At 72.5% G+C, this 102,186-nt stretch carries 87 protein-coding genes (1 of these 87 running past the window's edge); 59 read left to right on the forward strand and 28 right to left on the reverse strand.

Features of this window, described 5'->3' with window-relative positions; translation table 11 throughout:
* The 5 genes from ACWGH1_RS07150 to ACWGH1_RS07170 all read left to right on the forward strand — a co-directional run.
* Nucleotides 1–36, forward strand: the 3' end of a protein-coding gene (locus ACWGH1_RS07150; protein WP_453353668.1) for a YraN family protein. The gene continues 351 nt to the left of window position 1, outside the view; only the last 36 of its 387 coding nucleotides appear in the window; its start codon lies beyond the left edge, outside the window; the stop codon is at nt 34–36.
* Complete coding sequence (locus ACWGH1_RS07155) at nt 36–1,667, forward strand: YifB family Mg chelatase-like AAA ATPase (RefSeq protein WP_453408498.1); 1,632 nt, start codon at nt 36–38, stop codon at nt 1,665–1,667. The genes ACWGH1_RS07150 and ACWGH1_RS07155 overlap by 1 nt, the downstream gene beginning before the upstream one ends.
* Complete coding sequence (gene dprA / locus ACWGH1_RS07160; RefSeq protein ID WP_453353666.1) at nt 1,664–2,989, forward strand: DNA-processing protein DprA; 1,326 nt, start codon at nt 1,664–1,666, stop codon at nt 2,987–2,989. Before ACWGH1_RS07155 ends, dprA begins: the two co-directional genes overlap by 4 nt.
* A gap of 209 nt (nt 2,990–3,198) precedes the next feature.
* Nucleotides 3,199–4,038, forward strand: coding sequence for an RNA polymerase sigma factor WhiG (gene whiG / locus ACWGH1_RS07165; RefSeq protein ID WP_136213430.1), 840 nt, complete (start codon nt 3,199–3,201; stop codon nt 4,036–4,038).
* 118 nt (nt 4,039–4,156) lie between these two features.
* A complete protein-coding gene (locus ACWGH1_RS07170) occupies nt 4,157–4,714 on the forward strand; it encodes a TetR/AcrR family transcriptional regulator (RefSeq protein WP_453353665.1) in 558 nt (185 codons plus the stop codon).
* A gap of 59 nt (nt 4,715–4,773) precedes the next feature.
* Here ACWGH1_RS07170 and ACWGH1_RS07175 read toward each other — a convergent pair whose 3' ends face one another.
* Nucleotides 4,774–5,301, reverse strand: coding sequence for a M23 family metallopeptidase (locus ACWGH1_RS07175; protein WP_453353664.1), 528 nt, complete (start codon nt 5,299–5,301; stop codon nt 4,774–4,776).
* 252 nt (nt 5,302–5,553) lie between these two features.
* On the opposite strand from ACWGH1_RS07175, the gene rpsB reads away from it, so the two are divergent.
* The 9 genes from rpsB to ACWGH1_RS07220 all read left to right on the forward strand — a co-directional run bounded on the left by rpsB (nt 5,554) and on the right by ACWGH1_RS07220 (nt 15,484).
* Nucleotides 5,554–6,480: a 30S ribosomal protein S2 gene (rpsB, locus tag ACWGH1_RS07180; protein WP_453353663.1), complete on the forward strand. Its 927-nt coding sequence runs from the start codon at nt 5,554–5,556 to the stop codon at nt 6,478–6,480.
* A gap of 134 nt (nt 6,481–6,614) precedes the next feature.
* Nucleotides 6,615–7,451, forward strand: coding sequence for a translation elongation factor Ts (gene tsf / locus ACWGH1_RS07185; RefSeq protein WP_453351629.1), 837 nt, complete (start codon nt 6,615–6,617; stop codon nt 7,449–7,451).
* Between the two features lie 161 nt (nt 7,452–7,612).
* Nucleotides 7,613–8,392 (forward strand): UMP kinase, encoded by a 780-nt coding sequence (gene pyrH, locus ACWGH1_RS07190; protein ID WP_453351630.1) that lies wholly within the window; start codon nt 7,613–7,615, stop codon nt 8,390–8,392.
* A 91-nt stretch (nt 8,393–8,483) separates the two neighbouring features.
* On the forward strand, nt 8,484–9,041 hold the full coding sequence (frr, locus tag ACWGH1_RS07195) for a ribosome recycling factor (protein ID WP_190186850.1): 558 nt from the start codon (nt 8,484–8,486) through the stop codon (nt 9,039–9,041).
* Nucleotides 9,041–10,114 (forward strand): phosphatidate cytidylyltransferase, encoded by a 1,074-nt coding sequence (locus ACWGH1_RS07200; protein ID WP_453351631.1) that lies wholly within the window; start codon nt 9,041–9,043, stop codon nt 10,112–10,114. The genes frr and ACWGH1_RS07200 overlap by 1 nt, the downstream gene beginning before the upstream one ends.
* A 160-nt stretch (nt 10,115–10,274) precedes the next feature.
* Complete coding sequence (gene rlmN / locus ACWGH1_RS07205; protein WP_453351632.1) at nt 10,275–11,387, forward strand: 23S rRNA (adenine(2503)-C(2))-methyltransferase RlmN; 1,113 nt, start codon at nt 10,275–10,277, stop codon at nt 11,385–11,387.
* Nucleotides 11,388–11,637: 250 nt separating this feature from the next.
* A complete protein-coding gene (locus ACWGH1_RS07210; RefSeq protein WP_453351633.1) occupies nt 11,638–12,738 on the forward strand; it encodes a thiamine ABC transporter substrate-binding protein in 1,101 nt (366 codons plus the stop codon).
* Between the two features lie 104 nt (nt 12,739–12,842).
* Nucleotides 12,843–14,453, forward strand: a complete 1,611-nt coding sequence (locus ACWGH1_RS07215; protein ID WP_453351634.1) for an ABC transporter permease — start codon at nt 12,843–12,845, stop codon at nt 14,451–14,453.
* On the forward strand, nt 14,453–15,484 hold the full coding sequence (locus ACWGH1_RS07220) for an ABC transporter ATP-binding protein (RefSeq protein WP_453351635.1): 1,032 nt from the start codon (nt 14,453–14,455) through the stop codon (nt 15,482–15,484). The genes ACWGH1_RS07215 and ACWGH1_RS07220 overlap by 1 nt, the downstream gene beginning before the upstream one ends.
* 11 nt (nt 15,485–15,495) lie before the next feature.
* On the opposite strand, the gene ACWGH1_RS07225 is transcribed toward ACWGH1_RS07220, so the two are convergent.
* The 6 genes from ACWGH1_RS07225 to ACWGH1_RS07250 all read right to left on the reverse strand — a co-directional run bounded on the left by ACWGH1_RS07225 (nt 15,496) and on the right by ACWGH1_RS07250 (nt 21,493).
* Nucleotides 15,496–16,407 carry a hypothetical protein gene (locus ACWGH1_RS07225; RefSeq protein ID WP_453351636.1) on the reverse strand — a complete coding sequence of 304 codons (912 nt, stop codon included), beginning with the start codon at nt 16,405–16,407 and terminating at the stop codon, nt 15,496–15,498.
* Between the two features lie 86 nt (nt 16,408–16,493).
* Nucleotides 16,494–17,585: an LOG family protein gene (locus ACWGH1_RS07230; RefSeq protein WP_453351637.1), complete on the reverse strand. Its 1,092-nt coding sequence runs from the start codon at nt 17,583–17,585 to the stop codon at nt 16,494–16,496.
* Nucleotides 17,586–17,611: 26 nt separating this feature from the next.
* A complete protein-coding gene (locus ACWGH1_RS07235) occupies nt 17,612–18,694 on the reverse strand; it encodes a hypothetical protein (RefSeq protein ID WP_453351638.1) in 1,083 nt (360 codons plus the stop codon).
* Nucleotides 18,676–19,431 (reverse strand): ABC transporter ATP-binding protein, encoded by a 756-nt coding sequence (locus ACWGH1_RS07240; protein ID WP_453351639.1) that lies wholly within the window; start codon nt 19,429–19,431, stop codon nt 18,676–18,678. Before ACWGH1_RS07240 ends, ACWGH1_RS07235 begins: the two co-directional genes overlap by 19 nt.
* A gap of 193 nt (nt 19,432–19,624) precedes the next feature.
* Nucleotides 19,625–20,986 (reverse strand): aspartate aminotransferase family protein, encoded by a 1,362-nt coding sequence (locus tag ACWGH1_RS07245; protein ID WP_453351640.1) that lies wholly within the window; start codon nt 20,984–20,986, stop codon nt 19,625–19,627.
* A gap of 3 nt (nt 20,987–20,989) precedes the next feature.
* Complete coding sequence (locus ACWGH1_RS07250; RefSeq protein ID WP_073910973.1) at nt 20,990–21,493, reverse strand: Lrp/AsnC family transcriptional regulator; 504 nt, start codon at nt 21,491–21,493, stop codon at nt 20,990–20,992.
* A 168-nt stretch (nt 21,494–21,661) separates the two neighbouring features.
* Between ACWGH1_RS07250 and ACWGH1_RS07255 the strand changes: the two genes are divergently transcribed.
* From ACWGH1_RS07255 to ACWGH1_RS07265, 3 genes are all read left to right on the forward strand, one after another.
* Nucleotides 21,662–23,101: a gamma-aminobutyraldehyde dehydrogenase gene (locus tag ACWGH1_RS07255; RefSeq protein WP_453351641.1), complete on the forward strand. Its 1,440-nt coding sequence runs from the start codon at nt 21,662–21,664 to the stop codon at nt 23,099–23,101.
* Between the two features lie 116 nt (nt 23,102–23,217).
* Nucleotides 23,218–24,396: a polyamine ABC transporter substrate-binding protein gene (locus ACWGH1_RS07260; RefSeq protein ID WP_453351642.1), complete on the forward strand. Its 1,179-nt coding sequence runs from the start codon at nt 23,218–23,220 to the stop codon at nt 24,394–24,396.
* An 83-nt stretch (nt 24,397–24,479) separates the two neighbouring features.
* Nucleotides 24,480–25,010 carry a hypothetical protein gene (locus tag ACWGH1_RS07265; RefSeq protein ID WP_453351643.1) on the forward strand — a complete coding sequence of 177 codons (531 nt, stop codon included), beginning with the start codon at nt 24,480–24,482 and terminating at the stop codon, nt 25,008–25,010.
* On the opposite strand, the gene ACWGH1_RS07270 is transcribed toward ACWGH1_RS07265, so the two are convergent.
* From ACWGH1_RS07270 to ACWGH1_RS07290, 5 genes are all read right to left on the reverse strand, one after another.
* Nucleotides 24,988–26,196 carry a serine hydrolase domain-containing protein gene (locus ACWGH1_RS07270; protein WP_453351644.1) on the reverse strand — a complete coding sequence of 403 codons (1,209 nt, stop codon included), beginning with the start codon at nt 26,194–26,196 and terminating at the stop codon, nt 24,988–24,990. The genes ACWGH1_RS07265 and ACWGH1_RS07270 overlap by 23 nt on opposite strands.
* Nucleotides 26,197–26,340: 144 nt before the next feature.
* Nucleotides 26,341–27,045: a response regulator gene (locus tag ACWGH1_RS07275; RefSeq protein ID WP_453351645.1), complete on the reverse strand. Its 705-nt coding sequence runs from the start codon at nt 27,043–27,045 to the stop codon at nt 26,341–26,343.
* Nucleotides 27,042–28,220, reverse strand: coding sequence for a sensor histidine kinase (locus ACWGH1_RS07280; protein ID WP_453351646.1), 1,179 nt, complete (start codon nt 28,218–28,220; stop codon nt 27,042–27,044). Before ACWGH1_RS07280 ends, ACWGH1_RS07275 begins: the two co-directional genes overlap by 4 nt.
* Entirely contained in the window at nt 28,217–28,906 is a 690-nt protein-coding gene (locus tag ACWGH1_RS07285; RefSeq protein WP_453351647.1) for a glycerophosphodiester phosphodiesterase, read from the reverse strand. Before ACWGH1_RS07285 ends, ACWGH1_RS07280 begins: the two co-directional genes overlap by 4 nt.
* A gap of 21 nt (nt 28,907–28,927) precedes the next feature.
* On the reverse strand, nt 28,928–29,953 hold the full coding sequence (locus ACWGH1_RS07290; RefSeq protein ID WP_453351648.1) for an adenosine deaminase: 1,026 nt from the start codon (nt 29,951–29,953) through the stop codon (nt 28,928–28,930).
* A gap of 107 nt (nt 29,954–30,060) precedes the next feature.
* Between ACWGH1_RS07290 and ACWGH1_RS07295 the strand changes: the two genes are divergently transcribed.
* Nucleotides 30,061–30,741: a DUF4190 domain-containing protein gene (locus ACWGH1_RS07295; protein ID WP_453351649.1), complete on the forward strand. Its 681-nt coding sequence runs from the start codon at nt 30,061–30,063 to the stop codon at nt 30,739–30,741.
* A gap of 21 nt (nt 30,742–30,762) precedes the next feature.
* On the opposite strand, the gene ACWGH1_RS07300 is transcribed toward ACWGH1_RS07295, so the two are convergent.
* Nucleotides 30,763–31,524, reverse strand: coding sequence for an SDR family oxidoreductase (locus ACWGH1_RS07300; protein ID WP_453351650.1), 762 nt, complete (start codon nt 31,522–31,524; stop codon nt 30,763–30,765).
* A gap of 165 nt (nt 31,525–31,689) precedes the next feature.
* On the opposite strand from ACWGH1_RS07300, the gene ACWGH1_RS07305 reads away from it, so the two are divergent.
* On the forward strand, nt 31,690–32,553 hold the full coding sequence (locus tag ACWGH1_RS07305) for a helix-turn-helix domain-containing protein (protein WP_453351651.1): 864 nt from the start codon (nt 31,690–31,692) through the stop codon (nt 32,551–32,553).
* 13 nt (nt 32,554–32,566) lie between these two features.
* On the opposite strand, the gene ACWGH1_RS07310 is transcribed toward ACWGH1_RS07305, so the two are convergent.
* Both ACWGH1_RS07310 and ACWGH1_RS07315 read right to left on the reverse strand, forming a co-directional pair.
* Nucleotides 32,567–32,995: an NUDIX hydrolase gene (locus ACWGH1_RS07310; protein WP_453351652.1), complete on the reverse strand. Its 429-nt coding sequence runs from the start codon at nt 32,993–32,995 to the stop codon at nt 32,567–32,569.
* Nucleotides 32,992–33,549, reverse strand: coding sequence for an NADAR family protein (locus tag ACWGH1_RS07315; RefSeq protein ID WP_453351653.1), 558 nt, complete (start codon nt 33,547–33,549; stop codon nt 32,992–32,994). Before ACWGH1_RS07315 ends, ACWGH1_RS07310 begins: the two co-directional genes overlap by 4 nt.
* Before the next feature lie 193 nt (nt 33,550–33,742).
* On the opposite strand from ACWGH1_RS07315, the gene ACWGH1_RS07320 reads away from it, so the two are divergent.
* The 7 genes from ACWGH1_RS07320 to ACWGH1_RS07350 all read left to right on the forward strand — a co-directional run bounded on the left by ACWGH1_RS07320 (nt 33,743) and on the right by ACWGH1_RS07350 (nt 41,645).
* A complete protein-coding gene (locus ACWGH1_RS07320) occupies nt 33,743–35,257 on the forward strand; it encodes a gamma-aminobutyraldehyde dehydrogenase (RefSeq protein WP_453351661.1) in 1,515 nt (504 codons plus the stop codon).
* A 48-nt stretch (nt 35,258–35,305) separates the two neighbouring features.
* On the forward strand, nt 35,306–36,556 hold the full coding sequence (locus tag ACWGH1_RS07325; RefSeq protein WP_453351654.1) for an ABC transporter substrate-binding protein: 1,251 nt from the start codon (nt 35,306–35,308) through the stop codon (nt 36,554–36,556).
* A gap of 65 nt (nt 36,557–36,621) precedes the next feature.
* A complete protein-coding gene (locus ACWGH1_RS07330) occupies nt 36,622–37,791 on the forward strand; it encodes an ABC transporter ATP-binding protein (protein ID WP_453351655.1) in 1,170 nt (389 codons plus the stop codon).
* On the forward strand, nt 37,788–38,717 hold the full coding sequence (locus ACWGH1_RS07335; RefSeq protein WP_453351656.1) for an ABC transporter permease: 930 nt from the start codon (nt 37,788–37,790) through the stop codon (nt 38,715–38,717). Before ACWGH1_RS07330 ends, ACWGH1_RS07335 begins: the two co-directional genes overlap by 4 nt.
* Nucleotides 38,717–39,523 carry an ABC transporter permease gene (locus ACWGH1_RS07340; RefSeq protein WP_453351657.1) on the forward strand — a complete coding sequence of 269 codons (807 nt, stop codon included), beginning with the start codon at nt 38,717–38,719 and terminating at the stop codon, nt 39,521–39,523. Before ACWGH1_RS07335 ends, ACWGH1_RS07340 begins: the two co-directional genes overlap by 1 nt.
* A gap of 21 nt (nt 39,524–39,544) precedes the next feature.
* Nucleotides 39,545–40,963 (forward strand): NAD(P)/FAD-dependent oxidoreductase, encoded by a 1,419-nt coding sequence (locus ACWGH1_RS07345; protein WP_453351658.1) that lies wholly within the window; start codon nt 39,545–39,547, stop codon nt 40,961–40,963.
* Between the two features lie 193 nt (nt 40,964–41,156).
* Nucleotides 41,157–41,645 (forward strand): hypothetical protein, encoded by a 489-nt coding sequence (locus tag ACWGH1_RS07350; protein ID WP_453351659.1) that lies wholly within the window; start codon nt 41,157–41,159, stop codon nt 41,643–41,645.
* A 7-nt stretch (nt 41,646–41,652) separates the two neighbouring features.
* Here the strand turns inward: ACWGH1_RS07350 and ACWGH1_RS07355 are convergent, their stop codons facing one another.
* Both ACWGH1_RS07355 and gabT read right to left on the reverse strand, forming a co-directional pair.
* A complete protein-coding gene (locus ACWGH1_RS07355) occupies nt 41,653–42,456 on the reverse strand; it encodes a phosphatase PAP2 family protein (protein WP_453408499.1) in 804 nt (267 codons plus the stop codon).
* Between the two features lie 133 nt (nt 42,457–42,589).
* Nucleotides 42,590–43,924, reverse strand: coding sequence for a 4-aminobutyrate--2-oxoglutarate transaminase (gene gabT / locus ACWGH1_RS07360; RefSeq protein ID WP_453357584.1), 1,335 nt, complete (start codon nt 43,922–43,924; stop codon nt 42,590–42,592).
* A 239-nt stretch (nt 43,925–44,163) separates the two neighbouring features.
* Between gabT and ACWGH1_RS07365 the strand changes: the two genes are divergently transcribed.
* The 11 genes from ACWGH1_RS07365 to ACWGH1_RS07415 all read left to right on the forward strand — a co-directional run bounded on the left by ACWGH1_RS07365 (nt 44,164) and on the right by ACWGH1_RS07415 (nt 61,712).
* Complete coding sequence (locus tag ACWGH1_RS07365) at nt 44,164–46,509, forward strand: ATP/GTP-binding protein (protein WP_453408500.1); 2,346 nt, start codon at nt 44,164–44,166, stop codon at nt 46,507–46,509.
* 143 nt (nt 46,510–46,652) lie between these two features.
* A complete protein-coding gene (locus ACWGH1_RS07370; protein WP_453355469.1) occupies nt 46,653–48,233 on the forward strand; it encodes a PucR family transcriptional regulator in 1,581 nt (526 codons plus the stop codon).
* A 1,032-nt stretch (nt 48,234–49,265) separates the two neighbouring features.
* Nucleotides 49,266–50,711: an aldehyde dehydrogenase family protein gene (locus ACWGH1_RS07375; RefSeq protein ID WP_453408501.1), complete on the forward strand. Its 1,446-nt coding sequence runs from the start codon at nt 49,266–49,268 to the stop codon at nt 50,709–50,711.
* A gap of 195 nt (nt 50,712–50,906) precedes the next feature.
* Nucleotides 50,907–52,850, forward strand: a complete 1,944-nt coding sequence (locus tag ACWGH1_RS07380; RefSeq protein WP_453357398.1) for an acyl-CoA dehydrogenase family protein — start codon at nt 50,907–50,909, stop codon at nt 52,848–52,850.
* Between the two features lie 67 nt (nt 52,851–52,917).
* Complete coding sequence (locus ACWGH1_RS07385; protein ID WP_453408502.1) at nt 52,918–54,270, forward strand: hypothetical protein; 1,353 nt, start codon at nt 52,918–52,920, stop codon at nt 54,268–54,270.
* A 21-nt stretch (nt 54,271–54,291) separates the two neighbouring features.
* Nucleotides 54,292–55,545, forward strand: coding sequence for a 1-deoxy-D-xylulose-5-phosphate reductoisomerase (gene dxr / locus ACWGH1_RS07390; protein ID WP_453356621.1), 1,254 nt, complete (start codon nt 54,292–54,294; stop codon nt 55,543–55,545).
* A complete protein-coding gene (locus ACWGH1_RS07395; RefSeq protein ID WP_453356620.1) occupies nt 55,542–56,843 on the forward strand; it encodes a M50 family metallopeptidase in 1,302 nt (433 codons plus the stop codon). The genes dxr and ACWGH1_RS07395 overlap by 4 nt, the downstream gene beginning before the upstream one ends.
* Before the next feature lie 176 nt (nt 56,844–57,019).
* Nucleotides 57,020–58,177: a flavodoxin-dependent (E)-4-hydroxy-3-methylbut-2-enyl-diphosphate synthase gene (gene ispG / locus ACWGH1_RS07400; protein WP_453355907.1), complete on the forward strand. Its 1,158-nt coding sequence runs from the start codon at nt 57,020–57,022 to the stop codon at nt 58,175–58,177.
* 312 nt (nt 58,178–58,489) lie between these two features.
* Nucleotides 58,490–59,332: a GNAT family N-acetyltransferase gene (locus ACWGH1_RS07405; protein ID WP_453355910.1), complete on the forward strand. Its 843-nt coding sequence runs from the start codon at nt 58,490–58,492 to the stop codon at nt 59,330–59,332.
* Nucleotides 59,333–59,402: 70 nt separating this feature from the next.
* Nucleotides 59,403–59,984: a GNAT family N-acetyltransferase gene (locus tag ACWGH1_RS07410; protein WP_453355908.1), complete on the forward strand. Its 582-nt coding sequence runs from the start codon at nt 59,403–59,405 to the stop codon at nt 59,982–59,984.
* A gap of 33 nt (nt 59,985–60,017) precedes the next feature.
* The gene (locus ACWGH1_RS07415; protein ID WP_453408503.1) at nt 60,018–61,712 is read left to right on the forward strand and encodes a proline--tRNA ligase; all 1,695 of its coding nucleotides are present in this window, start codon (nt 60,018–60,020) and stop codon (nt 61,710–61,712) included.
* A 20-nt stretch (nt 61,713–61,732) separates the two neighbouring features.
* Here the strand turns inward: ACWGH1_RS07415 and ACWGH1_RS07420 are convergent, their stop codons facing one another.
* The 4 genes from ACWGH1_RS07420 to ACWGH1_RS07435 are packed head-to-tail and all read right to left on the reverse strand — an operon-like array spanning nt 61,733 to nt 64,681.
* Nucleotides 61,733–62,707, reverse strand: coding sequence for a slipin family protein (locus ACWGH1_RS07420; protein ID WP_453408504.1), 975 nt, complete (start codon nt 62,705–62,707; stop codon nt 61,733–61,735).
* Nucleotides 62,708–62,749: 42 nt separating this feature from the next.
* Nucleotides 62,750–63,652: an aminoglycoside phosphotransferase family protein gene (locus ACWGH1_RS07425; RefSeq protein WP_453408505.1), complete on the reverse strand. Its 903-nt coding sequence runs from the start codon at nt 63,650–63,652 to the stop codon at nt 62,750–62,752.
* A 16-nt stretch (nt 63,653–63,668) separates the two neighbouring features.
* Nucleotides 63,669–64,127 (reverse strand): DUF4439 domain-containing protein, encoded by a 459-nt coding sequence (locus tag ACWGH1_RS07430; protein ID WP_453408506.1) that lies wholly within the window; start codon nt 64,125–64,127, stop codon nt 63,669–63,671.
* Nucleotides 64,124–64,681 carry a hypothetical protein gene (locus ACWGH1_RS07435; RefSeq protein ID WP_453357280.1) on the reverse strand — a complete coding sequence of 186 codons (558 nt, stop codon included), beginning with the start codon at nt 64,679–64,681 and terminating at the stop codon, nt 64,124–64,126. The genes ACWGH1_RS07430 and ACWGH1_RS07435 overlap by 4 nt, the downstream gene beginning before the upstream one ends.
* A gap of 180 nt (nt 64,682–64,861) precedes the next feature.
* On the opposite strand from ACWGH1_RS07435, the gene rimP reads away from it, so the two are divergent.
* The 9 genes from rimP (at nt 64,862) to ACWGH1_RS07480 (ending at nt 76,851) form a co-directional block, all read left to right on the forward strand.
* Nucleotides 64,862–65,359 (forward strand): ribosome maturation factor RimP, encoded by a 498-nt coding sequence (gene rimP / locus ACWGH1_RS07440; RefSeq protein WP_453357279.1) that lies wholly within the window; start codon nt 64,862–64,864, stop codon nt 65,357–65,359.
* A gap of 2 nt (nt 65,360–65,361) precedes the next feature.
* A complete protein-coding gene (gene nusA, locus ACWGH1_RS07445) occupies nt 65,362–66,411 on the forward strand; it encodes a transcription termination factor NusA (protein WP_453408507.1) in 1,050 nt (349 codons plus the stop codon).
* A 172-nt stretch (nt 66,412–66,583) separates the two neighbouring features.
* The gene (locus ACWGH1_RS07450; protein WP_453408508.1) at nt 66,584–66,871 is read left to right on the forward strand and encodes a YlxR family protein; all 288 of its coding nucleotides are present in this window, start codon (nt 66,584–66,586) and stop codon (nt 66,869–66,871) included.
* A gap of 148 nt (nt 66,872–67,019) precedes the next feature.
* Nucleotides 67,020–70,190, forward strand: a complete 3,171-nt coding sequence (gene infB, locus ACWGH1_RS07455) for a translation initiation factor IF-2 (RefSeq protein ID WP_453408509.1) — start codon at nt 67,020–67,022, stop codon at nt 70,188–70,190.
* A gap of 186 nt (nt 70,191–70,376) precedes the next feature.
* Complete coding sequence (locus tag ACWGH1_RS07460; protein ID WP_136213480.1) at nt 70,377–70,670, forward strand: DUF503 domain-containing protein; 294 nt, start codon at nt 70,377–70,379, stop codon at nt 70,668–70,670.
* Between the two features lie 29 nt (nt 70,671–70,699).
* Nucleotides 70,700–71,149, forward strand: coding sequence for a 30S ribosome-binding factor RbfA (rbfA, locus tag ACWGH1_RS07465; protein WP_453355814.1), 450 nt, complete (start codon nt 70,700–70,702; stop codon nt 71,147–71,149).
* Nucleotides 71,146–72,081 carry a tRNA pseudouridine(55) synthase TruB gene (gene truB, locus ACWGH1_RS07470; RefSeq protein WP_453355815.1) on the forward strand — a complete coding sequence of 312 codons (936 nt, stop codon included), beginning with the start codon at nt 71,146–71,148 and terminating at the stop codon, nt 72,079–72,081. Before rbfA ends, truB begins: the two co-directional genes overlap by 4 nt.
* 248 nt (nt 72,082–72,329) lie before the next feature.
* Complete coding sequence (locus ACWGH1_RS07475) at nt 72,330–75,773, forward strand: serine protease (protein WP_453408510.1); 3,444 nt, start codon at nt 72,330–72,332, stop codon at nt 75,771–75,773.
* A 121-nt stretch (nt 75,774–75,894) separates the two neighbouring features.
* The gene (locus ACWGH1_RS07480; RefSeq protein ID WP_453356079.1) at nt 75,895–76,851 is read left to right on the forward strand and encodes a bifunctional riboflavin kinase/FAD synthetase; all 957 of its coding nucleotides are present in this window, start codon (nt 75,895–75,897) and stop codon (nt 76,849–76,851) included.
* 81 nt (nt 76,852–76,932) lie between these two features.
* On the opposite strand, the gene ACWGH1_RS07485 is transcribed toward ACWGH1_RS07480, so the two are convergent.
* From ACWGH1_RS07485 to eccE, 3 genes are all read right to left on the reverse strand, one after another.
* Complete coding sequence (locus tag ACWGH1_RS07485; RefSeq protein WP_453408511.1) at nt 76,933–79,104, reverse strand: SCO5717 family growth-regulating ATPase; 2,172 nt, start codon at nt 79,102–79,104, stop codon at nt 76,933–76,935.
* A 115-nt stretch (nt 79,105–79,219) separates the two neighbouring features.
* The gene (locus ACWGH1_RS07490; protein WP_453355185.1) at nt 79,220–79,918 is read right to left on the reverse strand and encodes a hypothetical protein; all 699 of its coding nucleotides are present in this window, start codon (nt 79,916–79,918) and stop codon (nt 79,220–79,222) included.
* Nucleotides 79,915–81,189 (reverse strand): type VII secretion protein EccE, encoded by a 1,275-nt coding sequence (gene eccE, locus ACWGH1_RS07495; protein WP_453355186.1) that lies wholly within the window; start codon nt 81,187–81,189, stop codon nt 79,915–79,917. Before eccE ends, ACWGH1_RS07490 begins: the two co-directional genes overlap by 4 nt.
* Before the next feature lie 251 nt (nt 81,190–81,440).
* Here eccE and eccB point away from each other — a divergent pair, with 251 nt between their 5' ends.
* From eccB to ACWGH1_RS07515, 4 genes are all read left to right on the forward strand, one after another.
* Entirely contained in the window at nt 81,441–83,018 is a 1,578-nt protein-coding gene (gene eccB / locus ACWGH1_RS07500; protein ID WP_453355187.1) for a type VII secretion protein EccB, read from the forward strand.
* Nucleotides 83,019–83,029: 11 nt separating this feature from the next.
* Nucleotides 83,030–84,280, forward strand: a complete 1,251-nt coding sequence (gene mycP / locus ACWGH1_RS07505; RefSeq protein WP_453355188.1) for a type VII secretion-associated serine protease mycosin — start codon at nt 83,030–83,032, stop codon at nt 84,278–84,280.
* A gap of 213 nt (nt 84,281–84,493) precedes the next feature.
* Complete coding sequence (locus tag ACWGH1_RS07510) at nt 84,494–84,814, forward strand: hypothetical protein (RefSeq protein WP_361308780.1); 321 nt, start codon at nt 84,494–84,496, stop codon at nt 84,812–84,814.
* Nucleotides 84,815–84,859: 45 nt separating this feature from the next.
* Nucleotides 84,860–85,168, forward strand: coding sequence for a WXG100 family type VII secretion target (locus ACWGH1_RS07515; RefSeq protein ID WP_453355189.1), 309 nt, complete (start codon nt 84,860–84,862; stop codon nt 85,166–85,168).
* A gap of 78 nt (nt 85,169–85,246) precedes the next feature.
* Here the strand turns inward: ACWGH1_RS07515 and ACWGH1_RS07520 are convergent, their stop codons facing one another.
* Together ACWGH1_RS07520 and eccCa are read right to left on the reverse strand one after the other, a co-directional pair.
* Nucleotides 85,247–85,480, reverse strand: a complete 234-nt coding sequence (locus tag ACWGH1_RS07520) for a DUF397 domain-containing protein (protein WP_136213490.1) — start codon at nt 85,478–85,480, stop codon at nt 85,247–85,249.
* 89 nt (nt 85,481–85,569) lie between these two features.
* Entirely contained in the window at nt 85,570–89,544 is a 3,975-nt protein-coding gene (gene eccCa / locus ACWGH1_RS07525; RefSeq protein WP_453356107.1) for a type VII secretion protein EccCa, read from the reverse strand.
* A 193-nt stretch (nt 89,545–89,737) separates the two neighbouring features.
* On the opposite strand from eccCa, the gene eccD reads away from it, so the two are divergent.
* From eccD to ACWGH1_RS07555, 6 genes are all read left to right on the forward strand, one after another.
* Entirely contained in the window at nt 89,738–91,252 is a 1,515-nt protein-coding gene (gene eccD, locus ACWGH1_RS07530; RefSeq protein ID WP_453408512.1) for a type VII secretion integral membrane protein EccD, read from the forward strand.
* Nucleotides 91,253–91,425: 173 nt separating this feature from the next.
* A complete protein-coding gene (gene rpsO, locus ACWGH1_RS07535; protein ID WP_136213493.1) occupies nt 91,426–91,713 on the forward strand; it encodes a 30S ribosomal protein S15 in 288 nt (95 codons plus the stop codon).
* Between the two features lie 283 nt (nt 91,714–91,996).
* On the forward strand, nt 91,997–94,216 hold the full coding sequence (locus tag ACWGH1_RS07540) for a polyribonucleotide nucleotidyltransferase (RefSeq protein ID WP_453356550.1): 2,220 nt from the start codon (nt 91,997–91,999) through the stop codon (nt 94,214–94,216).
* On the forward strand, nt 94,213–95,592 hold the full coding sequence (locus ACWGH1_RS07545; RefSeq protein WP_453408513.1) for a M16 family metallopeptidase: 1,380 nt from the start codon (nt 94,213–94,215) through the stop codon (nt 95,590–95,592). Before ACWGH1_RS07540 ends, ACWGH1_RS07545 begins: the two co-directional genes overlap by 4 nt.
* 69 nt (nt 95,593–95,661) lie before the next feature.
* The gene (gene dapB, locus ACWGH1_RS07550; protein WP_453354704.1) at nt 95,662–96,414 is read left to right on the forward strand and encodes a 4-hydroxy-tetrahydrodipicolinate reductase; all 753 of its coding nucleotides are present in this window, start codon (nt 95,662–95,664) and stop codon (nt 96,412–96,414) included.
* 19 nt (nt 96,415–96,433) lie between these two features.
* Entirely contained in the window at nt 96,434–96,886 is a 453-nt protein-coding gene (locus tag ACWGH1_RS07555) for a hypothetical protein (protein ID WP_453354703.1), read from the forward strand.
* A gap of 41 nt (nt 96,887–96,927) precedes the next feature.
* Here ACWGH1_RS07555 and ACWGH1_RS07560 read toward each other — a convergent pair whose 3' ends face one another.
* Together ACWGH1_RS07560 and ACWGH1_RS07565 are read right to left on the reverse strand one after the other, a co-directional pair.
* The gene (locus tag ACWGH1_RS07560) at nt 96,928–97,482 is read right to left on the reverse strand and encodes a PH domain-containing protein (protein WP_453354702.1); all 555 of its coding nucleotides are present in this window, start codon (nt 97,480–97,482) and stop codon (nt 96,928–96,930) included.
* Nucleotides 97,483–97,530: 48 nt separating this feature from the next.
* The gene (locus ACWGH1_RS07565) at nt 97,531–97,770 is read right to left on the reverse strand and encodes a hypothetical protein (RefSeq protein ID WP_453354701.1); all 240 of its coding nucleotides are present in this window, start codon (nt 97,768–97,770) and stop codon (nt 97,531–97,533) included.
* Between the two features lie 229 nt (nt 97,771–97,999).
* Between ACWGH1_RS07565 and thyX the strand changes: the two genes are divergently transcribed.
* The 3 genes from thyX (at nt 98,000) to ACWGH1_RS07580 (ending at nt 101,695) form a co-directional block, all read left to right on the forward strand.
* On the forward strand, nt 98,000–98,740 hold the full coding sequence (thyX, locus tag ACWGH1_RS07570; protein WP_453354700.1) for an FAD-dependent thymidylate synthase: 741 nt from the start codon (nt 98,000–98,002) through the stop codon (nt 98,738–98,740).
* 241 nt (nt 98,741–98,981) lie between these two features.
* A complete protein-coding gene (gene dapA, locus ACWGH1_RS07575) occupies nt 98,982–99,881 on the forward strand; it encodes a 4-hydroxy-tetrahydrodipicolinate synthase (protein ID WP_453354699.1) in 900 nt (299 codons plus the stop codon).
* Between the two features lie 128 nt (nt 99,882–100,009).
* The gene (locus tag ACWGH1_RS07580; RefSeq protein ID WP_453354698.1) at nt 100,010–101,695 is read left to right on the forward strand and encodes a ribonuclease J; all 1,686 of its coding nucleotides are present in this window, start codon (nt 100,010–100,012) and stop codon (nt 101,693–101,695) included.
* The last annotated feature ends 491 nt before the right edge of the window (nt 101,696–102,186 follow it).

Here is a 102,186-nt window from a genome sequence, read left to right on the forward strand (position 1 = left end):
GCGCCGGTGGTGGAGCACGTCAGGGGGGTGGCCTGATGGGGTTCGCGCGGGCCTGCTCGGTGGCCCTGGTGGGGGTCGAGGGGGTGGTCGTCGAAGTCCAGGCCGACTTGGAGCCGGGGGTCGCGGCCTTCACCCTGGTGGGGCTGCCCGACAAGACGCTGGTGGAGAGCCGGGACCGGGTGCGGGCCGCCGTGGTCAACTCCGGCGCCGCCTGGCCGCAGAAGAAGCTCACGGTCGGCCTCAGCCCGGCCTCCGTACCCAAGGGCGGCGCCGGCTTCGACCTCGCCGTGGCCGCGGCTGTCCTCGGGGCCGCCGAGGTGGTCGAGCCGGGCGCCATCGCCGATCTGGTCCTCATCGGGGAGCTCGGGCTCGACGGCCGGGTGCGGCCCGTCCGGGGCATCCTGCCCGCCGTGCTGGCCGCCGCCGAGGCCGGGTACCGGCAGGTGGTGGTGCCACAGCAGTGCGCCGCCGAGGCGATGCTCGTCCCGGACGTCGGCGTGCTCGGGGTTCGGAGCCTGCGGCAGCTGATCGCCGTCCTGACCGACGGGGTGGTGCCCGAGGAGGAGGATCCGGCCGCCGGACGCCCCGATCCGATGCTGGCCGGACTGCTCGTGCCGGGCGCCGGGCTGGGTACCGGCATCTCCCGCGCCGGTGCGGGCGCGGGGGACGGCCCCGAATTCCCGGACCTCGCCGATGTCGCCGGGCAGCATGCGGCCCGGCGGGCGCTGGAGGTGGCCGCCTCCGGGGGACACCACCTCTTCCTCAGCGGTCCCCCGGGCGCGGGCAAGACGATGCTCGCCGAGCGGCTGCCCTGGATCCTGCCGCCGCTCACCCGCCAGGACGCCCTGGAAGTGACGGCCGTGCACTCCGTCGCGGGAATCCTGCCGCCGGGTGAACCCCTGCTCGCCCGGCCGCCGTACTGCGCCCCGCACCACTCCGCGACCATGCAGTCCCTGGTCGGCGGCGGGGCCGGGGTGCCCAGGCCGGGAGCGGTCTCGCTGGCCCACCGGGGCGTGCTGTTCCTGGACGAGGCCGCCGAGTTCGGCTCGAAGGCGCTGGACGCCCTGCGGCAGCCCCTGGAAGCCGGGCACGTGGTCATCGCCCGGGCCGCCGGGGTGGTACGGCTGCCGGCCCGCTTCCTGATGGTCCTCGCCGCCAACCCGTGCCCGTGCGGGCGGCACACGCTGCAGGGGGCCGGCTGCGAATGCCCGGCCTCGGTGGTCCGGCGCTACCAGGCGAGACTGTCCGGGCCGCTGCTCGACCGGGTCGACCTGCGCGTCGAGGTGGAGCCCGTCACCCGCTCCGACCTGCTGGGGCGGAGCGGCCGCGGCGAGGCCACGGCGGTGGTCGCCGCCCGGGTCCGCGAAGCCCGGGACCGGGCCGCCGCCCGGCTCGACGGCACCCCCTGGCGGCTCAACTCCGAGGTGCCCGGGCACGAGCTGCGCACCCGCTGGCAGGCCGGGCCGGGCGCACTGGCCCAGGCGGAGCGGGACCTGGAGCGGGGGCTGCTCACGGCGCGGGGGCTGGACCGGGTGCTGCGGGTCGCCTGGACCGTGGCCGACCTGCGCGGCAACGAGCGTCCCGACGCGCTGGACGTGGCCGTCGCGCTGGAGCTGCGTACCGGGATCGCCCGCGGGGCGACCCTGGCCATGGGGGCGGGGTCATGAGCGCCGCACGGGAGCCGGACGCCGCGGAGCCGGGTGCCGGGGAGACGGGTACCGGGGAGACGGGTACCGGGCAACCGGGGGCCGCGGGGCCGGCCGCGGCGGGGCCGGACTGCGGACCGGACGCCGCGCCCGGGCCGGCGGGAGGGGGCGAGCCGGGGCCGGAGGCGTTGGCGCGGGCCGCGCTGACCCGGGTGCTGGAGCCGGGCGACGAGCACGGCGGGCGCTGGCTGCGGGAGTTCGGCGCCGTTGGCCTGATAAGGCTGCTGACCGGGACCGGCCCCGGGCCGGAGGAGGGGCGCCCGGCCGGGGTGGGCCCCGAGCGGCTCGCCGGGTACCGCAGACGGGCCGCCCTCGCCGATCCCCGGCGCGACCTGGCGAAAGCCGCCGCAGCCGGGGTGCGCTTCATCTGCCCAGGATCGGCGCAGTGGCCGACCCAGCTGGACGACCTGGGCGACGCCCGGCCGGTCGGACTGTGGCTGCGCGGCCGGGCGGACCTGCGGACCTGGGCGCTGCGCTCGGTCGCCGTGGTCGGGGCCCGGGCCTGCACCCCGTACGGGGCCCACATGGCGCAGACCTTGGCGGCCGGGCTGGCCGAGCGCGGCTGGGTGGTGGTCTCGGGAGCGGCCTACGGGGTCGACGGAGCGGCCCACCGCGGGGCCCTCGCCTCGGGCGGAGCCACGGTCGCGGTCCTGGCCTGCGGGGCGGACGTGGCCTATCCGCGCGGGCACGCCGGGCTGCTGGGCCGGATCGCGGGCCAGGGGCTGGTGCTGGGTGAGCTGCCGCCCGGCAGCCACCCCACCCCGAGCCGGTTCGTGCTGCGCAACCGGGTGATCGCCGCCCTCACCAGGGGCACGGTGGTCGTGGAGGCGGCCGTGCGCAGCGGCTCCCTGGTCACCGCCCGGCGGGCCCGGGAGCTGGGGCGCTTCACGATGGGCGTCCCGGGACCGGCGACCAGCGGTCTCTCGGCCGGGGTCCACGAACTGCTGCGCGGCGAGGCGGTGCTCGTCACGGACGCGGCCGAGGTGGTCGAACTGGTCGGCGACATGGGCGAGCTGGCTCCCGAGCGGCGCGGCCCGGTGCTCCCCCGGGACCTGCTGGACCCCGCCACCGCCCGGGTGCTCGAAGCCCTGCCGGCGGGCCGCCCGGCCCGGTTGGAGGAGGTGGCCCTCGCCGCCGGCACCGGCACCGATGAAGTCATCGGCAGACTGTACGAACTTCACTCTCTGGGGTTCGTCGAACGGCAGGGCGACGGCTGGCGGTTGACGGTGCGGACACGCCGGGGAGGCACTCGAACCGGTGGCACCCGGCGAGGCGGTCGTTGACCTGGGGCGTTCCGGTGAAAGAGTGACGCCGATGAGAGACGCGGTCTTCCCGAGGGCGGTTGCCGGGACCGTGCGCCAGGCGCCGGTCCCGGCCCGGCCGTGCCGGTCGGGGCGCTCCTGCGGCCCCGCGCCATCCCGTACTCTTCGCGCACCGCGACACTTCCGTCACGCTACGCTCCCAAGGAATCCGGCTCCGGCAAAGGCGAAGCATGCCCCAGCACACCTCAGGGTCTGACCGCGCTGCGGTGCCCCCCGCTGCCCGCGGCGGCAGTGTGCGGTCCACCGCGCCCTCGTCCCTGGAGGTGCTGTGGCGCTCGTACAAGGACTCGGGTGACGAGCGGCTGCGGGAGCAGCTGATCCTGCACTACTCGCCGCTGGTGAAGTACGTGGCCGGCCGGGTCAGCGTGGGCCTGCCGCCCAACGTCGAACAGGCCGACTTCGTCTCCTCCGGCGTCTTCGGCCTCATCGACGCCATCGAGAAGTTCGACATCGAGCGCTCCATCAAGTTCGAGACCTACGCCATCACCCGCATCCGCGGCGCGATGATCGACGAGCTGCGGGCACTGGACTGGATCCCCCGCTCGGTCCGGCAGAAGGCGCGTGCCGTGGAGCGTGCGTACGCCACGCTGGAGGCCCAGCTGCGGCGCACCCCGACCGAGCACGAGGTGGCCGGGGAGATGGGGATCGGGGTGGAAGAGCTCCACACCGTCTTCAGCCAGCTGTCCTTGGCGAACGTGGTCGCCCTGGAGGAGCTGCTGCACGTCGGCGGCGAGGGCGGCGACCGGCTCTCCCTGATGGACACCTTGGAGGACCACGCCGCCGACGACCCCGTCGAGGTGGCCGAGGACCGCGAGCTGCGCAGGCTGCTGGCCCGCGCGATCAACACCCTGCCGGAGCGGGAGAAGACGGTCGTCACGCTCTACTACTACGAGGGCCTCACCCTCGCCGAGATCGGCAACGTGCTGGGGGTCACCGAGAGCCGGGTCAGTCAGATCCACACCAAGTCCGTGCTCCAGCTGCGCGCCAAGCTCGCGGACGTCGGCCGGTGACGTGCGGACCGGGCCGGTGACGGTGGTGCGGCCGGCCCGACGCGTTCCGCCGATGACCGGTGTCCGGGCCGCCGTTGCTCCGTAGAGTGGTCGGGTGCCAAGGATTCGAGCGGCCTCCGTGGCCGAGCACCGGTCGATGCAGCGCGGCGCCCTGTTGGACGCTGCCCGTTCCCTGCTGTCCGAAGGCGGTACGGAGGCGCTGACCTTCCCCGCCCTGGCGCAGCGCACCGGGCTCGCCCGGTCTTCCGTGTACGAGTACTTCCGCTCCCGTGCGGCGGTCGTGGAGGAGCTGTGCGCGGTGGACTTCCCCGTCTGGGCCACCGAGATCGAGGCGGCGATGGAGGCGGCCCCGACCCCCGAGGCGAAGATCGAGGCCTACGTCCGCAGTCAGCTCGGACTGGTGGGGGACCGGCGCCACCGGGCGGTGGTCGCGATCTCCGCCAGCGAGCTGGACGCCGGTGCGCGGGAGAAGATCCGCGCGGCGCACGGCGGACTGGTCGCGATGGTCGTCGAGGCGCTGGGCGCCCTCGGGCAGCCGGAGCCGAAGCTGGCCGCGATGCTGCTCCAGGGCGTCGTGGACGCGGCGGTGCGGCGGATCGAGCTCGGCGCGGCCGAGGACCCGGACGTGGTGACGGAGGCGGCCGTCACGATGGCCCTGCGGGGCGTCCGGGGCTGACGGGTGCCCGGCGGATACCACCGGCCCGGCCCGCCCCCCCCCGCGGCTCGCCCCCGGCCTCAGCTGCCCGGCGGCGAGGTGGGCAGCAGTCTCGGGGTGGGGCGCGGGAGCAGGGCCAGGGGGTTGAGGTAGGTCTCGCCCGCCAGCAGCCCCCAGTGCAGGCAGGGCTCGGCGCAGTGGGCGCCCTGCGTCAGGACCGCCACCACCTGGCCCGCCCCGACCTCCTCGCCCTCCGCCACGAGCGGCCGGACCGGCTCGTACGTGGTGCGCAGTCCGCCCGGCAGGGTGAGGGAGAGCACCCCGCGGCCGGCGACCTGCCCGGCGTAGTACACCCGGCCGGGCCCCACGGCCCGTAGCCGCGCCCCCACGGGCGCCGTCAGGTCCACCCCGCGGTGACCGGCCGCGTACGGCGTCGGCGGCGGGTCCCACCACCGCGCCACCACCAGGGGCTGCGGCAGGGGGCGGACGGCGGAGACAGTGGCGGCCACGGAGGGCGTGGTGGCCGTGGCGGCCACGGAGGGCGCGGAGGGCGCGGGGGTGAGCGCCTGGGTCAGCGCCACGAGCAGGGTGAGCAGCAGTGTCGTCATGCGCAACAGCGTCCCGCGCGCCCCGGGTGCGCCGCCCCGGCCTGTGGACAACCCGGACGGTGTGGACAAGCGCGTCACCCGGCATACCGCCGGGTCCCGTACACTTCTTGTGGCGATCCGGGTCACCGGGTCGACTTCGCACGCCCCAGCACCGGCCCGTCAAGGCCAGGTGAGAGCGTCTCTCGGTCCCCTCCTCGGGGGCAGGGCGCGGCGGGGCGTCAGGAACCAAACCGAGAAAACAAGGAGATGGCCATGGCCGTCGTAACGATGCGGGAGCTGCTGGAAAGCGGCGTCCACTTCGGTCACCAGACCCGTCGCTGGAACCCGAAGATGAAGCGCTTCATCTTCACCGAGCGCAACGGCATCTACATCATCGACCTGCTCCAGTCGCTGTCGTACATCGACCGCGCCTACGAGTTCGTGAAGGAGACCGTCGCGCACGGTGGCTCCATCATGTTCGTCGGTACCAAGAAGCAGGCCCAGGAGGCCATCGCCGAGCAGGCGACGCGCGTCGGCATGCCGTACGTCAACCAGCGCTGGCTCGGTGGCATGCTCACCAACTTCTCCACCGTCTACAAGCGCCTCCAGCGTCTGAAGGAGCTTGAGGCGATCGACTTCGAGGACGTCGCCGCCTCGGGTCTCACCAAGAAGGAGCTCCTGGTCCTCTCCCGCGAGAAGATCAAGCTGGAGAAGACCCTCGGTGGTATCCGCGAGATGTCGAAGGTCCCCAGCGCCGTCTGGATCGTCGACACCAAGAAGGAGCACATCGCCGTCGGTGAGGCGCGCAAGCTCCACATCCCGGTCGTCGCGATCCTCGACACCAACTGCGACCCCGACGAGGTCGACTACAAGATCCCGGGCAACGACGACGCCATCCGCTCCGTCACCCTGCTCACCCGCGTGATCGCCGACGCCGTCGCCGAGGGCCTCATCGCCCGTTCCGGTGCCGCGACCGGTGACTCGAAGCCGGGCGAGAAGGCCGCCGCCGAGCCGCTCGCCGAGTGGGAGCGCGACCTGCTCGAGGGTGAGAAGAAGGCCGACGAGCCCGCCGAGGCCGCCGCCGCCGAGGCCGCTCCGGCCGAGGCTGCTCCGGCCGAGGCTGCCGCCGAGGCCCCGGCCGCCGAGGCCGACGCCGAGGCCGTCGTCGAGGCTCCGGCCGCCGACGCCGAGCAGGCCTGACCCACTGAGAGCGCCCGGCGTTCACGCGCCGGGCACTCACAGCACGGACGATGACGGCGGGGGAGCCGCGCCACGAGCGCGACTCCTCCGCCGCTCACCCTGGATCTACGACTTCGAGAGAGAATCCAAGACTCATGGCGAACTACACCGCCGCTGACGTCAAGAAGCTCCGCGAGCTCACCGGCGCCGGCATGCTGGACTGCAAGAACGCGCTCGTCGAGGCCGACGGTGACGTCGAGAAGGCCAACGAGATCCTGCGCGTCAAGGGCCTCAAGGGCGTTGCCAAGCGTGAGGGCCGCTCCGCCGAGAACGGCGCCGTCGCCTCCCTGATCGCCGCGGACAACACCTCCGGCGTGCTGGTCGAGCTCAAGTGCGAGACCGACTTCGTCGCGAAGAGCCCGAAGTTCCTCGCCGTCGCCGACGAGCTGGCCCAGCACGTGGCCGCCACCAAGCCGGCGGACATCGAGGCGCTGCTCGCCTCCGAGATCAAGCCCGGTCAGACCGTCCAGGCGTTCGTGGACGAGGCCAACGCCAACCTCGGCGAGAAGATCGTCCTGGACCGCTTCGCGCAGTACGACGGTGCCTTCGTCTCCGCGTACATGCACCGCACCATGCCCGACCTGCCCCCGCAGATCGGCGTCCTGGTCGAGCTGGACAAGGCCGACGCCGACCTGGCCAAGGGCATCGCCCAGCACATCGCCGCCTTCGCGCCGAAGTACCTCTCCAAGGAGGACGTCCCGGCCGAGGTCGTCGAGAGCGAGCGCCGCGTCGCCGAGGAGACCACCCGCGCGGAGGGCAAGCCCGAGGCCGCCCTGCCGAAGATCGTCGAGGGTCGCGTCAACGGCTTCTTCAAGGAAGCCACGCTGCTCGGCCAGCCGTACGCGCTGGACAACAAGAAGTCCGTCCAGAAGGTCCTGGACGAGGCCGGTGTCACCCTGGTGCGCTTCAGCCGCATCAAGGTCGGCATCTGAGTCCGTCCGTACGCGACGGACACCGGACCCCGGTAGGGTCTGAAGCAGTCGTCCGCGCTCGCGCAGGGCGACCGCAGATCTGACGAGGAGGCCATTGCCGTAGAGGGAACCGCGAGGACCCACCGGCAATGGCCTTCTTCGTATGTGCACGAGGAGATCCCATGAATCAGGGCGTGGACCACCACACCGCTTCCGACGACAAGAGCGACCACGACAAGAAGGGCCGCCGCTTCATGCTGAAGCTGTCGGGCGAGGCCTTCTCCGGCGGCGGCGGGCTGGGCGTCGACCCTGACGTCGTGCACGCCATCGCGCGTGAGATCGCCGCCGTGGTCCGTGACGGCGCGGAGATCGCGATCGTCATCGGCGGCGGCAACTTCTTCCGCGGCGCCGAGCTCCAGCAGCGCGGCATGGACCGTGCCCGTTCCGACTACATGGGCATGCTCGGCACGGTCATGAACTGCCTCGCCCTCCAGGACTTCCTGGAGAAGGAGGGCATCGACAGCCGCGTCCAGACCGCCATCACGATGGGCCAGGTCGCGGAGCCGTACATCCCGCTGCGGGCCGTGCGGCACTTGGAGAAGGGCCGCGTCGTGATCTTCGGCGCCGGCATGGGCATGCCGTACTTCTCCACCGACACCACGGCCGCCCAGCGCGCCCTGGAGATCGACGCGGAGGCCCTGCTCATGGGCAAGAACGGCGTCGACGGGGTCTACGACTCCGACCCGAAGACCAACCCGGACGCGGTCAAGTTCGACGCGCTGGAGTACAGCGAGGTGCTGTCCCGGGACCTCAAGGTCGCCGACGCCACCGCCATCACGCTGTGCCGCGACAACCGGCTGCCGATCCTGGTCTTCGAGCTCCTCGCCGAGGGCAATATCGCCCGCGCCGTCAAGGGTGAGAAGATCGGCACGCTCGTGAGCGACCAGGGCACCCGGGTCTGATCCCGCCGCCGCCGGGCCCCCGCCCGCAGCGGACCGGCCCGGCCGGCCCGCCCCGCCTGAACCATCCATATCTGACATGCAGGAGCACGTGGTGATCGAAGAAATCCTCCTCGAGGCCGAGGAGAAGATGGAGAAGGCCGTCGTCGTCGCCAAGGAAGACTTCGCCGCGATTCGCACGGGCCGTGCGCACCCGGCGATGTTCAACAAGATCGTGGCGGACTACTACGGTGCCATCACGCCCATCAACCAGCTCGCCTCCTTCGCGGTGCCCGAGCCCCGGATGGCCGTCGTGACGCCGTTCGACGCGTCCGCGCTGCGCAACATCGAGCAGGCCATCCGCGACTCCGACCTCGGCGTCAACCCGAGCAACGACGGCCGCATCATCCGGGTGACCTTCCCCGAGCTGACGCAGGAGCGCCGCAAGGAGTACGTCAAGGTCGCGCGCACCAAGGCCGAGGACTCCAAGGTCTCGATCCGCTCCATCCGCCGCAAGGCGAAGGACGCCCTCGACAAGCTCGTCAAGGACAAGGAGTCCGGCGAGGACGAGGTCCGCCGTGCGGAGAAGGAGCTCGACGACACCACCGCGAAGTACGTCACGCAGGTGGACGAGCTGCTCAAGCACAAGGAAGCCGAGCTCCTCGAAGTCTGATGAACGACTCTTCCTGGCAGCCGGAGCCCGTTCCGGCGGGTCCCGCATACGATGCGCAGGTGGGCCCGCAGACTCGGCCCATGCCCATCGTGCCCGATGCCGCCGGCCGTGACTTCGACGACCGGGAAGCACGCGATCGGGGGGTCGCCGCCCACAGCGGCCCCCTCTTCCGCGCCGAGACGCCGCCGCAGGAGCCCATGCCCAGCCCCCCGCCTCCGCCCTCGCCGGCACCCAAGGACGCCTCCCCGCCGCCGAAGAAGCGCGCGGGGCGGGACCTGCGGGCCGCCATAGGGGTCGGCGTCGGCCTCGGAGCGGTGATCTTCGCATCGCTCTTCATCGTCAAGGCCGTCTTCGTCGGCGTCATCGTCGTCGCGGTCGTCGTCGGCCTGTGGGAGCTCACCTCCCGGCTCCAGGAGAAGAAGGGCATCAAGGCGCCGCTGGTACCGCTGGCGGTCGGCGGCGCCGCCATGGTCATCGCCGGGTACGTCCGGGGGGCCGAGGGCGCCTGGGTGGCGATGGCCCTGACCGCCCTGGCGGTGCTGGTCTGGCGGATGACCGAGCCGCCCGAGGACTACCTCAAGGACGTCACGGCGGGTGTCTTCGCCGCGTTCTACGTGCCTTTCCTCGCGACCTTCGTGGCGATGCTGCTCACCGCCGACGACGGGCCCCAGCGGGTCGTCACCTTCCTGCTGCTGACCGTGGTCAGCGACACCGGGGCGTACGCGGTGGGCTGGCGCTTCGGCAAGACCAAGCTCGCGCCGCGCATCAGCCCCGGCAAGACCCGCGAGGGGCTGGTCGGCGCGGTGGCGTTCGCGATGGCGGCCGGCGCGCTGTGCATGGAGTTCGTCATCGACGACGGAGTCTGGTGGCAGGGCCTGCTGCTGGGCCTGGCCGTCGCGGTCAGCGCCACCCTGGGCGACCTGGGCGAGTCGATGATCAAGCGGGATCTGGGCATCAAGGACATGGGCACCCTGCTCCCCGGTCACGGCGGCATCATGGACCGGCTCGACTCGCTGCTGCCGACCGCCCCGGTGGTGTGGCTGCTGCTGGCCGCGTTCGTCGGCACCGGCTGATACCCGCCCCCGGGGGCTCCGGCCCGCGGGCTTTTCACCAGTGCGGCCCCGTTGAGCCGGGGCGACGTACGTGCGAAGGCTTCGGGTGGGTCCGGGCGGTTACTCTTGAAAGGCGCGCTGCTTCTGCGGCGCGCCTTTCGTCTTACAAGGAGTACCCGCCATGGCCCGCCCCGTTCCGGGAGAGCTCACTTTCGTCGCCCCTCGCGGAGCGAAGAAGCCGCCCCGGCACCTCGCCGACATGACCCCGGCCGAACGCCGCGAGGCGGTCGCCGCGATCGGCGAGAAGCCGTTCCGGGCCAAGCAGCTCTCGCAGCACTACTTCGCGCGCTACGCGCACGACCCCGCCGAGTGGACCGACATCCCGGCGGGCTCGCGGGACAAGCTCCGCCAGGAGCTGCTGCCCGACCTGATGAACGTGGTCCGGCACATCAGCTGTGACGACGACACCACCCGCAAGACCCTGTGGAAGCTGCACGACGGCACCCTCGTGGAGTCGGTGCTGATGCGCTACCCCGACCGGGTCACCATGTGCATCTCCTCCCAGGCCGGCTGCGGGATGAACTGTCCGTTCTGCGCCACCGGCCAGGCCGGACTGGACCGCAACCTGTCGACCGCCGAGATCGTGCACCAGATCGTCGACGGCATGCGCGCCCTGCGCGACGGCGAGGTCCCCGGAGGCCCGGCCCGGCTGTCGAACATCGTCTTCATGGGCATGGGCGAGCCGCTGGCCAACTACAACCGCGTCGTCGGCGCCATCCGCCGCCTGACCGACCCGGAGCCCGACGGCCTGGGCCTGTCGCAGCGCGGGATCACCGTCTCCACGGTCGGCCTGGTCCCGGCGATGCTGCGCTTCGCCGACGAGGGCTTCAAGTGCCGCCTCGCCGTCTCGCTGCACGCGCCGGACGACGAGCTGCGCGACACCCTGGTGCCGGTGAACACCCGGTGGAAGGTGCGCGAGGTGCTGGACGCGGCGTGGGAGTACGCCGAGAAGTCCGGCCGCCGGGTCTCGATCGAGTACGCCCTGATCCGCGACATCAACGACCAGGCTTGGCGTGGTGACCTGCTCGGCAGGCTGCTCAAGGGCAAGCGCGTGCACGTCAACCTCATCCCGCTGAACCCGACGCCCGGCTCGAAGTGGACCGCCTCGCGGCCCGAGGACGAGAAGGCGTTCGTCGAGGCGATCGCCCGGCACGGGGTGCCGGTGACCGTGCGCGACACCCGCGGCCAGGAGATCGACGGCGCGTGCGGCCAGCTGGCCGCGTCCGAGCGCTGACGCGCCCTCCTGGGGCCGTTCGGCCACGGGGTACCCTGTGGCCGAACCAATTGCATATTCCGACAGGGGAGCGCCACAGCGCTGAGAGTGCGGTAACCGTCATCCGCAGACCCTCTGAACCTCGCCCCGGTCATTCGGGGTAGGAAGTTCGGTCATTCACTCAAGCTGTTGCGCCCTGCCCGGCGACCGCTCGTACTGAGCGCCGGGCAGGGCCGCGTCTTCTCCTGGACATCCCAGGAGGAATTCACCAGTGAGCACCACCAAGAAGTTCGCGGGCGCCCTGCTCGTGACCGCGCTGGGCGTCGGCACGCTCAGCGCCTGTGGCGGCGACGCCGGCGGCAAGCCCGCGGCGGGCGCGAGCGACGCGCCGAAGTCCAAGACCGTCACCCTCGTCTCCCACGACTCCTTCGCCGTGAGCGAGCCGGTCCTCAAGGAGTTCGAGCAGCAGAGCGGCTACACCGTCAAGGTCCTCAAGTCAGGGGACGCGGGCGCCGCCCTCAACCAGGAGATCCTCACCAAGGGATCGCCGCGCGGCGACGTCTTCTTCGGCGTGGACAACACGCTGCTCTCCCGCGCGCTCGACAACGGCATCTTCACCGCCTACGAGGCCAAGGGCCTCGGCGAGGTCAAGCCCGAGTACGTGCTGGACAAGGAGCACCGGGTCACCCCCGTGGACTCCGGCGACATCTGCGTCAACTATGACAAGCAGTACTTCGCGGACAAGAAGCTCGCCCCGCCGCAGACGCTGGACGACCTGGTCAAGCCGGAGTACAAGAACCTGCTGGTCACCGAGAACGCCGCGACCTCCTCGCCCGGCCTCGGGTTCCTCCTCGCCTCCGTCGGAAAGTACGGCGACGAAGGCTGGAAGGACTACTGGAGCAAGCTCAAGGCCAACGGCGTCGAGGTCGTCGACGGCTGGGAGCAGGCCTACAACGAGCGGTTCTCCGGCTCCGCCGGCGGCAAGAAGGCCAAGGGCGACCGGCCGCTGGTCGTCTCCTACGCCTCCAGCCCGCCGGTAGAGGTCCTGTACGGCGAGCCTCAGCCGGCCGAGGCGCCGACCGGCGTCTCCACCGGCACGTGCTTCCGCCAGGTCGAGTTCGCCGGCCTGCTCAAGGGCGCGAAGAACGAGGCGGGCGGCAAGGCGCTCCTGGACTTCCTGGTGAGCAAGAAGTTCCAGGAGGACATGCCGCTCCAGATGTTCGTGAACCCGGTCGTGAAGGACGCCAAGCTGCCGGAGCTCTTCACGAAGCACGGCGTGGTGATCGACAAGCCGGAGAACGTCGCCCCGGACGCCATCGCCAAGAACCGTGAGCAGTGGGTCAAGGCATGGTCCTCGCTCGTCGTGAAGTAGCACGCGGAAGCGGTCCCGAGGCGTCCGGAGCCTCGGCCGCTGCCGGAGCCTTCGCCGCTCCGGGACGGGAGCGCGGGCGGGCCACGGCCGTCAGGCTGGGTCTGATGGCCGTCCCGCTCGTCTTCTTCGGGCTGTTCTTCGCCTATCCCGTCGTCGCCATCGTGGGGCGCGGGCTCAGGACGGACGAGGGGTGGCAGTTCGGCCGGATCGGCGAGGTGCTGGCCCGGCCCGACATCGCCGAGGTGCTGTGGTTCACGACCTGGCAGGCTCTCGCCTCGACGGGGCTCACCCTGCTGATCGCGCTCCCCGGCGCGTACGTCTTCGCCCGCTTCGCCTTCCCGGGCAAGGGGCTGCTGCGGGCGGTGGTCACGGTTCCGTTCGTGCTGCCGACCGTGGTGGTCGGTACGGCCTTCCTCGCGCTGGTCGGCCGGGGCGGGCTGCTGGGCGAACTGTGGGGGATCCGCCTCGACACCACCGTCTGGGCGATCCTGCTCGCGCACGTCTTCTTCAACTACGCCGTCGTCGTGCGGACGGTCGGCGGGCTCTGGGCGCAGCTCGACCCGCGGCAGGAGGAGGCCGCGCGGGTGCTGGGCGCGGGGCGGTTCGCCGCGTGGCGGCGGGTGACGCTGCCCGCGCTGGCCCCGGCGGTGGCGGCGGCCGCGCTGATGGTGTTCCTGTTCACCTTCTCCTCCTTCGGCGTCGTACAGATCCTGGGCGGCCCCGCCTATTCCACCCTGGAGGTGGAGGTCTACCGGCAGACCGCGCAGCTGCTGGACCTGCCGACGGCCGCCGTGCTGACCATGATCCAGTTCGCCGCGATGGGGCTGGTCCTGGCCGTGCACGCGCGGACCGTGCGCCGGCGGGAGACCGCCCTGCGGCTGGTGGACCCCGGGCGGACCGCGCACCGGCCGCAGGGGCCCGGGCAGCGCGCGCTGCTGGCCGGGGTGCTGCTGACGGTGGCGCTGCTGATCGTGCTGCCGCTCGGCGTGCTGGTCGAGCGCTCCCTCGACGCGCCCGGCGGATACGGGCTCGGCTTCTACCGGGCTTTGCAGCAGGCCGGTTCCGGGACGTTCCTGGTACCGCCGCTGGAGGCGATCGGGAACTCCCTGGAGTACGCGGTGGCCGCGACGGCGATCGCCGTGCTGGTCGGCGGGCTCGCGGCGGCCGCGCTCACCCGGCGCGGGGGGCGGTTCGTGCGCGGGTTCGACGCGCTGCTGATGCTGCCGCTCGGGGTGTCGGCGGTGACGGTGGGCTTCGGGTTCCTGATCACCTTGGACGAGCCGCCGCTGGACCTGCGGACCTCGTGGATCCTGGTGCCGCTCGCGCAGGCGCTGGTGGGCGTCCCGTTCGTCGTACGGACCATGCTGCCGGTGCTCCGTGCGGTGGACCTGCGGCTGCGGGAGGCCGCCGCGGTGCTCGGCGCGTCGCCGTGGCGGGCGTGGCGCGCGGTGGACCTGCCGCTGGTGCGGCGGGCGCTGCTGATCGCGGCCGGTTTCGCCTTCGCGGTGTCGCTGGGGGAGTTCGGGGCGACCGTCTTCATCGCGCGGCCGGACCGGCCGACGCTGCCGGTGGCCGTGGCGCGGCTGCTGGGCCGGGCGGGAGAGATGAACTACGGGCAGGCGATGGCCCTGAGCACGATTTTGATGCTGGTGTGCGCGGTGTCCCTGCTGGTGCTGGAGCGGCTGCGGCCCGACAAGACCTCGGGAGAGTTCTGATGACGTTGCTCCGGCTGGAGGGGGTGTCGGTCCGCTTCGGCGGGCGGCCCGCCGTGGCCGCCTTGGACTCGGTGGATCTCGCGGTCGCCGAGCACGAGACCGTGTGCGTGCTGGGGCCGAGCGGCAGCGGCAAGTCCACGCTGCTGCGGGTGGTGGCCGGGCTGCAGCCGGTGTCCGGCGGGCGGGTGCTGCTGGGCGGCGCCGACCAGGCCGGGGTGCCGGTGCACCGGCGGGGCGTGGGCCTGATGTTCCAGGACCACCAGCTGTTCCCGCACCGGGACGTGGGCGGGAACGTCGCGTTCGGGCTGCGGATGCGCGGTGGCGGCCGGGGCTCCCACGGGGCCCGGGTCGCGGAACTGCTGGAGCTGGTCGGGCTGCCGGGGGCGCAGGACCGGGCGGTCGCCTCGCTGTCCGGGGGCGAGCAGCAGCGGGTGGCGCTGGCCCGGGCGCTGGCGCCCTCCCCGCGGCTGCTGATGCTGGACGAGCCGCTCGGGCAGCTGGACCGGGGGCTGCGCGAGCGGCTGGTGGTCGAGCTGCGGGGGCTGTTCGCCCGGCTGGGGACGACCGTGCTGGCCGTGACCCACGACCAGGGGGAGGCGTTCGCGCTGGCCGACCGGGTGGTGGTGATGCGGGACGGGCGGATCGCGCAGGCCGGGACCCCGCTGGAGGTCTGGCAGCGGCCCGCGTCGGAGTTCGTGGCCCGGTTCCTGGGCTTCGAGAACGTGACCCCGGCGGTGGTGTCGGGCGGGGTCGCGGCCACCGAATGGGGCAAGGTCCGGGTTCCGGCCGGGGCGCCCGAGGGGCCGCAGCAACTGCTGATCCGCCCCGCCGGGGTCACCTTGGGCGCGGACGGGCTCCGCTGCGAGGTGCTGTCCCGCACGTTCCGCGGGACGCACGTCGCGCTGCTGCTGCGGCCCGAGGCGGGGCCGGTGCTGGAGTCCGAGTGCGGGCTGGCCGGGGCTCCGGCGGTGGGGGACCGGGTGGCGGTGTCCTTCACGCCGTCGGAGGTGGTGGTCCTGCCGCCGCAGTAGGCCCGCTCCGGTCAGCGGGACGCCGGGGCCGGCTCGGGGACGGGGGCCGCCTGCCGGTCGGGGGCGTCGTGGTTGCCGTACCAGGCCACCGCCACGGCGCCCGCCACGGCCAGGACGAAGCCCAGGGCCGCCAGCCAGGCGAGGCCCGGCCGGGACGCGTCGCCCAGCCACAGCACGCCGATCGCGCCGGGCAGCACCGTCTCCCCGACCACCAGCGCGGCCGTGGCCCCGTTCACCGACCCGATCTGCAGCGCGACCGTATGCAGGTACATGCCACCGACGCCCGCCAGCACGATCGCGTAGAGGGCCGGGTCGCGCAGGAGCGTACCGAGCGAGAACGGCTCGATCCCGTCCAGGATCCGTACGCCGACACCGAGTGCGCCGAAGGCCAGCCCCGACAGCAGGCCGGCCAGGATGGCGGCCCGCGCACCGAGCAGGCGCACGGCCACCGTGCCGCCCGCGATGATCAGCAGGGTGACGGCCAGCAGCCACCAGTGCGTGGACATCGGCGCGTGGTGGCCGCCCTCGTGCCCCGCGGCCGTCGCCAGCAGCACCAGCGCCGCGCAGACGACCCCGATCGAGGTCCACTCCTTGCGCGAGAGCCGGATGCCCAGCAGCTTCACGCTCAGCACGGCCGTGATGACCAGGTTGGCGCTGATCACCGTCTGGGACAGGAACAGCGGGAGCAGCCGCGCAGCGAGCGCGCCCAGCCCGAAGCCCACGAAGTCCAGGATCGTGCCGACGATGAACTCCCAGGTCATCGCCGCTTTCGCGGTCGAGGACAGGTTGGGGCCGCCGTGCGCGGTCACCCCGGTCGCGGCCGGGGACAGGCGGGCCGCCCGCCGGGAGCCGACGGCTTGCAGGACGGATCCCGTGCCGTAGCAGATGGACGCCGCGATGGCGGTCAGCAGTCCTATGAGCACCTAGGGCTCCGTTCACGTCTGGCAGATTTTGCGGTGTGATTACCTAAAGCAGACGTGCGGAGCGCCCGGGAAGTTGCCTGCGCCGGTCAGCCCATCGCGGCGAGGGCCGCCGGGACCTCGGTGACCGACTCGACCAGCGCGATCCGCGACTCCATGCCGCGGCCGCGCGCCAGTGCCCGCAGCAGCGGCCAGGCGGGCAGCTCCTCGGTCCAGTGCCGCCGGTCGACCAGGACCATCGGCGTCGGCTCGCCGCGCGAGGCGTAGTAGTTCGGCGTCGCGTTGTCGAAGATCTCCTGCACGGTGCCGGCCGCTCCCGGCAGGAACACCACGCCCGCGTTCGACCGCGCGAGCAGCCCGTCCTCGCGGGTGGCGTTCGCGAAGTACTTGGCTATGTGGCCCGCGAAGGCGTTCGGCGGCTCGTGTCCGTAGAACCAGGTCGGGATCCCCACGGAGTCGCCGCCGGCGGGCCAGCGCTCCCGAACGGCGAAGGCGGCCCGCGCCCACTGCGACACGGACGGGACGAAGGACGGCGCCCCGGCCAGCAGCTCCAGCGCCTCGGGGAGGGCTTCGTCGGGGGCCGGTGCGAGGTAGGCGCCGAGGTTGGCCGCTTCCATCGCGCCCGGGCCGCCGCCGGTGGCCACGGTCAGCCCGCTGCGGGCCAGCGTGCGGCCGAGCTCGGCCGCACCCCGGTAGTCGGCGGCGCCGCGGGCCATGGCGTGGCCGCCCATCACACCGACCACCCGGGCCCCGGCCAGGTGCTCGTCGAGGGCGTCGGATATGGCGTCGTCGTGGATGGAGCGGAGCATCGAGGAGAAGACGTCGCCGTCCGACTTGGTCTCCTGGAACCAGGCGTAGGCCTGCGCGTCCGGGGTGTCCTCGTAGCCCGTCTGCAGCCCGGTGAACAGCTCCTCGGACGTGTACAGCAGGCTCCGGTACGGGTTGAACGGCAGGTCCGGAACCGGCGGGAAGACCAGGGCGCCGTCGGCGCGCACCTTCGCCGCGGCGTCGGGTTCCATCGCGCAGCCGAGGAAGACGGCGGCCGAGGTGTCGGCGGACAGCAGGGCGAAGGTCCGCTCCAGCAAATTGACCGACTGGACGCGGTAGCCGCTCAGTGAGCCCTTGGCGACGACCTGGTCGAATTCGGCGAGCGTCTCGATCTCGATGTCTGCGTTGACCATTCGGCCCACCCTAAGGGCTGCGCGGGTCAGCGGGTCAGCGCGAGTGACGTCAGCTGTGCCACACCCCAGCTGAGCGGTACGCACACCACCACGAGCGCGGAGGCCCGCAAAGTGGCGGCCGTACGCAGTACCGTCCCCCGTGCGCCGAGCCCGGTCAGGGTCTCGCGGGTGGTGGCCCGGGCCTGCCGGGACTCCACCGCCGATGTGAGAAGTGTCGCGGCCGCGCACAGCGCCACGAGCGCCGCGGCGGCCCCGGTCAGCGGGCCGAGCGGGGCGAAGACGGTGCCCCGCTCCCGCAGGGCCAGCGCAGTGAGGGCGGCCGCCCCGACCGCGCACAGCACGCCGAGGGGACGGCCCACCCGGGGGGCCTCCGCCTGGAGCGCCCGCCCCGCGAGCAGGCGTAGCGCGCCCGGGCGGACGGCCAGCAGCAGGGTCCCGCAGGCGTAGGTCAGACCCGGACCGGCGAGGGCGAGCCCGAGCGCGATCAGCGCCCACCCGGCGGGCAGCGCGGGACCGCCCCGGCCGGCGTACGCCTGGAGGGCGAGCCCGCAGGCGCAGACCGCGACCCCCCACGGCACCCCGGTCTGCGGCGACAGCCCGGCCCCCGACTCCCGCGGACGCAGGGCGAGGGCCGTCGCGACGGAGCCGGCCAGCGGGACCAGGGCCAGCAGGGTCAGCGCGGCCGCCACCGGAAGCGGCTGCTCGGCGTGGAGCAGACCCGAGCCGGCCCCGTCGAAGGGCAGCCCCGCGAGCTCGCCGCGCAGGTGGAGGACGAGGGCCAGGGCCAGGGCGCTGCCCAGGGTGCAGGCGACGGCGGTGGAGAGGGCGGCGGCCACGGTGAGCCGTACGGGGCCCAGCCCGGCGGCGTCCAGCCCTTCCCGGGGCCGGGTCGCGGGGTCGGTCCGGGCGACCGCGACCGCGAACTGGACGGTGGCGGCGAGCGGCACCAGCGCCCACAGCAGCCGAGGGAACGATCCGGCGGGCCGGGCGGTCGCCTCCGTGAGGACGTACAGCAACAGGAACCCGGCCCCGGCCGAGGCGGCGGCGACGAGGAGCCGGCGCAGCTGGACCAGCGGGCGGGAGCCGCGGGCTAGGCGGAGAGCGAGCACGCGGCCTGGTCCTCCGTGGTCTCGGCGGGACCGGACGAGGCGGCGGCCCCGGCCGTGCGGCCGTCGAGCAGGGCGAAACGGCGGTCGGCGACGGCCGCGCTCTCCTCGTCGTGAGTGGCGAGCAGCACGGTGATCTCGTGGGAGCGGGCCGCGGTGGTCAGCGTCCGCAGCAGCAGCGACCGCTCGGCGCGGTGCAGCGGGGCCGTCGGCTCGTCGGCGAAGATCACCGCGGGCTCGTTGACCAGGGCCCGGGCCAGCGCGACGCGTTGCGACTCGGGGCGGGTCAGCGCGCCGGGCCGCTTGCGGGCGAAGGCGCCGATGTCCAGCCGGTCCAGCCACTCGCAGGCGGTGCGCTTGGCCGCGCGGTGCGCGGACCCGGCGATCAGCAGCGGCAGCGCGACGTTCTCCCACACCTTGAGCTCGGGCACCAGGTGCGGCTCGGGGCCGATCCAGCCGAACCGGTCGCGGCGCAGCCGCTCGCGGGCCAGGGCGCCCATGGTGTGCAGGGGGACGCTGTTGAACCAGACCTCGCCCTGCTCCGGCTTGAGCGAGCCGGCCAGACAGCGCAGCAGCGTGGTCTTGCCGCTGCCGCGCGGGCCGGTCAGGGCCAGGATCTCGCCCTGGCGGACACCGACGGAGACGCCGATGAGGTCGGGCGAGCCAGCGTGGGAGTAGTGAAGGGACCGTGCCCAGAGGACGTCATTGTCAGGCGGGGCATCGTCTGTGGGAGCCACCATGGTGTACACCTCCGTCCGGGGGAACGAAGCGGAGCCCCATCGGTCACTGGCGCCGCAAGGAGATGTAAAGAGACGAAAGTCCCGGATGGTGACAGCACACGGCCCGGACCCCCGCGTTCTCACTCGAACGGGGGATCCGGGCCGTGTGGTTCGGACTATTTACTGCCCGGGCGGAGCCGGTGGCAGCCGCTGCTTACAGCTTGGTCCAGGCCTCGGTGAGCACCGAGCGCAGGATGCCTTCGATCTCGTCGAAGGTGCCCTGGTCAGCGGTCAGCGGCGGAGCCAGCTGGATGACCGGGTCGCCGCGGTCGTCGGCACGGCAGTACAGGCCGTTGTCGAAGAGCGCCTTGGAGAGGAAGCCGTAGAGCACGCGCTCGGTCTCCTCGTCCGTGAAGGACTCCTTGGTGACCTTGTCCTTGACGAGCTCGATGCCGTAGAAGTAGCCGTTGCCGCGGACGTCGCCGACGATCGGCAGGTCGTGCAGCTTCTGCAGCGTCGACAGGAAGGCGCCCTCGTTGTCCAGCACGTGCTGGTTGAGGCCTTCCTTGTCGAAGATGTCGAGGTTGGCCAGCGCGACCGCCGAGGAGACCGGGTGGCCGCCGAACGTGTAGCCGTGCAGGAAGGTGTTGTCACCCTTGTAGAACGGCTCGGCGATGCGGTCCGAGATGATGCAGGCACCGATCGGGGAGTAGCCCGAGGTCATGCCCTTGGCGCAGGTGATCATGTCCGGCACGTAGTCGAACTTGTCACAGGCGAACATCGTGCCGAGGCGGCCGAAGGCGCAGATCGTCTCGTCGGAGACGAGCAGCACGTCGTACTCGTCGCAGATCTCGCGGACCCGCTGGAAGTACCCGGGCGGCGGCGGGAAGCAGCCGCCGGCGTTCTGCACCGGCTCCAGGAAGACGGCGGCGACGGTGTCGGCGCCCTCGAACAGGATCTCCTGCTCGATCTGGTCGGCGCACCAGCGGCCGAAGGCCTCCGGGTCGTCGCCGTAGATCGGGGCGCGGTAGATGTTGGTGTTCGGCACCTTGTGCGCGCCGGGGACCAGCGGCTCGAAGGGGGCCTTGAGGGCCGGCAGACCGGTGATGGACAGGGCGCCCTGCGGAGTGCCGTGGTAGGCGACCGCCCGCGAGATCACCTTGTACTTGGTGTGCTTGCCCTGCAGCTTGAAGTACTGCTTGGCCAGCTTCCACGCGGTCTCGACGGCCTCGCCGCCACCGGTGGTGAAGAAGACCTTGTTCAGGTCGCCGGGGGCGTAGCCGGCGAGGCGCTCGGCGAGCTCGACGGCCTGGGGGTGCGCGTACGACCAGATGGGGAAGAACGCGAGCTGCTGCGCCTGCTTGTAGGCGACCTCGGCCAGTTCCTTGCGGCCGTGACCGGCGTTGACCACGAACAGTCCGGCGAGACCGTCCAGGTAGCGCTTGCCCTTGTCGTCGAAGATGTAAGTGCCCTCACCCCGCACGATGGTGGGGACGGGGGAGTTCTCGTACGACGACATGCGGGTGAAGTGCATCCACAGGTGGTCGTACGCGGTCTTGGAGAGGTCTTGGCTCACGGGCTATCGAGTTCCCCACATGTAGGTCTGCTTCTTCAGCTTCAAGTAAACGAAGCTTTCGGTTGATCGCACGCCGGGGAGCGCGCGGATCTTCTTGTTGATCGTCTCCAGCAGGTGGTCGTCGTCCTCGCAGACGATCTCCACCATCAGGTCGAAGGAGCCCGCGGTCATCACCACGTACTCGCACTCGGCCATCGCGGTCAGTGCGTCCGCCACCGGGTCGAGGTCTCCCTCGACGTTGATGCCGACCATGGCCTGACGCCGCAGGCCCACGGTGAGCGGGTCGGTGACGGCGACGATCTGCATGACGCCCTGGTCGAGCAGCTTCTGTACGCGTTGGCGTACGGCTGCCTCCGACAGGCCGACGGCTTTACCGATCGCTGCGTAGGGACGGCGACCGTCCTCCTGCAGTTGCTCGATGATCGCCAGGGACACAGCATCGACCGAAGGGGACGGTTGTCTGTTCCTGGAATCTGCGCTTCGACTGACCACGACCTCACTGTGCACGAGGAGTCGTCGGTTCCGCAACCCGTAACCGATGTATTTCGTTGTCTTGACTCTCGGATTGCACGGATTTCGCAGTTCGTAGCATCCGGCTCTGTCGAAAGCGTCGTCGGAGGAGATAGGCTGGGGATTCGTCTCAATCGTTGGACATTGATCAGGAGAGTGGCTGTAGTGACCACCGAACTGCGTCGTCTGCGCAACTACATCGGCGGAGAGTTCAAGGACGCCGTCGACGGCCGGACCACCGAGGTGGTCAACCCCGCGACCGGCGAGGTGTACGCCACCGCCCCGCTCTCCGGTCAGGCCGATGTGGACGCGGCCATGGCGGCTGCCGCCGCGGCCTTCCCGGGCTGGCGCGACACCACGCCCGCCGAGCGGCAGAAGGCCCTGCTCAAGATCGCGGACGCCTTCGAGGCACGCGCGGAGGAGCTGGTGGCCGCCGAGTCGGAGAACACCGGCAAGCCGCTGGGTCTGACGGCCAGCGAGGAGCTGCCGCCGATGGTGGACCAGATCCGCTTCTTCGCGGGCGCCGCGCGCCTGCTGGAGGGCCGCTCGGCCGGTGAGTACATGGACGGGATGACCTCGATCATCCGCCGTGAGCCGGTCGGCGTCTGTGCCCAGGTCGCGCCGTGGAACTACCCGATGATGATGGCCGTGTGGAAGTTCGCCCCGGCCATCGCCGCGGGCAACACCGTGGTGCTCAAGCCGTCGGACACCACCCCGGCCTCCACCGTCCTGATGGCGGAGATCATCGACTCGATCCTGCCCAAGGGCGTATTCAACGTCGTCTGCGGCGACCGTGAGACCGGCAAGGCCATGGTCGAGCACTCCACCCCGGCGATGGCCTCCATCACCGGCTCGGTGCGCGCGGGCATGCAGGTCGCCGAGAGCGCCTCGAAGGACGTCAAGCGCGTCCACCTGGAGCTCGGCGGCAAGGCGCCGGTGGTGGTCTTCGAGGACGCCGACCTCGCCAAGGCCGTCGAGGACATCGCGGTCGCCGGCTACTTCAACGCCGGCCAGGACTGCACCGCCGCCACCCGCGTGCTCGTGCACGAATCCATCCACGACGAGTTCGTAGCCGCGCTCGCCAAGGCCGCCGCGGACACCAAGACGGGCCAGCCGGACGACGAGGACGTGCTGTACGGGCCGCTGAACAACCCGAACCAGCTCAAGCAGGTCGCGGGCTTCATCGAGCGCCTCCCCGCCCACGCCAAGGTCGAGGCGGGCGGCCACCAGGTCGGCGAGAAGGGCTACTTCTACGCCCCGACCGTGGTCTCCGGCCTCAAGCAGGACGACGAGATCATCCAGAACGAGGTCTTCGGCCCCGTCATCACCGTGCAGTCCTTCACGGACGAGGCCCAGGCGCTGGAGTACGCGAACGGCGTCGAGTTCGCCCTCGCCTCCTCCGTGTGGACCAAGAACCACGGCCGCGCGATGCGGATGTCCAAGAACCTCGACTTCGGCTGCGTGTGGATCAACACCCACATCCCGCTCGTCGCCGAGATGCCCCACGGCGGCTTCAAGAAGTCCGGCTACGGCAAGGACCTCTCCGCCTACGGCTTCGAGGACTACACCCGCATCAAGCACGTGATGACCTCGCTCGACGGCTGAGCCGGGGCGGCGTCCCGCGGGGGCCGTCCGGCACTGTTCAGCGCAGAGCGCTGAGGGGGCGGGCAGTAGACACGTTGTCTATTGCCCGCCCCTTCGCCTTGTCCCAGGCTTTGGGCATGCCTGAACTCCCCTTCTCCCGCCGCGCCGCGCTGCGCGGCCTCGGTGCCGCGGGCCTGCTGGCCGCCCTCAGCGGCTGCGGGGTGCCCGCCGCCTACGTCCCCGAGGACCGCCGGGAGGGCCCGGACCGCTCCGCCGGTGAGCGCAGCCTCGCCTTCTCCAACTGGCCGCTCTACATCGACACCGACGAGGAGGACGAGCAGCGCCGTCCGACGCTGGAGGCCTTCTCCGAGCAGACCGGCATCGAGGTCCGGTACACGGAGGAGATCAACGACAACGACGAGTTCTTCGGCAAGGTCAGCCCGGCCCTGATGAACCACCAGCAGACCGGCCACGACCTCGTGGTGGTCAGCGACTGGATGGCCGCCCGCTTCGTCCGCCTCGGCTGGGCCCAGAAGATGGACCGCTCGACGCAGTCGAACGTGGCCAAGCACCTCGACCCGCAGCTGTGTTCCCCCGCCTTCGACGAAGGGCGGCTGCACACCGTGCCGTGGCAGTCGGGGATCACCGGCATCGCCTACAACCGCAAGTCGCTGGGCCGCGAGATCAAGTCCGTCAAGGACCTGTGGCACCCCGACCTGGCGGGCAAGGTGACGCTCTTCTCCGGACTCGACGAGTCCTTCGCCCTGTTGATGCAGGGCAACGGCGTCGACGTCACCCGCTGGACCGAGAGCGACTTCCACCGGATGTGCGACCAGATCGAAAGCATGGTGAAGAAGAAGCACATCCGCCGCTTCACCGGCAACGACTACACCTCCGACCTGAGCAAGGGCGACGTGCTGGCCTGCCAGGCGTACTCCGGTGACGTCGTCCAACTGCAGGCCGACAACCCCGACATCGAGTTCGTGGTCCCCGAGGAGGGCGCCGAGCTCTGGGCGGAGAGCCTCCTGGTCCCGAACCTGGCGCTGCACAAGGCCAACGCCGAGGCCCTGGTCGACTACTACTACGATCCGGCCGTGGCCGCGGCGCTCGCCGCCGCCGTCAACTACGTCTGCCCGGTCCCGGCAGCCCGCGAGGTGCTGGCCGCCTCCGCGGACAAGGAAACCGCCGAACTCGCCTCGAACCCGCTGATCTTCCCGGACGACGAGATGCGCAAGCGCCTCGTCGTGGCCCGGGACATCTCCTCGGCCGAGCGCCAGTCCTTCGCCAAGCGCTGGAACGCCATCGTCGGACTCTGAGCCGCGTCACGGTCCGGCCACAGAACTGAACATGTTCAGAGATCGGGCTGAACGCGTTCAGAAAAATGCGTACGCTTCCTCCCATGAGCGAGAGAAGCGCCCTCCAGCGGCGTATCCGTACCTGGCTGGCCCTGTTCATCGTCTGCCTCGTGCTCAGCGGGCTCACGGCCTTCCCTCTGGTCAGTGAGCTCCATTGGGCGAACGCGGTGGTGTCCCACGAGTGGCTGCGGCGGGTGGGAGACGGACTGGACCGGGCCGACGCGCAGTACCCCTTCCTCCTCTACGGCACCGACTGGCTCGCCTTCGCCCACCTGGTGATCGCCGTCTTCTTCTACGGCGTCCACCGGGACCCGGTGCGCAACGTCTGGATCGTGGAAGCCGGGATGATCGCCTGCGCCGGGATCGTCCCACTGGCCCTGATCTGCGGGCCGATCCGCGGCATCCCCTTCGGATGGAGCCTCATCGACATGTCGTTCGGCCTCTTCGGGATCATCCCCCTGCTGGCCCTGCGCCGGCTGATCAAGCGGCTGGAGGCGATGCCCGCCCCGAGTGCGCCGGCCCGCCGGGCGGCGCGCCGCCGGCACCCGGTGGTCACGAGGCGTGCGGCCGGCTGAGGGCGGCCATCAGGAGGCGCTGGACCACGGGGTTCATCTTCTCCCCCTTCGCGTCAGTGGAGTTGACGGAATAGACGAGCGTCCGGGAGAGGTCCCGGGTGCCGCCTATGCCGGTGCTGTAGCCGAGACGGCTTCCCGACTTGCCCCACACCTCGGTGCCGTCCGGCATCACGATCCTGGACAGGCCCGCCGTCAGGACGGCGTTCTCTCCGCTCTCGACGTCCTTCACCTCCGGGACGGTGAACATCTCCTCCAACTGCGCCCGCGGTACCACCCGCCCGCCGAACAGGGCCACGGTGAACCGCTCCAGGTCCGCGGTGGTCGAGATGATGTCACCCGCCGCCCAGCGGGCGGAGCTGTTCCACACCGACACGTCCCGCAGCTCGGTGGAGCCGTCCGGGCGCGGCACCGCCTGGTAGCCGTGGTTGTACGGCCCCGGTATCCGGGTCCGCATCAGCCCCGGGAAGGAAGTCTGGCGCAGACCCAGCGGGCGCAGGATGCGCCGCTCGACCTGTTCCTCGTACGCCGTGCCCGTCAGCTTCTCGATGAGGACGCCCAGGACCGTGTAGTTGATGTTCAAGTAGTGCTGCGCCTTGCCCGGGTCGAACTCCGGCCCCTTCGCCAGCGCATCGGCGATCTGACCGTGCGGATCGGTGACATCGAACCGGTGGTCCCACTGCGCCTCGAACGCGTCCCCCGGGCCGTCGGCCGGCTTGATCCCGCTCGTGTGGTTCAGCAGCTCGCGCACCGACACCGGCGGGAAGTGGTCGGGGAAGGTCCCGGGCAGGTACTGCTGGACCGGCTTGTCGAGGTCAAGCCTGCGCTCCGCGGCAAGCTGCAGGACCACCGCCGCCGTGAAGGTCTTGGTCACCGACCCCGCCCGGAACCGGCCCTGCTCCAGGGCCGGTCGCCCGGTGCGGAGATCCGCCACCCCGGCGACCCCCTGCCAGCCGCCGCCCGATCCGCCGACCCGCACCAGGGCGGCCGTCGCATCCTGGCTCCCGACACCGACCCCGTCCAGTGCCTTCCTCAGTGCCTTCCCGTCCGGCGCGGTGGAGAAGACCGGTGCCGAGGCCTTCCCCGACGCGGCAGCCGGCAGCGGTGCGGCATGGGCCACGGCCGGGCCGGACGCGATGCCCAGGAGCAAGGTGGCGGCGATCAAAGTGCGGGCACGCGCGTTCATCATGGGATCCCCCTCGTCTGCATCCGGGCGACCTCCGCCCCGATGACCTCAATGCTCCAGCTCACGGGGGTAGTTGCGGATCACCAACAAGAGGGGTTTTCAGCGGTACGACAACTCACCGGCGCGAGCGAGCCGACACCCCGGCCCTCACTCTCCAGAGGGAGTACCCCGCACGGGGGACCCGATCCCCGCCGCGATCAGTCCCGTCTCGTACGCGCAGATCACCGCCTGGATCCGGTCCCGCAGACCGAGCTTGGCCAGCACGTTCCCCACGTGCGACTTGACCGTGTGCTCGCTCACCGTCAGCGCCACCGCGATCTCCGCGTTCGACAGCCCCCGCCCCAGGTGCAGCAGCGTCTCCCGCTCCCGCGCCGTCAGCGCCTCCAGTCGCCCGGCCGACAGGGCCGCCGCCCCGGGCGCCGGACGCGCCGTCACCGCCGTGTACTCCTCGATGAGCCGCCGCGCCACCGAAGGCGCCAGCAGGGACTCGCCCGCCGCCACCACCCGTACCGCGTGCACCAGGTCGTCGCGCCGCACGTCCTTCAACAGGAACCCGCTCGCCCCCGCGTGCAGGGCCTCGTAGACGTACTCGTCCGAGTCGAAGGTCGTCAGCATCACCGTCCGGCAGCCACCCTGCGCCGAGATCGTCCGGCACGCCTCGATCCCGTCCGTCACCGGCATCCGGACGTCCAGCAGCACCACGTCCGGCCGCAGCTCCCGCACCGCCGCCACCGCCGCCGCCCCGTCCCCGGCCTCCGCGACGACCTCGATGTCGTCCTGCGCGTCCAAAATCATCGCGAAGCCGCTGCGCACCAGCTCCTGGTCGTCGGCCACCACCACACGGATCGTCAACTCGCCACCTCCCGCGCCGAGGTTACCTCCGAGGTCACCACGGTCACGCGGACCCGGAACCCGCGGCCGCCGGGGCCCGGACCGCACTCGGCCGTCCCGCCGTGCGCCGCCGCCCGTTCGCGGATCCCGATCAGCCCGTGGCCGCCCGACGAGCCGCCCGGCCCCCGCCCGTCGTCCGTCACCGACACGGTCAGCGCCCCCGGCGCGTAGTCCAGCCGTACCACGGCCCGCGCCGCCCGGGCGTGCTTGACGACATTGGTCAGCGCCTCCTGTACGACGCGGTGCACCGTCGTCTCCAGCGCGGCCGGCAGGTCGCGCACCTCGCCCATGCGTTCGTACGCCACCTCCAGGCCGCTGCCCCGCACCCGTTCCAGCAGCCCCGCCAGCTCCGCCACGCCCGGCTGCGGGCTACGGGGCGCCGTCTCCTCGGTGCGCAGCACCCCCAGCATCGAACGCAGCTGCGCCATCGCCTCCCGCCCCGTCCCCGCTATCGCCTCGAACGCCGCCTCCGCCCGCTCCGGTGCGCGGCGCACCGCCACCGGACCGGCCTCCGCCTGCACGATCATGATGCTGACGGCGTGCGAGAGGACGTCGTGCATCTCCCGGGCGATCCTGGCCCGTTCGCGCGCCGCCGCCTGCTCCGCCTCGATCCGGTTGGCCCGCTCCAGCTCCGCCGCCCGCGCCTCGACCGCCCGGGTGTACGCCTGCCGCGTGTACTGGAGGCGGCCGAGCGCGTACGCGGCGACCGACACGAACACCGTGAAGAGCAGCTCGCGCGCCGATCCCGTGTTCCACCCCACCGACACGGCGACCGCCACCACCGTGAACAGCCCCACGCCCAGCCGCACCCGGGCCGTGCACCGCAGGGCCACCGTGTAGAAGGCGATCAGCCCCGCGTACGGAAGCGGCTGCCCCGGCCCGTCCAGCGTCAGCTTGTACACCCCGCCCACCGCGAGGACGGCCACCAGGACGGTCACCGGGGCCCGCCGCCGCCAGACCAGCGGCAGCACCCCGAGCGCGGTCATCCCGTACGAGGCCCAGTCGGCCGGCGGCAGGTCCGCCGCCCGGGGCACCACGAACGGCATGGAGACGGCGAGCTGCACGAGCAGCGTCAGCCCCAGGTCCTGCCGGCGTGGGCCGGCCCGCCGGAACCGCTCCCCCCAGGCGCGTATCACCGCCCGAGCTCGGCCCGTACCGCCGCCAGCGCGTCCACCCGGTTCGTGGTGACGGAGTCAACCCCGGCCGTGATCAGCGCCCGCATCGTCCGCTTCGTGTCCGCGGTCCAGGCGGACACCTTCAGCCCGTCCCGGTGCACGGCGTCAGTCAGCTCCCGGCTGACCAGCCCGAACCGGTAGTTGAGCCAGGCCGGCTGCACCGCGTCGATCAGCACCCGGCGCGGCGGGGAGAGCGTGGTCCAGGTCAGGGCGATCTCCGCCTGCGGGTCGGCGGCGCGGACGGCCAGCATCGAGTTCGGGCCCGCGCAGTAGTAGGTGCGCTCTCGCGCACCGCAGGCGCGGACCTCCTCGACGACCGCCCGCACCGCCTCCGGCGTGGCCCCCGGCAGGTCCAGCATCAGCCGGCCGGAGCCCGCCGCCGCCAGGGCCTCACGCAGCGCCGGCACCCCGCCCGCCGTCATCTCCCTGAGCTGCGCGGCCGTGACGGCGTCGAGCCGTACGTCGTGGCCCCACAGCCGCTGGAGCGTCTCGTCGTGGAGCAGGACCGGGGTCCCGTCGCGGGTCAGCCGTACGTCGATCTCCACCGCGTCCGCCCCACGGGCGAAGGCGGAGCGGATCGAGTCGAGGGTGTTCTCGCGGACTCGGTAGGGATCGCCGCGGTGTCCGACGGCAGTCAGGGTGCGCATGGCTCCCATTCTGCGGGGCCGTCAGGAGGCCAGCCACGCCTCCGTGTACGTGTCGATCTCCGCGATGAGCTTCGCCTTGCCCGCCGGGTCCAGGAAGGAAGCCTCCACGGCGTTCTTCGCGAGCGACGCCAGCCCGCGCTCGTCGAGGTCGAGGAGCCGGGCGGCGACCGCGTACTCGTTGTTGAGGTCGGTGCCGAACATCGGCGGGTCGTCGCTGTTGATGGTGACGAGCACGCCGGCCCGCACCATCTCCTTGATCGGGTGCAGGTCGATGTCGGTGACGGCGCGCGTGGCGATGTTGGAGGTCGGGCACACCTCCAGCGCGATGCGGTGCTCGGCGAGGTACGCGAGCAGCGCGGGGTCCCGGGTGGCGCTGGTGCCGTGGCCGATGCGCTGGGCGCCCAGCTCGTTGATGGCGTCCCAGATCGTCTCCGGACCGGTGGTCTCGCCGGCGTGCGGGACGCTGTGCAGGCCGGCCGCCCGGGCTCGGTCGAAGTACGGCTTGAACTGCGGGCGCGGTACGCCGATCTCGGGGCCGCCGAGGCCGAAGGAGACCAGGCCCTCGGGACGCAGGTCGACGGCGAGCCGGGCCGTCTCGGCGGCGGCCTCCAGACCGGCCTCGCCGGGGATGTCGAAGCACCAGCGCAGGACGACGCCGAGCTCTGCCTCGGCCGCCTTGCGGGCGTCCTCGATGGCCGCCATGAAGGCGTCCTCGTCGATGCCGCGGCGGGTGGAGGAATAGGGGGTGATGGTCAGCTCGGCGTAGCGGATGTTCTGCCGGGCCATGTCGCGGGCAACCTCGAAGGTGAGGGTGCGTACGTCGTCGGGGGTGCGGACCAGGTCGACGACCGAGAGGTAGACCTCGATGAAGTGGGCGAAGTCGGTGAAGGTGAAGTAGTCGACCAGTGCCTCGGGGTCGGTGGGCACCTTCGAGTCGGGGTGCCGGGAGGCGAGCTCGGCCACGATGCGCGGGGACGCGGAGCCCACGTGGTGGACGTGCAGTTCGGCTTTGGGGAGCCCCGCGATGAAGGGGTGCAGGTCGGGCATGGAGGCCTCCGGGAGGACGCGGGTGCGGGCAGGTCGGCTTCATCGTAGGCAGGCCGGGCCGTGTCGGTGCCGGCGCATAGCATGGCTGTACGAGAGGGGGGCGCCGTATGACCGAGCACCAGAGCCCTGAGCCGAGGGACCCGTGGGCGCCGCCGCCCGAGCAGCCCGCGTCGGAGCCCGCCCGGCCGAAGGACGCGCCGGGCGGGGCGGGGGTCCACGAGCACCCGACGGTGGCGCAGCTGCCGGGGGCGGCGAGCGCGTCGGCGGCCTACGGGTACCCGGCGCAGCCGGACCCGGGCGGATACGCCTACCCGGGACCGGCGACGCCGCCGGCCCAGCCGGGATACGGCGTGCAGCCCGGGTTCGGCGCCCAGCCCGGCTATGGCGGGCAGCCCCCTTACGGCGCTCCGCCCGGCTACCCCGGGTATCCCGGCTACGCGCCCGGGTATCCCGGCTATCCCGGATACCCGCAGCCGAGCAACGGGTTCGGCGTCGCCGCGCTCGTCCTCGGGATACTCGCGGTGCTGGCCTGTCCCACCATGTTCGGGTCCGTCGTGTTCGGCATCGTGGCGGTCGTGTTCGGCGCGCTGGGCCGGGGCAAGGCGAACCGGGGCGAGGCCACCAACGGCGGCGTCGCGCTGGCCGGCCTCATCTGCGGCGTGGTGGGCATCGTGATCGGCGCCGCCCTGACGCTGTTGCTCATACTCGGGCCGGGCCCGTTCTCCGGTCCCGGTGACGAGGACTACCACGGCCCGTCGTCGGACCCGCAGGTACAGGAGCGGATATGACCGCACCGGCCTGCCGGACCGTCATGCCTGCGTGGTCGGCTGGATGACCAACTGACGCAGGTTGACGTGACGGGCGCGGCTGGCGGCGTAGGCGACCAGGTCCGCCACGTCCTCCGCCGCAAGCGGACCGATCGCCTCGAACATGCCCGACAGCTGCGATGCCAGGGCGGGGTTGTCGATGCCCTGCGGCAGCTCGGTGTCGGTCATGCCCGGCTCGATGTTGGTGACCCGGACCCGCTGCGGGCCCAGTTCGGTGCGCAGGGACTGGGAGAGGTGGGTCAGCGCCGCCTTCGTCGCGCCGTAGACCGCGTAGTCGGGGAAGTGGAGGTGCGCGGCGATGGAGGAGATGTTGACCAGGTCGGCGGTGCCGCCCTCGGCGGCGCGGGCCACCAGGTCCGGGGTGAACGCCCCGATGACCCGCAGCGCCCCGCCGACGTTCGTGTCGAGCATCCGCTGCCACTGATCGGTGCGGCCGTCCCGGATCGGGTTGGGCATCATGACCCCGGCCGCGTTGACCACCAGGTCCACCGGCCCGAACCCGCTGTGGACGCGGTCGACGGCGGCGTCGACCGCGCTCTGCTCGGTGATGTCGGCGGCGGCGGTGAGTGCCCGGCCGCCCTCCGCCCGGATCTTGCCGGCCACCTCTGCCAAGCGGTCGGCCCGGCGGGCGAGCAAGGCCACCTTCACGCCGTGGCGGGCGAGCAGCAGCGCGGTCGCGGCGCCGATCCCGCTCGCGGCCCCCGTGATCAGCGCGGTGCGGCCTTCCAGGGTGGCGTACGTCATTGCTGCGGCTCCTTCGCGTCCGTCGCCGGAGGTGTTCCGGTGACGTGCCCCAGCCTGGCGGCGCGGCCCGGACCGGCCCAGGGTGGTGCTCTTCCTGGGACTGGCAGTACCAGGCTGACCGCTCGGCCTCCCGGCGCCGACAGCGGCCTGACTAAGATCGAACGCATGACCGGGGACATCGGAGACTTCCTGCGCTCGCGCCGCGCCCGCATCCAGCCCGAGGAGACGGGCCTGCCCTCGCACGGTCGGCGCCGCGTACCGGGACTGCGACGCGAGGAGGTGGCGCTGCTCGCGGGTGTCAGCGTCGACTACTACATCCGCCTGGAACAGGGCCGCGGCCCCAGCGTCTCGGACGCGGTGCTCGGCGCGATCGCCCGGGTGCTTCGGCTCAACCCCACGGAGCACTCCCATCTGCGCGCCCTGGCCCGTCCCGCCCCGACGCCCGAGGCGGTCCAGGAGGTCCGCCCCGGGGTCCGGCTCCTGCTGGACGCCGTCGGCGGGGCCGCGCCCGCCTTCGTCCTCGGCCGTCGTATGGACATCCTGGCCTGGAACGCCCTCGCGGACGCCGTCGCGGGCCACTCCCGGATGCCGGCCGGCTCCCGCAACATCGCCCGTTACGTCTTCCTCGACCCGGCCGCACGCGAGCTGTACCCGCAGTGGGCGCGGATCGCCGAGGAGACCGTCGGCTATCTGCGTCTCGACGCGGGGCAGCACCCGGGCGACCCCCTGCTCGCCGCGCTGACGCAGGAACTGGCGGACCGGAGCGAGGAGTTCCGGCGGTTGTGGGCCGACCATGCCGTCAAGGAGAAGACCCACGGCGTCAAACTCATCGACCACCCCGTCGTGGGCAGGCTGGTGCTTCCCTACGAGACGCTCGCCCTGCCCGGCGAACCCGATCAGCTCGTCGTCGTCTACACGACGCCACCCGGCTCCGAGACGGCCCGCCGCCTCGCGCGCCTGGCCGCCGCGGCCCCGGACGCCGTCCTCCGGCAGCCGGACGCGCCCCTCGCGCGGCCGGTGCGGGGGTAGCGGCGCGGCGGGGTCAGACCGGTGCCGCCATGAGCAGCGTCGGCACCATGACCTCCGCGTCCCCGGCGAGGGCTCTCGCGAGCGGGACCCAGACCAGCCCCACCATCCGGGGACAGTCGCACTCCAGGTCCCCGTCCACTCCCAGCGTGGGCTCCCCGGGCCCCACCTCGACCCGGTAGCAAGAGGTCCACCCCGACGGATAAGGCGCCTCGTAGGCGTACCGCACCGCCGAGGCCACCAGGCCGGTCTCCTCGGCCACCTCCCGCCGGACCGCCTCCTGCGGCTCCTCCCCGGGCTCCACACCGCCGCCCGGCAAGGTCCAGTACTCCGGGCCGTCGTGCCGCCCGGCAGGGCCCCGGCCGCGCTCGCGGACCATGAGCAGACAGCCGTCCCGGATGATCACCGCCGCGACCCGGCGGCGCTCCGCCGCCGCCGTGCTCACGCTCCGTCCGCCCCCCGCAGCCGCTCCCGGGCGTCCATCAGGGCGAAGCCCAGCAGGTTCAGGCCCCGCCAACGGGCCGGATCGCCCACCCGCTCGTCGTCCGCGGCCAGCCCGATGCCCCAGATCCGGTCGAGCGGGCTCGCCTCCACCAGAACCCGGTCGCCGGTGCCCAACAGGTAGGCCCGCAGTGCGGGATCGGAGCCGAACTTGTGCACGCTGCCCGCCACGACCAGCGCGTACCGCTCCCGCTCCCACACCGCCTCGTCGAAGCCGCGCACCAGCCGCCCGGCCTTCTTCGCCGCCGCCGGACTCCCCGCCTCCACCGCCGCGCGCTCCGCGTCGGCATCCGCGAACAGGCGCGCCTTCCCGGCCATCATCCAGTGCTCCGCGGAGGCGTAGCGGACTTCACCCACAGTGAAGGGCGAGGGCCACCACTGGCTGAGACAGCTCGGTCCGAGGCTGCCGTCCGGCCTCGGGCGGTGCCCCCAGAAAGGCAGGTACTTCAGCCGCTCACCACGGCTGACCAGGCCGATCAAGTTGTCGATCTTCTCCATGCACGCGAGTCTGGCAGTCGCCACTGACACTTCGTACGGGATTTCGGGTGTGCCTCGACACATGGTCGACCGATTCCGTCGCGTAATCAAAAGGCAACAACGGAATCACTTGGCCGAGAGGTGCACCTCTGTCAGGATCGGCACTCAATTCGGGTTCACCCCGAACTGTAGCTACGGAGAGCGTGAGAGCGTGATGGGCAACCGCTTCCAGTTCAAGGACCGCTTCGCAGAGGGCGCGCAGTACATCGACGGCCGGCTCCGGCCCGGCACCTCAGGACGGTCACACACCGTCGTGGACCCCGCCACCGGCTCCGAGGTGCTCACCTACGAGCTCGCCGGCCCGGCGGACGTGGACGAGGCCGTCGCCGCCGCCAAGCGGGCCTTCCCCGCCTGGTCCGCGGCCACCCCCGGGGAGCGCTCGGAATCGCTGCACCGGCTGGCCGCCGTACTGGCCGAGCAGGCCGAGGACTTCGCGTACGCGGAATCCCTCCAGTGCGGCAAGCCGATCAAGCTGTCGACGGAGTTCGACGTACCGGGGACCATCGACAACACCGCCTTCTTCGCGGGCGCCGCACGCCACCTCCAGGGACAGGCGGCCGCCGAGTACTCCGGGGACCACACCTCCTACGTACGGCGCGAGGCCATCGGCGTCGTCGGCTCGATCGCCCCGTGGAACTACCCGCTCCAGATGGCGGCCTGGAAGATCCTCCCGGCCATCGCCGCGGGCAACACCATCGTGCTCAAACCCGCCGAGCTCACGCCGCTGACCTCGCTGATGTTCGCCCAGGCGGCGAAGGACGCGGGCCTGCCGGACGGCGTGGTCAACATCGTCACCGGCGCCGGCCGGGACGCGGGCGAGCACCTGGTCGGCCACCCGGACGTGGTGATGACCTCCTTCACCGGCTCCACCGCCGTGGGCAAGCGCGTCGCCGAGATCGCGACCGCCACCGTCAAGCGCCTCCACCTGGAGCTCGGCGGCAAGGCCCCCTTCCTCGTCTTCGACGACGCGGACCTGGAGGCCGCCGCCCACGGTGCCGTCGCCGCCTCCCTCATCAACACCGGCCAGGACTGCACCGCCGCCACCCGCGCCTACGTCCAGCGGCCGCTGCACGACGCCTTCGTGGCCCGGGTCGCCGAGCTGATGGAGACCGTCCGCCTCGGTGACCCCTTCGAGCCGGACACCGACCTCGGCCCGCTCGTCTCCCACGCCCAGCGCGACCGCGTCGCCGGCTTCGTCGAGCGCGCCCGCGCGTACGCCACGGTGGTCACCGGCGGCGAGGTCCCCGGCGGCGAGCTGGCGGAGGGGGCGTACTACCGGCCCACTCTGATCTCCGGCGCCGCGCAGGACAGCGAGGTCGTCCAGTCCGAGATCTTCGGCCCGGTCCTCGTAGTCCTGCCCTTCGACACGGACGACGAGGGCATCGCGCTGGCCAACGACACCCCGTACGGTCTCGCGGCCTCCGCCTGGAGCCGCGACGTCTACCGGGCCGGCCGCGCCACCCGCGAGCTCAAGGCCGGCTGCGTCTGGGTCAACGACCACATCCCGATCATCAGCGAGATGCCTCACGGGGGCTACAAGGCGAGCGGCTTCGGCAAGGACATGAGCGCCTACTCCTTCGAGGAGTACATGCAGGTCAAGCACGTGATGTACGACAACACCGCGGTCGCCGCGAAGGACTGGCACCGCACGATCTTCGGGGACAGATAGCCGAGACCGCCCGACCAAGCGGCACACCCACCCGAAAGGGCACAGCGCATGGAGCAGTTCGAGCCCGGCAGCCTCTCGCAGCCACAACTCGCCGCGATACGCCGCAGCCTCACCAGTGGCCGCGGCGCCCTCACCCGGCGGTCGCTGCTGCGCGCCTCCGGCATCGGGGCGCTCACCGTCGGCGGCCTGTACGGGCTGACCGGCTGCGGCATCCCGCCCGCCAAGCGGGAAGGCGACGCGACGACGGCCTCCGACGACCACTCGGCCTCCGAGAAGGAGATCAACTTCTCCAACTGGACCGAGTACATGGACACCAGTGACGACGAAAAGTCCCGGCCCACGCTGGAGGACTTCACCAAGCGCACCGGGATCCAGGTCAAGTACACCGAGGACATCAACGACAACGTCGAGTTCTTCGGCAAGATCCGCCCGCAGCTGGCCGCCGGCCAGGACACCGGCCGGGACCTGATCGTCGTCACGGACTGGCTCGCCGCCCGCATCATCCGCCTCGGCTGGGCGCAGAAGCTGGACCCCGCCAACCTCCCGCACGCCTACGCGAACCTGATCCCGCAGTTCCGCAACCCCGACTGGGACCCGGGCCGCGCCCACAGCTACCCCTGGACGGGCATCGACACGGTCATCGCCTACAACGCCAAGGCCACCGGGGGCAAGAAGGTCGACTCGGTCACGCAGCTGCTCGACGACCCCACCCTCAAGGGCCGGGTCGGCTTCCTCACCGAGATGCGCGACACCGTCGGCATGACCCTGCTCGACCAGGGCAAGGACCCGGCGAACTTCACCACCGCGGACTTCGACGGGGCCATCGGCCGGCTCCAGAAGGGCGTCGACACCAAGCAGATCCGCCGTTTCACCGGCAACGACTACACGGCGGACCTCGACAAGGGCGACCTCGCGGCCTGCCTCGCCTGGGCGGGCGACGTCATCCAGCTCCAGGCCGGCAACCCGGACATCAAGTACGCCATTCCCGCCGCCGGTTACCTCAGTTCCAGCGACAACCTGCTGGTCCCCGCGCACGCCCGGCACAAGGCCAACGCCGAGAAGCTCATCGACTACTACTACGAGCCCGCGGTCGCCGCCCAGCTCGCCGCCTTCATCAGCTACGTCTGCCCCGTCGACGGCGTGAAGGAAGACCTGGCGAAGATCGATCCGGCACTCGCGGACAACGTCCTGATCGTCCCGGACAAGGAAATGGCCGCCAAATCGCACGCCTTCCGCTCGCTCACCAGCGAGGAAGAGACGGCGTACGAGGAGAAGTTCACCAAGCTCATCGGCGCCTGATGGGGCCCGACCGGCACCCGCGCCCCCGCCCTTTTCGACGACACCACCACCGAAGGCCCAGGCCCATGACTGACAAGACCGCGGGCGGCGATGTCCGCCTCGCCGGGATCAGCAAGCACTACGGCTCCTTCACCGCCGTGCACCCGCTCGATCTCACCATTCCCCAGGGCTCCTTCTTCGCCCTGCTCGGCGCCTCGGGCTGCGGGAAGACCACCACCCTGCGCATGATCGCCGGCCTGGAGGAACCCTCCACCGGCACGGTCAGCCTCGGCGACCGCGAGGTCACCCAGCTGCCGCCCTACAAGCGCCCGGTGAACACCGTCTTCCAGAGCTACGCGCTCTTCCCGCACCTGAACATCGACGAGAACGTCGCCTTCGGGCTGCGCCGCCGCGGCATCAAGTCCGTCAAGAAGCAGGTCGACGACATGCTGGAGCTGGTCCAGCTCGGCCAGTTCGCCGAGCGCAAGCCGCACCAGCTCTCCGGTGGCCAGCAGCAGCGCGTCGCCGTCGCCCGCGCCCTGATCAACCACCCCCAAGTGCTCCTCCTCGACGAGCCGCTCGGCGCCCTCGACCTCAAGCTGCGCCGTCAGATGCAGCTGGAGCTCAAGCGCATCCAGACCGAGGTCGGCATCACCTTCGTGCACGTCACGCACGACCAGGAGGAGGCCATGACCATGGCCGACACCGTCGCGGTGATGAACGGCGGCCGGGTGGAGCAGCTGGGCGCCCCCGCGGAGCTGTACGAGAACCCGAAGACGACCTTCGTCGCCAACTTCCTCGGCACCTCCAACCTCATCGAGGCCGACGTCCTGGAAGCCGGTGCCGCCGACGTCGTCGTCTCCAGCGCGGGGACGAAGCTCCGGCTCCCCGCCGCGCGATGTTCGACCACGCCCCGGGCCGGCGGGAAGCTGCTGGTCGGGGTGCGTCCCGAGAAGATATCCCTGGTCCACGCGGACGAGGAGGACGCCATCGCGGCCGGCCGGAACAAGATCACCGGCACGATCGCCGACTCCTCCTTCATCGGCGTCTCCACCCAGTTCGTCATCGACAGCCCGGTCTGCCCGGAGCTGGAGGTGTACGTCCAGAACATCGAGCGCGACGCCCGCCTGACCGCCGGCGCCCGGGTGGTCCTGCACTGGAACCCGGACCACACGTTCGGGCTCGACGCGGCCCAGTCCATGCTTGCAGGGACGATGGGCGACGCGGGCATCGAGACGGTCGAGGAGTCCGCGTGACCGCCACCGCAGCGCCGCCCCAGGCGGCCCCCCCGGCCGACCCACCGGTCCACAAGCCGTCGCTGCGCAAGCGGCTGGTCCCGTACTGGCTGCTGCTGCCCGGCATCCTGTGGCTGCTGGTGTTCTTCGTCCTGCCGATGGTCTACCAGGCCTCCACCTCGGTGCAGACCGGCTCCCTCGAAGAGGGCTTCAAGGTCACCTGGCACTTCCAGACCTACTGGGACGCCTTCACCGGCTACGTCCCGCAGTTCCTGCGCTCGCTCGCGTACGCCGGCACCGCCACCGCGCTGTGCCTGCTCCTCGGGTACCCGCTCGCGTACCTGATCGCCTTCAAGGCGGGCCGCTGGCGAAACCTCCTGCTGGTACTGGTCATCGCCCCGTTCTTCACCAGCTTCCTGATCCGCACGCTGGCCTGGAAGACGATCCTGGCCGACGGCGGCCCCGTCGTCGGCGTCCTCGGCAAGATCGGCTTCCTGGACGTCACCAGCTGGCTCGGGATCACCGAGGGCAGCCGGGTGCTCGCCACGCCGCTCGCGGTCGTCTGCGGTCTGACGTACAACTTCCTCCCCTTCATGATCCTTCCGCTGTACACCTCGCTGGAGCGCATCGACACCCGCCTCCACGAGGCGGCCGGGGACCTGTACGCCCGTCCCGCCACGGTCTTCCGGAAGGTGACGTTCCCGCTCTCCATGCCGGGCGTGGTCTCCGGGACCCTGCTCACCTTCATCCCGGCGAGCGGCGACTACGTCAACGCCGAACTGCTCGGCTCGACGGACACCCGGATGATCGGCAACGTCATCCAGTCGCAGTACCTGCGCATCCTCGACTACCCGACAGCGGCCGCGCTGTCCTTCATCCTCATGGCCATCGTGCTGATCATGGTCACCATCTACATCCGCCGAGCGGGGACGGAGGACCTGGTCTAATGCGCACCCCCATCGCCTGGCTCCGCCGCAACCTCGTCGTGATCGCGGGCCTGGGCACCCTGGCCTACCTGATCCTGCCGAACGTCGTCGTGACGGTTTTCTCCTTCAACAACCCCACCGGCCGCTTCAACTACGCCTGGCAGGAGTTCTCGCTCGACGCCTGGAAGGACCCCTGCGGGGTCGCCGACCTGTGCGGCTCGCTGTCGCTCTCGCTCCAGATCGCCCTGTGGGCCACCATCGGCGCCACGGTCCTCGGCACGGCGATCGCCTTCGCGCTCGTCCGCTACCGCTTCCGGGCGCGCGGCGCGGTCAACTCGCTGATCTTCCTGCCGATGGCGATGCCCGAGATCGTGATGGCCGCCTCGCTGCTGGCCCTCTTCCTCAACATGGGCATCCAGCTGGGCTTCTGGACGATCCTGATCGCCCACGTCATGTTCTGCCTCAGCTTCGTCGTCGCCGCGGTCAAGGCACGCGTCCTGTCCATGGACCCGCGGCTTGAGGAGGCCGCCCGCGACCTCTACGCGGGACCGGTGCAGACCTTCCTGCGCGTCACCCTGCCGATCGCGGCCCCCGGTATCGCGGCGGGCGCGCTGCTCTCCTTCGCGCTCTCCTTCGACGACTTCATCATCACCAACTTCAACTCGGGCAACACCGTCACCTTCCCCATGTTCGTGTGGGGATCGGCCCAGCGCGGTACGCCCGTCCAGATCAACGTCATCGGTACGGCGATGTTCGTCATCGCGGTGCTGGTGGTCCTCGCCGGTCAGACGATCGGCAACCGCCGCAAGAAGGCACAGCCCAAGTAACTCTGTGGGGAGTTGGAAGACATGGCCCCAGTCGCCATGCGAAGCGTTGCGCAATCCCTTTCCGAAGCACTGCCGGTCCCGTACTGGCTGGACGACCCCGGCAAGCCCGCCGCCGAGCCGGCGCTGACCTCCGACGAGGCATGCGACCTGCTGGTCATCGGCGGCGGCTACAGCGGCCTGTGGACCGCGCTCATCGCCAAGGAGCGCGATCCCGCCCGGGACGTCGTCCTGATCGAGGGCAAGGAGGCGGGCTGGGCCGCCTCCGGCCGCAACGGCGGATTCTGCGCCGCCTCTCTCACCCACGGCTTCTCCAACGGCCTGGCCCGCTGGCCCGGCGAGCTGGCGAAGCTGGAGGAGCTGGGCGCCCGCAACCTCGACGGGATCGAGGCGGCGATCGCCCGCTACGGCATCGACTGCGACTTCGAGCGCACCGGCGAGATCGACGTGGCGACCGAGCCCCACCAGGTCGAGGAACTGCGCGAACTGTACGAAGAGGCCCGGGGACTCGGCCTCGCCGACGGCTCGCGCTGGCTGGACCGCGACGAGGTCCGGGCCGAGGTCGACTCCCCGACCTTCCTCGCCGGACTGTGGGACACCGACGGCGTCGCCATGCTCAACCCCGCCAAACTCGCCTGGGGACTCAAGCGGGCCTGCCTCGGGCTCGGCGTGCGGATCTACGAGAACACCCGCGGGCTCTCGCTGGCCGCCTCCGGCGCCGGCATGGCCGTCCGCACCCCGTACGGGCGGATCTTCGCCCGCCGGGTCGCGCTCGGGACCAACATCTTCCCGTCCCTGGTCAAGCGGATCCGCCCGTTCACCGTCCCGGTCTACGACTACGCGCTGATGACCGAGCCGCTCACCGCCGAGCAGCTGAAGGCCATCGGCTGGGGCAACCGGCAGGGCCTCGGCGACAGCGCCAACCAGTTCCACTACTTCCGCATCACGCCTGAGAACCGCATCCTGTGGGGCGGGTACGACGCCATCTACCCCTACCGGGGCAAGCTGGACTCCGAGTACGACCACCGCCCCGAGACGTACCTCAAGCTCGCGCAGCACTTCTTCACCGCGTTCCCGCAGCTGGAGGGCATCCGGTTCAGCCACGCCTGGGGCGGCGCCATCGACACCTGCTCCCGGTTCTCGGCCTTCTTCGGCACCGCCCACTCCGGCAAGGTGGCGTACGCGGCCGGGTTCACCGGACTCGGCGTCGGCGCCACCCGCTTCGGCGCCGACGTGATGCTCGACCTGCTGGACGGCGCGCGCACCGAACGGACCGAGCTGGAGATGGTGAGGTCCAAGCCGATGCCGTTCCCGCCGGAGCCCTTGGCCTGGACCGGCATCGCCCTCACCAAGTGGTCGCTGGCCCGCGCCGATGCCCGGGGCGGCCGCCGCAACCTCTGGCTCAAGGCGCTCGACCGGTTCGGGCTGGGCTTCGACAGCTGACCGGCCGGGCAGCCCGCCGCCGGGCCGCCGCCCGGTCGCGCGCCCGGCGCACCCCCTCACCGGACCGGTGACCCGATTCACCACCACGGTGCACCGGAACCCGCGTCATAGCCGCGTCCGGCCCCGCTCTCTCCAGCTGAGAGGCCTTCACCCGAGGAGCCTCCACCGAGCGCGAGGGAACGGAGGCCGGGCGATGACGACCCCGGGGGACAAGGCGGCAGTGGAACGGCTGGTATCGGGGGCGCCGGATCCGGACGGCTGCCGGTGGGAGTGGGAGCGCGACCCGCTCGGGGTCGCCCTGCTGCCCGCGGGCCGGCGCTGGGACGTACTGATCACGCCCGGCGCGCTGGGCCGGGCCGCCCTGGACGTGCTGACACTGCTCGTGGAGCGGCCCGGTCCGGTGCTCGCCGACTTCCCGGCCGTCCGGCAGGGCCGCACGCGGATGCCGCGGCTCGGCTTCTTCGTACCCCCCGGCACCGCCGCCCGCTGGATCGGCACGGGAGTACGGGGAGCGGGTCGCGGGACCTGGATCGTGGTCCCGTACCCGGGCCGGGCGACGGGCGGCGTGCGCCGGCTGGTGGCCCCGGACGGCCGGGGCACCCTCACCGACCCGGCACTGCTGGAGCTCGCCCTGCACGAGGCGGCGGCCCGGGCGGCGGCGCGGGACGGGGCCGCACCCTGAGGCGGCGTTACCCCCGGGACCGGGACCGGGACGGCGACGGGGTCCGGGACGGCGCGCCGGACCGGCCCACGGCCCACCGCACGCCGATCAGCAGCGGCGCGCACAGCAGCAGGCTCGCCAGGACGTCCAGGGGCCAGTGGAAGCCCCGCAGGACCAGGCCCGCCGCCGTCAGACCGGTGAGCAGGGCGGCGAGCGCCGTGGGCCAGGGGCCGCGGGCGTACGGGCGGACCAGCAGGGCCGCGCCCGCGTACGCCACCAGGGCCGTCGCCGTGTGCCCGGAGGGGTAGTAGCCGGCGGCCCACGGCTCCAGCGGGCCCGGGCGGCCTGTCCACGCCTTGAGCGGGACGATCAGCGCCGGCACCACGGCCATGGCCAGCGCCGCGGCCGCGGGGCCGAGGCGGTCGCCGCGCCACAGCGCGTAGCCGAGGGCGAGGAGCAGCACGGGCAGGGCGACCGGGGCGTTGCCGAGGTCGGCGAGGCGTTCGGTGACCGCGTCGGGGACCGTGCGGACCAGGGCGCCGCTCAGCCGGGCGTCCGGGGTCAGCAGCGGTCCCGAGACCAGGACCTGCCAGGTGAGGAGGGCGAAGAACAGCGCGCAGACGGCGGCCGGGAAAATGGCCGGCCGTCCCGGAACAGGGGGGGTGGTTCCGGGACGGCCGCCCGGATCGGGTTGCCGTGCGCCCCGGGGGGTTTGGGGCGTACGGCCGTCCGATCGGTGAGGAGTGTGCGCGAACGCATGCCCAGTGCGGCGCTGGGGAAGCCCGGTACTGGTGTCGCCCCCGTGAGGCCGGGAGCGGGGTGTCTCACTCATCTGCAGAAACCGTACGGCAGCGGAAAGGGGACCGACAGCAGGAACGCGCTCCTGCCATCGGCCCCCCACATCTTCTTCACAGCGCCCGCCCGTTACCGCCGGTACCGGTGGGTCCCTGTGTTCGGACGTTCGCTCAGATGCCCGCGAAAGCCGCCTCGATGATGTCCAGGCCCTCGTTCAGGAGGTCCTCGCCGATGACGATCGGGGGCAGGAAGCGGAGCACGTTGCCGTAGGTGCCGCAGGTGAGGACGAGCAGGCCCTCGGCGTGGCAGGCCTTGGCGAGCGCGCCGGCCGCCTCCGGGAACGGGGTCTTGGACGCCGGGTCCTTGACGAGCTCGATCGCGATCATCGCGCCGCGGCCGCGGATGTCACCAATGATCTCGTACTTCTCCTGCATGGCCGTCAGGCGGGTCTTCATGACGGACTCGATCTTCTTCGCCGCGGCGTTGAGGTCGAGCTCCTTCATGGTCTCGATGGAGCCGAGCGCACCGGCGCAGGCCACCGGGTTGCCGCCGTAGGTGCCGCCCAGGCCGCCCGCGTGGGCGGCGTCCATGATCTCGGCGCGGCCGGTCACGGCGGCGAGCGGCAGGCCGCCCGCGATGCCCTTCGCGGTGGTGATCAGGTCGGGGACGATGCCCTCGTCCTCACACGCGAACCACTGGCCGGTGCGGCAGAAGCCGGACTGGATCTCGTCCGCGACGAAGACGATGCCGTTGTCGTTGGCGAACTTCACGATGGCCGGCAGGAAGCCCTTGGCCGGCTCGATGAAGCCGCCCTCGCCGAGGACCGGCTCGATGATGATCGCCGCGACGTTGTCGGCGCCGATCTGCTTGGTGATCTGGTCGATCGCCTGGGCGGCGGCCTCGGGGCCGCAGTTCTCGGCGCCGGTGGGCCAGCGGTAGCCGTAGGCGACCGGCACGCGGTAGACCTCGGGGGCGAACGGGCCGAAGCCGTTCTTGTACGGCATGTTCTTCGAGGTCAGCGCCATCGTCAGGTTCGTACGGCCGTGGTAGCCGTGGTCGAAGACGACGACGGCCTGGCGCTTGGTGTACGCACGGGCGATCTTGACGGCGTTCTCGACGGCCTCGGCACCGGAGTTGAACAGCGCCGACTTCTTGGCGTGGTCGCCCGGGGTCAGCTCGGCGAGCGCCTCGCAGACCTCCACGTAGCCCTCGTAGGGGGTGACCATGAAGCAGGTGTGGGTGAAGTCGGCGAGCTGCGCGGAGGCGCGGCGCACGACGGCCTCGGCGGAGGCGCCGACGGAGGTGACGGCGATGCCGGAACCGAAGTCGATCAGGCGGTTGCCGTCGACGTCCTCGATGATGCCGCCGCCCGCGCGGGCGGTGAAGACGGGAAGCACGGAGCCCACGCCGCCGGCCACCGTCTCGAGGCGGCGGGCCTGCAGCTCCTGCGACTTGGGGCCGGGGATCGCGGTGACGATGCGGCGCTCCTGCGGGACAGCGGTCATAGGGGGCTCCTGGGGGGTGTTTTCGGACGCACTTGTGTCTTTGTCCGCAGGCTAGGCCCGCCGGAGGGGCGAAGGCATGCTCCGTTCGGGAGTGGTCCCCGCGTGTCCTTGTCCGCGACGGCCATAGGAGGCGGCGGACGCGTGTCTTGTGGATCATGACCGGGTACGGGCGGCGGGACGCCGACGGCCACTAGATTGAGCGCGAGCGCAGCGCAGTGAACGGGCAGGGGGCAGGGTTCATGGACACCGACGGCGCGTACCAGGAGCAGCGGGTGGGGGGCGGGCGCGTGCCGAGGCCGGCCGGGCCGCCGCCCATGCCCGGCGTCCCCCCGGCCGCGCCGCCGAAGCCCGGCCACCCGCCGGGCGCCGGTCCCGCGTTCGCCCAGTGGCTGCGCGTCCCGCGGCCGAAGGCGGAACCGGGCACCTGGCGGTTCGGGCACCGGCCGCGCCCGACGGCGGAGGCGGAGCCCGCCCGGGACCGGGCGCTGCTGAGCGGCGCGGTGATCTCGTTCCTCGCCTGCGTGCTGCTCTGGTCCCTGCTGACGAACGGGTACATCCCGAAAGTCGACGTTCCGGTGAAGGCGCTCACCCCCCAGAGCTGGTGGCGGCTCGGCGACGACCCGGTCGACGGCCGGGGCGTCGCCGCCCTCCAGGCGTACGCCCTGCTGATCACCGGCGCCCTGGTGGTGTGGTTCAGCCGCCTGGGGTCCTGGAGCCTCGCCTTCGACCGGCTCGTCGCGGCGCGCGGGCCCGTGGCGCGGGCGGTGGGCGCGACGGCCGGGGCGCTGTTCGTCCTGATGCTCATCTGGACGAGGACGCTGACGGTGCTCGGCCTCGCGGGCGACCACCTGCCCTACGAGGACATGAGCGCGGGCACGCAGACCCTCGTCGCCTACCTCGTCTATCTGGTGACCGGCTTGCCCGTCGTGTGGTTCTTCGTCCGCCTCGCCCGGCGCGGCGGCGGACCGAAGGACGGGCCGACGACCCCCGTGCCCGCTGCCGCGTCTCCTGCCGAGGACCCCGTCGCCTGGAACGAGCTGCGCGCCGCCGGGCTCCCGGAGGCCGCCGAGCGGCTCGCCGGGGAGATCGGCTCCGGGCGGATGAACGACGTGGACTACGCGCGGATCCGGCGGGCCTGGGAGAGCGTGCGGGCCGATCCGGCGCGGGCCGGGGCCTTCGCGCAGGCCGTGCGGGACAAGGGGGCGGGGGCGTGCGTGCACCCGTCCGGGGTGCGGGACCTGCCTGAGCGGGCCGCCCGGCACGACCTGCTGGCCCGGCAGGTGCTGCTGGGCACGGTGGAGGACGGCGAGCGCAACCCCTGGGCCCGCCGCGGGACCGGGCTCGCGCTCGACCCCGACGTGCTCGGCACCTCCCTGCTCGCCGTCGGTCCGTCCGGCTCCGGCAAGACCCGGCGGCTGGTCCGGCCCGTCGTGGAGGCGCTCGCCCTCCAGGCGCTGGCCGGCCAGGCCGCCGTCATCGTCGTGGCCTCGGCCGGCACCCCGCTGGGACCCGACACCGCCTACGACGTCGTGGTCCGGGTCGGTGACCCCGGATCCGTCTACGACCTCGACCTCTACGGCGGCACCACCGACCCCGACGAAGCCGCCTCCCTGCTCGCCGAGGCCTTCGCCGGCGACATCCCGGGGACGGAGGTCCGCCGGGCCGCGACCGCCCTCGCGCAGCTGCTGGGCCCCTTCCACGCCGCGTACGGCCGCTTCCCCGGTGTGCCCGAGCTGCGCGAGCTCCTGGACCAGGTGCCCGCCGCGCTCGACGCGCTGCGCACCGCCCTGGAGGAGACCGGCCGGCAGGTGCTGCTCCGCGAACTGGACGCCCGTGCCCGCCAGTACGGCACCCCCGGCGACCCCGGTCCGGCGCTCGCCGACCGGGTGGCGCTGCTGGACCGGCCCGCCTTCGCCGGGTTCTTCGACACCACCGGCCAGGGGCGGCCGTTCTCCCTGCGCTCGCTGGAACACCCGCTGCGCGTCCGCATCGACCTGCCCGAGCGGGCGCACGCCGACGCCTCCCGGATCCTGGCGCGGCTGCTGCTCGCCCAGTTCAACGCCTCCGCCGCGGCCCGCGCCGACCGCTCGCTGTTCGCCTTCCTCGCCTTCGACGACGCCTCCCACACCCTCACCCCCGAGACCGTGCGCGGCATCCAGCGGCTGCGCTCGGCCAACGCCGGGGTGCTGCTGGCGCTGCGCACGCTGGACGACGTACCGGAGGCGCTGCGCATCCCGCTGCTCGGCGCGGTCGGCTGCCGGATGGCCTTCTCCGGGGTGACCACCTGGGACGGCAAGCGGTTCGCCGAGGCCTGGGGCACGGAGTGGGTCGAGACGCGGGACGTCACGCACCGGACCGTCTTCGCGGACCAGCCGCTGACCCGGGCCATGCACGCCTTCCGCAAGCTGATCACCGGCAAGTCCGTCACCACTGACGCGGTGACCGTGCGGCAGGTCGAACGCGAGCGGTGGTCGGCGTCGGAGCTCGCGCACGCCGTGCCGGCGGGGCACGCGGTGCTGTCGCTGACGTCCGTCCGGGGGGAACGGGCTGCTCCGCTCCTGGTCAGGCTGGCCGGAACGAGCTGAGCGGACCCGTACGGGGTGGCAGAATCGAGGTGAGCCGTTCATACGCCGCGGCGAAAAGCCCCAGCCCTCGTGCCCTAGCCTCCTCGCCTCCGCCCCTCCAGCACCGACCGCTTCCGCCCCCTGTTGAAGGCCCCTGGTATCCGATGCCGCTCACCCTCGCCTCGCTCGTCCAGCACTCGGCCCTCAAGCTCAGCGTCCGGGCGGGGGAGAGCCGCCTCGACACCCCCGTGCGCTGGGCCCACGTCAGCGAGCTCGCCGACCCCGTCCCGTACATGGAGGGCGGCGAGCTGCTGCTGATCACCGCCATGAAGCTGGACGCCGAGGACCCCGAGGAGATGCGCCGCTACGTACGGCGGCTCGCGGCGGCCGGGGTCGTGGGCATCGGCTTCGCGATCGGCGTCAACTACGAGGCGATCCCCGGGGCCCTGGTCGAAGCCGCGCGGGAGGAGGACCTGCCGCTGCTGGAGGTGCCCCGCCGGACCCCGTTCCTCGCCATCAGCAAGGCCGTCTCGGCGGCGCTCGCGGCCGACCAGTACCGGGCGGTGACGGCCGGCTTCGAGGCGCAGCGGGAGCTGACCCGCGCCGCGCTCTCCGCCGACGGGCCCGCCGAGCTGCTGGCGAAGCTGGCCGCCCACGTGCACGGCTGGGCCGCGCTCTACGACACCTCCGGCGCGGTCGTCGCCGCCGCGCCCGAATGGGCGGCGCGCCGGGCCGCCCGGCTGACCCCGGACGTGGAGCGGCTGCGGGAGCGCCCCGCGCCCGCGAGCGCCGTCGTGGGCGGGACGGAGGACCGCGTCGAGCTCCAGTCGCTCGGGACCGGGCGGCGGGCGCGGGGTGCGCTGGCCGTGGGGACGGGCGCGCCGCTGGGCACTGCCGAACGGTACGCGGTGCACTCCGCGGTGGCCCTGCTCACCCTCACCACCGAGCGGTCGCGGTCGCTGCACGACGCGGAGTCCCGGCTTGGCGCGGCGGTGCTGCGGATGCTGATGACGGGCGAGGCGGAGCACGCCCGGGCCGTGGCCGGAGACCTGTACGGGGCCCTGCTGGACGCCCCGTTCCGGATCGTCGTGGCGGAGCCGGCGCTGGCGGGGACGGCCCAGCCGGAGGGGCTCGCGCAGCTGACCGACGCGGTCGAATCGGCGGCGGCCCGGACGGGGGAGGCGCTGCTGGTGGTCCCGGAGGAGGGCCGGCTGGTGGTGCTGGCCGCGGAGGCCGGCTCGGCCGTGCAGGCCTGCGCGGAGTACGCGGAGGGGCTGGAGGCGCGGCGCGGGCGGGATTCGGCGGGGCCGGAACCGGACGAACTGGTGGTCGGCCTGTCCGCGCCGGCCGGGACCTCGGGCGTGGCGGCCGCCTGCAAGCAGGCAGACCAGGCCCTCGCGGTGGCCCGCCGGCGCGGGCGCCCGATGGTGGAACACGAGGACCTCGCGGCGGGTTCCGTACTTCCGCTGCTGGCCGACGACGCGGTACGGGCCTTCGCGGACGGCACGCTGCGGGCGCTGCGCGAGCACGACGAGAAGGGCCGCGGCGACCTGGTGGCCTCGCTGTACGCGTGGCTGTCGCGCCACGGCCAGTGGGACGCGGCGGCGGTCGACCTGGGCGTGCACCGGCACACCCTGCGCTACCGGATGCGGCGCGTGGAGGAGATCCTCGGCCGCTCCCTCGACGACCCGGACGTCCGCATGGAACTCTGGCTCGCCCTCAAGGCCAGCCCCACCGACGCGTAAGCCCGGCCGGGCGGTTCCCCGCAGCGTCGCCGGGACTGCCCGAGCGCGTCCGCCGGGCGACCCTGGTCGTGGCGGCGGCCGTGTCCCCGTTCCTGCCCGGAACCCTGCTGGTCACGAGCCTGCTGGGCTGGTCGGCGGGCCGCCGGATCGTCGGCGTGGGCGCCACCGCCTCCGGGGGAGACACGGCCCGGGCCCGCAACGACCGCCCGCCCAGGGCGCACCCCCGGCGGCCCCCTACGGGGGCCCGGGCGTCCCGTGCCCCGGCCGGCCGGGCTCGGTTATCCCCTCGGGACCTTCCGAGTGCGTCCGCTCCGGGCGGGGCCCGCCGTCTAGCGGTGCCACACGGCCGGTCCTCGAATGCCGCCGGGGCAGGGTCCTGCTGCGCGGGCGAGTCAGGAAGGGTCTCCCCCGGCGGGTGCCGGGGACGAGGTGGCGCAGGGACTCGGCAGCGCACAAGAAGGCGTGCCGGGGAACGGGCACCCCAGCCCCGTGTCCCGGTCCACCGGGCCCCGGAGAGCACTGTCGCGCCCGAGGGGGTCCAGCCCCGTGCCGCGGCCCGCGGTCCGGGGGGCCCGTACCAGGGCCGGGGAACAGGGTCCTTGCCTCGGCTCGGCAGCCCCGGGCCCTGGGGCTCGGGGGTCGGCGCCCATGACGTCGGGCCGGCGCGCCGGGTCCGTGCCGCCGCGCCGGGCTGTGGCAGCGCCCGGGGGCTGGGATCGGCGGGGCAGGGCACGCGGTGTCCCTGGCGGCCGCGCCCGGGGGCCTCGCCGCCTCGGCGCGGAGTCAGGGGGGCCGTACCAGCGCCCGGGGCACTACCACCAGGGTTGCGGGCGCGGTGCCCGGGCCCGGGCGCCTTGCCTCGGTCCCGGCGGGCCCGGGTGGAGCCTCCGCATGGGAAGTGGCGTGGGGACAGTGACAAAGCGGCGCAGCCGCCGGCGCGCGTACTCCATGCCGGACAAACGCCGAATCGCCGGCGGAGTCCTACCGTGGAGGGGACAAGGACCCGCACAACTCCGAAGGGCCGGGATTCGCATGACTTCCACCCACGCCTTCTGGCTCGCCGGCCGCCAGGCCACCGGCGAGGACAGCTTCGACGTCCACTCCCCGTGGGACGGACGCCTGGTCGGCACGGTCAGCGTGCCCACCGAGGCCCAGGTCGAAGAGGCCGTGGCCGCGGCCCACGCCGTGACGGCGGAGTTCTCCGCGACCCCCGCGCACGTCCGCGCCGCCGCCCTCGACCACGTCTCGAAGCGGCTCGTCGAGCGCACCGAGGAGATCGCCCAGCTGATCTCCGCCGAGAACGGCAAGCCCATCAAGTGGGCCCGCGGTGAGGTCGGCCGTGCGGTGTCCGTGTTCCGTTTCGCCGCCGAAGAGGCCCGCCGCTTCAACGGCGGAGAGGCCCAGCGCCTGGACACCGACGCCGGTGGCGTCGGCCGTCTCGCCCTGACCCGCCGCTTCGTCAAGGGCCCGGTGCTCGGCATCGCGCCGTTCAACTTCCCGCTGAACCTGTGCGCCCACAAGGTGGCCCCCGCCATCGCCGTCGGCGCGCCGATCATCCTGAAGCCGGCCCCGGCCACCCCGCTCTCCGGCCTCATCCTCGGCGAGCTGCTCGCCGAGACCGACCTGCCGGCCGGCTCCTGGTCCGTCCTGCCGGTGGCGAACGACAAGATGCCCGCCCTGGTCAAGGACGAGCGCCTGCCCGTCATCTCCTTCACCGGCTCCGACACGGTCGGCTACGCCATCCAGCAGTCGGTGCCCCACAAGCACTGCACCCTGGAGCTCGGTGGCAACGCCGCGGCCGTCGTCCTCGCCGACTGGTCCTCCGAGGCCGACCTCGACTGGGCCGCGACCCGTATCGCGACCTTCTCGAACTACCAGGCCGGCCAGTCCTGCATCTCCGTGCAGCGCGTGATCGCCGACGCCTCCGTGTACGACCGCCTCGTCGAGAAGGTCGTCGCCAAGGTCCAGGCGCAGGTCACCGGTGACCCGTCCGACTCCGCCACCGACGTCGGCCCCCTCGTCTCCGAGGACGCCGCCAAGCGGGTCGAGTCCTGGGTCGACGAGGCCGTCTCCGCCGGGGCCAAGCTGCTCACCGGCGGCAAGCGCGAGGGGGCCTCGTACGAGCCCACCGTCGTCGCCGAGCTGCCGGCCGGCGTCAAGCTCGCCGTCGAGGAGGTCTTCGGACCGGTCCTCACGCTCCAGAAGGTCGAGAACACCGACGAGGCCTTCGCCGCCGTCAACGACTCGAAGTTCGGTCTGCAGACCGGCGTCTTCACCCGCGACATCCAGACCGCGTTCCGCGCCCACCGGGAGCTGGAGGTCGGCGGCGTGATCGTCGGCGACGCGCCGTCCTACCGCGCCGACCAGATGCCGTACGGCGGCGTCAAGCAGTCGGGTGTCGGCCGCGAGGGCGTCCGCTACGCGATGGACGACTACACCTACGAGCGGGTCCTGGTCCTCACCGGCCTGGACATCTGAGCCGACTCGTACGGCCCAAAGCCGACGGCCGGAGCCTACTGTGCGGGGGCTCCGGCCGTCCCCCTTTTCCCCCGCCCGTTCCCCCACCCTGCCCCGCCCGGCTTTTCCGGGCGCCGCGGAGGGGGTACGACTGACAGGTAGCACCGACCGGTATTCCGGAAAGTCATCCGACTCGGCGGCGAGGTGAGTCCCCGCATGTCCGCAACACAGCCCAAGGTGACCGAGCGCGAGGCCAGGCAGGTCGCGGAAGCGGCCCGGCAGCAGGACTGGCGCAAGCCCAGCTTCGCCAAGGAACTGTTCCTGGGACGGTTCCGGCTCGACCTGATCCACCCCCACCCGCAGCCCGCCGACGAAGACGTCCGGCGCGGCGAGGCCTTCCTGGCCCGGCTGCGCGACTTCTGCGAGCGCGAGATCGACGGCCAGCGCATCGAGCGCGAGGCGAAGATCCCCGACGAGACCGTGCGCGGGCTCAAGGAGCTCGGCGCCCTCGGGATGAAGATCGACCCCAAGTACGGGGGGCTCGGCCTCACCCAGGTGTACTACAACAAGGCGCTGGCGCTGGTCGGTTCGGTCAGCCCCGCCATCGGGGCGCTGCTCTCCGCCCACCAGTCGATCGGCGTGCCCCAGCCGCTCAAGATGTTCGGCACCCAGGAGCAGAAGGACGCCTACCTGCCCCGCTGCGCCACCAGTGCCATCAGCGCCTTCCTCCTCACCGAGCCCGACGTGGGCTCCGACCCGGCCCGCCTGGCCACCACCGCCGTCCCGGTCACCGAGGACGGGGAGGAGGCGTACGTCCTCGACGGGGTGAAGCTCTGGACCACCAACGGGGTCGTCGCCGACCTGCTCGTGGTCATGGCGCGGGTCCCCAAGAGCGAGAACCACCGCGGCGGGATCACCGCCTTCGTCGTGGAGGCGGACTCGCCCGGCATCACCGTCGAGCACCGCAACGCCTTCATGGGCCTGCGCGGCCTGGAGAACGGCGTCACCCGCTTCCACCGCGTACGGGTCCCCGCCGCGCAGCGGATCGGCGCCGAGGGCGCGGGCCTGAAGATCGCGCTCACCACCCTGAACACCGGACGCCTGTCGCTGCCCGCCATGTGCGTCGGCGCCGGGAAGTGGTGCCTCAAGATCGCCCGCGAGTGGTCCGGGGTGCGCGAGCAGTGGGGCCGGCCCGTGGCGCGGCACGAGGCGGTCGGGGCGAAGATCTCCTTCATCGCCGCGACCACCTTCGCCCTGGAAGCCGTGGTCGACCTCGCCTCCCAGATGGCCGACGAGGACCGCAACGACATCCGCATCGAGGCCGCCCTCGCCAAGCTATACGGCTCCGAAATGGCCTGCCTGATGGCCGACGAGCTGGTCCAGATCCGCGGCGGACGCGGCTTCGAGACCGCCGAGTCCCTCGCCGCGCGCGGGGAACGGGCCGTTCCCGCCGAGCAGCTGCTGCGGGACCTGCGCATCAACCGCATCTTCGAGGGCTCGACCGAGATCATGCACCTGCTGATCGCCCGGGAAGCCGTGGACGCCCACCTCTCGGTCGCCGGTGACCTGATCGACCCGGACAAGGACCTCGGCGACAAGGCCAAGGCGGGTGCCCGCGCCGCCGGGTTCTACGCCCGCTGGCTGCCCAAGCTGGCCACCGGAGCCGGCCAGGTCCCCGGCACCTACCGCGAGTTCCACCCGGCGGGCCACCCCGACCTCGCCACCCACCTGCGCTACGTCGAGCGCAGCGCCCGCAAACTCGCCCGGATGACCTTCATGGCGATGGCGCGCTGGCAAGGCCGGATGGAGACCAAGCAGGGCTTCCTCGGCCGCATCGTCGACATCGGCGCGGAACTCTTCGCGATGAGCGCGGCCTGCGTGCGCGCGGAGCACCTGCGGGCCACCGGCGAACACGGCCGCGAGGCCTACCAGCTCGCCGACGCGTTCTGCCGCCAGTCCCGGATCCGCGTCGAGGAGCTCTTCGGCCGGCTCTGGTCCAACACGGACGACCTGGACCGCAAGGTGGTCGCGGGCGTCCTCTCCGGCACCTACACCTGGCTGGAGGAAGGCGTCCTCGACCCCTCGGGCGACGGCCCGTGGATCGCCGACGCCACCCCCGGCCCCTCAGAGAAGGAAAACGTGCACCGTCCACTGCGCTGACCTGCCATGATCGGTGTGCAGTCAGACTGATGTACGAGAACCGGCACGAGCACGAGGCGGCACAGCGATGGCGACGGCCGAGGAAGACCGCTACAGCCGACGACTGGCCTGGTGCGTGGCGTTGCTGCTGCGCCACGCACCGGACGCGGTCGCGGCCGGTCTCCTCGGCCGGCTCGACCCGGCCGCCCGCCGCTACCTCTGCCGCGACGGGCAGCTCCCCGCCGCCGCCGTCACCCTGCTGCTGCGCGACGGCACCGAAGAGGACCGCCGCAACGTCGCCCGCAACCCGCACGTGCTCGGCCGCCCGCTGCCGGGGCTGCCCGGGCCCGCCCGCTACCGGCGCCGCCCCGGCGCCTCGCCGCAGCTGCTCGCCACCCTGAGCGCCGAACTGGGCCGCACCCCCGCCACACCCGGGGCGCCCGGCCCCGCGTTGAGCAGTACGGAACTCATCGCCCTGCTGCGCCGCCACGGCAGCCGCCGCCCGCGAATACCGCTCGACGTGCTGGCCCTGCCCCACGAGCTCGACCCGCAGACCCTGCTGCGCGAGCACGCCCGCGCCCCGCTGCCGCCCGGCTCCGTCGAGGCCCTGCTGCTTGTCGCCGGGCTCGACCGGGCGGCCGTACTCGCCCTGCTCGACACGCGCGCGCAGCACACGTACGGGCCCCAGTGGCACCGCCCCGCCGTCCGGGCCGTCCGCACCGGCACCCTGACCTTCGATGAACTCGCGGCGGTCGTCGCACCCGCCCACCGGACCCTGCTGCTCGGACAGGCCCACGCCATCGGGCGCTTCGCGTGGAACCTCGCCGAGTGGGCCGGGATGCGGGCCGCCCTGGTCCGCGTCCTGCACCCGGTGCTCGGTGACGACCCGCGGCTGTGGGCCGAACTGCACCGCAGCGCCCCCGGGTTCCCCGGCACCCTCCCGGAGCTGGCCGCCGCCGTGGCCGCCGGAACCGCGCCGGCGCACCCCGCACCCGAAGCTCCGGGCCTCACCGAAGCCGTCGACGCGCTCGCGCCCGGCGCCGCACCGGAACCGGAGCCGGGCGTGGACCGGGAGCTGGCCCTCGCCAGCCTCGGGGTGCCCAACGCCATGGGCGACCTGCGCGAGGACATCCGCTGGGTCCGCGCCTGTCTGGACGCGGGCCTGCTCACGGGCACCGACGTACTGCGGCACAAGGCCCCCGCCGCCTGGGCCCTGGACGAGGACCACTGGCTCGGCGACGTCGACTACCCCGACCGGCACGACCGGCCGGCCGCCGTGCTCGCCTCCCGCGCCGAGGCCGACCGGCTGCTCACGGCGGCCCTCGGCGGCGACGGCGAAGCCTGGTGGCGGGCCGCCCTGACGCTCCCCGACTTCGCCGGGACCCTCCCCGAGCTGCTGGCCGCCGTCATTCAAGGGGACTCCGTGTCCAACCGCTCCTGAGTTGCGGCAACAATGGGGGGCATGACCGACAGCCCAGCCCCCTTGGCCGACCCGCACCTCCTCTTCGACCCCGCGGTCGGCCGCCGGGACATCGTCATCCTCGGCTCCACCGGCTCCATCGGCACCCAGGCCATCGACCTCGCCCTGCGCAACCCGGACCGCTTCCGGGTGACCGCGCTGTCCGCCGCCGGCGGACGCGTCGCGCTGCTGGCCGAACAGGCCCGGCGGCTGCGCGTGCGGAGCGTCGCGGTGGCCGACGAGGACGCGGTCCCCGCGCTGAAAGAGGCGCTGAGCGCCCAGTACGGCGGGTCCGAGCCGCAGCCCGAGATCCTGGCCGGGCCGGACGCGGCTGCCGAACTCGCCGCCTCCCCGTGCCACACCGTCCTCAACGGCATCACCGGTTCCATCGGCCTCGCGCCCACCCTCGCCGCGCTGCGTGCCGGCCGGACGCTGGCGCTGGCCAACAAGGAGTCGCTGATCGTCGGCGGCCCGCTGGTCAAGGCCCTCGCGAAGCCGGGCCAGATCATCCCGGTGGACTCCGAGCACGCCGCGCTCTTCCAGGCACTGGCCGCCGGGACCCGGGCCGACGTCCGCAAGCTCGTGGTCACGGCCTCGGGCGGCCCCTTCCGCGGCCGCACCCGGGCCGAGCTGGCGCAGGTCACCGTGCAGGACGCCCTCGCGCACCCCACCTGGGCGATGGGCCCGGTGATCACCGTCAACTCGGCGACGCTGGTCAACAAGGGGCTGGAGGTCATCGAGGCGCACCTGCTCTACGACATCCCCTTCGACCGCATCGAGGTCGTGGTCCACCCCCAGTCTTACGTCCACTCGATGGTCGAGTTCACCGACGGTTCGACGCTGGCCCAGGCCACCCCGCCCGACATGCGCGGCCCGATCGCGATCGGCCTCGGCTGGCCCGAGCGGATCCCCGACGCGGCCCCCGCCTTCGACTGGACGAAGGCGTCGAGCTGGGAGTTCTTCCCACTGGACACCGAGGCCTTCCCGGCGGTGGACCTGGCCCGGCACGTCGGTACCCTCGGCTCCACGGCGCCCGCCGTGTTCAATGCGGCGAACGAGGAGTGCGTGGCGGCCTTCCTGGCCGGTCGGCTGCCGTTCACAGCAATCATGGATACGGTCTCGTCCGTGGTCGATGAGCACGGAACACCGGACGCGGGAACTTCCCTCACCGTCCCGGACGTCCTTGAAGCGGAGACCTGGGCCAGGGCCCGGGCACGGGAGCTGGCGGCACGGGCCGCCGTGGAGGCGCGCGCATGACGATCTTGCTGACCTTGATCGGTGTGGTCGTCTTCGTGTTCGGCCTGTTGTTCTCCATCGCCTGGCACGAGCTCGGCCACCTCTCGACGGCCAAACTCTTCGGCATCCGCGTGCCCCAGTACATGGTCGGCTTCGGCCGGACCGTCTGGTCGCGCAAGAAGGGCGAGACGGAGTACGGCATCAAGGCCATCCCGATGGGCGGCTACATCCGCATGATCGGGATGTTCCCGCCCGGTGAGGACGGCAAGGTCAGCGCGCGCTCGACCTCCCCCTTCCGGTCGATGATCGAGGACGCGCGCTCGGCTGCGTACGAGGAACTCCAGCCGGGGGACGAGAGCCGGCTGTTCTACACGCGCAAGCCCTGGAAGCGCGTGATCGTGATGTTCGCGGGCCCGTTCATGAACCTCGTCCTGGCCCTGGTGATCTTCTTCGGGCTGTGGATGACCTTCGGCGTCAACCAGACCACCACCCAGGTGGCGTCCGTCTCCCCCTGCGTCATCCAGCAGAGCGAGAAGCGCGAGGTCTGCAAGGACGGCGACCCGGTGGCCCCCGCCAAGAAGGCGGGCCTGCGGACGGGTGACAAGATCGTGGCCTTCAACGGCAAGCGGATCACCGACTGGGCCGTGCTCCAGAAGAAGATCCGCGACACCGTCGGCCCCGCCACCGTCACCGTCGTCCGGGACGGGCGCGAGCAGACCCTCCAGGCGACGCTGATCGAGAACAAGGTCGCCAAGACCGACGGCCACGGCGGCTACGTCAAGGGCCAGTACGTGACGGCCGGCTGGCTCGGCTTCGGTCCCAGGGAAGTCATCGCACCGCTCACCTTCGGCGAGTCCGTGGAACACATGGGCGATGTCGCACAGAGCAGCGTGCAGGGACTCCTGCGCCTGCCGGAGAAGATCCCCGCCCTGTGGAACGCGGCCTTCAACGGCGCCGAACGCCAGCCCGACTCCCCGATGGGCATCGTGGGCGCCGCCCGCATCAGCGGGGAGATCGCCACCCTGGACATCCCCGGCGAGCAGCGCCTCGCCACGATGCTGAGCGTCCTCGGGATGTTCAACCTCTCGCTGTTCCTGTTCAACATGCTGCCCCTGCTGCCGCTGGACGGCGGCCACATCGCCGGCGCCCTGTGGGAGTCCGTGCGGCGCAACGTGGCCCGCGTCTTCCGGCGCGCCGACCCCGGCCCGTTCGACGTGGCGAAGCTGATGCCCGCCGCGTACGTCGTCGCAGGCGTCTTCGTCTGCTTCACGCTGCTGGTGCTCGTGGCCGACGTGGTCAACCCGATCAAGATCAGCTAGCGCACGACAGTCCTACGAGTACACCTACGGGAGCCGGGCACGGATCGTGCCCGGCTCCCTACGTTCGGGTGGCGCGGACCCTGCGATGCGTGGGTCACCCCCGCCTTGGCGTAATCTCGAAGCCTGGAGCCCGCCGATCTCGGGACCTTGATCCACACCTTGGGGTTGCACAGCAGATGACTGCCATCTCTCTCGGAATGCCGTCCGTGCCGACGAAGCTCGCCGACCGCCGGGTCAGCCGCAAGATCCAGGTCGGCTCCGTGGCCGTCGGCGGCGACGCACCCATCTCGGTGCAGTCGATGACCACGACCCGCACTTCCGACATCGGCGCCACGCTCCAGCAGATCGCCGAGCTGACCGCCTCCGGCTGCAACATCGTCCGCGTGGCCTGCCCCACGCAGGACGACGCCGACGCCCTCGCGGTGATCGCGAAGAAGTCTCAGATCCCGGTCATCGCCGACATCCACTTCCAGCCGAAGTACGTGTTCGCGGCCATCGACGCCGGCTGCGCCGCCGTCCGCGTCAACCCCGGCAACATCAAGCAGTTCGACGACAAGGTCAAGGAGATCGCGCGCGCCGCGAACGAGACCCGCACCCCGATCCGGATCGGCGTCAACGCGGGCTCGCTCGACGCCCGGCTGCTCAAGAAGTACGGCAAGGCCACCCCCGAGGCGCTCGTCGAGTCGGCGCTGTGGGAGGCCTCCCTCTTCGAGGAGCACGGCTTCAGCGACATCAAGATCTCGGTCAAGCACAACGACCCGGTCGTCATGGTCAACGCCTACCGCCAGCTGGCCGCCGCCTGCGACTACCCGCTGCACCTGGGCGTCACCGAGGCCGGCCCGGCCTTCCAGGGCACCATCAAGTCCGCCGTCGCGTTCGGCGCGCTGCTGTCCGAGGGCATCGGCGACACCATCCGCGTCTCGCTCTCCGCGCCGCCGGTCGAGGAGGTCAAGGTCGGCATCCAGATCCTGGAGTCGCTGAACCTCAAGCCCCGCCGCCTGGAGATCGTCTCCTGCCCGTCCTGCGGCCGCGCCCAGGTCGACGTGTACAAGCTGGCCGAGGAGGTCACCGCGGGCCTGGAGGGCATGGAGGTCCCGCTGCGCGTCGCGGTCATGGGCTGCGTCGTGAACGGCCCCGGCGAGGCCCGCGAGGCCGACCTCGGTGTCGCCTCCGGCAACGGCAAGGGCCAGATCTTCGTCAAGGGCGAGGTCATCAAGACCGTTCCCGAGTCGAAGATCGTGGAGACGCTCATCGAAGAGGCGATGAAGATCGCCGCGCAGATGGAGAAGGACGGCATCCCCTCCGGCGAACCCACCGTCGCCATCGGCGTCTGATTTTTTGGGCTCGGCTCGCCTCCGGGGCGCTACAAGCCCGACTCACAGGCTCCACGTGCTCATACCGCTCGTGCCTCGCGGTCTTCAGCGCGAGGACCCTGTTCTCCCCCGGCCTCCGGCCGGGAAGCGCCCCCCGGCGCGCCCCTTCGGCTCGCTTCGCCCGTGCCGACTACGGCCGCTCCCGCTCCCGCTCCCATGCCCGCAGTACGGGGGCGGGGGCGGGGTTTTTTCGTGACCTGTGGGGCCGGGCATCGCGGTGCGGCGCCGGGTACAGTGCGGAGATCAGCAGACTTGCATGGTGAGGCCCCAGTGTTGACGCAGACCACCACCCGGGTCCTTGAACCCAGTGATCTCGACTCCGCGCTCGAAGTCCTCGGGCGCGAGCCGGTCGAGAACGCCTTCGTCACCTCCCGGGTCCAGGTCGCCGGTCTCGACCCCTGGCGCCTGGGCGGCGAGATGTGGGGCTGGTACTCGGACGGCGAGCTGCGCTCCCTCTGCTACGCGGGCGCCAACCTCGTCCCCGTCTGCGCCGGCCCCGACGCCGTACGCGCCTTCGCCGACCGGGCCCGGCGCACCGGCCGGCGCTGCTCCTCCATCGTCGGCCCGGCCGAGGCCACCCGGCTGCTGTGGCGCCTCCTGGAACCCAGCTGGGGACCCGCCCGGGACGTCCGCTCCCACCAGCCGCTGATGATCACCGAACAGTCGTCCGCCGAGGTCCGGCCGGACCCCCTGGTCCGCCGGGTCCGCAAGGACGAGATGGACCTGATCATGCCCGCCTGCGTGGCCATGTTCACCGAAGAGGTCGGCATCTCCCCGCTCGCCGGGGACGGCGGGCTGCTCTACCAGGCCCGGGTCGCCGAACTCGTCGGCAGCGGACGCTCGTTCGCCCGCGTCGAGAACGGCAGGATCGTCTTCAAGGCCGAGATCGGCGCCGCCACCCCGCGCGCGTGCCAGATCCAAGGCGTCTGGGTCGACCCCGAGTTCCGCGGGCGCGGGCACTCCGAGGCGGGCATGGCAGCCGTAGTGGAGTACGCCCTTCGCGACGTGGCCCCCGTGGTCAGCCTCTACGTCAACGACTTCAACGCCGCCGCGCGGGCGGCCTACCGGCGCGTGGGTTTCCGCGAGGTCGGCGCCTTCATGAGCGTGCTGTTCTGATCCTCCCGGCCCGCGGAAACCCGGCGCCCGACCCGTACCCCTCGCCGCTACCGCCGAGTAAGGTCACCGCATGCTGCCTACCCCCGGAGGCGACGGCCCCCACCGGCCCGCCGGACTCCGCATCGGCCCCCTCGACCTCGCCGCCCGCGTGGACGAGGCCCTGCGCGTGCAGGCCGTCGCCTTCGGGCTCAGCGACGAGGAAGTCGCCATCCGGCGCTACATCGTCCAGCGCCACATGGCCTGCCGGGGCGCCCGCGCGCTCGGCGCGTACACCGACGACGGCGCGCTGGCCGGTTTCGTCTACGGCATGCCGAACGACCGCGACCACTGGTGGTCCACCGTCGTCGAGCCCTACCTGCGCACCGGAGGCCACGAGGGCTGGCTCGACGGCTCCTTCGTCATCACCGAACTGCACGTCCACCCCGGGTTCCAGGGCCACGGCGTCGGCCGGGAGCTGATCACCCGGATCACCGATTCCGCCGCCGAACCGCGCTCCATCCTGTCCGCCATCGACACCGACAGCCCGGCCCGCGCCCTGTACCGCGCGCTCGGCTACACCGACCTGGCCCGCCGGGTGTACTTCCCGAGCGCGAGCCTGCCGTACGCCGTGATGGGTGCCCCGCTGCCGCTGCGCAGGCCCGGAATTCGATGAGGGATCGGCAGGGAGCCTCGGTAGGCTCCCTTCATGTCAACGCAACACGTGCAGCGCATGTCCCGGCTCCTGGCCAAGACCCTCCGTGAGGACCCGGCCGACGCCGAGACCCTCAGCCACCGCCTCCTCGTCCGCGCCGGCTACGTCCGGCGCAGCTCCGCCGGGGTGTGGACCTGGCTGCCGCTCGGCAAGCGGGTCCTGGAGAACGTCTCCCGCATCGTGCGCGAGGAGATGGACGCGATCGGGGCGCAGGAGGTGCTGCTGCCGGCGCTGCTGCCGAGGGAGCCGTACGAGGTAAGCGGCCGCTGGTCGGAGTACGGGGACCTGCTCTTCCGGCTCAAGGACCGCAAGGGTGCGGACTACCTGCTCGGCCCCACCCACGAGGAGATCTTCACCCTGCTCGTGAAGGACCAGTGCACGTCCTACAAGGACCTGCCGGTCATGCTGTACCAGATCCAGACCAAGTACCGCGACGAGGCCCGGCCGCGCTCGGGCGTGCTGCGGGGCCGCGAGTTCCAGATGAAGGACTCGTACTCCTTCGACGTCAGCGACGAGGGGCTCGCGCAGTCGTACGCCCTCCACCGCGCCGCCTACCAGCGGATCTTCGAGCGGCTCGGTCTGGACCACCGGATCGTCTCCGCGGTCTCCGGCGCGATGGGCGGCTCGGCCTCCGAGGAGTTCCTGGCACCGGCCCGCGCGGGTGAGGACACCTTCGCGGACTGCCCGTCCTGCGACTACGCGGCGAACACGGAGGCGGTCACCTTCCCCGTGACGCCCGTGGCGGCCGAACACGGCCCGCTGGAGGAGATCCCCACCCCCGACACCCCGACCATCGAGACGCTGGCGGCGCACCTCGGCGTGCCCGCCTCGGCCACGCTCAAGAACCTCCTCGTCAAGGTGGACGGCGAGATCGTCGCCGTCGGCGTGCCCGGCGACCGGGAGGTGGACCTGGGCAAGCTCGGCGAGCACCTCGCCCCCGCCGTCGTGGAGTTGGTGACGGCGGAGGACTTCGCCGACCGGCCCGATCTGGTCCGCGGCTACGTGGGCCCGCAGGGTCTGGGGAAGGTGCGCTACCTGGCCGACCCCCGCGTCGCGCCCGGGACTTCCTGGGTGACGGGTGCCAACAAGCCCGGCACGCACGCCCGGAACGTGGTGTGCGGCCGTGACTTCGAGGTCGACCGGTACCTGGACGTCGTGGTGGTCGAGCCGGGTGACCCCTGCCCCGCCTGCGGCAGCGGACTCGCGCTGGACCGGGCGATCGAGATCGGGCACATCTTCCAGTTGGGCCGCAAGTACGCCGACGCCTTCGGGCTCGACGTGCTCGGCCGCGAGGGCAAGCCGGTCCGGGTCACCATGGGCTCCTACGGCATCGGCGTCTCCCGCGTGGTCGCCGCGCTGGCCGAGCAGACGGCCGACGAGCGGGGCCTGTGCTGGCCGGCCTCGGTCGCCCCCGCCGACGTCCACGTGGTGGCCGCCGGCAAGGCCGTGCCCCTGGCACTGGCCGAATCGGCGGCCGCGGCCCTGGCGGAGGCCGGCCGACGGGTCCTCCTGGACGACCGGCCCGGCCTGTCGCCCGGCGTCAAGCTCACGGACGCGGAGCTGATCGGCGTGCCCTGGATCCTGGTGGCGGGACGCCGCTCCGCCGACGGGGTGGTCGAACTCCAGGACCGCGCCGCCGGCACCCGCGAGGAACTCCCCCTCGCGGAGGCCCTGGCGCGCCTCACGTAGCCCGCCGGCCCCGCCCTCCGTCAGGTGTCCGGTTCGTCCGGCGCCGACGGCGGGGGGACGGGGTGGCCCGGGGGGAGGACCGGGTCCGGGTCCGGGTCCCGAGAGCCGTTCACCCGGTCGAAGCCGGGGCCGGCCGCCGCCTCCGCCGCCTCCGGCGGCTGCGCGCCTTCCGCGGCCGGCTCGTGCGGACGCGGCGCCGGGGCCGCCGGCGGGGGCGCCGTCGCGTCCGACGGGGTCGGGGCGGCGCGTTCGAGGAAGCGCAGCAGCTCCACCGGGAAGGGCAGCACCAGGGTGGAGTTCTTCTCCGCGGCGACCGCCACCACCGTCTGGAGCAGCCGCAGCTGGAGCGCCGCCGGCTGCTCCGACATCACCGCCGCCGCCTCGGCCAGTTTCTTCGACGCCTGGAGCTCCGCGTCCGCGTTGATGACCCGGGCCCGGCGCTCGCGGTCCGCCTCCGCCTGGCGCGCCATCGACCGCTTCATCGTCTCCGGCAGGGAGACGTCCTTGATCTCCACCCGGTCGATCTGCACGCCCCACCCGACCGCCGGACTGTCGATCATCAGCTCGAGGCCCTGGTTGAGCTGCTCCCGGTTCGACAGCAGGTCGTCCAGGTCGGACTTGCCGATGATCGACCGCAGCGATGTCTGCGCCATCTGCGAGACCGCGAAGCGGTAGTCCTCGACCTCGATGATCGCGCTGGCCGCGTCCACGACCTTGAAATAGACGACCGCGTCCACCCGCACCGTGACGTTGTCCCGCGTGATGCCCTCCTGCGCGGGCACCGGCATCGTCACGATCTGCATGTTCACCTTGCGCAGCCGGTCGACGCCCGGGACGACCATGGTGAAGCCCGGGCCGCGGATGCCTTTCCGCAGCCGGCCGAAGCGGAAGACCACGCCCCGCTCGTACTGCCTCACCACCCGTGCTGCGACACCCGTGGCCGCCGCGGCGCCCAAGCCCGCCGCGATGACCGCTGTCAGCAGTTCCTGGACCATGGCGGCCTCCCGCTGGACACGTCCTGATATCTACGGTATGCCCTACAGCCAGGCCGCGAATTCCAGCAACGACTCGGCATCGCGCCGCCGTCCGGCCGCCAGCGCCCGGGCCCCCGACTCGACCGCGCGGAACACCGTCCAGCCCCGCAGCCGATCCCGGTCCACGTCCAGCGCGTCCGCGAGCTTGTTCACCCGCCGCCGGGCACCCGAGGCCCCCGCCGAGGAGGCGACCTGGTCCTCCAGCCGGTCCCGGACCAGCCGGGCCAGGTCGTAGGCCCGCTCGCCGACCAGCGGATCCGGGCCCACCGTCAGCCACGGCGCCCGCTCGCCCGCCAGCACCTTGCTCTGCCGGAAGTTCCCGTGCAGCAGCAGTTCCTCGGCCGGGGCGGCCGTCAGCTCCTGCCGGATCTCCAGGGCCGTCGCCGCCAGCGCGTCCGCCTCGGGCGGGGCCTTGCGCAGCGCCTCGGCCTGCCGGGCGGTGCGCTGCGCCACCGTTTCCCAGCCGTGGCCGGCGTCCGGCGCCACCCACAGCCGGCGCAGCGTGCCGCACGCCTCCAGCAGGGCCTTGGCCTCCGGGAGCGAGTGCAGCGACACCTCCGGGTGCAGCCGCTCCAGGAGCAGCCCGCCGTCCTCCTCGTGGTGGCGCGAGTCGAGGACCCGTACCGCCCCGAAGCCGGCCCAGTGCGCGAGCGCCGCGAGTTCGAGGTCCGGCCGAGCCGTGGGCGGGGCGAGCTTCAGGGCGGCCGGAGTCCCGTCGGAGTACCGCACGAGGACGACGAGGCTGCTGCGCCCGCCGGGCGCCTGCACCCGCTGTGCCACCACCTCACGCCGGGCCATCGCCTCGTCGGCGAGCCGGGGCAGCCGCTCCAGCCAGTCCGCGTCCTGCGCCGGATCCGGCGTCTCGCCGAGCGCCCGTACAAGCCGCTGCGGCGGTTCGAAAGCCATGCGTGCGTGGTCCCTTTCAGCTGGTCTGGGCGCGATCCGCGCGTTCGGCGAGCCCAGGGAAGGCTACGCCGCCGCCGCGCCAGCGCGCCGCCCGCACGGCGGCGGCGCTCAGCGCGTCGGCCGCCTCACGGCGCAGCGGGCCGTCCGCGGCCCGCACCAGATCGGAGTACGCGCCCGCGACGCGCTCCTCGATCTCGGCGGCCAGCCGCTCGGCGTCGGCCGGGCCGCGCACCTCGTACGGCAGCGCGTACGCCGCCTCCGCGGCCCGCGGCGCCCCGCCCATCTCGCGGACCGTCCGGGCGAGGGAATCGCGGCGCGCGAGGTGGCTCCCGTACGCCTCACGGGCCTCCGCCGCGCGCTCCGGCGCGGTGCGCGCACCGATCACCCCGTAGCCGTACGCGGCGGCGTGCTCGGCGGCCAGTGCCGACTGGGCGGCTTCCAGCGGACGGCTCGCGGGGGAGGGGGAGGACTTCACGAGGCGGCTCCGGGGGTCGACGTGAGCAGGTACGCGTGGACGGCCCCGCAGGCCGCCACCGAGGCCAGCAGCCGGGCCAGTTCCCCGGGCGCGCCGGCCAGCGCGATGGTCCGCGCCTCGGCCAGGCTCCGCTCGGTGTCCGCGAGTTCGGTCAGCGCTTCGGCAGGGGTCGCCGGTACGGGTGCGGAGCGCGGCGCCGGGGTTCCGGCCGAGGGGGCCGAACCGGATGCGGAGGCGGCGGGGACGGCTGCCCCGGCCGGGTTTCCGGACCCGGGCACGGCCAGCGCCGCGCTGTGCGCCGCGACGGCCGCGCGCAGCGGCGCGAGCCGCCCGGTCAGGTCCGGATGGGCGGCGGTGGTCGCGTCGTAACGTTCCAGCAGCCGCTCGGTGTCACGTACGGCGTTCTCCCGCATCCGCCGTTCGAGTGGAATCCCGCTGTCCTCGGCGGAGGCCCCGCTTTCGCCGGTGCAGCCGGTGAGCAGCGCGGCCCCGGCCGCCCCGGCGGCTCCGGCGAGCACGCTCCGTCGTGAGGGCGCTTGGGACGCGGCGGGCATCGAAGGCATGGTCCAGGGCACGGCGACGTCCTCCGGAGGTGCTGGCGGGGCAGGGTGTGATCACCGTACCCGGGGCCCCCGCCGGGCGCGCGGACGGCAACACCCTCCGCGACCGGATACCCTTTGACCTGACACGCGACGGAAAACCACAACAGCACACGCGGCCGAGGAGTCACCCGGATGAGCACGACCCAGAGCGACAGGCTGCGCGGACTGCTGGAGCCGCTCGTCGCCGCCAAGGGCCTGGACCTCGAGGAGGTCGAGCTGTCGAAGGCGGGCAAGCGACGGATGCTGCGGGTCATCGTGGATTCCGACGAGGGCGTGGAGCTGGACGCGTGCGCCGAGCTGAGCCGTGAGGTCTCCGATCTGCTCGACGAGTCCGACGTGATGGGCGAGGACGAATACGTCCTCGAAGTGAGCTCTCCGGGCGCCGACCGTCCGTTGACCGAGCACCGTCACTACGTCCGGGCGACCGGACGTCTCGTGAAGTTCCAGCTCGCCGAGGGCGGGGAAGTGATCGCCCGCATCCTTGGCGTCGACGACGAGGGGCTGGACCTCGAAGTTCCGGGCGTGAAGGGCCGCAAGGCGACCGCCCGCCGCATCGCATTCACCGACATCGCCAAGGCGCGTGTCGAGATCGAGTTCAACCGCAAGGACAAGAAGGAAGAGGAGGCGTAGCCGTGGACATCGACATGAGTGCCCTGCGGGGTCTGGTCCGGGAGAAGGAGATCTCCTTCGACCTGCTCGTCGAGGCGATCGAGTCGGCCCTCCTCATCGCGTACCACCGCACCGAGGGCAGCTACCGCCGTGCCCGCGTCGTGCTCGACCGCAGCAACGGTCACGTGGTCGTGTGGGCGACGGAAGACCCGAGGGACCTCGAAGAGGGGCAGGAGCCCAAGGAGTTCGACGACACCCCGTCGGACTTCGGCCGGATCGCGGCGACGACCGCCAAGCAGGTGATCCTGCAGCGTCTGCGCGACGCCGAGGACGACCTGACGTTCGGCGAGTTCGCCGGCCGCGAGGGCGACGTCATCACCGGTGTGGTGCAGCAGGGCAAGGACCCGAAGAACGTCCTCGTCGACATCGGCAAGCTGGAGGCCATCCTGCCCGTGCAGGAGCAGGTCCCCGGCGAGGAGTACACCCACGGCCTGCGCCTCAAGGCGTACGTCGTCCGGGTGGCGAAGGGCGTCCGCGGTCCGTCGGTGACGCTGTCGCGCACGCACCCCAACCTGGTGAAGAAGCTGTTCGCGCTGGAGGTCCCGGAGATCGCCGACGGCAGCGTCGAGATCTCGGCGATCGCCCGCGAGGCCGGCCACCGCACCAAGATCGCCGTTCGCTCCACCCGTTCGGGCCTGAACCCCAAGGGCGCCTGCATCGGCCCGATGGGCAGCCGCGTGCGCAACGTGATGGCGGAGCTGCACGGCGAGAAGATCGACATCGTGGACTGGTCGGACGACCCGGCCGAGATGGTCGCGAACGCCCTGTCGCCCGCTCGGGTGAGCGCTGTCGACGTCGTCGACTGGGACTCCCGTTCCGCACGGGTGATCGTGCCCGACTACCAGCTGTCGCTGGCCATCGGCAAGGAAGGCCAGAACGCCCGCCTCGCCGCGCGGCTCACGGGCTGGCGCATCGACATCCGCTCCGACACCGAGCAGCCCTCGGAGCGGGACGCGGACCGCGAGGGCCGCGACGCCCGTGACGGTGAGCACGCCGACCGGCGCGGGGAATAAAACCATTACCGGCCGGTGCTCACCGGCCGGTAGACAGGGACCCCGGTCGGACCGGGGTCCCCGCACACGGGAGCACCCGGGTCCGCCCGGGGGATTCCGAATGGATCACGACAACGTCCGTTCGATTTTTCGCCTGAAGGGGTGAGGTCGGTACGGGGAGGTAGACTTAGGCGTGTCTGGCCGGACGCAAGCCCGCGCACGCCCCGAACGCACCTGTGTGGGGTGTCGGGAGCGAGCGGCCAAGAGCGATCTGCTGCGCATCGTGGCGGGCGGGGACGAATGCGTCCCTGATCCACGCGGTACGCTGCCCGGCCGGGGTGCCTACCTGCACCCCGCCGTGGTCTGTCTCGACCAGGCGGTCCGCCGCCGGGCGTTTCCGCGGGCCCTCAGGTCCGCCGGAGCGCTCGACACGACGGAACTGCGCAAAGCCCTGGCCGGTGAGGCCGGGGCGACACCGTAAGAAGTAGTACGGCACGGATACCCCGTGCGGTCAGGTACCTCGCGAGTTGGAAGTAGGTCGAGATTGCGATGAGCACTCGATGAGTACGCGATGAGTACGCCCATGAAGTAGCGACGGTCCGGCGTAACCCGGACCTAAAAGGAGCGAAGTGGCTAAGGTCCGGGTATACGAACTCGCCAAGGAGTTCGGAGTTGAGAGCAAGGTCGTCATGGCCAAGCTCCAGGAACTCGGTGAGTTCGTCCGTTCGGCGTCCTCGACGATCGAGGCGCCGGTTGTACGCAAGTTGACCGACGCACTGCAGGGGCCCGGCGGCAACGCCGGCAAGTCCGCTGCGAAGCCCGGCGCGCCCCGCAAGGCCGCGCCTTCCCCCGCAGCGGCCGGCCGCGCGGGTTCTCCCACGTCCGCAGCGCCGTCCCCGGCCGCTGCGGCACGTCCCGCCGCCCCCAAGCCCGGCGCGCCGGTGGCTCCCAAGCCCGCCGCCGCCGAGGCCCCCTCGGCGGGTGCTCCCGTGACTCCGGCCGCCCCCGGCCCGCGTCCCGGTCCCAAGGCTCCGGCCGCCCCGAAGCCCGCTCCGGCGGCGCCCGTGGCGACCGAGTTCTCCGCGCCCGCACCGGCTCCGGCCGCTGCCCCGGCGCGTACCGACCGTCCCGCCGGTCCCGGCGCCCCCGGTCCCCGTCCGGCGCAGCAGCGTCCGGCGGCCCAGGGTGGCCAGGCCCCCCAGGGCGGCGCCCGTCCCGGCGCCCCGCGTCCGGCCGGCACCGCTCCCGGTGGCCAGGGCCAGCGCCCCGCCGGTGGCACCGGTGCCCCGCGTCCGCAGGGCGCCCGTCCGGCCGGTCCCCGTCCGGGCAACAACCCCTTCACCTCTGGTGGCTCCACCGGCATGGCGCGCCCGCAGGCGCCCCGTCCGGCCGGCGCTCCCCGTCCCGGTGCCCCCGGCGCCGGCGGCGGCCAGGGTGCCCCGCGTCCGCAGGGCGGCCCGGCCGGCGCTCCGCGTCCGCAGGGTCCCGGCGGCGCCCGTCCCACCCCCGGTGGCATGCCCCGTCCGCAGGGCGGCGCCCCGCGTCCGGGTGGTGCTCCCGGCGGTAACCGTCCGAACCCGGGCATGATGCCGCAGCGTCCCGCTGCCGGTGGTCCCGGTCCGCGTCCCGGCGGCGGCCCCGGCGGCCGTGGCCCCGGTGCGGGTGGCCCGCGTCCCGGTGGCGGCGCAGGCCGTCCCGGTGGCGGCGGCTTCGCCGGCCGTCCGGCCGGTCCCGGCTCGCGTCCCGCGGGCGGCGGCGGCTTCGGCGGCCCGCGTCCCGGTGGCGGCGGCTTCGGCGGCGGTCCGGCCGGTGCCGGTGGCGGCGGTCGTCCCGGCTTCGGCGGGCGTCCCGGTGGTCCCGGTGCCCGTGGTGGCACGCAGGGTGCCTTCGGCCGTCCCGGCGGTCCGGCCCGTCGTGGTCGCAAGTCCAAGCGTCAGAGGCGCCAGGAGTACGAGGCCATGCAGGCCCCGTCCGTCGGCGGCGTGATGCTGCCCCGCGGCAACGGCGAGACCGTTCGCCTGTCGCGCGGTGCGTCCCTCACCGACTTCGCGGAGAAGATCAACGCCAACCCGGCGTCGCTCGTCGCCGTGATGATGAACCTCGGCGAGATGGTCACTGCCACGCAGTCCGTCTCCGACGAGACGCTCGAGATGCTGGCCGGCGAGATGAACTACCAGGTTCAGATCGTCAGCCCGGAGGAAGAGGACCGCGAGCTCCTCGAAGGCTTCGACATCGAGTTCGGCGAGGACGAGGGCGGCGAGGAATTCCTCATGCCGCGTCCCCCGGTCGTCACCGTCATGGGTCACGTCGACCACGGTAAGACCCGACTGCTCGACGCCATCCGCAAGACGAACGTCGTGGCGGGCGAGGCCGGCGGCATCACCCAGCACATCGGTGCCTACCAGGTCGGTACCGAGGTCAACGGCGAAGAGCGCAAGATCACCTTCATCGACACCCCGGGTCACGAGGCGTTCACCGCCATGCGTGCCCGTGGTGCCAAGTCGACCGACATCGCGATCCTCGTGGTCGCGGCCAACGACGGCGTCATGCCGCAGACGATCGAGGCGCTCAACCACGCCAAGGCCGCCGGCGTCCCGATCGTCGTCGCGGTCAACAAGATCGACGTCGAGGGTGCGGACCCGGTCAAGGTGCGCGGTCAGCTCACCGAGTTCGGTCTGGTCGCCGAGGAGTACGGCGGCGACACGATGTTCGTCGACATCTCCGCCAAGCAGGGTCTGCACATCGACTCCCTGCTGGAGGCCGTCGTCCTCACCGCCGACGCCTCGCTCGACCTGCGCGCCAACCCGGAGCAGGACGCTCAGGGTATTGCGATCGAGTCCCACCTCGACCGCGGCCGCGGTGCCGTCGCCACCGTCCTCGTCCAGCGCGGTACCCTCCGCGTCGGCGACACGATGGTCGTGGGCGACGCCTACGGCCGAGTGCGCGCCATGCTCGACGACAAGGGCAACAACGTCGAGGAAGCGGGTCCCTCGACCCCCGTCCTGGTCCTGGGTCTCACCAACGTCCCCGGCGCCGGCGACAACTTCCTCGTCGTGGACGAGGACCGCACCGCCCGTCAGATCGCCGAGAAGCGTGCTGCGCGTGAGCGCAACGCCAACTTCGCCAAGCGCGTCCGCCGGGTGTCCCTGGAAGACCTCGACTCGGTCCTCAAGGCCGGTCTGGTCCAGGAACTCAACCTCATCATCAAGGGCGACGCGTCCGGTGCGGTCGAGGCCCTCGAGTCCTCGCTGCTCCAGCTCGACGTCGGCGAAGAGGTCGACATCCGCGTCCTGCACCGCGGTGTGGGTGCGGTCACCGAGTCCGACATCGCCCTGGCGATGGGCTCCGACGCCATCGTCATCGGTTACAACGTCCGTGCGGCCGGTCGTGCCGCGCAGATGGCGGACCGCGAGGGTGTCGACGTCCGCTACTACTCGGTGATCTACCAGGCCATCGAGGAGATCGAGGCGGCCCTCAAGGGTCTCCTCAAGCCCGAGTACGAAGAGGTCGAGCTCGGTACGGCGGAGGTCCGCGAGATCTTCCGCTCGTCCAAGCTGGGCAACATCGCCGGTGTCCTCATCCGCTCCGGCGAGGTCAAGCGCAACACCAAGGCGCGGCTCCTGCGCGATGGCAAGGTCATCGCCGAGAACCTCACCATCTCCGGTCTGCGCCGCTTCAAGGACGACGTCACCGAGATCCGCGAAGGCTTCGAGGGCGGTATCAACCTCGGCTCCTTCAACGACATCAAGATCGACGACGTCATCGCGACGTACGAGATGCGCGAGAAGCCCCGCGCGTAAGCGCGAGGCGGTTCGCACCGTGTCGTAGGGCTCGTACGGCCGTTGGCCGTACGGGCAAGCACCGGGGCCGGTCGGCGGAATATCCGTCGATCGGCCCCGGCCGTTGCGTGTACGGTTCAGAGGACCCTGCCGGGCGACGGTCCCGGCAGGCCACCGAACCCGCACCGGCGGGATATCCGGAACTGCATGTACGTGGGGACTCTGTCCTTCGATCTGCTCCTCGGCGACGTCCACTCGTTGAAGGAGAAACGCTCCGTCGTCCGGCCCATCGTCGCCGAGCTCCAGCGCAAGTTCTCCGTGAGCGCGGCCGAAGTGGGCGACCAGGACCTGCACCGCAGGGCCCGGATCGGGGTCGCCCTGGTGAGCGGGGACGCGGGGTTCGTGTCGGACGTACTGGACCGCTGTGAGCGGCTGGTCGCGGCGCGTCCGGAAGTGGAGCTGCTGTCGGCAAGACGGCGGCTGCACGGTGATGAAGACTGATTGCTGTAAGAAAAGAAGGAGACGGACCAGTGGCCGACAATGCGCGGGCGAAGAAGCTGGCGGACCTCATCCGGGAGGTGGTGGCCGAGAAGCTGCAGCGTGGTGTCAAGGACCCGCGCCTGGGTACGCACGTGACCATCACGGACACCCGCGTCACCGGCGACCTGCGGGAGGCCACGGTCTTCTACACGGTCTACGGCGACGACGAGGACCGGGCCAGCGCGGCAGCGGGCCTGGAGAGCGCCAAGGGCGTACTGCGCTCCGCGGTCGGCCGGGCGGCGGGGACCAAGTTCACGCCCACCCTGACCTTCATCGCGGACGCCCTCCCGGAGAACGCCAAGACCATCGAGGACCTCCTCGACAAGGTGCGCGCCTCCGACGCCGAGGTGCGCGAGGCCTCCTCCGGCGCCACCTACGCCGGTGACGCCGACCCGTACAAGAAGCCGGGCGAGGACGACGAGGACGCAGCCGCGGAATGAGCACCAACGCAGGAAAGACGCCCGTGGGCCCTTCCCCGGCCACCGCCGGGGGAGGCCTCGTCATCGTCGACAAGCCGTCCGGATTCACCTCGCACGACGTGGTCGCCAAGATGCGCGGGATCGCCAAGACCCGCCGCGTCGGCCACGCGGGCACGCTGGACCCGATGGCGACGGGCGTGCTCGTCCTGGGCGTCGAGCGGGCGACCAAGCTCCTCGGCCACCTCGCGCTGACCGAAAAGGAGTACCTCGGGACCATCCGCCTCGGGCAGAACACCCTCACGGACGACGCCGAGGGCGAGATCACCTCCTCCACGGACGCCTCCCGGGTGACCCGTGAGGCCGTCGACGCGGGCATCGCCAAGCTGTCCGGCGAGATCATGCAGGTGCCGTCCAAGGTCAGCGCCATCAAGATCAAGGGCGTGCGCTCCTACAAGCGCGCGCGGGACGGCGAGGACTTCGAGATCCCGGCCCGGCCGGTGACCATCTCCTCGTTCCAGGTCTACGACATGCGCGACGCCGAGGCCGAGGACGGCACCAAGGTCGTCGACCTCGTCGTCTCCGTCGTCTGCTCCAGCGGTACGTACATCCGGGCCCTCGCCCGTGACCTGGGCGCCGGCCTCGGCGTCGGCGGCCACCTGACGGCGCTGCGGCGCACCCGGGTGGGCCCGTACAAGCTGGACCGGGCGCGGACGCTCGACCAGCTTCAGGAGGAGCTGACCGTCATGCCGATCGGCGAGGCGGCCGCGGCGGCGTTCCCGCGCTGGGACCTCGACGCCCGCCGGGCCGGACTGCTCGCCAACGGCGTCCGGATCGAGATGCCGGACGAGTACGCCGAAGGCCGCACGGTCGCGGTGTTCGGACCCCAGGAGCAACTGCTCGGGCTGGTCGAGAACAAGGGCGGCAAGGCAAAGTCGCTCGCGGTCTTCGTCTGACCGGGCCGGTCGTCTGCGTTCCTCTTCCGTTGACGTGGAGCGGCGAGCGCTCATGGACCGCTGCTCACCGCTCCACGACCCCCCTCGGGTAGGTGTTTATCCATCCGAGGCCCGCTATTCACCCGTCCGAGCAGGCGCTCGGAGTGAATGGAGGGAGCACAAGGGGGCGCTTTCGCCTCGTGTGCTTTTCCCGCTGATCTTCACCTGCCTACCGTCATGAGCACGGAGCGGCGGGGAGTGGTGCGGCAATGGCGGAGCTCGTCAGGATCTGCGATCTCGCCGGGCGGGTACGGGGCAGCGGCTTCGTCGCCGACGACCGCGGGACGGTGATCACCGGCCACGAGGCCGTCGCCGGAGCGGACCGGCTGGTCCTGTACGGGCCCGGGGAGCGCAGCTGGGTCGCCGGGGCCGCCGATGTGACCGCCCTGCCGGGGCTCGCGCTGGCCCTCGTACGCACCGACGGGCTCGGGGCGGCGCCGCTGCCGGTTGCCCGCCGCGAGGTGGTCGAGCCCGGTACGTACGTACGGCTGCCCGCGCGCGGCTGGCGCCAGGCGCGGGTGCTCGCGGCCGGGGCGGAGGCCGTTCACCGGCCGAGGGAGCGGTGCGAGGTACTGCCCGCCGCGATCGAGCTGGCCATCGGCACGGACGGGCGGGACGCCCTGCTCGGGGGTGGGGAGGCCTGCGGGGCCCCGGTCCTGGACGCCGCGACCGGAGCGGTGCTCGCGGTCCTGGGCACCGGCCTGCGGGCGGAGCACCGCTCGGGCGCCTTCGCCGTGCCGCTGCGCGCGGCAGCCGCGGCGGACCCCGGGGGCCCGCTGCACGCGCTGCTGGAGCGCAACGCGGCCACCGTGCCCGGGTACGGGCCGGAGCTGAACCTCGCGGGCGCGCTGGAACTCACCGGGACCACGCTCGGGCCGCTGATCGGGCCGGAGCCGGACGGACCGGATCCCGTCGCGCGGCCCCGCATCGCCGCCGAACTCGACGCCTTTACCGCCGGGGACCGGCCCGTCCTCGGGGTGGTCGGCGATCCCGGCACCGGCCGCACCACCGCGCTCGCCGTCCTGGCCGCCGCCCGGGCGTGCGGGGAGCGCCCGGCGCCGACACTGTGGCTGCGCGGGGCGGAGCTCCGGGACGGGGACGGCTCGCTGGCCGACGCGGTGACGCGGGTGCTGGCCGCCGCCGGGCGGATCCTGGCGGCGGGGGAACGGCCCGCGGCGGCTCGGCCCGGGGCTCGCGGCGACCGGGACGCGGGGGGCGGGGCCGTTTCCACCGGGGGGCCGTCCGGACCGGCCGCGGGCCCGCCCGGCGACGGCACCGGCGCGGACGTGGCGCGGCTGGCCGCCCGGGCCGGGCGGCCGCTGCTGGTGGTGCTCGACACCCCCGAGGAGATGCCGCCGGGGCTCGCCCGGCACCTCGGGCCGTGGACCCGGGCCACCGCCCGCTGGCTCGGCGGGACCGGGGCCCGGCTCGTCGTCGCCGCCCGGCCCGAGTACTGGGAGCGGGTCGGCGCCCTCTACCCGCCGGAGGTGCTGCACAGCCCCGCGCGGCCCGCCCGGCGGCTGCCGCCCGCGCTGCCCGTCGGCGACCTGACCCCGGCCGAGGCGGCCGCCCTGCGGGCCCGCCTCGGCATCCCCGACGACGCCGTCCGCGAGGCCGACGCCCGGCACCCGCTCACCCTGCGCCTGCTGGCCGGCGTACGCGCCGCCGGGGTCACCGGGGGCCGCCCGGGCCGGGACGAGGTGTTCGCCGCCCACCTGGACCTGCTCGCCCTGCGGGTGGCCGTGCGGATCGCCGCCTGCCCCGCCCACGCGCAGGGCGCCGGGGTGCACGGTCCGGGGGTGCGCCGGCTGGCCGCACGGGTGGCCGGGCGGGTGCACGAGGCCGCCCGGCGGTGCCTGGGGCCGGGTCAGGGCAGGCTGGACCGGACCGACTTCGAGGAGCTGTTCCCCTGGCGCACCGGCTGGGCGTCCGCCGCACTGACCGAGGGGCTGCTGGCGCCCGCCGGGCCCGGCTACCGCTTCGCCCACGAGGAGCTGGCCGACTGGCTCCAGGCCGGCCACCTCGACGTGCCGACCGCGCTGGACGACCTGGTGTTCCGGGGGCCGGCCGGTACCGGCCCGCCCGTACCCCGCCACCGGATCGGCCCCGTCCTGGAGGCCCTGCGGCGGCTCCCGCCCGATCAGGCGCGCAAGGCGCTGACCGGCTTGGTGGCGGCCCTGGACGCCTTCGCCCGGGCACCGGCCCCCGAGGGGACCCCGGAGGCGGACCGCGCGTGGTGGGCCGCCGCGCTGCTGCGGGAGACCCTGCTGCGGGCCCCCGACGCCGCGCCGCACCTGCCGGTCCTGCACGCCCTCGCGGAGCACCTGGCCGGCCGGGCGTGCGGCGCACCGTGCCCCGGCGACTTCGGCGGCCGGTTCTGGAACCGGCTCCGGCTCCCCGAACCCGACCGGCTGGACCTGCTGCGCCGACTGCTGCCCTCGGACCACCGCTACCTCGAAGCCGCCGGGCGCCGCTTGGCCCGCGACCCGCGGTACGTCCAGCCCCTGCTCTGCGCCTGGTTCGGCGACGAACACCGGCTGCGGGGCCGCCCCGGCGCGACCGTCGCCACCGCCGCCCAGGCCCTGTTGCACACCCACCGCAGCCTCGCCCCGGACGACCTCGCCGAAGCCCTGGTCGCCGCCGCGCACCCGCGCGCCGACGAGCTGCTCGCCGTACTCGCCGAGGACGAGCCCTCCGCCCTGTGCCGGGCCGTCCACCGCTGGGCCCACGACGAGCGGCTCGGGCGCCGGGTCGCGGCCGCCGCCTACGGCCGGGCCACCGCCCCGCACGTGCGCACCCCCGCCGACCGGGAACTGCTGCGCCACGCCGCGCAGGCGCTGCTCGCCCGCCCCGCCGACGTCGCCCTGCACGGCGGGGCCCTGGCGATGCTGCTCCGGGACCCGCAGGTGCGGGCCCGGTACCTGCCCGACGCGCCGGCCTGCTTCCGGGACCCCGAATGCGGCGCCCGGCTGCCCGCCGAGGTGCTGGTGGCGGCCCTGCCGGTGCTGCCGGAGCCGGACGCGGTGTTCGACGCGCTGCGCGCCCGGGCCGACGGGGAGGTGGTGCGCGCCCTGGCCGCGCTCACCACGCCGGGGCTGGCCCGGCGCGCGGGTGACCTCGTACGGGAACACCTGGCGCGGTGCCCCGAGGACGCCCCGCACGCCGCCGCGTTCGTGGACCGGCGCCTGGAGCAGGGCCCGGCGGCCGAACCCGTCCTGCGCCCCCTCGTGCTGGAACTGCTGCGCTCCGCGCCCGCAACGGTCCGCGCCGCGCTCGCCGCGGTGCTGGCCGCGCCCGGCGGGGAGCCCTCGTACCCGCTGCGCGGCGAGCTGGCCGACGTACTGCTGCGCGAGGAGACCGACCCGGCGGTCCTCGACGCGTTCCTCGGCGCCGTCGCCGCCGGAGCCGCCGGCAGGCCGCAGCAGCGCACCCGGGAACTGCTCAGGCGCACCGGCCGGCAGCTGCTGCGGCTCCCCGGCGGCCCCGCGGTGTTCGAGCAGCGGACGGTGGAGCTGTCGCGGGCCGACCAGGCGTTCGGCGCGGTGACCGCCCGCTGGCTCGGGGAGGCGACGGCGGAGGCGGCCGCGCTGCTCGGGCCGGGCGCCCGGCGCACGGTCGAGACCCTGAGCCGGGCCGCCCCCGACATCACCTGAGGAGGGAAGGCGGCCAGCCCGACGCCGATGCGGGGCCGCGGCGGACGGCATGGCAGTCTTAGACCTGCAATCGGCAATCAGTACAGGGTCTACCCACGGGTTCGGGCGAGGAGCGGTCACAGTGCAGCGCTGGCGTGGCTTGGAGGACATCCCCGATGACTGGGGACGCAGCGTCGTCACCATCGGCTCCTACGACGGAGTGCACCGCGGCCATCAGCTGATCATCGGACGGGCCGTGGCCAGGGCCCGCGAACTCGGCGTGCCCTCGGTCGTCGTGACGTTCAGCCCGCACCCGAGCGAGGTCGTGCGCCCCGGCAGCCACCCGCCGATCCTGGCCGCCTACGAGCGCCGCGCCGAACTGATGGCGGGCCTGGGCGTCGACGCGCTGCTGATCCTGCCGTTCACGGCGGAGTTCTCGCAGCTGTCCCCGGCCGATTTCATCGTGAAGGTGCTCGTCGACAAGCTGCACGCGCGCGCCGTCATCGAGGGGCCGAACTTCCGCTTCGGCCACAAGGCCGCCGGGAACGTCGACTTCCTGCGCGAGCTGGGCACCACGTACGACTACGAGGCCGAGGTCGTGGACCTGGTCGTGCGCGGAGAGGCGGGCGGCGGCGTGCCGTTCTCGTCGACGCTGGCGCGCAGGCTCGTCGCCGAGGGCGACATGGAGGGCGTGGCGGAGATCCTCGGCCGCCCGCACCGGGTCGAAGGCGTCGTGGTGCGCGGGGCGCAGCGCGGACGCGAGCTGGGCTACCCGACGGCGAACGTCGAGACGCAGCCGCACACCGCGATCCCGGCGGACGGGGTGTATTCGGGCTGGCTGACGGCCGACGGCGAGCGGATGCCGGCGGCGATCTCGGTCGGCACGAACGTGCAGTTCGACGCCACCGAGCGGACCGTGGAGGCGTACGCGATCGACCGCGTGGGGCTGGACCTCTACGGCATGCACGTGGCCGTCGACTTCCTCGCCTATGTGCGGGGCATGGCGAAGTTCGAGTCGCTGGACGGGCTGCTGGAGGCCATCGCGGACGACGTGAAGCGGTCCCGGGTGCTCACTGAGGCGTACGACGCGCAGCGCTGAGCCGCCGCCGGGACGACGCGAAGGGCCCGTACCTCCCCCCGGGGCGGGTACGGGCCCTTCGCGTCGCCGGTGGTGGCGGGGTCAGCCGAGCCGGGGGTCGCGCGGCGGCTGACCGGGCTGCTGCGGCGGCTGTTGCCGGGGCTGCCAGGGCTGGCCGGGCTGCGGGTACGGCTGGCCGTAGGGCTGGGGAGCCTGCGGCTGGTGGTAGGGGGACTGCGGCTGGGGCCCGCCGTGCTGGGGCTGCTGGGGCTGCTGGGGTGCACCCCAGTGGCCTTGCGGAGCCTGCTGCTGGGCGCGGACGAAGTCCTCGGCGACCAGCGCGGAGAGGTTGAAGTACGCCTCGCGGGTCTTGGGCCGCATCAGGTCGAGGTCCACTTCGGCGCCGGCCGCGAGGTGCTCGTCGAACGGCACCACGACGACACCGCGGCAGCGGGTCTCGAAGTGCTGCACGATGTCCTCGATCTTGATCATCTTGCTGGTCTCGCGGACCCCCGAGATGACGGTGAGCGAACGGGAGACGAGATCGCCGTACCCGTGCGCGGACAGCCAGTCGAGGGTGGTGCTGGCGCTGCTCGCGCCGTCGACGGACGGGGTCGAGATGATGATCAGCTGATCGGCGAGGTCGAGGACGCCGCGCATGGCGGAGTAGAGCAGACCGGTGCCGGAGTCGGTGAGGATGATCGGGTACTGGCGGCCCAGCGTCTCGATGGCGCGCCGGTAGTCCTCGTCGTTGAACGTGGTGGAGACGGCCGGGTCCACGTCGTTGGCGATGATCTCCAGGCCCGAGGGCGCCTGCGAGGTGAACCGCCGGATGTCCATGTACGAGTTCAGGTACGGGATCGCCTGGACGAGGTCGCGGATGGTCGCCCCGGTCTCGCGGCGGACGCGACGGCCGAGGGTTCCGGCGTCGGGGTTGGCGTCGATGGCCAGGATCTTGTCCTGGCGCTCGGAGGCGAGCGTCGCGCCGAGCGCGGTGGTCGTGGTGGTCTTGCCGACGCCGCCCTTGAGGCTGATCACGGCGATGCGGTAGCAGGACATGACCGGGGTGCGGATGAGTTCGAGCTTGCGCAGGCGCTCGGCCTCGGCGGCCTTGCCGCCGAAGCGGAAGCCGGAGCGGGTGGGCTTGGGCTTCTGCTTGGCGCGCAGCAGGCGGTCCGAGGACAGCTCGACCGCGGCGGTGTAGCCGAGCGGCGCCCCGCCGGTGGCCGGACCGGCCTGGTGGGGCGGCTGCGGCCACTGGCCGCCGGAGCGGGGGTCGTGCGGCGGCTGGGGCTGGGGCTGGGGCTGTGCCGGGGGCGGAAAGCCGTAGCCCTGCGGGGCCTGGTACGCGGGCGGCAGCGGGGGCAGCTCACCGCCCGGTCCCCCGAACGGGGGCTCGGCGGCGGGCACGGCGGCCTCCGCGGGGGTGACGGGCGGCGCGTAGGGCCCGGGCGCGGGCGCCGGGTACGGGGCAGGGGGCACGGGCGTGCCCGCGGGCGGCGTGGCGGTGCGGTACGGCTGCGCGGGCGGCACGGCGTCGGCCGGCGCCGGGCCCGGGGCGGGCGCCGCCGCGTACGGCGGTGCCGGGGCGGCGTACGGTGCGGGCTCGACCGGGGCCGGGGTGGCCGGGGCGGCGTACGGTGCGGGCTCGACCGGGGCCGGGGTGGCCGGGGCGGCGTATGGTGCGGGCTCGACCGGGGCCGGAGTCGCTGGAGTGGCGTCCACCGGGTCTGCGTCGATCGGTGCCGGTGCCGGGGCGGCGTACGGTGCGGGCTCGACCGGGGCCGGGGCGGCCGGAGGGACGTCGGCCGGGGCGGCGTACGGTGCGGGTTCCGCCGGGGCCGGAGCCGCCGGAGCCGGGGTGGCGACCGGGGCGGGCTCGACCGGAGCCGGGTTCGGGCCCGCGTCGGCCGGAGCCCCAACAGCCACCGCGGCCGGGGTCGGTGCGGCCGGCGGGTCCGGCACCGCCGCGGGAGCGGTGGCGAAGACCGCCGGCGGGACCACGGCGTCGGCCGGCGACGTGCGCGGGACCGGGGGCGCGATCCGCATCGTCGGAGGTGAGGTCACGTCCGACGGGCGGTGCGGTTCGAAGCCGCTGCCCTCCGGCAGCCCCGGCACGGACGCGGCCGGAGCCTGCGCCGCGCCCTGGGTGTACCAGGCCGGAGGGGTGTAGTCGATGGTGAACTCGCCCGTCACCTCGGGCTCCGCATCGGACTGATCGTCCGTCGGGACGTCCCACGTCCCGCCGCGCCTCTCGTTCCGATCGCCGCTCACTGAGTCCTCCTGGTCTGTCGAACAACGGTCAGGCGCCCACCTCGACGCCGCGCCCACGCTCAGCCTAATCGCGCCCCGGCGCCCCGCCCGCCCCCGTGTCCGGGCTCACGCCCCGTCAGTCGATCCGGCGCGCCGCGCCCAGCAGGCCCGTCTCCGTGTCCGTGCCCTGCGTCATGACGAACCTGCGGTCCCGCGGCGTGCACCACAACGTCACCCCGTCCCCCAGCGTCGGCAGCGACTCCACCGCCGCCCGCGGCAGGTGCATCAGGCGGCCGATCTGTCCGGCCTCGTCGGGGGACACCCGCTGCACCCCCACCAGCGACGCGTTGCGCATCAGCCGGGGCGCCGCCGGACTCAGGTACGGCAGCAGCGTCAGCACCGACTGCCAGGGCCCCGCCACCACCCGCCCGCGCGGCGGCCGCATCCCGCAGTCCCGTACCACCAGCACCGGGCTGCCCGCCGACGCGCCCTGCGGCGGCACCCGGCCGACGTCGTGCAGCGTCACGCACTGCTGGCCGCCCCCCGCGGCCCGGGCCAGCGCGGACCACACCTGCCCGCGCCCGGTCTCCACCGCGACCCGCGCCCCGGTGGCCGCCGCGCGCAGCGCCAGCACCTGCGCCGTCCACAGGCCGCCGATCAGCGTCACCTCGTACGGCGTCGGCCGGTTGACGCCCAGCACCGCAGGGCGGCCCTCGGCGTCCATGCCGATGACGACCCCGTCGTCGGCGACGGGCAGTGCCAGCGCGTCCAGATCGGCCGCCGGGACCACGTGCCGTTCGCGGCGGGGCCCGATCAACCCGAAACCGCCCCTCATCGCGCTCCTCCCAGCGGCAGCGAGGCCAGCAGCCCCGGTACCTGTTCGCGGTCGAGCCGGACCAGTCCCGTCCGCACGCCCCGCGCGGTCCGCTCCAGCTCGCGGCGGGCCGCCACCAGTTCCTCGTCGCTGCGCCCCGTCACCCGCACGTGCCCCGTCAGCGTCACGCCCTGGCGCTCGGCCGGCGCCATCGTCAGGCTGAAGTTCGTCGCGAGCGCGGGCAGCGAGGTCAGCAGCGCCACGAACTGGGGCAGCCCCGCGCCCGCGCCGCCCAACTGCGGCCAACGGCCGATCCAGTACGTGGTGTGCCGCCGGTCGTCGCAGCGCCAGGTCCGCGCGGTCTCCTCCGTGCGCCGGCCCGTGCCCGCAGACCGGCCGGCCTGGGTGATCGCCATCGGGTTCGCGCACGAGGACGTCGCCAGCGCGCCCGTCAGCTCCGGCTCGGTCAGCACCGCCGCCCGGAACCCCGCGCCCGCCAGCCGGCTCGCCAGCTGGTCCGCGATCCGCACCAGGCACCGCTGCGCCCCGGCCGGCCCGCCGCCGCGCGCCGTGACCGCCTCCGGGCACAGCTCCGGGTCGAGCTTGAGCGCGATCCACGTCAGCCGGACCGCCGGGGCGCCCGTACTGGCCTGGAGCGGGGCGTAGTTGCGGGTGGCCAACGCCTGGGGCGGCAGGTGCGGCGCCGGAGCCGGCTGCGTGTGCTGCACCAACTGGGCGGACTCCAGCCGGATCCCGTCCACTTCGAGGACGTCCCGGACGAGCCCCAGTGGCAGCGGGCGCGTCCCCCGGTCCGGTCGCAGCGCGGTGGCGTCCATGTCGACCTGGACGACGGCCGTCAGGAACGTGCCGTCGCCGACCATCCCCACGGGCCGCCGGTCGCGATCGCTGAACGTCAGCGTCCGCAGGGCGGGTTCGGCCTCGACCAGCGGGGCCAGCCCGGGCTCGACGCCGGCCGGTACGGAGCGGCCCGCGGCCCGGCGGCGCCGGGCGCGCAGGGCCAGGGCGCCGCCGATCCACTCGGGCAGGGAGCGCTGGTGGCGGCGTACGACCGCGAGCGGCACCAGGACCAGGGCCAGTGCCCCGGCGGGCACCAGCAGCACCGGTTCCACCACCCAGGCCACCAGCAGGGCGGCGGCCGCGATCTGGAGGAGCACGAGCTGTTGCAGTCGAAACGGCCCGAACCGGCCCGGGGAGGAGCGCGGATGCGGTGTCACCCCGGCGCGTACCGGTGTGGCCGACGCCGTCCGTGGTTCCGTCGCGGTGGCCGTCACTCGCGCACCTCCCGATCCCGGGGGCGGGCCCCGTACGCTCCGGCGCGGCGGTCGCCGCCGCGCCCCGAAGTCTGCCGAATCCGCCCCGACCAAGCCCTGACCGCCCCGGTCCGGAGGCCGCCCGGCGGCCGACCCAGCCTACCCGGCCCGTGCATACCGTCCGTCAAGAGGCATAGTAGGTCCCCGGTCCGATCATCGAGGCCCGGGGACCGGTGTCCGCTACCGGGCCGTGCGGCGAGAATCAGGCGGTCATGGCATCACGACGTGATGAGCTCAACGCTTACACCTTCGCGAAGCGGCGCACGGTGGCAGCGTTCCTCCAGCCCTCCGCCACCGGCACCGAGGAAGGCGCGCCCCGCCCGCTGCGCGCCGTGGTCCCCGGTCTGGTGGTCGGCGCCCTCGCGGTCGCGGGCTTCGGCGCCTGGGGCATGTTCAAACCGCAGGCCCCCAAGGGCTGGGACGAGCCCGGCACCCAGGTCATCGTCGGCAAGCAGTCGACGACCCGGTACGTGGTCCTGACCACCAAGGTCAACGGCAAGGACCAGACCCGCCTGCACCCCGTGCTGAACCTGGCCTCGGCCCGACTGCTGCTGGATCCCGCGAAGTTCAAGGTCGTGCAGATCGACGACAAGGTCCTGGACGCGGGCCGGCCGCCGCGCGGGCCGATCATAGGCATCCCCTACGCCCCCGACCGGCTGCCCGCCCCGGCCGACGCCGGCAGGGCCAAGCGCTGGGCCGTCTGCCAGCAGCCCGGCGGCAACGGCAAGGGCGTACAGACCGCCGCCTTCGTCCTCGCCGACCGCGAGGCGAAACTGCTGGACGACGGCCGCAAGACCACCGACACGCAGCTGCTGTACGTGCAGAACACCGGCGGCGCCAAGGAGCGCTACCTGGTCGACGCGGTCGGTACGAAGTACCGGTTCCCCGAGGGCACCGCCGACGCCGGCACGCTCACCACGGCCCTGGTCGGCACCGGCGCCACCCCCCAGCCGGTCACCGAACAGTGGCTGGCCACCCTCACCCCCGGCGACGACCTGGCCTTCCCGCAACTTCCGGGCCGGGCGGGCGCCAACGCCAACGTCCGGGGCCTGGGCACCGCCGACAGCAAGGTCGGCATGGTGCTGACCGCCCAGACCGGCTCCGGCACGCAGTACTACGCCGTCCTGCCCGACCGGGTCGCGCCCGTCTCGGAGTTCGTGGCCTGGCTGCTGATCTCCGCGCCGGCGACCGACGGCCTCAACATGCACGGCAAGGCCCGCGAGGTGGACCTCCAGTCCCTCAACCCGGACGCCACCCCGTTCAAGAACGATGCCAAGTGGCCCCAGCGCAAGGGCGTGCAGGTCAACCGGGTCACCGCCGCGCCCGGCTCCGCACCGGGCACCGCCCTGCGCGACACGGTCTGCGCGGTGCTGCGCTCCGTCGACGGCCAGGGCAACCCGACGCTGAGCACCTGGGCCGGCACCGGCTTCCCCGTCGACATCGCCGCGAGCGGCACCGGTGCGTACGTCACCCCGGGCTCGGGGCTGCTCTACACCCAGGTCCAGGGCCGCCAGACCACCGCGGGCGGCTCCACGTTCCTGGTCACCGACACCGGCCTGCGGTACGCCGTCCAGGCCAACGGCGACAGCGACTCCGCACAGTCCAAGATCGGCGCGGGCGGCCAGAAGGAGCAGGGCGCGGGCGACGGCCGGCCCGAGGCGAGCCAGGCGCAGATCCGGCTCGGCTACGGTGCGGTCACCCCCGCCATGGTGCCCATCGCCTGGTCGGAGTTCCTCTCCAAGGGGCCCCGGCTGGACACCAACTCCGCCCGCCAGCCGCAGGGTTCGTGAGGATGCCGCCGATGCCCAAGCCGCCGTCCGGGCGCCGTGCCGCGGTCACCCGGAGCCTGCTCCTGAGCGCCGTCCTCGCCCTCGTCGCGGCCTGCGGTACGGCGGCCGCCGCCGGCCCCGCCGCGCCGGGTTCCCCGTACGGCCTCGCCCTCGCCGGCGCCGGCGAGTGCACCTTTCCGATGAAGAAGCAGATCGCCGACCGGCCCTGGGCCCTGCAACGGCTGCTCCTGGACGCCTTGTGGGCCAAGACCCGCGGCAAGGGCGTCCGCGTCGCAGTCATCGACACCGGCGTGGACCGCGCCAATCCGCAGCTCGGCAGCGCCCTCGACACCGGCGCGGGCAGGGACTTCGTCGACCCCAAGGGCGGTGACGGCACCAACGACACCGTGGGCCACGGCACCAGGGTGGCCGGCCTGATCGCCGCCCGCCCCCAGGACGGCACCGGCTTCGTCGGCCTCGCCCCCGAGGCCACCATCATCCCGGTCCGGCAGAACGACGGGCAGGGCAACGGCAACGCCGCGACCCTCGCCCAGGCGATCGACCACGCGGTGTCCAAGGGCGCCCAGGTCATCAACGTCTCCCAGGACACCGACGTCCCGCTGAGCGCGGACTCCGAGCTCGGCAAGGCGGTCCAGCGGGCCATCGACGCGAAGGCCGTGGTCATCGCCTCCGCGGGCAACGACGGCCTCAGCGGGCAGAAGCACAAGACCTACCCGGCGGCCTTCCCCGGTGTCCTCGCCGTCGCCGCCTCCGACCGCAACAACGAGCGGGCCGCCTTCTCCCAGCCCGGCGACTTCATCGGCGTCGCGGCCCCCGGCGTCGACATGGTCTCCACGGTCCCCGGCTTCGGCCAGTGCGTCGACAACGGCACGAGCTTCTCCGCCCCCTACGTCGCGGGAGTCGCCGCCCTGCTGCGCGCCGCACACCCGGACTGGAGCGTGCAGCAGATCGTCTGGCAGATCGAGAACACCGCCGAACGCTCCGTGAACGGCCACGACGACTACGTCGGCTGGGGTGTCGTCGACCCAGTACGGGCGCTCACCCAGGACCGCGAACCCCCCAAGGCGCCCGTCCCCGACCCGGGCCCGCCGCCGGCGGCCGCGCCGCAGGTGGCGGAGCTGCACCTCACCGAGACCGTGCAGGAGCGGGAGGAGCGGTTCGGTACGTACGCCCTGGGAACCGTCGTCGTACTCATCGCCGTCATCGCGGGCACCGCGACCGTGGTGCGCGATTCCCGGGCCCGCCGACGCCCGTCGCGGTGACCCCCGCCGCTTCACCGGCGCGCCTGCGTACCGGTGTTGGGGCGGGCGGGGGTACTGGCTAGAGTGACGGCAGGCTTCACGACTGTGATCGGGGGATGGCGTGAAGCGGAGGGGGAGTTCCGGGAGCGCGTGGCTTGGTCCCGCGCCGGGAACGCCTGCTCCGCCACGCAGTCCGTCGGTTCTGCCGGCGAATTGAGAAGTGAGGAGCTTCGGATGACGAGCAATTTCGGACTTGCGGACGATCCGGTCGTCAAGGCGGCCAACAGGATCTCCGAGACGGCCGAGGCCGTGTCGCGGCAGTCCCGAGAGCTGGCGGACATCATCGCCACGGTGAGTGCGGGCTGGACCGGCGTGGGTGCCGGAGGCTTCGTCAAGGCCCAGGAGGACATCAACCTGGACCACGACAAGATCCGCCGGCTGCTCGGCGTCCTGCACCACGCGGTGTCGGAGACCAAGAACCTGAGCAACGCCCAGGACGAGGACGTGCGCCAGGCCTTCGCCGCCGCCAACAAGTCCGGTCTCAACAACATCTGATCAAGGCCACGTCGCCCACAACGCCCCAGCGCGAAGGAGAACACGATGTCCGGTAACGACGGCCACACCAAGGTCAGGTACGAGAGCGTCCAGCAGATGGCGGACCGCATCCGCGTGGTGTCGCAGAACATCCTCAAGGACCTGGACGAGATGGACACCGCCGTCAAGGTCGTCACCGACACCTGGGACGGTGAAGCGCACCGTGAGTACGTCACCCTCCAGAAGAAGTACAAGGCCGCCGCCGACCACATGCACAAGCAGCTGGAGACCGTCGCCCAGCTCATCGAGCGCGGCAAGGGCGACTACCACGCCACGGACATCAAGGCCTCGCGCCTGTTCACCGAGGCCTACTGAGCCCGCCGGCCCGCGTCCAAGGGGCGCGCCCGCACCGGGCGCGCCCCTTCGCGCGTGCGGAGCCGGTCGGACCCGCGGTCAGCGCAGGTCGAACTCCCCGTCGCGGGCACCGAGCACGAAGGCCTCCCACTCGGCCGCCGTGTACCGCAGCACGGTGTCCCGGTCCAGCGACGACCGCATGGCCACCGCCCCGTCGGGCAGCTTCGCGATCTCCACCCGCTCCTCGTCGGGACTGGTCCCGGGCGGCCCCTCCCACTCGACGCCGCTGATGTCGAGCGCGTACAGCTCGTCCTTCTCCTGCTGGGACCCCATGGCGCGGCCTTCCCTTCGTGCGACTGCGGTGCAGCGTTCTGCCCCGATTATCGGTGCCCGGACGGCGCCGCGGGGAGCGTTCGCGCTTCTCACGCCCCCGAGACCGGCAGCCGCCCGATCTGGACCAGCGACGTACCGCGCCTGCGCGAGGAGAAGTACCCGCGGCCCGGCGGCAGCGGACGCGGCCTGACGTTGCCCAGCAGGTCCCCCTCGGACGGGTCGCCGGAGAGCACCACGCCCTGCGCGCCCAGTTCCTTGATCCGCTGCATGAACGGCTCGTACAGCGCCCGCGAGGCACCGGCGGAGTTGCGCGCGATGATGAAGCGGACACCCGTGTCCCGGGCGAAGGGCAGGAACTCCACCAGCTGCGTCAGCGGATTGCCCTGGCTGCCGGCCACGAGGTCGTAGTCGTCGATGATGATGAAGACGTCCGGGCCCGTCCACCAGCTGCGGTCCCGCAGCTGCCGCGGGGTGACGTCGTCCGGCGGCTGCCGGCGCGAGAACACCCCGCCCAGGGCCTCCATGTGCATCTGCAGGGAGTTCGCCATCGGCGCGTACTCCAGCAGGTGCTCCTCCGGCAGCGCCCCGAGCAGGCCGCGCCGGTAGTCGCCGACGACGAGCTTGGCCTGGTCGGGGCTGTACCGCTCGGCGATCCGCTGCGCGATGAGCCGCAGCAGGTTCGTCTTGCCCGACTCGCTCTCGCCGAAGACCAGGAAGAACGGGTCCGTCTCGAAGTCGACGAACACCGGCTCCAGGTCGGTCTCGCCGACTCCGATCGAGATGCCGTGCGCGGGGAACTCGCCGCCCTTGGGCAGCTGGTCCGCGTGCAGTAGCCGAGGCAGCAGCCGCACGCCCGGAGCCGAGGGCCCCGCCCAGTTCTCCTTGACCGCCGCCACGAACGCGGCCGTGCCCTCCGACAGGTCCTCCGCGCTGTGCGAACCGTCGATGCGCGGCAGCGCGCCCAGGAAGTGCAGTTTCTCCGGGACCTGACCACGGCCCGGCATCCCCGTGGGGACGTTCGCGGCGACCCTGCGGTCGAACTCGGAGTCCATGACGTCACCGAGCCGCAGCTCCAGCCGGCTCAGGATCTGGTCCTTGAGCGCGGCCCGGACCTCCATGTACCGGGCCGCCGTGACCACCACGTGGATGCCATATCCCAGGCCCCGGGACGCGATGTCCGTGACGACCGGCTCCAGGCCCTCGTACTCGCCCCGGAAACCACCCCAGCCGTCGACGACGAGGAACACGTCGCCCCACGCCTCGCCGGGCAGTTCCCCGGCCGCGCGCCGCCGCCGGTAGGTACCGATCGAGTCGATCCCGTTCGCCCGGAAGAACTCCTCGCGGCGGTTCAGGACGCCCGCCACCTCCGCGACCGTACGCCGCACCCGCTCCGGGTCCAGCCGGGAGGCGATCCCGCCCACGTGCGGCAGGTCGGCGACCGACGACAGGGAGCCGCCGCCGAAGTCGAGCCCGTAGAACTGCACCTCGCGCGGGGTGTGCGTGAGGGCGAACGCGGAGATCAGCGTCCGCATCAGCGTCGACTTGCCCGACTGCGGGCCGCCGACCACCATCATGTGGCCCGCCGCCCCCGAGAAGTCCCGGTACAGCACCTCCCGCCGCTGCTCGAACGGCTTGTCGATGAGACCGAGCGGAACGACGAGCCCGCCGGGCCGCGTGTACCCCTCCGCGTGCAGCCCCCGCGCCCCGCTCGGCGCCAGCGCCGGCAGCAGCTGGTCCAGCGGCGGAGCCTGGTCGAGCGGCGGCAGCCACACCTGGTGCGCCGGCACGCCCTGCCCCTCGAGCCGGCCCACGATCACGTCCAGCACCGTGTCCGCGAGCGCGTCGTCCCCCCGCGTCGCCTGCGCCGCGAGGTACGCCGGGTCCGGCGCGGCGTACACCACCGGCACGGGCGCGGCCGTGAACAGCGCGGGCCGCCGCTCCAGCGGGAACGGCCCCACCGACAGGTCCGGGCCGCCCGAGCGGTAGGTGCCCGAGACGTACGCCGCCTTGAAGCGGGTCATCTCGTCGGTGCCGAACTTCAGATATCCCGACCCCGGGACCGAGGGCAGGTGGTAGGCGTCCGGCACGCCGATCGCCGTCCGCGACTCCGCCGCCGAGAAGGTCCGCAGACCGATCCGGTACGACAGGTACGTGTCCAGGCCGCGCAGCTTGCCCTCTTCCAGGCGCTGCGAGGCCAGCAGCAGGTGCACGCCCAGCGACCGGCCGATCCGGCCGATCTGGATGAACATGTCGATGAAGTCCGGCTTGGCCGTCAGCAGTTCGGAGAACTCGTCGATGACCAGCACCAGCGAGGCCAGCGGCTCCAGCGGGGCGCCCGCCGCGCGCGCCTTCTCGTAGTCGTGGATGTTCGCGTAGTTGCCCGCCGACCGCAGCAGCTCCTGGCGGCGCTGCAGCTCGCCGCGGATCGAGTCGCCCATCCGGTCCACGAGGGTCAGGTCGTCCGCAAGGTTGGTGATCACCGCCGCCACGTGCGGGAGCTGCCCCATGCCCGTGAACGTCGCACCGCCCTTGAAGTCCGCGAGGACGAAGTTCAGCGTCTCCGAGGTGTGCGTGACCGCCAGTCCCAGCACCAGCGTGCGCAGCAGCTCCGACTTGCCCGAACCCGTCGCGCCCACGCACAGCCCGTGCGGTCCCATGCCCTCCTGCGCTGCCTCCTTCAGGTCCAGCATCACCGGGGTGCCGTCCTCGCCCACCCCGATCGGCACCCGCAGCCGCTCACCCGCCGACCGCGGCCGCCAGGTGCGCGACACGTCGACCTGGGCCGCGTCGCCCAGGTTCAGCAGGTCCGTGAAGTCCAGGTTCGCCAGCAGCGGCTCGTCGTCGTCACCGCCACCGGTGCGCAACGGCGCCAGCTGCCGCGCCAGGGCCTCCGCCGCCGGCAGCGACAGCGTGTCCGGAACCCCTTCGTACGCCACGCCCGAGCCCGACTCCAGCCGCAGCCGGCCCGGCCGCACCACGACCGACAGCCCGCCCCGCGGCTCGTCCAGCTCGCCCGCCACCACCTCGACGATGGTCACGCCCTGCAGCCCCTCGACCGCCGCGAACACCGAGTCCGGCGGAACCAGCCCGCCGCGCGGCGAGTTCGCGTCGAGCACGACCACCAGGTGCGGCTGGTCCAGCACCGGCGAGACGTCCCGGCTGAACCGCGGCCGCCCCTCCAGCCGGGACCCCAGCAGCCCCTCCAGCTCGCCCAGGTCGTCCCCGAACAGCCGCTTGGTGCCCGCCCCGTCGACCTGCCCCGGAAGCTGCGCGTGCGGCAGCCACTTCGTCCAGTCCCACGACGGCACCGCACCCGGCGCCGCCACCACCGCGACCATCAGGTCCTCGGGGGAGTGCAGCGTCGCCAGCTGCGCCACCAGCGCCCGCGCCGTACCGCGCGCCGACTCCGGCTCCCCGGACACCGTCACGTGGTAGAACGCCCGGATCGACACCGCCACCGGCAGCCCGTCCAGCGAGGAGTGCACCCGCAGGAAGCGCTGCATCGCGCCGGCCGTCAACGGCTCCAGCTCGTCCACGGGCGCCGTGTCCGGGGCCACCAGCGGCGTCGCCAGCCGCTGTGCGCCCAGCCCCAGCCGGGCCTGCCCGAAGTCCTCGTCGCCGACCCGCCGCTCCCACAGGCGCGAGCCCTCCGCCACCACCGACCACAACTGGTCCGGCGCCGGGTGCAGGTACAGCTGCGCGTCCCGCTGCGCCCGCGCGGTCCGGCGGACCTGACGCCGCGTCTGCGCCAGGTATTTCAGGTAATCCCGGCGCACATCGGCCATTTGCCCCTGCGTACCGCGCCGGTAGCGCACCAGCTGGGCGATCACCATGCCCACCGTCGACACCAGCATCAGCACGCCCATGATGCGCATGAAGGGCGCCGCACCCGGCATGAAGAAGAAGACGACCGAGGAGCCCATGCCGAGCATCGGCAGGAGCTGCATCAGCATGCCCTCCTGCTGCCCCCGCGGAAGTTCCGGCGGCGCCTCCAGCCGCACTTCTTCCGACGGCACCTCCGGCGGCAGTGACCTGGGCGGGCGTTTCACGACGATCTGGCTCACCGGAGCATCAATCCCTCGAAAACGGACGGACGTCACGACCGGCGCCCTCAACTCCCGGGCCTGGCCGGGGGTGGTGATCCTACTTGCCTACTGTCCGTCATAAGCCCGGTAGGGTGACCCGCGCGGCATGCGCAGCAGCGAATCCGTCCCCGCACCCACGCGGCGCCGGAACAGCAACCAGGGGGGCACACAGGTGAGTACGGCCGAGGCGACCGGCTTCTGCAGGGTCACCGTGGTGGCACCGGACAGCCGGATCGACGTCGCCCTCCCCGAGGACATCGCCGTCGCCGACGTCTACCCGGAACTCCTGCGGCTCACCGGCCAGACCCAGCCCGTCGGCGCCCCCACCGGCTTCCACCTCGTACGCCGCTCCGGCGCCGTCCTCGACGGCGCCCGCACCCTCGCCGCCCAGCAGGTGCTCGACGGCGAGGTGCTCAGCCTGCGTCCCTTCGCCGAATCCCTGCCGCCCGCCGTCTTCGACGACGTCTCCGACGCCGTCGCGTCCGCCGTCGTACGCGACCGGCACCGCTGGAGCGACGACATGCTGCGCGGCGCGGGCCTGGCCGGCGCCGCCGTCCTGCTCGTCCTGCTCGGCCTCGTCCTCTGGTACGCCGACCCCGTCCGCCACGACACCCACGGCCTGCCCGGCGTCATCGCCGCCGCCGTCGGCGTCCTGCTCACCGCCGCCGCCGGAGTGCGCGCCCGGGTCTACCGCGACGGCGGCTCCGCCGTCGCCCTCGGCCTCGCCGCCCTCCCCCACCTGCTGATCGCCGGCTCCGCCATCGTCGCCCCGGCCGCCGGCCACGGACCGGGCCGCCTGCAGTTCCTGCTCGGCTGCGGCTGCGCCCTCGTCGCGTCCGTCGCGCTGGTCGCCCTCACCCCGCACGGCGACGCCCCCTTCGTCGCGGCCACTTTCCTCGCCGCCACCGGCACCCTCGCCACCTTCGCGGCCATCGCCACCGAGGCCTCCGCGACCGCGACCGCCGCCGTCTGCGCGCCGGTCGCGATAGGCCTCGTCGCCTTCCTGCCCGGCCTCTCCGCCCGCTTCGCCCGCCTGCCCATCGGCTACGCGGCCCCGCAGAGCTCGGCCGGTGACTACGAGATGTCCGACGGTCACGACAGCGCCCCGTACGGTGACCCCGCCGACCCGGCCGGCGCCGACCGGCACGACCCGGCCGCCTCCCTCGACGCGGAAGCGATCGCCGCCCAGGCCCGGCGCGGCCACGAGATGCTCCTGGGCCTGGCGGCCGGCTGCGCCGCCGTCGTCGTCGGCTGCGCCGCCGTCCTCGGCTTCTCCGACAACACCTGGGGCCGGTTGCTGGCCCTCGCCACCGGCCTCGCGATGCTGCTGCGCGCCCGGCTCTTCCGCTACACCTCCCAGGTGGTGTGCGCCCTCGCGGCCGGGTTCGCCGCCATCGCCCTGCTCGTCCTGGGCCTGGCCCTGCACCCGCCGGCCGACCTGCTCGCGGAACTCGTCGAGCACCACGACCGAGGCGGCCTCGACCTGCGCACCATCTGGCTCTCCGCCGCCGTCGGCGCCGGAGCGGCCCTGCTCGCCGGAATTGCGCTTGTCATCCCCCGCAAGGGCCTGTCACCCTTCTGGGGACGGCTGCTCGACCTCACCGAGGCGGCGGTACTGCTCAGTCTGGTCCCGCTCACCCTGGCCGTGCTCGACGTCTACGCCCGGGCCCGCGCCCTCACCAGCTGAGCCGGGCCCGGCCCGGCAGCCTGGTACGCTGTGTGACGGCCGTTTGTGTACGCGCCCCCGGAGCATCTCTGGAGGCTGCGCTCAGCGGACCCCGCCTCCCGAGTTACGGAAGATCCCCAGAGAATTCGACCTGGGGCACTCGGTGGCTACGAAGACCTAAACGAGGAGTACGCGTGCCGCTCGACGCCGCTACGAAGAAGCAGATCATCGCAGAGTTTGGTGCCAAGGAGGGCGACACCGGCTCCCCCGAGGTCCAGGTCGCGATGCTCTCGAAGCGCATCTCGGACCTGACCGAGCACCTCAAGACCCACAAGCACGACCACCACTCCCGTCGTGGTCTGCTGATCCTGGTCGGCCAGCGTCGCCGCCTGCTGCAGTACCTGGCCAAGAAGGACATCCAGCGCTTCCGTACGCTGGTCGAGCGCCTCGGCATCCGCCGCGGTGCGGCCGGCGCCAAGTAAAGACGCTGTGAAGGGAGCGGTTCCCACACTGAGGGGGCCGCTCCCTTTGCTGTACGTGCGAGACGTACCGGACGCTTTGTAGTCTGGTCGCAGGTGCACAACTGAAGAGGAGGAGCGCCCTCCCTACGCCGCCGGTCCTCGGTAGTGGCATCCGGAAAGCCCCGGAAGGCTACGAACCGGGTGCTTCGATCGAAGACCGGCCCGCACGCCAGGAGCGCTTCTCCGCAACCGTCCACCACCACACGGGTGGCGGACGGAGACGACGAAAATGGAGAAAACGCTAGTGGAGAACGAGACCCACTACGCCGAGGCCGTCATTGACAACGGTTCCTTCGGCACCCGCACCATCCGCTTCGAGACGGGCCGTCTGGCCCGCCAGGCCGCCGGCTCCGCCGTTGCCTACCTGGACGACGACACGATGGTGCTTTCCGCGACCACCGCGTCGAAGAAGCCCAAGGACCAGCTCGACTTCTTCCCCCTCACGGTGGACGTCGAGGAGCGGCAGTACGCCGCCGGCAAGATCCCCGGCTCCTTCTTCCGCCGCGAGGGCCGCCCCTCCGAGGACGCGATCCTCACCTGCCGCCTGATCGACCGCCCGCTGCGCCCGTCCTTCAAGAAGGGCCTGCGCAACGAGATCCAGGTCGTCGCCACGATCATGGCGCTCAACCCCGACCACCTGTACGACGTCGTGGCGATCAACGCCGCCTCCGCGTCCACCCAGCTGGCCGGCCTGCCCTTCTCCGGCCCGATCGGCGGCGTCCGCGTCGCGCTGATCCGCGGCCAGTGGGTCGCGTTCCCGACGCACACCGAGCTCGAGGACGCCGTCTTCGACATGGTCGTCGCGGGCCGCGCCCTGGAGGACGGCGACGTCGCGATCATGATGGTCGAGGCCGAGGCCACCGAGAAGACCATCGCCCTCGTCAAGGGCGGCGCCGAGGCGCCGACCGAGGAGATCGTCGCCGCGGGCCTCGAGGCCGCGAAGCCGTTCATCAAGGTCCTGTGCAAGGCCCAGGCCGACCTCGCCGCCAAGGCCGCCAAGCCCGAGGGCGAGTTCCCGGTCTTCCTGGACTACCAGGACGACGTGTACGAGGCCCTCTCGGCCGCCGTCAAGGGCGACCTCTCCCAGGCGCTGACCATCGCGGGCAAGCAGGACCGCGAGGCCGAGCTGGACCGCGTCAAGGAGATCGCCGCCGAGAAGCTCCTCCCGGCCTTCGAGGGCCGCGAGAAGGAGATCTCCGCCGCCTACCGCAGCCTGACCAAGGCCCTGGTGCGCGAGCGCGTCATCAAGGACAAGGTCCGCATCGACGGCCGCGGGATCACGGACATCCGTACCCTCGCCGCCGAGGTCGAAGCCATCCCGCGCGTGCACGGCTCGGCGCTGTTCGAGCGTGGCGAGACCCAGATCCTGGGCGTCACCACCCTCAACATGCTCCGCATGGAGCAGCAGCTGGACACCCTCTCCCCGGTGACCCGCAAGCGCTACATGCACAACTACAACTTCCCGCCGTACTCGGTCGGCGAGACCGGCCGCGTCGGTTCGCCGAAGCGCCGCGAGATCGGCCACGGCGCGCTCGCCGAGCGCGCGATCGTGCCGGTCCTGCCGACGCGCGAGGAGTTCCCCTACGCGATCCGCCAGGTGTCCGAGGCCCTCGGCTCCAACGGTTCGACGTCCATGGGCTCGGTCTGCGCCTCCACCATGTCGCTGCTGAACGCCGGTGTGCCCCTCAAGGCCCCCGTCGCCGGCATCGCCATGGGCCTGATCTCCCAGGAGATCGACGGCAAGACCCACTACGTCGCCCTCACCGACATCCTCGGTGCCGAGGACGCGTTCGGCGACATGGACTTCAAGGTCGCCGGCACCAAGGAGTTCGTCACCGCGCTCCAGCTGGACACCAAGCTCGACGGCATCCCGGCCTCCGTCCTGGCCGCCGCCCTCAAGCAGGCCCGCGACGCCCGCCTCCACATCCTCGACGTGATGATGGAAGCGATCGACACGCCGGACGAGATGTCCCCCAACGCCCCGCGGATCATCACCGTCAAGATCCCCGTGGACAAGATCGGCGAGGTCATCGGCCCCAAGGGCAAGATGATCAACCAGATCCAGGAGGACACCGGCGCCGAGATCACGATCGAGGACGACGGCACCATCTACATCGGTGCCGCCGACGGCCCGGCCGCCGAGGCCGCCCGCGCCACGATCAACCAGATCGCGAACCCGACCATGCCGGAGGTCGGCGAGCGCTACCTGGGTACGGTCGTCAAGACCACCACCTTCGGTGCCTTCGTCTCCCTCATGCCCGGCAAGGACGGCCTGCTGCACATCTCGCAGATCCGCAAGCTCGCCGGCGGCAAGCGCGTGGAGAACGTCGAGGACGTGCTCGCGGTCGGCACCAAGGTGCAGGTCGAGATCGCCGAGATCGACTCCCGCGGCAAGCTCTCCCTCGTCCCCGTGGTCGAGGGCGAAGACGCTGCCGACGCCGAGAAGGACGAATCCGACAAGTGACGTCGCGTAGTCCCCGTGTGACGGCCCGCCCCTCTTCCGAGGGGCGGGCCGTCGCCCGTACCCAAACCCTCCTCAAGGGGCAGAACGGCATCGGCACCGTGCGCCGCACCGTCCTGCCCGGCGGCCTGCGCATCGTCACCGAGACGCTGCCCTCCGTCCGCTCCGCCACCTTCGGCATCTGGGCGAACGTCGGCTCCCGTGACGAGACGCCCACGCTGGGCGGCACCACGCACTACCTGGAGCACCTCCTCTTCAAGGGCACCGACAAGCGCAGTGCCCTCGACATCTCCTCCGCGATCGACGCGGTCGGCGGGGAGATGAACGCCTTCACGGCGAAGGAGTACACCTGCTACTACGCACGGGTGCTCGACACCGACCTGCCGCTGGCCATCGACGTGGTCTGCGACATGCTCACCGGCTCGCTGATCCGCGAGGAGGACGTGGACGCCGAGCGCGGCGTCATCCTCGAAGAGATCGCGATGACCGAGGACGACCCCGGCGACTGCGTCCACGACCTGTTCGCGCAGACCATGTACGGGGACACCCCCCTCGGCCGCCCCGTCCTGGGCACCGTGGACACCATCAACGCCCTGGGCGCCGAGCGGATCCGCCGCTTCTACAAGAAGCACTACGACCCGACCCGCCTGGTCGTGGCGGCCGCCGGCAACGTCGACCACAACAAGGTCGTACGCCAGGTCCGCGCCGCCTTCGAGAAGGCCGGGGCGCTCACCCGCACCGACGCCGAGCCGGTCGGCCCGCGCGCCGGCAGCAAGCGCATCCGCACCGCCGGCCGCGTCGACCTGGTCAGCCGCAAGACCGAGCAGGCGCACGTGGTCCTCGGCATGCCCGGCCTGGCCCGCACCGACGAGCGCCGCTGGGCGCTCGGCGTGCTGAACACCGCCCTCGGCGGCGGCATGTCCTCGCGGCTCTTCCAGGAGGTCCGCGAGAAGCGCGGCCTGGCCTACAGCGTGTACTCGTACACCTCCGGCTTCGCCGACACCGGACTCTTCGGGGTCTACGCGGGCTGCCGGCCCAGCCAGGTCCACGACGTCCTGCGCATCTGCCGCGACGAGCTCGACAAGGTCGCCTCCGACGGGCTCACGGACGAGGAGATCAGGCGGGCCGTCGGCCAGCTCTCGGGCTCCACCGTCCTCGGCCTGGAGGACACCGGAGCGATCATGAACCGCATCGGCAAGAGCGAGCTCTGCTGGGGCGACCAGATGTCGGTCGACGACATGCTGGCCCGCATCGCCGCCGTGACCCCGGACGAGGTCCGCGCGGTCGCCGGCGACGTACTGGCCCAGCGCCCGTCCCTCGCGGTGATCGGCCCGCTCAAGGAGAAGCAGGCCGCCCGCCTCGACGAAGCGGTCGCCTAGGGGGTGGACACCCCCAGTCCCTCGTGAGCACGTACGCACGTGAGCACGTACGCACCTAAGGAAGCGAACATGAGCAAGCTGCGCGTGGCGGTCCTCGGCGCCCAGGGCCGCATCGGCTCCGAGGCGGTCAAGGCCGTCCAGGCCGCCGACGACATGGAGCTGGTCGCCGCCCTCGGCCGCGGCGACGAGCTGGAGACGCTGGTCGACGCCGGCGCCCAGGTCGCCGTCGAGCTGACCACCCCGGACTCGGTGATGGGGAACCTCGAATTCCTCGTCGGCCACGGCATCCACGCGGTCGTCGGCACCACCGGCTGGACCGAGGACCGCCTCGCCCGGCTGGACACCTGGCTGGCCGGCTCCCCGGAGACCGGGGTGCTCATCGCCCCGAACTTCTCCATCGGCGCCGTCCTCACCATGAAGTTCGCCGCCCAGGCCGCCCGCTACTTCGAGTCCGTCGAGGTCGTCGAGCTGCACCACCCCCACAAGGCCGACGCCCCCTCCGGGACCGCGACCCGTACGGCGCAGCTCATCGCCGCCGCCCGGGCCGAGGCTGGCCTCGGCGCCCAGCCCGACGCCACCGCCACCGCCCTCGACGGCGCCCGCGGGGCCGACGTCGACGGCGTCCCGGTGCACGCGATCCGGCTGCGCGGCCTGCTGGCCCACCAAGAGGTGCTGCTCGGCGGGGAAGGCGAGACCCTGACCATCCGACACGACTCCCTGCACCACCGCAGCTTCATGCCGGGCATCCTGCTCGGCGCGCGCCGCGTGACGCAGACCCCGGGCCTCACCTTCGGCCTGGAACACTTCCTCGACCTCGGCTGATGAGCAGGCAGTAGTACCCATGCGCGCGAAGATCACGTACTTCCTCACGGCCGCCGTCCTGGTCGTCTACTTCGTCCTGGCCGGCAGCCGGGGCCTGCTGCTGATCCGGCAGGGCACCTGGCTGACCGTGACCTTCGGGGTGGCCGTCCTGGTCCTGCCCGTCATCGGCATCTGGTTCCTCTGGATGAACACCCGGTTCGTCACCAAGGCCAACCAGCTCGCCGCCGAGCTGGAGGCCGAGGGCGCCCTGCCCGTGGACGAGCTGGAGCGGGACCAGTACGGCCGGATCCTGCGGGACTCCGCCGACGAGGTCTTCGCGCGCCGCAAGGCCGAGACGGAGGAGGCGCCGGGCGACTGGCGCAGCTGGTTCCGCCTCGCCGTCGCCTACCACGACGCCCGCGACACCCCCCGGGCCCGCAAGGCCATGCAGCGGGCGATCGCCCTGCACGAGGCGGAGCCCGTACAGGCCTGAACCGCTCCTGTACGGGCTCCCCCCCGCGGTGGGGGCCTGCCTCAGGCGGGCACGGCCCGGTACTCCTCGACCCAGGCCCCGACCACGTCGGCGGCCCGCTCGAAGGCCTCGCCGCGCGCCAGGAAGTCGGCGTTGTGGTCGGTCAGCAGCACCGGCAGCGCCGTAGTGCCCTGGCCGGAGACCGTGAGCGCCTGGCCCTGCACCGTCCTCGGCAGCCCGAGCCAGCGCACCGGCTGCTGCACCGTGCGGATCCCGTCGATCGCGTTCCACGGGACCGAGCGCGTCCGGAAGAACGCCACGTGGCGCAGGCCCGTACCGCTCACCCACACGCCGGTGCGCAGCAGGCGCAGCGTCGCGCCCAGCACCGTGAGCGCAGCGGCCAGGCAGCCGACGGCGCCGCCCCACGCCCCGGCGAAGGCGATGATCATCGTGGCCAGCAGCATGAAGGCGGTCAGCAGGAGCAGCAGCGCCGCGATCGCCACCCGGCAGGGGCCGGGCCGGTAGGGCCGCCGCCATCGGTCGTGGTCGTCGTGGGGGAGGGCTTCGTCTTCGTGCTCGTCGGCTACGCCGTCGGCCGTCAAGAAGGGCAGGGGCACGGCTGGACCTCACTCACATGCACGTTCGGTTGGGCTGTGCCCGTGAGGCTACCGCCCCTCGGAGGCCTGCGACTGCTGTGACTTCTCGGGGGCCTTGTGCGGCTGCAGTGCCGGCATGCCGAAGAGCAGCGAGCCGACGAGCCCGGCCACCACGGTCAGTCCGACCAGCGTACGGGCGGCGAGCTGAGTCTTGCTCAGACTCTCGCGCGGCGGCGGAGTGACGTTACTGCGGAAACGCTCGGCCTCGGCGACGAAGGTGAAGGGGACGGGCTCGCGCCGGAGGAACATGGAAGCGGATCTCCTGGTGGTCGGGGCCCCGGGGGCCGTGGGCGGTGCTTCTCCCAGTAGGACGCGCGAACGCCGCGATAGGTGCCCGATTTCGGGACATCGGTCCGGTTCCCAGTGCGGGCCGTCAGCTGCCCGGGTGCGGTCCGCCGCCGCCCGGGCCTGCGAGGGAACCCCGCCGGGCGCCGTAGAGTGGGCGCGCCCCAGGTGCGACACGTTTGGAAGGACCCCAGTGAGCGATACCGCCGCTTCAGCCCTGAAACCCGGCTTCCGCAGTGATGTGACGGTGGAGCTGGTGAAGCACTCCGCCGCCGACTCGGACGTCCTGTGGGCCGCCCGCGTCTCCACGGCCGGCGAGCAGTCGCTGGAGGAGCTGCAGAAGGACCCGGAGCGCTCCAAGGGCCTGATCAACTACCTGATGCGCGACCGCCACGGCAGCCCCTTCGAGCACAACTCGATGACGTTCTTCATCAGCGCCCCGATCTTCGTGTTCCGAGAGTTCATGCGCCACCGCGTCGGCTGGTCCTACAACGAGGAATCGGGCCGCTACCGGGAGCTCCAGCCGGTCTTCTACGTCCCCGACAGCGAGCGCAAGCTCGTCCAGCAGGGCCGGCCCGGCAAGTACGTCTTCGTCGAGGGCACCGAGGCGCAGCAGGAGCTCACCGGCCGCGTCATGGAGGACTCGTACCGCCAGGCCTACGAGGCGTACCAGGAGATGCTCGCGGCCGGTGTGGCCCGCGAGGTTGCCCGTTCGGTCCTGCCGGTCGGTCTTTTCTCCTCGATGTACGCCACCTGCAACGCGCGCTCGCTCATGCACTTCCTCGGCCTGCGCACGCAGCACGAGCTGGCGGCCACCCCGTCCTTCCCGCAGCGGGAGATCGAGATGGTCGGCGAGAAGATGGAACAGCACTGGGCCGGCCTGATGCCGCTCACGTACGCCGCGTTCAACGCCAACGGCCGAGTCGCGCCGTAAGGCCGGAAACAGCCGGTCGCGCACGGATGTCCGAAGCCAAGTCCCAAGTGTCCGTATTGCGGCGTTTCGGAAAGTTCATCTAGGCTGATCAAACGGACCCGGCACTGCTTGAACCCCCGAGCAGGCAGTGCCGGGCTCCAACAACCCGGCGGTCACCCTCCGCAGTCATATGGGGGAGCCACACCTCGTTGACGTCCCCCGAGGGGATACCGTGAGCGTGGCAGCGAGTAGCGTGTTACCCATGGCTCCGATCTCGACTCCGCAGACCCCCTTCGGGCGGGTCCTCACCGCCATGATCACGCCGTTCACGGCGGATGGCGCACTCGACCTCGACGGCGCGCAGCGGCTCGCCGTCCACCTGGTGGACGCAGGCAACGACGGCCTGATCGTCAACGGCACCACCGGTGAGTCGCCGACCACCACCGACGCGGAGAAAAACGACCTCGTACGAGCCGTACTCGAAGCGGTCGGAGACCGCGCCCACGTGGTCGCCGGCATCGGCACCAACGACACCCGGCACACCCTGGAGCTCGCCCGCCAGGCCGAGCGCACCGGCGCCCACGGCCTGCTCGCGGTCACCCCGTACTACAGCAAGCCGCCGCAGGAAGGGCTCTACCGGCACTTCACGGCGATCGCGGACGCCACCGAGCTGCCGGTCATGCTCTACGACATCCCCGGCCGCAGCGGCGTCCCGATCAACACCGAAACCCTCGTACGGCTGGCCGAGCACCCCCGTATCGTTGCCAACAAGGACGCCAAGGGCGATCTCGGCCGCGCCAGCTGGGCCATCGCGCAGAGCGGCCTGGCCTGGTACTCCGGTGATGACATGCTGAACCTGCCGCTCCTGTCGGTCGGCGCGGTCGGCTTCGTCTCCGTGGTCAGTCACGTGGTCACCCCCGAGCTGCGCGCGCTGCTCGAAGCCCACCTGGGCGGCGACGTCCAGAAGGCCGCCGAGATCCACCAGAAGCTGCTCCCCGTGTTCACCGGCATGTTCCGCACCCAGGGTGTGATCACCACCAAGGGCGCGCTGAACCTCCAGGGCCTGCCCGCGGGCCCGCTGCGGCTCCCGCTGGTGGAGCTGACCGCCGAAGAGACGGCACAGCTCAAGATCGATCTTGCCGCCGGCGGGGTACAGCTCTGACAACAGACTTCACAACTGAACAAGCACAACTGAACAAGCAAGACCACAACAGACAAATGCAAGTGCACGAATGACATGCGCGCCACGTGCCTTCCGAGGTACGTGGCGTGCGTGGTGAGGAGAGACTTTTGAGCCATCCGCATCCTGAACTCGGCCCGCCCCCGAAGCTTCCCAAGGGCGGCCTCCGGGTCACCCCCCTGGGCGGTCTCGGTGAGATCGGCCGCAACATGACCGTCTTCGAGTTCGACGGCCGCCTCCTGATCGTCGACTGCGGCGTTCTCTTCCCCGAGGAGGAGCAGCCGGGCATCGACCTGATCCTTCCGGACTTCTCGTCCATCCGGGACCGGCTCGACGACATCGACGGCATCGTCCTCACGCACGGCCACGAGGACCACATCGGCGCCGTCCCCTACCTCCTCCGGGAGAAGCCGGACATCCCGCTGATCGGCTCCAAGCTGACGCTGGCCCTCATCGAGGCGAAGCTCCAGGAGCACCGGATCCGCCCCTACACCCTTGAGGTGAAGGAAGGCGAGCGGGAGGCCCTCGGCCCCTTCGACTGCGAGTTCATCGCCGTCAACCACTCCATCCCGGACGCGCTGGCCGTGGCCATCCGGACCCCCGCCGGCCTGGTCGTGGCCACCGGCGACTTCAAGATGGACCAGCTCCCGCTGGACAACCGCCTCACCGACCTCCACGCGTTCGCGCGGCTGAGCGAGGAAGGCATCGACCTCCTGCTCTCCGACTCGACGAACGCCGAGGTCCCGGGCTTCGTGCCGCCGGAGCGGGAGATCTCCAACGTCCTGCGCACGGTGTTCGCCAACGCCCACAACCGGATCATCGTGGCCAGCTTCGCCAGCCACGTGCACCGCATCCAGCAGATCCTCGACGCCGCCCACGAGTACGGCCGCCGGGTCGCCTTCGTCGGCCGCTCGATGGTCCGCAACATGGGCATCGCCCGTGACCTGGGCTACCTGCGGGTCCCGGCCGGCCTCGTCGTGGACGTGAAGACCCTCGACGACCTGCCGCCCCACGAGGTCGTCCTGGTCTGCACCGGTTCCCAGGGCGAGCCGATGGCCGCCCTGTCCCGGATGGCCAACCGCGACCACCAGATCCGGATCGTCCCCGGCGACACCGTGATCCTGGCGTCGTCCCTGATCCCGGGCAACGAGAACGCGGTCTACCGCGTGATCAACGGACTGACCCGCTGGGGCGCCAACGTCGTGCACAAGGGCAACGCCAAGGTGCACGTCTCCGGCCACGCCTCCGCGGGCGAGCTGCTGTACTTCTACAACATCTGCAAGCCGCGGAACCTGATGCCGGTCCACGGCGAATGGCGCCACCTGCGCGCCAACGCCGAGCTGGGCGCCCTCACGGGCGTCCCGAAGGACCGCATCGTGATCGCCGAGGACGGCGTGGTCGTCGACCTGATCGACGGCAAGGCCCGGATCTCCGGCAAGGTCCAGGCCGGCTACGTGTACGTCGACGGCCTGTCGGTCGGCGATGTCACGGAAGCGTCCCTCAAGGACCGCCGCATCCTCGGTGACGAGGGCATCATCTCGGTCTACGTCGTGGTCGACAGCACCACGGGCAAGGTCGTGAGCGGCCCGAACATCCAGGCCCGCGGCTCGGGCATCGACGACGGTGCGTTCGGCTCGGTCAGCCTGAAGATCGAGGAAGCCATCGCCCGCGCCGCCGCCGACGGCGTGGCCGAACCGCACCAGATCCAGCAGCTCATCCGCCGCACGATGGGCAAGTGGGTCTCGGACGGCTACCGCCGCCGCCCGATGATCCTCCCGGTCGTCGTCGAGGTCTGAGCCTCGCGGTAGCGACCCGAACTGGAGCGGGCTCACCTCGATTTGCACCGAGGGGGCCCGCTCCAGTACGTTTACGTCTCCACCTCGCACGGCCCCCGACACACACGTGTGCCCGGACCGCGCCCGCGGGGAGGATGGGAACCAGACCCGGGGAGACCTGATAAAGTCTGGATCCACCCGAAAGGGAAAGGCCCGCCAACGGCCACAGAATTCAAATCCGGTTCCGGAAACGGCGCGGAAATGGTCTGGTAAGGTTGGAATCGCCGGAAAGGGAAACGCGAGAGCGGAGAACTGGAAAGCGAACCCCGCTTCGACCGGGAATCGGACACGAGAGAGTCTGATAGAGTCGGAAACGCAAGAACGAAAAGAAGAACAAAGGAAGCGCCCGGAGGAAAACCCGCGAGGGTGAGTACAAAGGAAGCGTCCGTTCCTTGAGAACTCAACAGCGTGCCAAAAATCAACGCCAGAAGTTGATACCCCGTCCACTTCGG

It is taken from the genome of Streptomyces sp. NPDC054883, assembly GCF_053610645.1.

Bases quoted from the DNA above. Each gene is read 5' to 3' on its own strand.
- ACWGH1_RS07520 (WP_136213490.1), bottom strand. From the start codon at position 85,480: ATGGGGTCCCAGCAGGAGAAGGACGAGCTGTACGCGCTCGACATCAGC.
- rlmN (WP_453351632.1), top strand. From the start codon at position 10,275: ATGGCCCGCCCCGTTCCGGGAGAGCTCACTTTCGTCGCCCCTCGCGGA.
- ACWGH1_RS07380 (WP_453357398.1), top strand. From the start codon at position 50,907: ATGTCCGCAACACAGCCCAAGGTGACCGAGCGCGAGGCCAGGCAGGTC.
- ACWGH1_RS07375 (WP_453408501.1), top strand. From the start codon at position 49,266: ATGACTTCCACCCACGCCTTCTGGCTCGCCGGCCGCCAGGCCACCGGC.
- mycP (WP_453355188.1), top strand. From the start codon at position 83,030: ATGCCCAAGCCGCCGTCCGGGCGCCGTGCCGCGGTCACCCGGAGCCTG.
- pyrH (WP_453351630.1), top strand. From the start codon at position 7,613: ATGAATCAGGGCGTGGACCACCACACCGCTTCCGACGACAAGAGCGAC.
- ACWGH1_RS07510 (WP_361308780.1), top strand. From the start codon at position 84,494: ATGACGAGCAATTTCGGACTTGCGGACGATCCGGTCGTCAAGGCGGCC.
- tsf (WP_453351629.1), top strand. From the start codon at position 6,615: ATGGCGAACTACACCGCCGCTGACGTCAAGAAGCTCCGCGAGCTCACC.
- ACWGH1_RS07325 (WP_453351654.1), top strand. From the start codon at position 35,306: ATGGAGCAGTTCGAGCCCGGCAGCCTCTCGCAGCCACAACTCGCCGCG.
- ACWGH1_RS07350 (WP_453351659.1), top strand. From the start codon at position 41,157: ATGACGACCCCGGGGGACAAGGCGGCAGTGGAACGGCTGGTATCGGGG.
- ACWGH1_RS07230 (WP_453351637.1), bottom strand. From the start codon at position 17,585: ATGGTCAACGCAGACATCGAGATCGAGACGCTCGCCGAATTCGACCAG.
- ACWGH1_RS07415 (WP_453408503.1), top strand. From the start codon at position 60,018: ATGTCAACGCAACACGTGCAGCGCATGTCCCGGCTCCTGGCCAAGACC.
- ACWGH1_RS07220 (WP_453351635.1), top strand. From the start codon at position 14,453: ATGACGTTGCTCCGGCTGGAGGGGGTGTCGGTCCGCTTCGGCGGGCGG.
- ACWGH1_RS07330 (WP_453351655.1), top strand. From the start codon at position 36,622: ATGACTGACAAGACCGCGGGCGGCGATGTCCGCCTCGCCGGGATCAGC.
- ACWGH1_RS07155 (WP_453408498.1), top strand. From the start codon at position 36: ATGGGGTTCGCGCGGGCCTGCTCGGTGGCCCTGGTGGGGGTCGAGGGG.
- ACWGH1_RS07285 (WP_453351647.1), bottom strand. From the start codon at position 28,906: ATGCGCACCCTGACTGCCGTCGGACACCGCGGCGATCCCTACCGAGTC.
- gabT (WP_453357584.1), bottom strand. From the start codon at position 43,924: ATGACCGCTGTCCCGCAGGAGCGCCGCATCGTCACCGCGATCCCCGGC.
- ACWGH1_RS07345 (WP_453351658.1), top strand. From the start codon at position 39,545: ATGGCCCCAGTCGCCATGCGAAGCGTTGCGCAATCCCTTTCCGAAGCA.
- rpsB (WP_453353663.1), top strand. From the start codon at position 5,554: ATGGCCGTCGTAACGATGCGGGAGCTGCTGGAAAGCGGCGTCCACTTC.
- ACWGH1_RS07295 (WP_453351649.1), top strand. From the start codon at position 30,061: ATGACCGAGCACCAGAGCCCTGAGCCGAGGGACCCGTGGGCGCCGCCG.
- ACWGH1_RS07240 (WP_453351639.1), bottom strand. From the start codon at position 19,431: ATGGTGGCTCCCACAGACGATGCCCCGCCTGACAATGACGTCCTCTGG.
- ACWGH1_RS07420 (WP_453408504.1), bottom strand. From the start codon at position 62,707: ATGGTCCAGGAACTGCTGACAGCGGTCATCGCGGCGGGCTTGGGCGCC.
- dprA (WP_453353666.1), top strand. From the start codon at position 1,664: ATGAGCGCCGCACGGGAGCCGGACGCCGCGGAGCCGGGTGCCGGGGAG.
- ACWGH1_RS07200 (WP_453351631.1), top strand. From the start codon at position 9,041: ATGAACGACTCTTCCTGGCAGCCGGAGCCCGTTCCGGCGGGTCCCGCA.
- ACWGH1_RS07290 (WP_453351648.1), bottom strand. From the start codon at position 29,953: ATGCCCGACCTGCACCCCTTCATCGCGGGGCTCCCCAAAGCCGAACTG.
- ACWGH1_RS07425 (WP_453408505.1), bottom strand. From the start codon at position 63,652: ATGGCTTTCGAACCGCCGCAGCGGCTTGTACGGGCGCTCGGCGAGACG.
- whiG (WP_136213430.1), top strand. From the start codon at position 3,199: ATGCCCCAGCACACCTCAGGGTCTGACCGCGCTGCGGTGCCCCCCGCT.
- ACWGH1_RS07260 (WP_453351642.1), top strand. From the start codon at position 23,218: ATGCCTGAACTCCCCTTCTCCCGCCGCGCCGCGCTGCGCGGCCTCGGT.
- ACWGH1_RS07395 (WP_453356620.1), top strand. From the start codon at position 55,542: ATGACGATCTTGCTGACCTTGATCGGTGTGGTCGTCTTCGTGTTCGGC.
- truB (WP_453355815.1), top strand. From the start codon at position 71,146: ATGAGCACCAACGCAGGAAAGACGCCCGTGGGCCCTTCCCCGGCCACC.
- ACWGH1_RS07370 (WP_453355469.1), top strand. From the start codon at position 46,653: ATGCCGCTCACCCTCGCCTCGCTCGTCCAGCACTCGGCCCTCAAGCTC.
- ACWGH1_RS07175 (WP_453353664.1), bottom strand. From the start codon at position 5,301: ATGACGACACTGCTGCTCACCCTGCTCGTGGCGCTGACCCAGGCGCTC.
- ACWGH1_RS07305 (WP_453351651.1), top strand. From the start codon at position 31,690: ATGACCGGGGACATCGGAGACTTCCTGCGCTCGCGCCGCGCCCGCATC.
- ACWGH1_RS07320 (WP_453351661.1), top strand. From the start codon at position 33,743: ATGGGCAACCGCTTCCAGTTCAAGGACCGCTTCGCAGAGGGCGCGCAG.
- ACWGH1_RS07410 (WP_453355908.1), top strand. From the start codon at position 59,403: ATGCTGCCTACCCCCGGAGGCGACGGCCCCCACCGGCCCGCCGGACTC.
- ACWGH1_RS07315 (WP_453351653.1), bottom strand. From the start codon at position 33,549: ATGGAGAAGATCGACAACTTGATCGGCCTGGTCAGCCGTGGTGAGCGG.
- ACWGH1_RS07385 (WP_453408502.1), top strand. From the start codon at position 52,918: ATGGCGACGGCCGAGGAAGACCGCTACAGCCGACGACTGGCCTGGTGC.
- ACWGH1_RS07355 (WP_453408499.1), bottom strand. From the start codon at position 42,456: ATGAGTGAGACACCCCGCTCCCGGCCTCACGGGGGCGACACCAGTACC.
- ACWGH1_RS07215 (WP_453351634.1), top strand. From the start codon at position 12,843: ATGGCCGTCCCGCTCGTCTTCTTCGGGCTGTTCTTCGCCTATCCCGTC.
- ACWGH1_RS07515 (WP_453355189.1), top strand. From the start codon at position 84,860: ATGTCCGGTAACGACGGCCACACCAAGGTCAGGTACGAGAGCGTCCAG.
- ACWGH1_RS07265 (WP_453351643.1), top strand. From the start codon at position 24,480: ATGAGCGAGAGAAGCGCCCTCCAGCGGCGTATCCGTACCTGGCTGGCC.
- ACWGH1_RS07435 (WP_453357280.1), bottom strand. From the start codon at position 64,681: ATGCCCGCCGCGTCCCAAGCGCCCTCACGACGGAGCGTGCTCGCCGGA.
- ACWGH1_RS07490 (WP_453355185.1), bottom strand. From the start codon at position 79,918: ATGAGGGGCGGTTTCGGGTTGATCGGGCCCCGCCGCGAACGGCACGTG.
- dxr (WP_453356621.1), top strand. From the start codon at position 54,292: ATGACCGACAGCCCAGCCCCCTTGGCCGACCCGCACCTCCTCTTCGAC.
- ACWGH1_RS07460 (WP_136213480.1), top strand. From the start codon at position 70,377: ATGTACGTGGGGACTCTGTCCTTCGATCTGCTCCTCGGCGACGTCCAC.
- eccB (WP_453355187.1), top strand. From the start codon at position 81,441: ATGGCATCACGACGTGATGAGCTCAACGCTTACACCTTCGCGAAGCGG.
- rimP (WP_453357279.1), top strand. From the start codon at position 64,862: ATGAGCACGACCCAGAGCGACAGGCTGCGCGGACTGCTGGAGCCGCTC.
- ACWGH1_RS07555 (WP_453354703.1), top strand. From the start codon at position 96,434: ATGCGCGCGAAGATCACGTACTTCCTCACGGCCGCCGTCCTGGTCGTC.
- ACWGH1_RS07340 (WP_453351657.1), top strand. From the start codon at position 38,717: ATGCGCACCCCCATCGCCTGGCTCCGCCGCAACCTCGTCGTGATCGCG.
- ACWGH1_RS07300 (WP_453351650.1), bottom strand. From the start codon at position 31,524: ATGACGTACGCCACCCTGGAAGGCCGCACCGCGCTGATCACGGGGGCC.
- ACWGH1_RS07365 (WP_453408500.1), top strand. From the start codon at position 44,164: ATGGACACCGACGGCGCGTACCAGGAGCAGCGGGTGGGGGGCGGGCGC.
- dapA (WP_453354699.1), top strand. From the start codon at position 98,982: ATGGCTCCGATCTCGACTCCGCAGACCCCCTTCGGGCGGGTCCTCACC.
- ispG (WP_453355907.1), top strand. From the start codon at position 57,020: ATGACTGCCATCTCTCTCGGAATGCCGTCCGTGCCGACGAAGCTCGCC.
- ACWGH1_RS07270 (WP_453351644.1), bottom strand. From the start codon at position 26,196: ATGATGAACGCGCGTGCCCGCACTTTGATCGCCGCCACCTTGCTCCTG.
- dapB (WP_453354704.1), top strand. From the start codon at position 95,662: ATGAGCAAGCTGCGCGTGGCGGTCCTCGGCGCCCAGGGCCGCATCGGC.
- ACWGH1_RS07475 (WP_453408510.1), top strand. From the start codon at position 72,330: ATGGCGGAGCTCGTCAGGATCTGCGATCTCGCCGGGCGGGTACGGGGC.
- ACWGH1_RS07565 (WP_453354701.1), bottom strand. From the start codon at position 97,770: ATGTTCCTCCGGCGCGAGCCCGTCCCCTTCACCTTCGTCGCCGAGGCC.